112 protein-coding genes and 1 tRNA gene (2 of these 113 only partly in view) are annotated in these 110,119 nt (G+C 70.3%); 51 read left to right on the forward strand and 62 right to left on the reverse strand.

The window, feature by feature from the left end:
• The 4 genes from EIZ45_RS00530 to EIZ45_RS00545 form a co-directional block, all read left to right on the forward strand.
• Window positions 1-110: the 3' end of a zinc-binding dehydrogenase gene (locus EIZ45_RS00530; RefSeq protein WP_240690533.1), read on the forward strand. Its footprint begins 889 nt before the window's first position; 110 of the gene's 999 nt are visible here — the last part of the coding sequence; its start codon lies off the left edge, out of view; the stop codon is at window positions 108-110.
• Window positions 111-175: 65 nt separating this feature from the next.
• A complete protein-coding gene (locus EIZ45_RS00535; protein ID WP_134661732.1) occupies window positions 176-583 on the forward strand; it encodes a RidA family protein in 408 nt (135 codons plus the stop codon).
• Window positions 580-1,434: an MBL fold metallo-hydrolase gene (locus tag EIZ45_RS00540; RefSeq protein ID WP_134661731.1), complete on the forward strand. Its 855-nt coding sequence runs from the start codon at window positions 580-582 to the stop codon at window positions 1,432-1,434. Before EIZ45_RS00535 ends, EIZ45_RS00540 begins: the two co-directional genes overlap by 4 nt.
• A 54-nt stretch (window positions 1,435-1,488) precedes the next feature.
• Window positions 1,489-2,016: a pyridoxamine 5'-phosphate oxidase family protein gene (locus tag EIZ45_RS00545; protein WP_134661730.1), complete on the forward strand. Its 528-nt coding sequence runs from the start codon at window positions 1,489-1,491 to the stop codon at window positions 2,014-2,016.
• A gap of 793 nt (window positions 2,017-2,809) precedes the next feature.
• Here the strand turns inward: EIZ45_RS00545 and EIZ45_RS00550 are convergent.
• Window positions 2,810-3,319, reverse strand: coding sequence for a MarR family winged helix-turn-helix transcriptional regulator (locus EIZ45_RS00550; RefSeq protein WP_134661729.1), 510 nt, complete (start codon window positions 3,317-3,319; stop codon window positions 2,810-2,812).
• A 55-nt stretch (window positions 3,320-3,374) separates the two neighbouring features.
• On the opposite strand from EIZ45_RS00550, the gene EIZ45_RS00555 reads away from it, so the two are divergent.
• Complete coding sequence (locus EIZ45_RS00555; protein ID WP_134661728.1) at window positions 3,375-5,324, forward strand: MFS transporter; 1,950 nt, start codon at window positions 3,375-3,377, stop codon at window positions 5,322-5,324.
• On the opposite strand, the gene EIZ45_RS00560 is transcribed toward EIZ45_RS00555, so the two are convergent.
• The 11 genes from EIZ45_RS00560 to EIZ45_RS00610 all read right to left on the reverse strand — a co-directional run bounded on the left by EIZ45_RS00560 (window position 5,321) and on the right by EIZ45_RS00610 (window position 17,749).
• Window positions 5,321-6,145 carry a CoA ester lyase gene (locus tag EIZ45_RS00560; RefSeq protein ID WP_134661727.1) on the reverse strand — a complete coding sequence of 275 codons (825 nt, stop codon included), beginning with the start codon at window positions 6,143-6,145 and terminating at the stop codon, window positions 5,321-5,323. The two genes, EIZ45_RS00555 and EIZ45_RS00560, sit on opposite strands and share 4 nt — an antisense overlap.
• The gene (locus tag EIZ45_RS00565) at window positions 6,142-7,350 is read right to left on the reverse strand and encodes a CaiB/BaiF CoA-transferase family protein (RefSeq protein WP_134661726.1); all 1,209 of its coding nucleotides are present in this window, start codon (window positions 7,348-7,350) and stop codon (window positions 6,142-6,144) included. The genes EIZ45_RS00560 and EIZ45_RS00565 overlap by 4 nt, the downstream gene beginning before the upstream one ends.
• The gene (locus EIZ45_RS00570) at window positions 7,347-9,296 is read right to left on the reverse strand and encodes an SUMF1/EgtB/PvdO family nonheme iron enzyme (RefSeq protein WP_134661725.1); all 1,950 of its coding nucleotides are present in this window, start codon (window positions 9,294-9,296) and stop codon (window positions 7,347-7,349) included. Before EIZ45_RS00570 ends, EIZ45_RS00565 begins: the two co-directional genes overlap by 4 nt.
• Window positions 9,293-10,186 carry a ribokinase gene (locus tag EIZ45_RS00575; protein WP_134661724.1) on the reverse strand — a complete coding sequence of 298 codons (894 nt, stop codon included), beginning with the start codon at window positions 10,184-10,186 and terminating at the stop codon, window positions 9,293-9,295. The genes EIZ45_RS00570 and EIZ45_RS00575 overlap by 4 nt, the downstream gene beginning before the upstream one ends.
• Entirely contained in the window at window positions 10,183-11,502 is a 1,320-nt protein-coding gene (locus EIZ45_RS00580) for an ADP-ribosylglycohydrolase family protein (RefSeq protein WP_134661723.1), read from the reverse strand. Before EIZ45_RS00580 ends, EIZ45_RS00575 begins: the two co-directional genes overlap by 4 nt.
• Window positions 11,499-12,659: an ADP-ribosylglycohydrolase family protein gene (locus EIZ45_RS00585; protein WP_134661722.1), complete on the reverse strand. Its 1,161-nt coding sequence runs from the start codon at window positions 12,657-12,659 to the stop codon at window positions 11,499-11,501. The genes EIZ45_RS00580 and EIZ45_RS00585 overlap by 4 nt, the downstream gene beginning before the upstream one ends.
• A gap of 92 nt (window positions 12,660-12,751) precedes the next feature.
• On the reverse strand, window positions 12,752-14,032 hold the full coding sequence (locus EIZ45_RS00590) for an ABC transporter substrate-binding protein (protein WP_037811492.1): 1,281 nt from the start codon (window positions 14,030-14,032) through the stop codon (window positions 12,752-12,754).
• Window positions 14,033-14,070: 38 nt separating this feature from the next.
• Window positions 14,071-14,898 carry a carbohydrate ABC transporter permease gene (locus EIZ45_RS00595; protein WP_037811494.1) on the reverse strand — a complete coding sequence of 276 codons (828 nt, stop codon included), beginning with the start codon at window positions 14,896-14,898 and terminating at the stop codon, window positions 14,071-14,073.
• Window positions 14,899-14,901: 3 nt separating this feature from the next.
• A complete protein-coding gene (locus tag EIZ45_RS00600) occupies window positions 14,902-15,852 on the reverse strand; it encodes a carbohydrate ABC transporter permease (protein ID WP_134661721.1) in 951 nt (316 codons plus the stop codon).
• Window positions 15,849-16,886 carry a LacI family DNA-binding transcriptional regulator gene (locus EIZ45_RS00605; RefSeq protein WP_134661720.1) on the reverse strand — a complete coding sequence of 346 codons (1,038 nt, stop codon included), beginning with the start codon at window positions 16,884-16,886 and terminating at the stop codon, window positions 15,849-15,851. Before EIZ45_RS00605 ends, EIZ45_RS00600 begins: the two co-directional genes overlap by 4 nt.
• A gap of 311 nt (window positions 16,887-17,197) precedes the next feature.
• A complete protein-coding gene (locus EIZ45_RS00610; protein ID WP_134661719.1) occupies window positions 17,198-17,749 on the reverse strand; it encodes a TetR/AcrR family transcriptional regulator in 552 nt (183 codons plus the stop codon).
• Between the two features lie 65 nt (window positions 17,750-17,814).
• Between EIZ45_RS00610 and EIZ45_RS00615 the strand changes: the two genes are divergently transcribed.
• From EIZ45_RS00615 to EIZ45_RS00625, 3 genes are read left to right on the forward strand one after another with little or no spacing between them, the layout of a single operon-like run.
• A complete protein-coding gene (locus EIZ45_RS00615) occupies window positions 17,815-18,576 on the forward strand; it encodes an ABC transporter ATP-binding protein (protein WP_134661718.1) in 762 nt (253 codons plus the stop codon).
• 48 nt (window positions 18,577-18,624) lie between these two features.
• Window positions 18,625-19,953: an FtsX-like permease family protein gene (locus EIZ45_RS00620; protein ID WP_134661717.1), complete on the forward strand. Its 1,329-nt coding sequence runs from the start codon at window positions 18,625-18,627 to the stop codon at window positions 19,951-19,953.
• 24 nt (window positions 19,954-19,977) lie between these two features.
• The gene (locus EIZ45_RS00625; protein WP_134661716.1) at window positions 19,978-20,304 is read left to right on the forward strand and encodes a putative quinol monooxygenase; all 327 of its coding nucleotides are present in this window, start codon (window positions 19,978-19,980) and stop codon (window positions 20,302-20,304) included.
• A 75-nt stretch (window positions 20,305-20,379) separates the two neighbouring features.
• On the opposite strand, the gene EIZ45_RS00630 is transcribed toward EIZ45_RS00625, so the two are convergent.
• The 3 genes from EIZ45_RS00630 to EIZ45_RS00640 all read right to left on the reverse strand — a co-directional run bounded on the left by EIZ45_RS00630 (window position 20,380) and on the right by EIZ45_RS00640 (window position 22,560).
• Window positions 20,380-20,691, reverse strand: a complete 312-nt coding sequence (locus tag EIZ45_RS00630; RefSeq protein WP_134661715.1) for a transcriptional regulator — start codon at window positions 20,689-20,691, stop codon at window positions 20,380-20,382.
• Window positions 20,678-21,175, reverse strand: a complete 498-nt coding sequence (locus tag EIZ45_RS00635; RefSeq protein WP_134661714.1) for a hypothetical protein — start codon at window positions 21,173-21,175, stop codon at window positions 20,678-20,680. The genes EIZ45_RS00630 and EIZ45_RS00635 overlap by 14 nt, the downstream gene beginning before the upstream one ends.
• A 359-nt stretch (window positions 21,176-21,534) precedes the next feature.
• Window positions 21,535-22,560, reverse strand: a complete 1,026-nt coding sequence (locus EIZ45_RS00640; protein ID WP_240690532.1) for a LacI family DNA-binding transcriptional regulator — start codon at window positions 22,558-22,560, stop codon at window positions 21,535-21,537.
• Window positions 22,561-22,698: 138 nt separating this feature from the next.
• Here EIZ45_RS00640 and EIZ45_RS00645 point away from each other — a divergent pair, with 138 nt between their 5' ends.
• The 3 genes from EIZ45_RS00645 to EIZ45_RS00655 are packed head-to-tail and all read left to right on the forward strand — an operon-like array spanning window position 22,699 to window position 27,694.
• The gene (locus EIZ45_RS00645; RefSeq protein WP_205669779.1) at window positions 22,699-24,033 is read left to right on the forward strand and encodes an MFS transporter; all 1,335 of its coding nucleotides are present in this window, start codon (window positions 22,699-22,701) and stop codon (window positions 24,031-24,033) included.
• A 26-nt stretch (window positions 24,034-24,059) separates the two neighbouring features.
• The gene (locus tag EIZ45_RS00650; protein WP_134661711.1) at window positions 24,060-26,117 is read left to right on the forward strand and encodes a hydantoinase/oxoprolinase family protein; all 2,058 of its coding nucleotides are present in this window, start codon (window positions 24,060-24,062) and stop codon (window positions 26,115-26,117) included.
• Window positions 26,114-27,694: a hydantoinase B/oxoprolinase family protein gene (locus tag EIZ45_RS00655; RefSeq protein ID WP_134661710.1), complete on the forward strand. Its 1,581-nt coding sequence runs from the start codon at window positions 26,114-26,116 to the stop codon at window positions 27,692-27,694. The genes EIZ45_RS00650 and EIZ45_RS00655 overlap by 4 nt, the downstream gene beginning before the upstream one ends.
• 117 nt (window positions 27,695-27,811) lie before the next feature.
• On the opposite strand, the gene EIZ45_RS00660 is transcribed toward EIZ45_RS00655, so the two are convergent.
• From EIZ45_RS00660 to EIZ45_RS00670, 3 genes are all read right to left on the reverse strand, one after another.
• The gene (locus tag EIZ45_RS00660) at window positions 27,812-28,222 is read right to left on the reverse strand and encodes an NUDIX domain-containing protein (RefSeq protein ID WP_134661709.1); all 411 of its coding nucleotides are present in this window, start codon (window positions 28,220-28,222) and stop codon (window positions 27,812-27,814) included.
• Between the two features lie 42 nt (window positions 28,223-28,264).
• On the reverse strand, window positions 28,265-28,993 hold the full coding sequence (locus EIZ45_RS00665; RefSeq protein WP_199817551.1) for a hypothetical protein: 729 nt from the start codon (window positions 28,991-28,993) through the stop codon (window positions 28,265-28,267).
• A gap of 194 nt (window positions 28,994-29,187) precedes the next feature.
• Window positions 29,188-29,910 carry an endonuclease V gene (locus EIZ45_RS00670; RefSeq protein WP_240690531.1) on the reverse strand — a complete coding sequence of 241 codons (723 nt, stop codon included), beginning with the start codon at window positions 29,908-29,910 and terminating at the stop codon, window positions 29,188-29,190.
• 181 nt (window positions 29,911-30,091) lie between these two features.
• Here EIZ45_RS00670 and EIZ45_RS00675 point away from each other — a divergent pair, with 181 nt between their 5' ends.
• Window positions 30,092-30,625 carry an AAA family ATPase gene (locus tag EIZ45_RS00675; RefSeq protein WP_205669778.1) on the forward strand — a complete coding sequence of 178 codons (534 nt, stop codon included), beginning with the start codon at window positions 30,092-30,094 and terminating at the stop codon, window positions 30,623-30,625.
• Between the two features lie 6 nt (window positions 30,626-30,631).
• On the opposite strand, the gene EIZ45_RS00680 is transcribed toward EIZ45_RS00675, so the two are convergent.
• The 4 genes from EIZ45_RS00680 to EIZ45_RS00695 all read right to left on the reverse strand — a co-directional run bounded on the left by EIZ45_RS00680 (window position 30,632) and on the right by EIZ45_RS00695 (window position 34,392).
• Window positions 30,632-31,174 (reverse strand): hypothetical protein, encoded by a 543-nt coding sequence (locus EIZ45_RS00680; protein WP_063697512.1) that lies wholly within the window; start codon window positions 31,172-31,174, stop codon window positions 30,632-30,634.
• 94 nt (window positions 31,175-31,268) lie between these two features.
• The gene (locus tag EIZ45_RS00685) at window positions 31,269-32,429 is read right to left on the reverse strand and encodes a sulfotransferase (protein WP_134661708.1); all 1,161 of its coding nucleotides are present in this window, start codon (window positions 32,427-32,429) and stop codon (window positions 31,269-31,271) included.
• Window positions 32,430-32,439: 10 nt separating this feature from the next.
• A complete protein-coding gene (locus EIZ45_RS00690; RefSeq protein WP_134661707.1) occupies window positions 32,440-33,219 on the reverse strand; it encodes an SDR family oxidoreductase in 780 nt (259 codons plus the stop codon).
• 3 nt (window positions 33,220-33,222) lie between these two features.
• Window positions 33,223-34,392, reverse strand: coding sequence for a DUF1214 domain-containing protein (locus tag EIZ45_RS00695; RefSeq protein ID WP_134661706.1), 1,170 nt, complete (start codon window positions 34,390-34,392; stop codon window positions 33,223-33,225).
• Window positions 34,393-34,477: 85 nt separating this feature from the next.
• Here EIZ45_RS00695 and EIZ45_RS00700 point away from each other — a divergent pair, with 85 nt between their 5' ends.
• The gene (locus EIZ45_RS00700) at window positions 34,478-35,380 is read left to right on the forward strand and encodes a helix-turn-helix domain-containing protein (RefSeq protein ID WP_134661705.1); all 903 of its coding nucleotides are present in this window, start codon (window positions 34,478-34,480) and stop codon (window positions 35,378-35,380) included.
• A 63-nt stretch (window positions 35,381-35,443) separates the two neighbouring features.
• On the opposite strand, the gene EIZ45_RS00705 is transcribed toward EIZ45_RS00700, so the two are convergent.
• Window positions 35,444-35,917 carry a nuclear transport factor 2 family protein gene (locus EIZ45_RS00705; protein WP_134661704.1) on the reverse strand — a complete coding sequence of 158 codons (474 nt, stop codon included), beginning with the start codon at window positions 35,915-35,917 and terminating at the stop codon, window positions 35,444-35,446.
• Window positions 35,918-35,999: 82 nt separating this feature from the next.
• On the opposite strand from EIZ45_RS00705, the gene cysD reads away from it, so the two are divergent.
• Together cysD and cysC are read left to right on the forward strand one after the other, a co-directional pair.
• Window positions 36,000-36,917: a sulfate adenylyltransferase subunit CysD gene (gene cysD / locus EIZ45_RS00710; protein ID WP_134661703.1), complete on the forward strand. Its 918-nt coding sequence runs from the start codon at window positions 36,000-36,002 to the stop codon at window positions 36,915-36,917.
• Window positions 36,917-38,779: an adenylyl-sulfate kinase gene (gene cysC / locus EIZ45_RS00715; RefSeq protein ID WP_134661702.1), complete on the forward strand. Its 1,863-nt coding sequence runs from the start codon at window positions 36,917-36,919 to the stop codon at window positions 38,777-38,779. Before cysD ends, cysC begins: the two co-directional genes overlap by 1 nt.
• A gap of 11 nt (window positions 38,780-38,790) precedes the next feature.
• On the opposite strand, the gene EIZ45_RS00720 is transcribed toward cysC, so the two are convergent.
• From EIZ45_RS00720 to EIZ45_RS00730, 3 genes are all read right to left on the reverse strand, one after another.
• Entirely contained in the window at window positions 38,791-39,495 is a 705-nt protein-coding gene (locus EIZ45_RS00720) for a type 1 glutamine amidotransferase domain-containing protein (RefSeq protein WP_134727397.1), read from the reverse strand.
• The gene (locus EIZ45_RS00725) at window positions 39,492-40,436 is read right to left on the reverse strand and encodes an acetoacetate decarboxylase family protein (protein WP_134661701.1); all 945 of its coding nucleotides are present in this window, start codon (window positions 40,434-40,436) and stop codon (window positions 39,492-39,494) included. Before EIZ45_RS00725 ends, EIZ45_RS00720 begins: the two co-directional genes overlap by 4 nt.
• An 80-nt stretch (window positions 40,437-40,516) precedes the next feature.
• On the reverse strand, window positions 40,517-41,098 hold the full coding sequence (locus EIZ45_RS00730) for a TetR/AcrR family transcriptional regulator (RefSeq protein ID WP_134661700.1): 582 nt from the start codon (window positions 41,096-41,098) through the stop codon (window positions 40,517-40,519).
• Window positions 41,099-41,161: 63 nt separating this feature from the next.
• Here EIZ45_RS00730 and EIZ45_RS00735 point away from each other — a divergent pair, with 63 nt between their 5' ends.
• Entirely contained in the window at window positions 41,162-42,424 is a 1,263-nt protein-coding gene (locus EIZ45_RS00735; RefSeq protein WP_134661699.1) for an NADH:flavin oxidoreductase/NADH oxidase family protein, read from the forward strand.
• On the opposite strand, the gene EIZ45_RS00740 is transcribed toward EIZ45_RS00735, so the two are convergent.
• Both EIZ45_RS00740 and EIZ45_RS00745 read right to left on the reverse strand, forming a co-directional pair.
• Window positions 42,393-44,024 (reverse strand): ABC transporter substrate-binding protein, encoded by a 1,632-nt coding sequence (locus tag EIZ45_RS00740; protein ID WP_134661698.1) that lies wholly within the window; start codon window positions 44,022-44,024, stop codon window positions 42,393-42,395. The two genes, EIZ45_RS00735 and EIZ45_RS00740, sit on opposite strands and share 32 nt — an antisense overlap.
• Before the next feature lie 25 nt (window positions 44,025-44,049).
• Entirely contained in the window at window positions 44,050-46,161 is a 2,112-nt protein-coding gene (locus EIZ45_RS00745; protein WP_134661697.1) for a hypothetical protein, read from the reverse strand.
• A 210-nt stretch (window positions 46,162-46,371) separates the two neighbouring features.
• On the opposite strand from EIZ45_RS00745, the gene EIZ45_RS00750 reads away from it, so the two are divergent.
• Window positions 46,372-47,649, forward strand: a complete 1,278-nt coding sequence (locus EIZ45_RS00750) for a threonine/serine exporter family protein (RefSeq protein WP_134661696.1) — start codon at window positions 46,372-46,374, stop codon at window positions 47,647-47,649.
• 118 nt (window positions 47,650-47,767) lie between these two features.
• Here the strand turns inward: EIZ45_RS00750 and EIZ45_RS00755 are convergent, their stop codons facing one another.
• Genes EIZ45_RS00755 through EIZ45_RS00775 form a run of 5 tightly spaced genes read right to left on the reverse strand, consistent with a single transcriptional unit; the run spans window position 47,768 to window position 53,901 of the window.
• On the reverse strand, window positions 47,768-47,926 hold the full coding sequence (locus tag EIZ45_RS00755) for a hypothetical protein (RefSeq protein ID WP_240690530.1): 159 nt from the start codon (window positions 47,924-47,926) through the stop codon (window positions 47,768-47,770).
• Window positions 47,927-47,983: 57 nt separating this feature from the next.
• Window positions 47,984-49,165 carry an alkyl sulfatase dimerization domain-containing protein gene (locus EIZ45_RS00760; protein WP_134736012.1) on the reverse strand — a complete coding sequence of 394 codons (1,182 nt, stop codon included), beginning with the start codon at window positions 49,163-49,165 and terminating at the stop codon, window positions 47,984-47,986.
• On the reverse strand, window positions 49,165-50,487 hold the full coding sequence (locus EIZ45_RS00765) for an MFS transporter (RefSeq protein WP_134661694.1): 1,323 nt from the start codon (window positions 50,485-50,487) through the stop codon (window positions 49,165-49,167). The genes EIZ45_RS00760 and EIZ45_RS00765 overlap by 1 nt, the downstream gene beginning before the upstream one ends.
• A gap of 53 nt (window positions 50,488-50,540) precedes the next feature.
• A complete protein-coding gene (locus EIZ45_RS00770; protein WP_037811552.1) occupies window positions 50,541-51,860 on the reverse strand; it encodes an alkyl sulfatase dimerization domain-containing protein in 1,320 nt (439 codons plus the stop codon).
• Complete coding sequence (locus EIZ45_RS00775; protein ID WP_240690529.1) at window positions 51,853-53,901, reverse strand: acetate--CoA ligase family protein; 2,049 nt, start codon at window positions 53,899-53,901, stop codon at window positions 51,853-51,855. The genes EIZ45_RS00770 and EIZ45_RS00775 overlap by 8 nt, the downstream gene beginning before the upstream one ends.
• A gap of 80 nt (window positions 53,902-53,981) precedes the next feature.
• On the opposite strand from EIZ45_RS00775, the gene EIZ45_RS00780 reads away from it, so the two are divergent.
• Window positions 53,982-55,151, forward strand: a complete 1,170-nt coding sequence (locus EIZ45_RS00780) for a CdaR family transcriptional regulator (RefSeq protein WP_134661692.1) — start codon at window positions 53,982-53,984, stop codon at window positions 55,149-55,151.
• Here EIZ45_RS00780 and EIZ45_RS00785 read toward each other — a convergent pair whose 3' ends face one another.
• From EIZ45_RS00785 to EIZ45_RS00815, 7 genes are all read right to left on the reverse strand, one after another.
• Window positions 55,152-56,138 (reverse strand): hypothetical protein, encoded by a 987-nt coding sequence (locus tag EIZ45_RS00785; RefSeq protein WP_134661691.1) that lies wholly within the window; start codon window positions 56,136-56,138, stop codon window positions 55,152-55,154.
• Window positions 56,139-56,157: 19 nt separating this feature from the next.
• Entirely contained in the window at window positions 56,158-56,970 is an 813-nt protein-coding gene (locus tag EIZ45_RS00790) for a DUF3592 domain-containing protein (protein WP_134661690.1), read from the reverse strand.
• Window positions 56,971-56,979: 9 nt separating this feature from the next.
• Entirely contained in the window at window positions 56,980-57,507 is a 528-nt protein-coding gene (locus EIZ45_RS00795) for a hypothetical protein (RefSeq protein ID WP_134661689.1), read from the reverse strand.
• A 55-nt stretch (window positions 57,508-57,562) separates the two neighbouring features.
• A complete protein-coding gene (locus EIZ45_RS00800; RefSeq protein ID WP_240690528.1) occupies window positions 57,563-60,433 on the reverse strand; it encodes a hypothetical protein in 2,871 nt (956 codons plus the stop codon).
• 124 nt (window positions 60,434-60,557) lie between these two features.
• Window positions 60,558-61,589, reverse strand: coding sequence for a hypothetical protein (locus EIZ45_RS00805; RefSeq protein WP_134661687.1), 1,032 nt, complete (start codon window positions 61,587-61,589; stop codon window positions 60,558-60,560).
• A complete protein-coding gene (locus EIZ45_RS00810; protein WP_134661686.1) occupies window positions 61,586-62,884 on the reverse strand; it encodes a hypothetical protein in 1,299 nt (432 codons plus the stop codon). Before EIZ45_RS00810 ends, EIZ45_RS00805 begins: the two co-directional genes overlap by 4 nt.
• A 25-nt stretch (window positions 62,885-62,909) precedes the next feature.
• Window positions 62,910-66,227 (reverse strand): BTAD domain-containing putative transcriptional regulator, encoded by a 3,318-nt coding sequence (locus tag EIZ45_RS00815; RefSeq protein WP_205671766.1) that lies wholly within the window; start codon window positions 66,225-66,227, stop codon window positions 62,910-62,912.
• A 161-nt stretch (window positions 66,228-66,388) separates the two neighbouring features.
• Between EIZ45_RS00815 and EIZ45_RS00820 the strand changes: the two genes are divergently transcribed.
• Window positions 66,389-67,603: an MFS transporter gene (locus EIZ45_RS00820; protein WP_134661685.1), complete on the forward strand. Its 1,215-nt coding sequence runs from the start codon at window positions 66,389-66,391 to the stop codon at window positions 67,601-67,603.
• Between the two features lie 26 nt (window positions 67,604-67,629).
• Here the strand turns inward: EIZ45_RS00820 and EIZ45_RS00825 are convergent, their stop codons facing one another.
• From EIZ45_RS00825 to EIZ45_RS00845, 6 genes are all read right to left on the reverse strand, one after another.
• Entirely contained in the window at window positions 67,630-68,157 is a 528-nt protein-coding gene (locus tag EIZ45_RS00825; protein WP_134661684.1) for a hypothetical protein, read from the reverse strand.
• Window positions 68,154-68,303, reverse strand: coding sequence for a hypothetical protein (locus EIZ45_RS45905; RefSeq protein ID WP_167756304.1), 150 nt, complete (start codon window positions 68,301-68,303; stop codon window positions 68,154-68,156). The genes EIZ45_RS00825 and EIZ45_RS45905 overlap by 4 nt, the downstream gene beginning before the upstream one ends.
• An 80-nt stretch (window positions 68,304-68,383) precedes the next feature.
• Window positions 68,384-68,869 (reverse strand): bacterioferritin, encoded by a 486-nt coding sequence (gene bfr / locus EIZ45_RS00830; RefSeq protein ID WP_037811561.1) that lies wholly within the window; start codon window positions 68,867-68,869, stop codon window positions 68,384-68,386.
• Window positions 68,870-68,947: 78 nt separating this feature from the next.
• Window positions 68,948-69,136, reverse strand: coding sequence for a bacterioferritin-associated ferredoxin (locus tag EIZ45_RS00835; protein WP_037717597.1), 189 nt, complete (start codon window positions 69,134-69,136; stop codon window positions 68,948-68,950).
• 246 nt (window positions 69,137-69,382) lie between these two features.
• Window positions 69,383-70,228: a DUF1932 domain-containing protein gene (locus EIZ45_RS00840; protein ID WP_205669776.1), complete on the reverse strand. Its 846-nt coding sequence runs from the start codon at window positions 70,226-70,228 to the stop codon at window positions 69,383-69,385.
• A gap of 25 nt (window positions 70,229-70,253) precedes the next feature.
• Window positions 70,254-70,829, reverse strand: coding sequence for a PadR family transcriptional regulator (locus EIZ45_RS00845; protein WP_134661683.1), 576 nt, complete (start codon window positions 70,827-70,829; stop codon window positions 70,254-70,256).
• A 68-nt stretch (window positions 70,830-70,897) separates the two neighbouring features.
• On the opposite strand from EIZ45_RS00845, the gene EIZ45_RS00850 reads away from it, so the two are divergent.
• Both EIZ45_RS00850 and EIZ45_RS00855 read left to right on the forward strand, forming a co-directional pair.
• On the forward strand, window positions 70,898-71,287 hold the full coding sequence (locus EIZ45_RS00850; RefSeq protein WP_037811563.1) for a nuclear transport factor 2 family protein: 390 nt from the start codon (window positions 70,898-70,900) through the stop codon (window positions 71,285-71,287).
• Window positions 71,284-72,042 (forward strand): SGNH/GDSL hydrolase family protein, encoded by a 759-nt coding sequence (locus tag EIZ45_RS00855; protein ID WP_134661682.1) that lies wholly within the window; start codon window positions 71,284-71,286, stop codon window positions 72,040-72,042. The genes EIZ45_RS00850 and EIZ45_RS00855 overlap by 4 nt, the downstream gene beginning before the upstream one ends.
• A gap of 97 nt (window positions 72,043-72,139) precedes the next feature.
• Here the strand turns inward: EIZ45_RS00855 and ggt are convergent, their stop codons facing one another.
• Window positions 72,140-73,936 (reverse strand): gamma-glutamyltransferase, encoded by a 1,797-nt coding sequence (gene ggt / locus EIZ45_RS00860; RefSeq protein WP_134661681.1) that lies wholly within the window; start codon window positions 73,934-73,936, stop codon window positions 72,140-72,142.
• A 128-nt stretch (window positions 73,937-74,064) separates the two neighbouring features.
• A complete protein-coding gene (locus EIZ45_RS00865; protein WP_240690526.1) occupies window positions 74,065-74,700 on the reverse strand; it encodes a TetR/AcrR family transcriptional regulator in 636 nt (211 codons plus the stop codon).
• A gap of 78 nt (window positions 74,701-74,778) precedes the next feature.
• Here EIZ45_RS00865 and EIZ45_RS00870 point away from each other — a divergent pair, with 78 nt between their 5' ends.
• Window positions 74,779-77,964, forward strand: coding sequence for a carboxyl transferase domain-containing protein (locus tag EIZ45_RS00870; protein WP_205669775.1), 3,186 nt, complete (start codon window positions 74,779-74,781; stop codon window positions 77,962-77,964).
• 14 nt (window positions 77,965-77,978) lie between these two features.
• Window positions 77,979-79,670, forward strand: a complete 1,692-nt coding sequence (locus EIZ45_RS00875; RefSeq protein WP_134661678.1) for an AMP-binding protein — start codon at window positions 77,979-77,981, stop codon at window positions 79,668-79,670.
• A gap of 33 nt (window positions 79,671-79,703) precedes the next feature.
• Here the strand turns inward: EIZ45_RS00875 and EIZ45_RS00880 are convergent, their stop codons facing one another.
• Window positions 79,704-80,492 (reverse strand): MBL fold metallo-hydrolase, encoded by a 789-nt coding sequence (locus EIZ45_RS00880; protein WP_134661677.1) that lies wholly within the window; start codon window positions 80,490-80,492, stop codon window positions 79,704-79,706.
• 36 nt (window positions 80,493-80,528) lie between these two features.
• On the opposite strand from EIZ45_RS00880, the gene EIZ45_RS00885 reads away from it, so the two are divergent.
• Window positions 80,529-81,089: a TetR/AcrR family transcriptional regulator gene (locus tag EIZ45_RS00885; RefSeq protein WP_167756305.1), complete on the forward strand. Its 561-nt coding sequence runs from the start codon at window positions 80,529-80,531 to the stop codon at window positions 81,087-81,089.
• A 46-nt stretch (window positions 81,090-81,135) separates the two neighbouring features.
• Here the strand turns inward: EIZ45_RS00885 and EIZ45_RS00890 are convergent, their stop codons facing one another.
• The 4 genes from EIZ45_RS00890 to EIZ45_RS00905 all read right to left on the reverse strand — a co-directional run bounded on the left by EIZ45_RS00890 (window position 81,136) and on the right by EIZ45_RS00905 (window position 84,213).
• Window positions 81,136-81,492: a hypothetical protein gene (locus EIZ45_RS00890; protein WP_134661675.1), complete on the reverse strand. Its 357-nt coding sequence runs from the start codon at window positions 81,490-81,492 to the stop codon at window positions 81,136-81,138.
• Between the two features lie 26 nt (window positions 81,493-81,518).
• Window positions 81,519-82,115, reverse strand: a complete 597-nt coding sequence (locus EIZ45_RS00895) for a DUF6461 domain-containing protein (RefSeq protein ID WP_134661674.1) — start codon at window positions 82,113-82,115, stop codon at window positions 81,519-81,521.
• Between the two features lie 1,049 nt (window positions 82,116-83,164).
• Window positions 83,165-83,410 (reverse strand): hypothetical protein, encoded by a 246-nt coding sequence (locus EIZ45_RS00900; protein ID WP_134661673.1) that lies wholly within the window; start codon window positions 83,408-83,410, stop codon window positions 83,165-83,167.
• A 14-nt stretch (window positions 83,411-83,424) separates the two neighbouring features.
• Window positions 83,425-84,213 carry a GntR family transcriptional regulator gene (locus tag EIZ45_RS00905; RefSeq protein WP_134661672.1) on the reverse strand — a complete coding sequence of 263 codons (789 nt, stop codon included), beginning with the start codon at window positions 84,211-84,213 and terminating at the stop codon, window positions 83,425-83,427.
• A 119-nt stretch (window positions 84,214-84,332) separates the two neighbouring features.
• On the opposite strand from EIZ45_RS00905, the gene EIZ45_RS00910 reads away from it, so the two are divergent.
• From EIZ45_RS00910 to EIZ45_RS00975, 18 genes are all read left to right on the forward strand, one after another.
• Window positions 84,333-84,716, forward strand: a complete 384-nt coding sequence (locus EIZ45_RS00910) for a hypothetical protein (RefSeq protein WP_134661671.1) — start codon at window positions 84,333-84,335, stop codon at window positions 84,714-84,716.
• A gap of 342 nt (window positions 84,717-85,058) precedes the next feature.
• A complete protein-coding gene (locus tag EIZ45_RS45910; protein ID WP_167756306.1) occupies window positions 85,059-85,229 on the forward strand; it encodes a hypothetical protein in 171 nt (56 codons plus the stop codon).
• Window positions 85,230-85,338: 109 nt separating this feature from the next.
• Window positions 85,339-85,470 (forward strand): hypothetical protein, encoded by a 132-nt coding sequence (locus EIZ45_RS47300; RefSeq protein ID WP_255442901.1) that lies wholly within the window; start codon window positions 85,339-85,341, stop codon window positions 85,468-85,470.
• Complete coding sequence (locus EIZ45_RS45915) at window positions 85,467-85,631, forward strand: hypothetical protein (protein ID WP_167756307.1); 165 nt, start codon at window positions 85,467-85,469, stop codon at window positions 85,629-85,631. Before EIZ45_RS47300 ends, EIZ45_RS45915 begins: the two co-directional genes overlap by 4 nt.
• A gap of 1 nt (window position 85,632) precedes the next feature.
• Window positions 85,633-85,800, forward strand: coding sequence for a hypothetical protein (locus EIZ45_RS45920; protein ID WP_167756308.1), 168 nt, complete (start codon window positions 85,633-85,635; stop codon window positions 85,798-85,800).
• Window positions 85,801-85,809: 9 nt separating this feature from the next.
• Window positions 85,810-86,073, forward strand: a complete 264-nt coding sequence (locus tag EIZ45_RS00915) for a hypothetical protein (protein WP_134661670.1) — start codon at window positions 85,810-85,812, stop codon at window positions 86,071-86,073.
• A 3-nt stretch (window positions 86,074-86,076) separates the two neighbouring features.
• Complete coding sequence (locus EIZ45_RS00920; protein WP_134661669.1) at window positions 86,077-86,259, forward strand: hypothetical protein; 183 nt, start codon at window positions 86,077-86,079, stop codon at window positions 86,257-86,259.
• A 98-nt stretch (window positions 86,260-86,357) separates the two neighbouring features.
• Window positions 86,358-87,731, forward strand: coding sequence for an FtsK/SpoIIIE domain-containing protein (locus EIZ45_RS00925; protein WP_134661668.1), 1,374 nt, complete (start codon window positions 86,358-86,360; stop codon window positions 87,729-87,731).
• Window positions 87,728-87,949 (forward strand): hypothetical protein, encoded by a 222-nt coding sequence (locus EIZ45_RS00930; protein ID WP_134661667.1) that lies wholly within the window; start codon window positions 87,728-87,730, stop codon window positions 87,947-87,949. The genes EIZ45_RS00925 and EIZ45_RS00930 overlap by 4 nt, the downstream gene beginning before the upstream one ends.
• A complete protein-coding gene (locus tag EIZ45_RS00935) occupies window positions 87,946-88,353 on the forward strand; it encodes a hypothetical protein (protein WP_167756309.1) in 408 nt (135 codons plus the stop codon). The genes EIZ45_RS00930 and EIZ45_RS00935 overlap by 4 nt, the downstream gene beginning before the upstream one ends.
• Before the next feature lie 4 nt (window positions 88,354-88,357).
• Window positions 88,358-88,579, forward strand: a complete 222-nt coding sequence (locus EIZ45_RS00940; protein ID WP_134661665.1) for a hypothetical protein — start codon at window positions 88,358-88,360, stop codon at window positions 88,577-88,579.
• A complete protein-coding gene (locus EIZ45_RS00945) occupies window positions 88,576-89,007 on the forward strand; it encodes a hypothetical protein (protein ID WP_134661664.1) in 432 nt (143 codons plus the stop codon). Before EIZ45_RS00940 ends, EIZ45_RS00945 begins: the two co-directional genes overlap by 4 nt.
• On the forward strand, window positions 89,004-89,234 hold the full coding sequence (locus tag EIZ45_RS00950; RefSeq protein ID WP_134661663.1) for a hypothetical protein: 231 nt from the start codon (window positions 89,004-89,006) through the stop codon (window positions 89,232-89,234). The genes EIZ45_RS00945 and EIZ45_RS00950 overlap by 4 nt, the downstream gene beginning before the upstream one ends.
• A gap of 26 nt (window positions 89,235-89,260) precedes the next feature.
• Entirely contained in the window at window positions 89,261-89,488 is a 228-nt protein-coding gene (locus EIZ45_RS00955) for a hypothetical protein (protein WP_134661662.1), read from the forward strand.
• Between the two features lie 15 nt (window positions 89,489-89,503).
• Window positions 89,504-90,190: a DUF2637 domain-containing protein gene (locus EIZ45_RS00960; protein WP_134661661.1), complete on the forward strand. Its 687-nt coding sequence runs from the start codon at window positions 89,504-89,506 to the stop codon at window positions 90,188-90,190.
• A gap of 92 nt (window positions 90,191-90,282) precedes the next feature.
• Window positions 90,283-91,644, forward strand: a complete 1,362-nt coding sequence (locus EIZ45_RS00965; RefSeq protein ID WP_134661660.1) for a replication initiator — start codon at window positions 90,283-90,285, stop codon at window positions 91,642-91,644.
• On the forward strand, window positions 91,625-91,801 hold the full coding sequence (locus EIZ45_RS00970; RefSeq protein WP_134661659.1) for an AlpA family transcriptional regulator: 177 nt from the start codon (window positions 91,625-91,627) through the stop codon (window positions 91,799-91,801). Before EIZ45_RS00965 ends, EIZ45_RS00970 begins: the two co-directional genes overlap by 20 nt.
• The gene (locus EIZ45_RS00975) at window positions 91,801-93,006 is read left to right on the forward strand and encodes a site-specific integrase (RefSeq protein WP_134661658.1); all 1,206 of its coding nucleotides are present in this window, start codon (window positions 91,801-91,803) and stop codon (window positions 93,004-93,006) included. The genes EIZ45_RS00970 and EIZ45_RS00975 overlap by 1 nt, the downstream gene beginning before the upstream one ends.
• Window positions 93,007-93,125: 119 nt before the next feature.
• Here EIZ45_RS00975 and EIZ45_RS00980 read toward each other — a convergent pair.
• The 3 genes from EIZ45_RS00980 to EIZ45_RS00990 all read right to left on the reverse strand — a co-directional run bounded on the left by EIZ45_RS00980 (window position 93,126) and on the right by EIZ45_RS00990 (window position 95,021).
• A tRNA-Pro gene (locus tag EIZ45_RS00980) sits at window positions 93,126-93,199 on the reverse strand.
• 164 nt (window positions 93,200-93,363) lie between these two features.
• Entirely contained in the window at window positions 93,364-94,134 is a 771-nt protein-coding gene (locus EIZ45_RS00985; protein ID WP_167756310.1) for an enoyl-CoA hydratase/isomerase family protein, read from the reverse strand.
• The gene (locus EIZ45_RS00990) at window positions 94,131-95,021 is read right to left on the reverse strand and encodes a PaaX family transcriptional regulator C-terminal domain-containing protein (RefSeq protein ID WP_078870119.1); all 891 of its coding nucleotides are present in this window, start codon (window positions 95,019-95,021) and stop codon (window positions 94,131-94,133) included. Before EIZ45_RS00990 ends, EIZ45_RS00985 begins: the two co-directional genes overlap by 4 nt.
• 121 nt (window positions 95,022-95,142) lie before the next feature.
• Here EIZ45_RS00990 and EIZ45_RS00995 point away from each other — a divergent pair, with 121 nt between their 5' ends.
• Window positions 95,143-96,780 (forward strand): ABC-F family ATP-binding cassette domain-containing protein, encoded by a 1,638-nt coding sequence (locus EIZ45_RS00995; protein WP_134661656.1) that lies wholly within the window; start codon window positions 95,143-95,145, stop codon window positions 96,778-96,780.
• A 13-nt stretch (window positions 96,781-96,793) separates the two neighbouring features.
• Here the strand turns inward: EIZ45_RS00995 and EIZ45_RS01000 are convergent, their stop codons facing one another.
• Both EIZ45_RS01000 and EIZ45_RS01005 read right to left on the reverse strand, forming a co-directional pair.
• On the reverse strand, window positions 96,794-97,657 hold the full coding sequence (locus EIZ45_RS01000) for an NAD(P)H-binding protein (RefSeq protein WP_037805648.1): 864 nt from the start codon (window positions 97,655-97,657) through the stop codon (window positions 96,794-96,796).
• A gap of 103 nt (window positions 97,658-97,760) precedes the next feature.
• Window positions 97,761-98,708, reverse strand: coding sequence for a methionyl-tRNA formyltransferase (locus tag EIZ45_RS01005; RefSeq protein WP_134661655.1), 948 nt, complete (start codon window positions 98,706-98,708; stop codon window positions 97,761-97,763).
• Window positions 98,709-98,845: 137 nt separating this feature from the next.
• Between EIZ45_RS01005 and EIZ45_RS01010 the strand changes: the two genes are divergently transcribed.
• Window positions 98,846-100,183: a lysine N(6)-hydroxylase/L-ornithine N(5)-oxygenase family protein gene (locus EIZ45_RS01010; protein ID WP_134661654.1), complete on the forward strand. Its 1,338-nt coding sequence runs from the start codon at window positions 98,846-98,848 to the stop codon at window positions 100,181-100,183.
• 20 nt (window positions 100,184-100,203) lie between these two features.
• Window positions 100,204-100,407, forward strand: coding sequence for an MbtH family protein (locus EIZ45_RS01015; protein ID WP_134661653.1), 204 nt, complete (start codon window positions 100,204-100,206; stop codon window positions 100,405-100,407).
• Window positions 100,408-100,440: 33 nt separating this feature from the next.
• Here EIZ45_RS01015 and EIZ45_RS01020 read toward each other — a convergent pair whose 3' ends face one another.
• From EIZ45_RS01020 to EIZ45_RS01030, 4 genes are all read right to left on the reverse strand, one after another.
• Complete coding sequence (locus EIZ45_RS01020; protein ID WP_134661652.1) at window positions 100,441-102,204, reverse strand: ABC transporter ATP-binding protein; 1,764 nt, start codon at window positions 102,202-102,204, stop codon at window positions 100,441-100,443.
• A gap of 79 nt (window positions 102,205-102,283) precedes the next feature.
• Window positions 102,284-102,430: a hypothetical protein gene (locus EIZ45_RS45925; protein ID WP_167756311.1), complete on the reverse strand. Its 147-nt coding sequence runs from the start codon at window positions 102,428-102,430 to the stop codon at window positions 102,284-102,286.
• Window positions 102,427-104,103 carry an ABC transporter ATP-binding protein gene (locus EIZ45_RS01025; protein WP_134661651.1) on the reverse strand — a complete coding sequence of 559 codons (1,677 nt, stop codon included), beginning with the start codon at window positions 104,101-104,103 and terminating at the stop codon, window positions 102,427-102,429. The genes EIZ45_RS45925 and EIZ45_RS01025 overlap by 4 nt, the downstream gene beginning before the upstream one ends.
• A 106-nt stretch (window positions 104,104-104,209) precedes the next feature.
• Window positions 104,210-105,100: a hypothetical protein gene (locus EIZ45_RS01030; RefSeq protein WP_134661650.1), complete on the reverse strand. Its 891-nt coding sequence runs from the start codon at window positions 105,098-105,100 to the stop codon at window positions 104,210-104,212.
• Between the two features lie 43 nt (window positions 105,101-105,143).
• On the opposite strand from EIZ45_RS01030, the gene EIZ45_RS01035 reads away from it, so the two are divergent.
• The 6 genes from EIZ45_RS01035 to EIZ45_RS01065 form a co-directional block, all read left to right on the forward strand.
• On the forward strand, window positions 105,144-105,644 hold the full coding sequence (locus EIZ45_RS01035; protein WP_134661649.1) for a DinB family protein: 501 nt from the start codon (window positions 105,144-105,146) through the stop codon (window positions 105,642-105,644).
• 15 nt (window positions 105,645-105,659) lie between these two features.
• The gene (locus EIZ45_RS01040) at window positions 105,660-106,370 is read left to right on the forward strand and encodes an MBL fold metallo-hydrolase (RefSeq protein ID WP_134661648.1); all 711 of its coding nucleotides are present in this window, start codon (window positions 105,660-105,662) and stop codon (window positions 106,368-106,370) included.
• A 391-nt stretch (window positions 106,371-106,761) separates the two neighbouring features.
• A complete protein-coding gene (locus EIZ45_RS01050) occupies window positions 106,762-107,574 on the forward strand; it encodes an ABC transporter permease (RefSeq protein WP_134661647.1) in 813 nt (270 codons plus the stop codon).
• On the forward strand, window positions 107,559-108,263 hold the full coding sequence (locus tag EIZ45_RS01055) for an ABC transporter ATP-binding protein (protein ID WP_134661646.1): 705 nt from the start codon (window positions 107,559-107,561) through the stop codon (window positions 108,261-108,263). Before EIZ45_RS01050 ends, EIZ45_RS01055 begins: the two co-directional genes overlap by 16 nt.
• Window positions 108,250-109,260: an ABC transporter substrate-binding protein gene (locus EIZ45_RS01060; RefSeq protein WP_167756312.1), complete on the forward strand. Its 1,011-nt coding sequence runs from the start codon at window positions 108,250-108,252 to the stop codon at window positions 109,258-109,260. The genes EIZ45_RS01055 and EIZ45_RS01060 overlap by 14 nt, the downstream gene beginning before the upstream one ends.
• A protein-coding gene (locus tag EIZ45_RS01065; RefSeq protein ID WP_134661645.1) for an LLM class flavin-dependent oxidoreductase crosses the window boundary here: on the forward strand, window positions 109,257-110,119 show its 5' portion. The gene runs 295 nt beyond the window's last position; the window shows 863 of its 1,158 coding nt (coding positions 1-863); its start codon is at window positions 109,257-109,259; the stop codon falls past the right edge of the window. Before EIZ45_RS01060 ends, EIZ45_RS01065 begins: the two co-directional genes overlap by 4 nt.

Consider the following 110,119-nt stretch of genomic DNA (forward strand, 5'->3'; position numbering starts at 1 on the left):
GCGTACGTCCGGTGGTGCACCACGTCTACGACCTGGCGGACGGGCCGCGTGCGCTGGCCGATCTGGCGGCGGGGGACCAGTTCGGCAAGCTGGTGGTCGCGATCGGCTGACCTCGGCCGTTTTTGTCGGTGCCTCGTGGTGAACTGTGGGCACGAACCAAGGGAGGGGAACCCTGATGAGCAAGCGCTGGAATCCCGAGACGGTCGCGGGCCCGGTCGGCCGCTACAGCCACCTCGCGCAGATTCCTGCTGATCACGAGCTGGTCGTGGTGGCCGGGCAGATCGGCGCGCGACCGGACGGCACGCTCGCCGGGCCGGAGGCGGAAGCACAGACGCGCGAGGCGCTGGCGAACATCGAACGCGTGCTCGCCGCGGCAGGCGCCGGGCCGGAGCATCTGGTGAAGATTTTCAGCATGGTCGCCGGCACCGAGCACCTGCCCGGTTTCCGCGCCGCGACGGGGGACGTGTTCAGCCGCTGGTTCCCGGAGAGCGACTGGCCGACGCAGTCGCTGATCGTGGTGTCCGCGCTCGCGAAACCAGAGCTGGCCGTGGAAATCGAGGCGATGGCCGCGGTGCCCCGATGACCGTCACGCTCGGGCCGCTGCGAATCGATGCGGTCACCGAACTGGACCACTGGCCGTTTGCCCCCGCCGAGCTGTTCCCGGCTGTCACGCCCGAACAACTGGGGGACCACCGCGGCGACCTCGACCTGTCGATCACCACGTACCTGGTGCGCACGCCGGACCAGACGGTGCTTTTCGACGCCGGGAACGGCAATGCGAAGGAACGCCCAGTCCTGCTGGCACACCACCAGTTCGACACGCCGTACCTGGACCGCCTGGCCGCGACGGGCGTCATGCCGGAGGACGTCGACGTCGTCATCGCGACCCACCTGCACCCAGACCACTGCGGCGGCTTCACCCAGCTGGTCGACGGTTCGTGGGACCCGACCTTCCCACGCGCCCGGTACCTGATCGCAGCCGACGAATACGGCTGGCTGCAAGAGGTGCACGCCGCGGCCCCCGAAGGCGGGGTGGCAGCCGACCTGGCGAGGACATTCGAAGACAGTGTCCTCCCGGTAGTGGAGGCAGGCCTGGTCGAACTGATCGACCTCCCGTACGAGGTAACGGACGGCATCACCCTGCGTTCCCTGCCCGGGCACACCACCGCCCACCTGATCGCCGAGCTCAGCGGCGGCGGTCAGCACGCGCTGGTGAGCGGAGATGTGCTGCACCACCCGTTCCAGTTCTCGGACCTGACACTGGCCCAGGGCGGCGACGTAGACCCAGTCGCTGCCGCGGAGTCCCGACGGACGCTGTGCGAACTGGCCGTCGAACGGGATGCCCTTCTCCTGCCCGCTCACTTCGGGCCCGGACGAATCGACCGCGCCGACGACGGTTTCCGCTACCACCCTGCCCCGTTAGGAGCCGCCTGACCTTTTGCTCGCGGGGCCGTGTCGATTCGATGCCGCCCCGTTCGACGCATAGGCATGACTGACTACGAACCGACCTCGACCCGCAACCTCGACCGCTACGGGAACGCCTCGCTGCCGTGGAGCCGCGCCCGCGATGTCCTGGCCACCGACACCCCGACCGCCGACCTGACGTTCTTCGTCGCGACCGTCCGCCCAGACGGCCGCCCCCACTCGGCGGGCGTAGGCGCGGTCTGGGTGTACGACGCCCTGTACTTCGTCGGCGGCCCGGGCACGCGCCGCTCGCGGAACCTCGCGGCCAACCCGGCGTGCAGCATCTCGGTACGCCTGCGCGGCCTGGACCTGGTCCTCGAGGGCGACGCCCACCGCGTGGTGGACACCGACACCGTGGCGCACCTAGCCGAGGTCTACCGCTCCGGCGGCTGGCCAGCGACGGCGTCCGGGGACGCTCTGACGGCGCCCTTCAGCGCTCCGAGCGCAGGCCCGCCGCCGTGGCACCTGTACCGGCTGACCCTTCGCCGCGCGGTGGGAGTCGCTTCGGAGGAACCACACGGGGCGACGTGCTGGGAGTTCGCCGGAGCTTGAGCCCGCGGCGCGGTCTCGCCGCGGGCGTCGCGGCGGAGCTGGCTATCGGGAGTTCGCGAGCGCCGACGCGCGTCTGCCGGACAACGAGCCGTCGCCGACTCGGTTGCTGCCGTGTGCGGGGACCTGTCTGACGGCGAGGTTGACACAGTGCGCGCGAGACCGGGGCGGTGTTGGCCGGTCCCGTGCGCGGCGAGTCTGCCGGGTGCCGAGAGCCGCGTGCGGGGAGTCTGCGGGACACGGAGGCGCGCCGCGGCAGGCGGGCTGTGGCCGCGTGCGCGTGACGATGAGTCTGTCGCGACGGTGATGGCGGCTGCCGCCTGCGAAGTGGCCGTGGCGGGGCGGGCTGCCGTCGCGTGCGGGTGGCGGCGAGTCTGCCGTGGCGCCGATGACAGCTGCCGCGTGCGGAGTCCGCCGGGCCGGGAGGTTGGCCATGGCGGGGTGAGCTGCCGTCGCGTGCGCGTGACGATGAGTCTGTCGTGACGGTGATGGCTGTTGCCGTGTGCGGAAGTCTGCCTGGCCGGGACGTTGGCCATGGCGGGGTGAGTTGCCGTCGCGTGCGGGTGGCGGCGAGTCTGCCGTCGCGGCGATGGCTGCCACCGCGTGCGGAAGCCTGCCGGGTGAGGGGCTTCGCGCTAGCGGGTGCGCTGCCATCGTGTGCAGGGGAGTGCGCGTGGCGGCGATGGCTGTCACGGTGTGCGGAAGCGCCGGGCCGGGAGCTTCGCGGTGCGGGGTGCGGGTGAGCGCGCGAGACAGCGCATCCGTAGTTGCGACGATGGCTGCGGCCCCCGACCGATCACCCCCGCTCGTCCGGCCCTTCCCAATCCAGCAGCAACTCCCGCAGCCCGGCATTCATCCGCTCCTGCTCCGCGCGCGGCAAAACCCCCAGCAGCCGTGCCTCCGTCTGCGTCTTCATCCCGAACACCTCCTGCGCCCGCGCCAGCCCCTCGTCGGTGAGGCTCACCAGGATCTGCCGCCGGTCGGCGGGGTCGATGTCGCGGCGGACCCAGCCTTTGCGTTCGAGTCCGGCGACGCGTTTGGTGACCCCGCCGGACGTCAGGCGCATGCTGTCCAGCAGCTGCCCGGCCGAAAGCCGGTACGGGGGACCGGCTCGTTTGAGGGCGCCCAGCAGTTCCACTTCCCACAGGCCGACCCCGAAGGCGTCGAATTCGCGGCGCAGTTCCGTTTCCAGCAGCCGGGCGGCGCGCAACAAGCGGAAGCTCAGCGCCTTGCTCACCCGGTCTTCCTCGCGCACGCCGGTGATCTGCGCCATGACTCCGTCGACGTGGTCCCGCTCCGCTGGCATGGGCGAGTATTCTAACACCAGTAATTATCTTACCGGTCTCGAATCAGGACGGTCCGTGCACGCTTCGCCTTCATCCGAGCCCGATCCGCAGCGCTGGCGCGCCTTGTGGGTGTGCCTCATCGCGGGGTTCATGACGCTGCTCGACGTCAGCATCGTCAACGTCGCCCTGCCCTCGATGGAGCACGGGATCGGCGCGACGCCCGCGGACGTCTCGTGGGTCGTGTCCGGCTACGCGCTCACGTTCGGGCTCGCGCTGGTGCCGTCGGGACGGCTCGGCGACGACTACGGGCGCCGCCGGATGTTCCTGCTCGGGCTGGCGTTGTTCGTGGCGACCAGCGTGCTCTGCGGGGCGGCCCCGAACGCGACCTGGCTCGTCGTCGCGCGGCTGGGCCAGGGCGTCGCGGGCGGGTTGCTGAATCCGCAGATCATCGGACTGATGCAGCAGCTGTTCTCCGGGCGCGAGCGGGGCAAGGCGTTCGGCGCGTTCGGGGCGACGGTCGGGCTTTCCACCGCGATCGGGCCGGTGCTCGGCGGGTTGCTGATCCAGGGCATCGGCGTCGACCAGGGGTGGCGCTGGGTCTTCTACGTCAACCTGCCGATCGGGATTCTCGCGATCCTGTTCGGGCTCCGCTTGCTGCCCAAGGACGCGCGCAGCGGCCGGAAACGGACGCCGGACCTGGTCGGCAGCGTGCTGCTCGGCGTGGCGGTCGTGCTGGTGATGCTGCCGCTGATCGAGGAAGAGGAACAGGCGGCCGCGCCGCGCTGGTGGCTGATGGGCGTCGCGGCCGGGCTGCTCGTGCTGTTCGTGCTGTGGGAGCGCTGGCTCGGCAACCGCGGCAAGCAGCCGCTGGTGAACCTGAAGCTGCTGACCGTGCGCAGCTACTCGATGGGTTCCGCGCTCGGCATGGTCTATTTCGCCGGATTCACCGGGATTTTCCTGGTCCTGACGCTCTTCTTCCAGCAGGGCCTCGGCTACACGGCACTGCAGGCCGGCTCGGCGATGCTCGCGTTCGCGATCGGTTCGGCGATCTCGCCGACCATCGGCGGGCGGCTCGTGCACCGGTTCGGCAGGCCGATGGTCGTGCTCGGGACGCTGCTCGTGGCGATCGGGCTCGCCGCGACCGCGTGGCTCGTCCGCGACTACTCCGGCGCGAACACCGCGTTCGTGCTGGCCGGGCCGTTGTTCGTCGGCGGGTTCGGCAGCGGGCTGGTGATTTCGCCGAACTCGACGCTCGCACTGGAAGAAGTCCCGCCCGCGGAAGGCGGCACCGCGGCCGGCGTCCTGCAGACCGGTCAGCGGATCGGTTCCGCGGTCGGCACCGCGCTCGGCGGGTCGCTGTTCTTCGGCGAGCTCGGGCGTTCGCACGGGGACTACCACTCCGCGACCGCGCTCGGGCTGATCGGGTCGACCGCGCTGGTCGGGCTCGCGTTGCTGTTCGGCGTCGTGGACATCCTGCTGTCGCGGACGCGCAAACGCCGCAGCACAACGCAAAGCGCGCCGCCCGCGGCGATTTCCGGTGCGGTGAGCGGCCTCGCGCCCGCGGAAACCGCCTCTGTTTCGTTGACGTCCTTGGAGACCCACGAAGTACGCCGCACCATCACCGGCGGCGACAACACGTTCGCCTTGGACGCTCCGGCGGGCTCGTATCTGCTGCTGGTCCAGGCGGGCGGCCGGGAGCCGGTGGCCCGCCATGTCCAGGTGGGCGCCGAGCCGGTGCGCGAGAACGTCGAACTGGCGCGGTCGGTCCGGCTCACCGGCACCGTGCACGCGGTCCGTGGTCCGTTCCCGGGTGCGCAGGTCGCGGTGCTGGACGCGAAGGGCCAGGTCCAGCGGGTCACGGTGACAGACGAGGCGGGCCACTACACCGTCGAGGACCTGTTCCCCGGCGAGTACACCGTCGTCGTGACCGGATATCAGCCGGTCGCGGAACCGGTGCAGCTGACGACCGAGGGCCCGGCCCGCTTCGACCCGTTGCTGCGCTTGGTTTCCGCGGACAAGGCCTAGTCGGAGACGAGCGCCAGCACCGCCAGGGCCTGGTCCCGCATCGCGACGTCCAGGAACGTCCCGTCGGCGAGCGCGATCGCACCCACCCCGGCCTGAGTGGCACCGTCCATTCGGGACAGCACCTCCCGCGCCCGCGCGACCTCCTCCGCCGTCGGCAGGAAAGCCGCGCGGATCGTCGGCAGCTGCATCGGGTGGATCGCCGTGCGGCCGCGGAAGCCGAGCGCGCGCCCGGCCCGGCAGCTCTCCGCCAGGCCGTCGAGGTCGCGGACGTTCGCGTACACCGACATCGCCGGCGGGGGCAGCCGCGCGGCGCGGGCGGCGTTCACGATCCGGCTGCGCGCCCAGGTGAGCCCGGCTTCGTCGGCGAGCCGCAGGTCGGACCGCAGATCCGCCTCGCCGAGGCCGAGCGACGCCGTCTGCGGGGAAGCGACCGCGATCTCCAGCGCCCGCTCCACCCCGAGCGCCGATTCGATCAGCGGGTGCAATTCCCGCCCCGGCAAGGCATCGGCGTGCGAACGGACGTCGAGCGAACTCTCGACCTTCGGCAGCCGCGCGCCCACCCACGTCGGCAGCGCGGCGACCGCGGTCACGTCCGCTGCGTGCCACGGCGTGTCCGGGTGGTTGATCCGCACCTGCACCGGTCGCGACGCGGGCACCTCGGCCAACAGCCGCATCGCGTTGTCCCGTGCGGCGTCCTTCTGCGCGGGAGCGACGGCGTCTTCGAGGTCGACCAGCACGACGTCGGCGTCCGAGGCGAGGGCTTTGGCGACGCGGTCGGGTCGGTCGGCGGGGACGTAGAGCAGGGTCAGCGCGGGCGTCATACCGCTCCCTCCGCCCGAAGCTCGGCGATCCGCGACGCCGTGAAGCCCAGCGAACCGAGCACCTCGTCGGTGTCCGCGCCGTGCGGACGTCCGGTGAAGCCGATGACGCCGTCGTTGTCCGACAACCGGAACAGCGGCCCCTGCATCAACGTCGTGCCCAGTTCCGGGTCCTCGATCTCGTGGATCGTGCCCAGCGTGCGGAACTGCGGATCCGCGACGATGTCGGCCGCGTCGTAGATCGGCGCGACCGCCGCCTGCGCCTCCTCGAAGGCCGCCACGACCTCGTCCCGCGTGTGCTGCGCGATCCAGCCGCCGACAGCCTCGTCCAGCACATCCGCGTGCGCCGCCCGGTCCGCGCCGGTCGCGAACCACGGCTCGTCCGCGAGTTCCGGACGGCCGACCAGCCGCATCACGCGTTCCGCGATCGACTGCGCCGACGTCGACACCGCCACCCATTGCCCGTCGCTCGTGCGGTAGGTGTTGCGCGGCGCGTTGTTCGTGGAGCGGTTGCCGGTGCGCGGCTGGACCGTGCCGAGCTGGTCCCATCGCGTGATCTGCGGTCCGAGCATGGCGAGAATCGGCTCGATGATCGCGACGTCCACGACCTGGCCGCGACCGCCGGCAGTTCGCCCGGCGAGCGCGACCATGATCGCGTACGCGGTGGCCAGCGACGCGACCCCGTCGGCGAGCCCGAACGGCGGCAGCGTCGGCGGCCCGTCCGGTTCGCCGGTGGCCGCGGCGAATCCGCTCATTGCCTCGGCGAGCGTGCCGAAACCGGGACGCGGCGAGTACGGCCCGAACTGGCCGAAACCGGTCACCCGCGCGAGAACCAGCCCGGGGTTGCGCGCGGACAGCTCCTCGTAGCCGAGCCCCCAGCGTTCGAGCGTGCCCGGCCGGAAGTTCTCGATCACCACGTCCGCGGTCTCGGCGAGCGCCAGGAACACCTCGCGCCCGCCGTCGCTGCTCAGGTTCGCCGTGACGGTGCGCTTGTTGCGCCCCAACGTCTTCCACCACAGGTTGACGTCGCCCTTGGCCACCCCGTGCGTGCGCGACGGGTCCGGTCGCGACGGGTGCTCGACCTTGATCACCTCGGCGCCCATGTCGCCGAGGTGCATCGCGGCCATCGGACCGGCGAACAACGTCGACGCGTCCACCGCCCGCAGCCCGGCCAGCGCCCCGGCGGACGCCTCCCTCGACACGGTCATCGCGTCACGTCCCACGCACAGCGGAAGCCGACCGTCGCGCCGCGCGCCAGCCCGAGCCCGGGCAGCAGCAGCTTCACGCTGTAGTCCGGCGCGTGCCGTCCGCCCTTGACGTACCACTCGGAACCCTCGGCGCGGTAATCGCTGCCGCCCTTGAGCATCACGAACCTGGTCCTCCCGTCGGAGTGTTCGCTTTCGGTCCAGTTCCACACCGCGGGCGCGCCGCGCCGCAGCCCGCCGGTCTCCCCGGCGAGCTGCCATTCGTCCTCGGTCGGCAATCGGCCGCCGCGCCACGCGCAGTACGCCCGGGCGTCGTCGAGGTCCACAAAGGTCACCGGCTCGTCCGGGGCGAGCGGACGGCCGTCGGCCCAGTGCGCGAGGAACCGATGCGGCTCGACCGGCTGATACCCGGTAGCGGCAAGGAATTCCGCGAAATCGCCGTTCGTCACCTCGGCAGCGGCGACCGCGACCGGCGACGCCAGCGAACCGTCGCGTTGCAGCGTCCGGGCGTCGTGCAGCCGAGGCGGCAGCGGCTTCCACTCGTCCACATACGGCGCGCCCTGGTACATCCCGGTCTCGCGGCCGCGGTACCGGACCGTCAGCGCGTAGGGCCCGGCAGGCACCACGACCGCGTCGTCGTCGGGCGTGCCGTTCGTCGGCTGCGGCTGGACCCGCGTTGCGAGCCGATGCGGGAAACGCGCGTCCGGATCGTGGGGGAGGGTCGCCACCTGGGACAGCCACGACGGCTCCGCCGCGCCATCGGTGACCCGCAGCAACGCCGAAATCCCGCGCGCGGGCACGCGTCCGTCGGCGAACAGATCGATCACCGGACCGTCCACAACAGACCCGAGATAGTCCGAGTCCGAGCGGTTCACGACCGTCCACAGTGTCCAGTCGCCGAGTTCCCAGCGCGACGCGTAAACCCCGGCGGCTTCGGCCTCGGGCGTCAGCGGAGCCAGCGGCGTCCACTCGCCTTCGCGCAGCAGTTCACCCGCCGCACGCTGCACAGACACCATCCGGCGCACCGTCGCCGCGTCCCGCTGCGACCATCCGACCCACACGCCGAACACGACTTCCCACACCATCACGCCGACGCCGTTCAGCCACGCCGACTGCAGCTCCTCGGTGTGGTCGCGGTGCCAGCGCCGCACGTGGTGCTGCATGTGCCGCCGCTCGTACCAGTGCGAACGCAGCACGCCGGGGACCGGCGAATCGGAGAAGAACTGCGCCCACGACGCCGAATGGTCCTCGATCCGCTCGACCGGCAGCTTCGATTCGCCCTCCAGCACGACCCCGGGCCGCGCGCGTTCGAGCTGCTCGACCAGCGCGGGGTCAGCCTTCTTCAAGGTGTCCAGGAAGACGCCGTCCGCGCCGAAATCGGCCAGCACCGCGGACAGTTCCACGGCGTCGTCCTCGCCGCGGCGCGTGCCGACGTCCCACGGGTTGTAGTCCACGAACACCCGCATGCCTGCCGAGTGGAACGTCTCGACCAGTTCGCGGAGCCCGGGCACGTCGCGGTAGAAATCCCACTGGTTGCGGTCGTCGAGACCGATCACCGGGTACGCGTGCCACAGCACGACCGCGTCAAGGCCGCCGAACCGCTGGTGCGCGTCGGCGAGGAACCGCTCCGGCGTGAACCGGTGCTCCTCGAACGAATACAGCAACTCGTCCCACAGCCATACCTGCGCGACCGTGTGGCATCCGGCGGCCCACGCGGCTTCCGGCCGGTCGTAGGCGCGGCCGTGGTAGCTGTGCCGCTCGTGCGCGTCGGCACGCCACTGCCGCAGCCGAGCCCGCCATTCCGGCCGGTCGGCGGGATCCGCCGGGCCGACGAAGATCTTGGCCTCGTCCAGCGCCGCGAGCTGCTCGGGTGAGAGCGGCGCGCCGAGCGGGACCTCGGTCGGCTGGTCGATCGGGCGCGGGACGAGCGGGTCGAACACGTACGTCATCGGGCGTTTCCTCCGGCCGCGAACTCGGCGACCTCTGCGACGGTCGGGACAGCGGATTGCGCCCCCGGCCGGGTGACGGCGAGCGCTGCGGCGGCCCCGGCGCGTTCGGCGGCTTCGCGGAGCGGACGCCCCTCGGCGAGCGCCGCCGCGAGCACGCCGCAGAACGTGTCCCCGGCACCGGTGGTGTCCACCGGGGACACTCGGAAGCCGGGCAGGTGCACGATTTCCTGCTCAGTGACAACACAACCGGCTGCGCCGAGCGTGATTACCACGGCGGGTGCGCGCTGCTGCAGAATCCGGGCCAATTCCTCCGGCGCACCGGACGCACCCGCCAGGTCGGCCGCCTCGTGCTCGTTGACCACCAGCACGTCGAGGTCGAGATCCGGCAGCGGCCGGGACGGCGCGGCGTTGAGCACCATCCGGGCGCCAGCCCGCCGGGCCGCGGCGGCAGCGGTCACGGCTTCGAGCGGAATCTCCAGTTGCGCGAGCACGACGTCCGCCGCGGCGATCCGCTCCAGTTGCTGCCCGGCGAGCGAGAGCCGCGAGTTGGCCCCGGGCGCGACCACAATGGAGTTCTCGCCGTCCGGCGACACCATGATGAACGCGGTCCCGGTCGCACTGTCCACTCGCGACACCAGGTCCGTCCGCACCCCGGTGTTGGTCAGCGACGCCAGCAGAAAGTCCGCGCCGTCGTCCGGCCCGAACGCGCCGAGGAACGTCGTCTCCGCGCCACCGGCGAGCGCAGCGGCGACTGCCTGATTGGCTCCCTTGCCACCCGGACTGCGCCGCAAATCCCCGCCGAGGACGGTCTCGCCCGCGCCCGGATGCCGCGGAACGTCGACCACCAGATCGACATTCGCCGACCCGACCACGACAACTCGCCCGGTCATCGCGGCACCCCGGCCGTCCGTGCCGCGAGGTCGGTGATCCGCTGCTCGCCGCCGGGCAACGAGGTCGCGATCCGGTTGTCGAGCGGCTTCGTCCACTGCTCGCCGATGCCGTCGAGCCCCACCAGCGCACCGACCACTCCGCCGACCGTCGCGGCCGCGGAATCCGTGTCCCAGCCAGCCGTGACAGCGAGCGAGATGCTCTGCCCAAAGTCGCCATCGCCGCGGGCCAGCGCGTACGCGATCACCGCCGCGTTGTTCAGCACGTGCACCCAATGCAGGTCGCCGTAGCGAGCATGCAACCGGTCCAGACCGTCTTCGTAAGCAGCAGCCTCCCGCCCGAACCGCACGGCTTCGGCAAGCCGACTTTCCGGCGGCAGAACGGTTTCCGCCGCATCGAGGACACTGTGGACGGAGTCGCACACCATCGCCGCCGACGCGAGCGCAGCCGCCCAAAGCGCGCCGTAAATGCCGTTCCGGGTATGGCTGAGCCGCGCGTCCGCCCACGCGAGCCGCGCGGCACCGCGGACGTCGCCGGGGGAGACCCAGCCGAAGACGTCGGTGCGGATCAACGCGCCGATCCACTCGCGGAACGGGTTGAGGTGCGTCGCGGTCTCCGGCACCGGTCGCGCGTCCAGCAGGTTCCGGTATGCGGCGCGCTCGGCGGTGAACACCCGCCCGGCCGGAAGCTGCTCCAGCCAGAGCTGCGCGACGTCGTCGGCGGTGAACTCGCGGCCGTGCCGTTCCAGCAGCGTGAGCGCGAGGATCGGGTAGTTGAGGTCGTCGTCCTCCGGCATCCCGGAGATGTTCTCCTCCAGCGAAGTCGGCGCGGACCGGCGGTTCCACGGCCACCGCGCCGCGACGTCGTCCGGCAGGCCGACCGCGGTGAACCAGCGGTCCAGCGGCCAGCGTCCGGTCGCGCGCAGGATCTCCTCGATGCCCTCGCGCGGGATCTTCTCCACCGGCTTGCCGAGCAGGCAACCCGCCGCCCGGCCGGTCCACGCGCCGAGCGCGCGGTCCGCGGCGGGGGCCGGGAGCACCGGCGCGGGCGGGAGCAGCGCGACGATCTCGTCCCATCCGTCCGGCTCGTGCGGCGCGGGCGGGCAGGGGAGCGCGGCCAGTTCGTCCAGCAGCGTCCGGGCCAGCGCCCGCAACGCTGGGGGCGCCGGCCGCGGTCCTGCCCCGCTCACCGCGGGCACCGGATCACCGCCGGCGGCGATCCAGCGCTCCCGCACCGAGGTCACGTCCTTGCCCTCCACAGTGGACTGGACGAACTCGTGCGCGAGCAGGTCTTCGGGCTGAGCCCAGGTCAGCCTCATGCCGCGGCCAGCGCGTCGAGAGCGGCGAGCCGCGCCTGGACCCGCGCGCGGTCGGCCTTGACGATGTCCGTCGCGGCCGAGGCGAGCAGCTGCCCGGTCTCGCGCAGGTCCATCTTGCTGGCCTCGCCGATCGGGTCGATCCACTCGTCCGGCACCGAGGCCGCCCCGCCGAGACCGGCGCAGAGCGCACCCGCCATCGACGCGATCGAATCGGCGTCCCGGCCGTAGTTCACCGAAGCCAGCACCGCACCGCGGTAGTCGCCCTGATGGCCCAGCACAAATCCCAGCGCGGCGGGCAATTCCTCGATTGCCTTGGTTCGCGACGGCCGTCGCGCGTCCATGGACATCTGCCGGTACTCCGGCCCGACCGAATCGAACGGCGCGACCACCTCGCGGATCTTCCGCGCGAGCGCACGCTCCTCGTCGTCGGTCTTGGGCGCGGCGTTCCACCCCTGGAAGGCATCGACCACCGCCCGCATCGCCGCCAACGTCCCGTCGTGCGACACCGCGAGCGCAGCCTGCACGACGTCGTCGATCGAGGCACCCGGCGCGACCGAGGCGGCGACCATCGCGGCCAGCACCCCGGCGGCCTCCCGCCCGTAGCTCGACTGGTGCGGCGCGGTCAGGTCGATCGCCTCGGCGTACGCGGCCTGCGGATCACCCGGGTTCACCACCCCGACCGGTGCGATGTACATCGCCGCACCGCAGTTCACGATGTTGCCGACGCCCGCCTCACGCGGGTCCACATGCCCGTAATGCAGCTTCGCGACGATCCACTTCTCGGCGAGGAACACCCGCTGCAGCAACAGCGCCGTCGACTCCAGCTCCGGCACCCATCGCGGTTCGCCGATCATCAGCGGCACTAGGTCCTCGGCCATCGAGTACGCGTCGAGGTGCGCGCGACGTTTCGCGTACACCTCCACGATCGCGCGGGTCATCAAGGTGTCGTCGGTGATGTGCCCGTCGCCCTTGTGGTACGGCGCGATCGGGCGCGCGTCCCGCCAGTTCGGGTACCACGGCGGGACGATCCCGGTCACCCGGCCGCCGTGGCGCTCCTCGATCTGCTCGGGCGTCCACCCTTCGGTCGCGCCGCCGAGCGCGTCCCCCACTGCCGCGCCGGTGATCACTGCCACCGCGCGGTCCTCCAGCCAGGTCACCGGCTTGTCCCTTCATTCCCCGGCACGGGCATGCGGCCCGCGCCTGTCGTGCGCGCCGGGACCGGAGCAAGAGTCCGGCCCCGGCGCGGCGGTCACTTGCCGACGCTCTTCCAGCCGTCCTTCAGCTGCTGCGCCAGCGTGTTCGCGTCGATCTGGTTCGCCAGGAAGCGCTGGTAGGCAGGCGTCGCGACGGTGTCCTTCCACTGCGCGTACTTGCCGGCGAACAGATACGGCGCCGAGGTCAGGTACTTGCCCGAGGCCAGGATGGTGCTCCAGCCCTTCTTGGCGCCGAGCTTCTTGTCCAGCGCTTCGCGAGCGGAGTTGCTCGCCGGGATCAGCGTGTCAGCCTCGTTGAGCGCGGCGAGGTTCTCGGTGCTGGTGAAGAAGTCCAGGAACTTCGCGGCCTGCTCGACGTGCTTCGAGTCCTTGTTGACCGACAGCGTCTGCGGGTTCGCCGCCTGCGCCGGTCCGGCCGGACCCGCGATGGGCGGCAGCGCGACCCAGTCGAGGTCCTTCGGCGCGTCCTTCTCGATGTTCGCCGCCTGGTAGGAGCCCTGGACGGTCATCGCGACCTGGCCCGCGTAGAACGGGGCCAGCGCCTTGCCGCCGGACTGGGTCAGCGTCACCGGCAGGATCGAGTGGTCCGTCGCGTTCATGTCGTGCACCAGCTGCGGCAGCGCCATTTCGCCCTGGCCGACGGTGATCTGCGCCTGGTCGCCGGTGCCCTCGAAGTACTTGCCGCCGAACGCCGGGGCCATCGCCACGAACGTCGCGGTCGGGCTCGACAGGCCCCAGCCCAGGCCGTACTTGCCGTCCTTCGTGGCGGTCTTGGCCATCTGGCGCAGCTGGTCCCAGGTCATCGTCTCGCCGGTCGGGAGCTGCGCGCCGGACTGCTCCAGCAGCTTCTTGTTCGCGAAGACCACATAGGACTGCAGCTCGGTCGGGTAGGCGACGACCTTGCCGTCGACCGTCACCGAGTCGAGCACGCCCTTCGGGATGTCCGCGCGCTTCTGCTCGGACAGGTAGGGGGAGAGGTCGGCGAGGTAGCCGTCGGTCGCGAACGGGCCGATCCCGGCCGCCTCGTAGTGCACGATGTCCGGCGCGGTGCCCGCGTTGAACTGGGTGATCAGCTTGTCGTAGGCGCTGTCCCAGCCGGCCTGGACGACCTTCACCTGCGTGTCCGGATGCGCCTGGTTCCACGCCCCGACGATCTTGTTCGTGGCGGCGATCGCGGCGGGCTGGTCCGACAGGGACTGGAACGTGAGGGTGACCGGCCCGCCGTCCCCGCTGTCCCCGCCGCTGCCGCCGCACGCGGCGGCGAGCAGGCTGGTGAGGGCGAGGCTGGCGGCGACTGCCGCGCGTCGTGTCTTCATCGACCGACCTTTCGAACTGTTTCCGATGGGGTTGGGGCTCATCCCTTCACCGCCCCGGCCATGAGGCCGCCGGTGAGCCGCTTCCGCAGGAGGCTGAAGAAGGCGATGCTCGGGATCGCCGCGAGCACCGCGCCCGCGGCCAGCGGACCGAGGGCGACCTTGCCCTCGCCGCCGATGAACATGGTCAGCGTGATCGGCAGCGTGTAGTTCTCCGGCGTCTGCAGCAGCACGAGCGCGAAGAAGAACTCGTTCCACGACGACACGAAGCTGAACATCGCGGTCGCCACCACGCCGGGGGCCAGCAGCGGGAACACGATGGTGCGCAGCACGGTGAACCGGTTCGCGCCGTCCATCGCCCCGGCCTCCTCGAGTTCCACCGGGATCGCCGCGACGTAGCCCTGCAGCATCCACAGCGCGAACGGGAGGATGTAGGTGGTGTGCACGAGCGTCAGCCCGACGAGGCTGTCGGCGAGGCCGAGCGTCCGCAGCACGAGGAACAGCGGCAGGATCACCAGCACCACCGGGAACACCTGGCTGACCAGGATCCAGGTGACGCCCGCGACGCGCAGCTTGCCCTTGAGCCGCGCCAGCACGTAGGCCGCGGGCACCGAGATCAGGATCGCGAGCACGGTGCTGGCCAGCGCGACCAGCAGGCTGTTGAACGCCGAATGCAGCAGGCCCTGGCGGGAGAGCGCCTCGCCGTAGTTGTCCCAATGCCATTCGCTCGGGATCAGGTTGACCGACAGCGAGTTCAGCTCCGCCGACGACTTCACCGACGCGGAAATCAGCCACAGCAGCGGAAAACCGAGGAACAGCAGGTACAGCACGAGAGCCAGGTACTGCGCGGGGCGCACGGACCAGCGCATGGATCACCGCCCCCTTTCCGGGCGGTCGCCGCGGAACTGCGACCGCAGGTAGATCGCGAGCAGCGCGACGACCACGATCACGAGGACCAGCCCCATCGCGGCGGCGTAGCCGATTTCGCGGTTCTTGAACGCTTCGAGGTAAACGAACAGCACCGGGACCATGGTTTTGCCGCCCGGGCCGCCCGCGGTGAGCACGTAAACGAGCGAGAAGGAATTGAAGTTCCAGATAAAATTGAGGGAAGTGATCGAACTGACGATCGGGCGCATGCTCGGCCAGGTCACCGCGGTGAACCGCCGCCACGCCCCGGCTCCGTCCACCGCTGCCGCCTCGTGCAGTTCGGCCGGGATCTGTTGCAGGCCAGCGAGAAGCGTCACGGTGGTCTGCGGCATGCCGACCCAGACGCCGACCACGATCACCGCGGGCAGGGCGGTGTTGAAATCGCCGAGCCAGTTGATTCCGTCCGGCAATCCGATGCTGCCGAGGAACGCGTTGAGCGGACCGCCGTTGGCCGAGTAAATCATTTGCCACATGATCGCGACGACCACCGGCGGCATTGCCCACGGAATGAGCGCGAGCACCCGCGTGAGGCCCTGGAGTTTGAGGCCGGAATTGAGCAGCAGCGCGAGACCCATCGCGGCGGCCAGCTGCAGGACGGTCACCCCGACCGTCCAGATCAGACCGATCCGCAGCGAGTCCCAGAACAGCGAGTTCCCGCCGAGGCGGACGAAGTTGTCGATCCCGGCGAAGCCGAAGTCCGGATGCCGCACCAGGCGGGTGTCGGTGAAGGCAAGCACGATGCCGATCACCAGCGGGGCCACCGACAGCACCAGGATCGGGATCAGCGACGGCATCACCAGCGCGATCGCCTCGCGCCGGCGGGTGCGGGCCTGGGTGGTCTTCTTCGGGCGCGGCGGGGGAGCGGGGGCGACCCGCGGCTGCGTCGCGGTGGTCATTCTGCGTCCTCCGCGGTCTGGTCCGGAGTGGATTCCCGAGTGGACTCCCGGACGAACAGCTCGGTCCCGACCGAGATCTGCTGCGCCGGAGCCTCCGCGTCGTCGGTGAGCCCGAGCATGAGCCGGGCGGCGGCGCGCCCTCGCTCGGCCGAGCCGAGGGACACGCTGGTCAGCCGGGGCAGGAAAACCTGCCCGAGCTCGGTGTCGTCCATCCCGGTGACGGCGACGTCGCGCGGGATGCTGAGCCCGAGTTCGTGGGCGGCGCGGATGGCTCCGATGGCGAGCAGGTCGTTGGCGGCGACGATGGCGTCCGGCCGTTGTGGACGGTCGAGCAGCTTCCGCGCCGCCTCGATCCCCGCCGCGACAGTGAAATCGGCCGCGACCTCGACGTCCGTCTGCGCGGCGAAGTCCTTTGCGGACACTGCCTCGTCGAACCCGCGCTGGCGCGAGGAGCCCGGTGTGGTGTCGAGCGGCCCGTTGAGGAACCCGATCCGGCGGCGGCCCAGCGAAACCACGTGCTGCACCGCCGCGCCGATCCCGGCCGCGGAATCGGTGGAGACCGAACTGATCCCGCGGTCGCTCATCGCCCGGCCGATCACCACGACCGGCACCGGGGCCCGGCCGATCTGCTCGATCAGCTCGTCGTCGGTGCGCAGCGGGATCACGATCATCCCGTCGACGAACCCGCCGTGCAGGCTGTGCATGAGCTCGGCGGTCGACGCCGCGGTGTCCCCGGTGGACATCACCACGACCCGGTACCCGTGCGGCGCCAGGACTTCGTGGATGCCGCGCATGATCTCGACGTAGACCGGGTTGCCGATGTCCGCCACCGCGAACGCGATCTGCGACGTCTTCTTCAGCCGCAACGACCGCCCGATCGCGTCCGCGCTGTACCCGAGCTCCGCCGCGGCGGCCCGCACGCGCTCGACCATCGCCTTGCTCGCGCCGGACCCGTGCAGCGCGCGCGAGGTCGAAGCCAGCGACACGCCGGCGCGCTCGGCCACCTGGATCAGCGTGGCTCGGGTTGACGTCATCGTCCCTCCCAGTCGGACACAGCAACAGCGGCGGAAACCGCTGTTGGAAACGTTTCCAAGCTACGCTCTGGTTAGTTTGGAAACGTTTCCAAGCGGTGGCGGAATCATGTCACCCGGATGGCTGACGTGTCAACGGAGCTGCCGCGGGGGCCGGGGATCCGTGACGTCAGCGTGATGTGTGCCGGTGTGGCGGCGCGACGGTCGGCCGCGGCTCCGCGCGGGACGAACTCGGCTGCGGACGGCGGGATTTCCTCGGCCAGTTCGGGTTGTTCGCCTTGCTGGTCGCCGACGAGATCCGCGCTTGCTCCGGTTTAGACCGATCGCCAGTCGGCGCGGACGACGTCCGCCGCCGAGGGAGCGTTCTCCGGATCGGTCAGCCACTGCAGCGCGGTCCCGACGAGCAGCGAGTAGTAGTGCGCGCCGATCGCGTGGACGTCCTTCGGATCGGCGTCCGGTCCGAGGTCGCCGAAGGCCTTCGCGAGCGAGACGCGCGCCTGTTGCTGGCCCTCCGCGTTGATCTTCCGGATCGTCTCGTCGTGCTGTAAGTAGCTGACGCTCTCGAAGTTCACGAACCACAGTTCGCGGTGCTCCTGAATGGACTCGATGATCCGCGCCCAGCGCCGCTCCGGACCGGCTTTCTCGTCGTCCGGGTCGGAGAGGACGGCGAACAGCAGCTCGCCCCACTCCGCGTTGAGGTCCTGCAGCGCCTGCGTGAGCAGCTGTTCTTTCGACCCGAAGTGGTAGTTGATCGACGCCTGGTTCGCTCCGGAGGCGGCGACGAGGTCGCGCACCGTAGTGCGCGCGTAACCGGCCTTGAGGAGGCATTCCCGGGCGGCGGTGATCAGGTTCTCGCGGTGTCCCACGCGTGCTACCGTATCAGGTAAACGTTCGTTTTAAACGATCGTTCATAACTCTGGGAGGACTCGAGATGACCGCACCCGCGATCCGCACCCGGCGGCTGCGCTGCCGCTTCGACGGCGAAGGCGGTCCGGTCGACGCACTGCGGGGCGTGGACCTGGACGTTCCGCGCGGTGCTTTCGCCGCGATCATGGGCCCGTCGGGCTCAGGGAAAACCACGTTGCTGCACTGTGCGGCCGGTCTGCGCACCCCGACCGAGGGGACCGTCGAACTGGACGGCACGGATCTGTCCACTTTGGATGAACCGCGGCTGGCGGAACTGCGCCGCCAGCGGATCGGTTTCGTGTTCCAGCAGTTCAACCTGCTGCCCGCACTGACCGCGGAGGAGAACATCGAACTGCCGCTGCGGTTGGACGGCCGTGCTCCGGACCCGCGGCGCACTGCGGCGTTGCTGGCACAGGTCGGCCTCGCGCAGCGCGGGGGACACCGGCCGGGACAGCTTTCCGGCGGTCAGCAGCAACGGGTGGCCGTGGCCCGGGCGCTGGTGACGGACCCGGAGGTGGTGTTCGCCGACGAACCGACCGGCGCGCTGGACATCCGCAGCGCGCGGGAAGTTCTGGGCCTGCTGCGGCATCTGGCGGACCGGGGGCAGACGATCGTGATGGTGACGCACGACCCGGTGGCCGCGTCTTATGCCGACGCGGTCCTGTTCCTGGCCGACGGCCTGGTGGTCGACCAGTTGGCCCGGCCCACCGCGGCGGCGGTGGCGAACCGGATGGCGGTGCTGGTCGAGTCCGCGGAGCGGGCGGCGAATGCCGTGGGTGCTCGGTGATCCGGCGCGAATGTCCGGTGACCACAGCAAGATCGAAGGGGGATTGACATGCTGAGACTGGCTCTACGGCTCTTCGGCCACCATCGGGCCGCCGCGGTGGCCACCAGTCTGGTCGCGCTCGTCGGGATGGCGCTCGTGGTCGCGATGACCGCCCTGCTCGGGACCGGCCTTTCCGGCGGCACCGCCGCTGCCGATCGGGGCTTCCTCACCCAGTTCCCGCTGATCCTGGGCGGCTGGGTGGTGGCGATCGTCGTGTTCGCGATGGTGTCGACGATCGGCGTCACGCTCGCCGGGCGGTCCGGCGAGATCGGCGGATTGCGGCTGATCGGTGCGGCGCCGCGGCAGATCCGCGTGCTCGTTTCGATGGAAACCCTCGCGATCACCGCCGTGGCCGCGCTGCCCGGGCTGGGGCTCGGCTACCTGCTCGGGCTCCTGCTGCTGACCGGCGTGCGGTCGACTGGGCTCACTTCGCCGCGTACGTCGTACGCACCCGGCATCGGGCTGCCGCTGCTCGGCGTCGCGGTGGTGCTGCTGGCCGGAGTCCTCGCCGCGTGGATCGGCAGCCGCGGCCCGGCTCGGCGGAGCCCGGTGGAAGAGGCATCGTCCGGCCCGCGCCGCGCCAGGTCGGCTCGGCCGCGGCGGATCTCCGCGATGGCGTTGCTGGCAGCGGGTTTCGGCTCGGCAAGCGCGGTGCTCGCGCTGCCTGCCGACAGCATCGCGACCACCGGCCTGACCGGTCCAGCTGTAGTGCTGTGCTCGATCGGGTTCGCGATTCTTGCCCCGGAACTGATCGCCGCGGCCAACCGGATCGTCGGCCGGCTCTCGCGCGGGGCGAAGAACGCCGAGACGCACCTGGCGGGCGTGAACCTGCGCGCGGCTCCGGAACGCGCCCGTCCGATCGTTACTTTCCTGACCCTGCTGGTCGGCGTTTCCGCGGGCACGCTCGCTATGCAGGGCATCGAAAACCAGCACAGCGTCCCGGGCAGCACCGCCGAGGTGCTGGCGTCGATCAACTACCTGGTGGTCGTCCTGATCTCGCTCTTCATGGCGATCGCGCTGACCAACAACCTGGTGGCCGCGATCGGCGACCGGCGGACGGAGTTCGCGACGCTGTCGCTGATCGGCTCGACCGTCCGGCAGGTCCGCGGCATGCTCCTGCGCGAAACCGCCGCCGCGGCCGTGCTGGCGATCGTCGTCGCGGTCGTGGGCTCGGTGCTGTGCGTGCTGCCGTTCTCGATCGTCAAGACGGGCAGCCCGGCGGCCGCGTTCAGCGGCTGGCCGTTCCTGGCGAGCGCGGTGTTCGGGGGAGGAGTGGTGCTGCTGGTGACGGCTTTGGCCGGGGCACGGGTGATTCGCGCCGCAGCGGTCGCTGGGTAGCCGGTCGCTTGCGATACTCGGGGCATGATCTTGATCGTCCTCAAAGCACAGATCCGTCCCGAGAAGCGAGCCGAATGGCTGGAAGGCATCGAGCGCTACACCGCGAACGTGCGGAGCGAACCGGGCAACATCTCGTTCGACTACTACCAGAACGGCGGCGACGAGAACGAGTTCGTCATGGTCGAGGTCTTCGCCGACAGCGCCGCCGGGGACGCGCACGTCGCGACCAAGCACGCGCAGGAGTTCTTCCCGTTCATGTCGACGGTCGTCGCGAAGAAGCCCGAGATCAACTACCAGAACCTCGACGGTGCGGCCTGGTCGGAAATGGCCGAGGTCACGCCGGTGGACTAGCCGGACGGCCGATCGCGGTGGCCAGCAGGTCGCCGCGATCGGCCGTTTACTCCACAGTGGACACTTCAGGGAGACTCAGCTGCGGCGTTCCGCGCGCTGCGACTGCTCGACGATCTGATTCAGGGCCGCGACATGCGCACGCAGCGCCTGGTGCCCGGAACCGCTGAGGTTGAGCCAAGTTCGCGGCCGTTTGCCCACGTACCCCTTTTTGACTTCGACGTATCCGGCGTTGGCCAGGTTCGCGATCTGCTTGGACAGCGCGGAATCCGACAGCCCGGCCGAGTCGCGGACCCAGCTGAACTCCGCCCACTCGGTCCCGGACAGCAACGCCGCGATGGACAGCCGGGTGGGGTCCAGCAGGAGCGGATCCAGATCAGGCATGGCCATGCGGCGCGCCTCCCGAACGGCTGCGCCGGATCAGCGCGGCCAACCCTCGCCGCAGGTGCTGCCCGAACCCGATCAGCACGATCGCCAGTACTGCGCCCAGGATTGTGTTCCCGTAAGGGATCTGTACGTGCAGCAGTGCCAACGCGACTGCCACCGCCACGCATGCCACGACGAAGACGAGCGCGATGGCGAACCTCGGCCGGATCGCGGACTTGTCCACCCGCACGCGGTGACCCAGCACCGCCGCACCTCGGCGGGTGCGCAGCATCAGCACGTAGCCCACGACGAGCACGGCGAGAACCAGGCCCTTCCACTCGGCGGCGCTCGGCAGGAAGTCCGCCGAAGCGAGATACAGGAAGACGACGAGCGCGAACACGACGTCCACCCACTTCGCGCCGTGCAGTTCGTCCAGTGCCTGGTCCCTGCGGTGGTCGACGTCCCGCAACGCGCGGGCTGCCTCTTCCGGGGAGGGTTGCTCAGCCATGGCCGCCTCCTTGTCTGCCCGAGAGTACTTGCCTGAGGAGAAAGTACCTGTCACTTTCCTCTTAGGCAAGTACTGGCTTGGCGGGGAACAGGGTTGGGCTGGCGCGGTTCGCCGTGGCGGCGTCTGGGGCTGATGGGGTGCGCGCGGTCCCGGACCGGCAACGGGGAGGCGGTCGCCGGGCTCGACCTGGCGAGTGCTGGAGGCGCTGCGGAAAACGGCGGCGGGAACGGGCGGTCGCCGGGTTCGCGGGTGTTGGAGGCGCGGCGGAAGCGCGGCTCATCTCGGCGGCGGGAACGGGCGGCCGCCAGGCTCGCGAGGGCTGGACGCGCTGCGAAAAGCGCGGCGCATCCCGTCGGGAGTCAGCCCCCGCGCCGAGTCGACCCCCGCAGTCGCAGTTCCGGAGTCAGGAACACCGGCCCCGCAGGCGTTTCGGCACCCGACAACCGAGCCAGCATCAGGTCGACCGCGCGTTCGGCCAAAGCTTCGTGCGTCAGGTCCATCGCGGTGATCGGCGGGGTGCTCGTGCGGGCGTGTTCGCTGTCGGTCAGTGCGGCGAGCAGCAGATCGTCCGGGATGCGCAGGCCCTGTGCGACCGCGGCGTCGGCGATGAGCGGGGCGAAATCGCTGGTCGCGACCACGATCGCGTCCGGCCGGTCCGGGCCGGACAGCAAGGGCTGCACCAGTTCGGGCACATCCCCGGGGGTGAGACCCTCGCTGAGCAAGGCCGTCCGCGGCGGCAGTGCGCGCCGTTTGCACCACGCGAGGTAGGTTTCGCGCGGCCGCCGGTTCCAGGCGTTGTCCTCGGTGCCGGACAGCAGCAGCACGTCGCGTGCGCCCTGGTCGTAGAGGTGGTCCAGCAGCGCTTCGACCACCGGCGGGTAGTCCAGCCGCACCGCCCACGGCAGGTCCGGCTGTTCCGGGTCCTCCTCGACGGTCACCACCGGCAGGCCGCGGCCGAGCAGTTCGGCCAGTGCAGTGTCGCCGCCGTAGGGGTGGGCCACGATGCAGCCGTCCATGGGCACGCTCACCACCGCCGGGTCGTGCAGGTCGGGGACGTGGATCAGGCCGGTCTTGTGCCGCAGCATCTCGGTCGCGATCGAGCCGACGAGCCGGTTGAACGTCTCGGCGCGGTCGGGCGTGCCGGCCACCGCGTAGCGCGGCCGCAGGATGAGCCCGACCAGCCCGGACCGGCCGGTGCGCAGCGAGCGCGCGTTCGGGTTCGGGTCGTAGCCCAGCTCCGCCGCGGCCTCGCGCACCCGCGCCTTGGTCGCCGCGGAAATGGGCCTGCGCCCGGAAAGCGCGTGCGAAACCGTGCTGATCGAAACCCCGGCGCGCTCGGCGACCTCCCGGATCGTCACCGGCCGTTTGCCGCCCTCGGTCTCCACCGTCGTTCCCCTTCGCGCTGCCTCCGGACGGCCCAGTATCGCCCACCGGCCGGCCCAGGAGGTCTTGACACCGCACCGGCGCGCGGGTTTGATGCCGCGAAAGCTCATCAAAACGTTTTGATGATGATAGGAGGCGCCATGGCCGCCCCGCACGAGCCCGCCCCGCCCACCACCGCCGCGCCGACCGTCGGCGACGTCTGCACCGGGATGGGGCTGACCCGACGGCATTGGCTCGCCGGATCGGTGCTGTTCTTCGCGTTCGTCGTCGAGGCCTGGGAACAGGTCGGGCTGGTCTACGTCTCGAACGGGATCGCGGGCGAATTCGGCGTGGACAACACGAAACTGGGCTGGGCCCTGTCCGCGGTCGCGTTCGGCATGGTGCCCGGCGCGCTGCTGTGGGGCGGGCTGATCGACCGGCTCGGCCGCCGCCGCGTGACGGTCGCGAGCCTGCTGATCTACGCGGTCCTCGCGCTGGCGGCGGGACTTTCGCCGGCGTTCTGGCCGTTCGTCGTGCTGCGGTTCCTGTCCGGCGTCGCGTTCGGCGGGGTTTACGCGGTCACGTTCCCGTACTTCCTCGAACTGCTGCCGACCGCTCGCCGCGGCCAAGGCGCGGTCGCGCTCAGCATCGGGTTTCCGATCGGCACGCTGCTGTGCATCGGCGTGAGCCAGTCGCTGGGCACGATCAGCTGGCGTGCGGTCGCCGTTGTCGCCGCGCTCGCCGGGCTGTGGGCGTTCGCCGTGCTGCGCTGGGTGCCCGAATCGCCGTACTGGCTCGCGCGGCGCGGGCGGCACGCGGAGGCTGCCGCGGTCTTGCGTGGTCTCGGTGCGGAAATCCCCGCCGACACAAGGTTTTCCGTCGAGGACGCCGACCGCAAGGCGGGCGCGGTGCGCAACCTGTTCCGTTCGCCGGTGCGCCGCCGGTTCCTGCCGATGCTGCTCACGTCGTTCACGTTCAGCTGGGGTTATTGGGGTTTGCAGACTTGGCTGCCGGTCCTGCTGCAGAACCGCGGGCTGAGCGTGTCCGGCGCGCTGTGGTTCGTCGCGGTGACGCAGGTGGTGTCCGTGCCTGGCTACCTGCTCGCCGCGTGGCTGACCCGACGGCACGGGCGCAAGCGGATCTTCCTGCTGTTCGCGCTGGCCTCGGCGATCGGCGGGGTGCTGTTCGGCCTCGCCACCGGTTCCACGCAGCTGTACGCGGGCAACCTGATCCTCGCGTTCTTCTCGCTCGGCGCCTGGGGCATCTGGAACACCTGGTCGGCCGAGGTGCTGCCGACCGGGCTGCGCGGCGTCGGCTACTCCTGGTCCACCTCGGCGATCCTGCTGGCGAACACCGTTTCGGTGCCGGTGATCGGCGCGATGATGGACCACGGGGTGGCGTCGTCGCTGACCGTCGCGTCGATCGTCGCCTTCCTCGTCGTGGCGCTGCTCGCCGTCCTTCCGCTGCCCGAGACCGAGGGTCGCGCGCTCACCTGATTTCCCTTATCCGACAAGGAGTTCCCATGACCTACCGGGTCGCCATGGACATCGGCGGCACCTTCACCGACGTGGTCGTCCACGACGGCGCGACGCAGCGGCTGCGCGCGGGCAAGGTGCTCACCACCCCCGACGACCTCGCGCGCGGCGTTTTCGGCGCGCTGGAAGGGTTCGACCTGCCGTTCGCGGAGATCGAGTTCTTCGTGCACGGCACCACGCAAGGCCTGAACGCGCTGCTCGAACGGCGCGGCGCGAAGGTGCTGATCCTGACCACGAAGGGGATCGGCGACGTCTACCGGATCGCGCGCGGCAACCGGAACCGGCTGTTCGACCTGCATTACCGCAAGCCCGCGCCGCTCGTCGGCCCGGAGGCGGTCGCGGAGGTCGCCGGACGGCTCGACGCCACCGGCGCGGAGCTCGAACCGCTCGACGAGGACGCCGTGCGGCTGGTCGCGAAACGCGTGCGCGAAGAGGGTTTTGAGGCCGTCGCCGTGTGTTTCCTGTTCTCCTACCTGGATTCCGGGCACGAGCGCCGCGCCGGGGAGATCCTGCGGGACGAGCTCGGCGACGACGCGCTGGTCGTGCTCTCCCACGAGGTCGCGCCTGAATGGCGCGAGTACGAGCGGACGTCGACGGCGGTGCTCGAGGCCTACACCGGCCCGTCGGTGCACCGCTACCTCGACCGCATCGAAGCGCGGTTCACCGAGAAGGGCCTGCACGTCCCGGTGCACGTCATGCAGTCCTCCGGCGGCCTGGTCAACGCGGGATTCGCGCGGCGGCATCCCTTGCAGACCCTGCTGTCCGGTCCCGTCGGCGGCACGATGGGCGGCGTCGCTGCGGCGAAGCTGCTCGGCCGTCCGGACCTGATCTGCGTCGACATGGGCGGGACCTCGTTCGACGTCTCCCTGGTCATGGACTACGCCGCCGACGTTTCGCCGGACGGCGAGGCGGAGGGTTTCCCGCTGCTGATGCCGCTGGTCAACCTGCATACCGTCGGCGCGGGCGGCGGTTCGCTCGCCTACGCCGAAGGCGACGCGCTGCGGGTCGGGCCCGAGTCGGCGGGCGCGGTGCCCGGTCCGGCGTGCTACGGCCGCGGCGGCACGCAGGCGACGGTCACCGACGCGAACTGCGTGCTCGGCCGAGTCGATCCTGAGTCGTTCGCCGGCGGCGGAATGCCGCTCGACCTGGACGCCGCGCGCACCGCCGTCTCGACGCTGGCGCAGCAGCTGAGCATGGACCCGGTCGAGCTGGCGTCCGGGATCTGCGACGTCGGCAACGCCAAGATGGCACAGGCGATCCGGACCCTGACCGTCGAGCACGGCCGCGAACCGGGCCAGTTCGCGCTGCTCGCGTTCGGCGGGGCCGGACCGATGCACGCGGCGTTCATCGCGCAGGAAATCGGCATCACCGAGGTGATCGTGCCGCGGTTCCCCGGCGCGTTCTCGGCGTGGGGCATGCTGGAGGCGGACGTCCGGCGGGACTTCACCATGCAGTTCTTCGCCAACGGGGCCGAACTCGACACGCGCGCGTTGCGGGTGGCGCTCGATTCGCTGCGCGATCAGGCGCTGGAAGCATTGCAGGAGCAGGGAATCCCCGAGGATCGTCGTTCGGTGACGCACGGCGTCGACATGCGGTACGAGAGCCAGGACTACACCCTGACCGTCCCGATCCTGGACGACGATCCGGTCGACAGCCCCGATTTCCTGCCCGCCGTCGAAGCGCGGTTCGCCGAAATCCACCACCAGCGGTACGGCCACGCGACCCCCGGCGCGCCCGTGCAGTTCGTCGCGCTCCGCACCACCGGACACGGCGTCGTCGACCGTTCTGCGGCGGCTGCCGAAGCGAGCGCAGAACGGCCGGATCCGGTGGTCCGCGACGTCGTCTTCGCCGGACAGCCGGTGCCCACCACGATCGTGGCGCGCTCGTCGCTCGCCCCCGGCAGCCGGTTGGCCGGACCCGCGATCGTGCACGAGGAAACCGCCACCACGGTCGTCCCGCCGGACGCCGAACTCGCCGTCGACGACCGCGGCTTCCTGGTCGTCACCCTCGCGGCCGCCGGCCACCTGCAGGAGGAACACGCGTGAGCATCAGCCCCGTCACCACCGAAATCATCCGCTCGGCGCTGATCCAGGCAGCCGAGGACATGAACATGACCCTGATCCGGTCGTCCTACACGCCGACGATCTACGAGGGCAAAGACTGCGCCGTCGCGCTGCTGGACCGGAATCACCGCGTCCTCGGCCAGTCCTCGGGGCTGCCGATTTTCCTGGGAAACCTGGAGATCTGCACCAGCCACACCGAGGATCTCTTCGGCCCGGACGTCTGGCAGCCCGGCGACGTGTGGGTGCTCAACGACTCCTACATCGGCGGCACGCACCTCAACGACTGCACCGTGTACGCGCCGATTTTCGTCGGCGACGAGCTGGTCGGCTTCGCGGCTTCCCGGGCGCACTGGATCGACATGGGTTCCAAAGACCCCGGCGGTTCGATGGATTCCACGAACATCTACCAAGAGGGCCTCCGGATGGGCCCGACGCGGATCGTCGCGGGCGGCGTCGAATGCATGGACATCCTGCGATTGATCGAGACGAACGTGCGGTTTCCGTACGTGACCCTCGGGGACATGCGCGCGCAGATCGCCTGTGCCCGGATGGGCGTGCGGCGCCTCGGCGAGTTGTTCGCCCGCTATGGCGCGGAAACCGTCGACGCCGCGCGCGAGCAGATCTTCGCCCAGACCGAACGACTGGAACGCGAACGGATCGCGGCGATCCCGGACGGCGAGTACGAGGCGACCGGCTACCTGGACAACGACGCGATCGACCCGGACACGCCGCTGAAGGTGCGCGTCCGGGTCGTCGTCGAGGGCGAATCGATGACGATCGACCTCACCGACTGCGCCGACCAGGCCACCGGCCCGGTCAACTGCGGCCGCTCCCAAGCGATTTCCGCCGCGCGGGTCGGGTACAAGCTGCTGATCTCGCCGCAGGTCAGCCTGAACGGCGGTTCGTTCGCGCCGCTGGACGTCCAGGTCCGCGACGGGTCGATGCTGGGCGCGCGGGAACCGGCGGCGTGCCAGTACTACTACTCGAGCCTCGGCATGCTGATCGATCTCGTGGTGGCCGCGCTCGCGCCCGCGATGCCGGACCGCGTCGCCGCGGCCAGCTACGGCGATTCGATGATCGTGCAGTTCGCCGGCGACCACCCGCGGACGGGCGAGCCGTTCGTGACCCTGGAAGCGACCGTCGGCGGCTGGGGCGCCTGGGAAGGCGGTGACGGGGAGACAGCGCTGATCAACAACGTCAACGGCTCGCTGCGCGACCTGCCGGTGGAGGTGGTCGAAACGCTGTATCCGGTGCGGGTGAACGAATACCGCATCCGCACGGGCTCGGGCGGCGCGGGCCGCTGGCGCGGCGGGGACGGGGTGATCCGGGAGTACGTGATGGAAGCGGATCAGGATTTGTCGCTGTGGTGGGAGCGCTCGGTGACGCCCGCATGGGGCCTGTTCGGCGGGTCGTCGGGTGCTCCGCCGCGGGTGGTGCTGAATCCGGGGACGCCGGAGGCGCGGGAGATGTTGAAGGTGAACAGCCTTCGCGTGCGGCGCGGGGATGTGCTGCGGTGCGAATCCGGCGGGGGAGGGGGGTACGGGGTTCCGGAGGTTTAACGGGCGCTTTCCGCTCCAGAGGTGGTTTTGCACGGCCTCGACTGCTTGCTTGGGGTCGAGGTCGTGCCGGACATGGCCGCTGAGCCCTGAGGCAGTGCTGCCTTGCGCGGTGAGTGTCTAATGTGGAGCGTCGGCTAGCAGGCCGGTCTCGCGCAGGTGGTCGAAGATGACCTGGTCGACCGGGGACACCCGGTTCCGGTCGGCGTAGGTCAGCCAGACGATTTCCTCGATCTCGCTGCTGGGGGTCAAGGCGCCGCGGTAGTCGGCGGTGTAGCAGGTCATCCGGACAATCGTGCCTGCTGCGTGGCCGTGCGCCTGAGCTTGGAAAGTGCCGAAATGCTTCGCGCTTTCGGGCGTGATGGCGACGGCGAGCTCCTCGTCGATTTCGCGGACGAGAGTCTGGAGATCGGTCTCGCCGGGTTCGCGTTTGCCGCCGGGGAGGTAGTAGACGTCCTTGCCTCGGGAGCGGGTGCTGAGGATCCGGCCCTCGTCGAACCGGATCCAGGCGATCTTGTCGATGACCGTCACGAGTGTCCTTCCGGGATGCTCCCTCTTGCGGCTCGGCGGAAATCACGCTACCGGCAGGAACTGGGCGACGTCGGCCAGGGCTTTCAACGTCGCACCGTCGAGATGCCCGGCGGCGGTATCGGCTTCGGCCACGACCAGGGCGTTCTTGTCCCGGCGGTCACTGTAGTTCAATCCGGTGAACGAGACGCCGGCGATGCCGAGCGCGAGGGAGATCTCCAGCGGACGCACGTCACCGCTGCCCTGCACGGTCTCGACTTCCTGGAAGCCGTTGCGCTGCTTGGCCGACTTGAACCCGACTCGCACGACGGATACGACCGCGGCGTTGCCGTGCCCGTCGCCTACGGCCAGCAGCATCCGGTCCAGGGACGTGCAAGGGGTTCGGGCTAGGAACTCGCGCACTTTGCCGGTGGCTGCCGAAAGACACTCGGCTTCGTGCTCGAATCTGTGCCGGAGCTCCTTCATCTTCATCCGGCTCCAGGACTCTTTCCGGTTCCCCTTCTTCGCGGATTCCCGAGCTTTCGCCGTGCGTTGCGAGAGGGATCGCCCAGGCAGTCCGTCGACGACGTCGGCAGCGGCGTTGTCGGCGAACACGCTGCCGGCGCCACTGCTGGAACCGGCGAGGCCGCCCACTGCGGCTCCTGAACCGCCAGCTGCGATCGCGACGGCTGCCGCTGCCGCGACCACTACGCCGCCGCCCTTCTTCTTGCCCCCGCCGTCCAATTTGACCCGTCGGCCGTCGGGCAACGTGACCCACCCCGTGTCAGTCGCCATCATTCTCCCCTCGAAACTGAAAACTGCCACCGCCACCACAGCGGTGCGGACTGGATCGCTCGCTTGGCGATTTCTGTTTCACGGCTGTGCTGAATTACGGCCAGTGTGAGAGGTGGCACCGACAGAAACGGCCCGGTGGGCCGCGTGATACCCCCGGATGGAGCAGTGCTCAGGCTATGCGGAGGCCGTGAGACTCAGCGCAATGCATCCGCCAGCGCGCGTCGGCACAAGGAATCCGCTTTGCGGGTCGTCTCCGGCAAGCGGTACTTCGGGGCCAGCGCCAGCGTCGCGTCGCAAGCCTCGGCCAGGCCGATCCGGTGGCCGACCGACACGAAGACCGGCTTGACGTCCGGGCGCGTGCGCAGGGCGCGGCCGACCACTTCCGTGCCTTCCAGCAGTGGTGACCAATCGCCGCGCAAGGGGCCGGGTTGGGCGTAGGAGAAGGTGAACGGCGTTTTGGCGACTCCGGCTGTCGGCAGGTCGGTCAGGACGCCGAGGTGGCTGGCCAAACCCAGCCGGCGCGGGTGGGCTAAGCCGTAGCCGTCGCAGAGGACCAGGTCTGGGCGGTGGCGGAGCGCGGCGAGGGCGTCCAGGACGGGCGGGAGTTCGCGGAAGGCGAGCAAACCGGGGACGTACGGGAAGCTGACCGTTCCGGCCGCTGTCGATTCTTCTACCGTTTCGTGAGAGGCGAAGTCGACCAGTACGGCGGCTGCGACGACCACGTTCCGTTCGTCGTCGTAGGCGACGTCGACTCCGGCTACCAGGGCGCCGTCGGAAAGGGCGGGGCCGGTCGGGTCTACGAGCGTGCGCAGGCGGTGTTGTTCGGCGAGAGCGTCGGCCTCGGTGGCTGGCCAGGCGGGCATCGGGTCCTCAAGCGGGAAGCGGCGGAAGAGGTCTTCGCGAGGGAAAGCTAGCATCAGGGCACCGACGATCAGGGGAGAGAAACGGCCTCGACAGGCACGCCGCTCTGGAATCTGCTGGCCGGGTCGCTCTTCAGCCTGCGCACCGGATTCGTCCTGCTGGTTGCCGCACGACGACGCCGGAAGCGAAGCTGAAAATCGTTGGCGGACCGGCGGCGAAGAAGGCAGGGTCCGCAGTGTGACGATCTTCCTGGTGACCGGCATCCAAGCGGCGGGCAAGTCGACGGTGGCGCAGGCGCTCGCCGAACGGCTGCCGAAATCCGTGCACGTACGCGGCGACGCGTTCCGGCGGATGGTGGTCAACGGCCGGGTCGAGATGGGTCCGGCCGACCCGCCCGTCGAGGCGGTCCGCCAGCTGCGGCTCCGGCACGCGCTCGCGGCGCGGGTCGCGGACGGGTACGCCGACGCCGGATTCACCGTGGTGCTGCAGGACATCGTGCTCGGCGAGCACCTGACCGAGATGGTCGGCGCGCTGCGCACGCGGCCGTGTTACGTCGTCGTTCTGGCGCCGAGCGTCGAGGCGGTAGCGCAGCGCGAGGCGGCGCGGGGGAAGGTCGCGTACCAGCCGGACGACACCGGGATCGCCGGGCTGGACGCGTATCTGCGGGTGAAGACCCCGCACCTCGGGCTGTGGCTGGACACGTCGGAGCTGACCGTCGGGGAAACCGTGGACGCGATTCTTGCCCGCGCCGAAGCCGAAGCGGCGGTCTGACCGGCGTCAGTTCGGCGGCTGCTGCGGTCCCTCGCCCGGGTTGGACTGCGGCGGCAGCGGCTGGGAGTAGCCGGACTGCTGACCGGGGTCCTGCTGAGGATATCCAGGCTGGGGATAGCCCGGCTGCGCGTATCCGGCCTGCGGATACCCGTACCCGGTCTGCGGATACCCGGGCTGCCCGCCCGTCGGATGCCCGCCCGGCGCGAAACCGGGCTGCGGCGCGCGGCCGCCCTTCGCGATGCCGAGCACGACCAGCAGCCACGACAGCACTTCGAGCACGCTGAGCGTGAGGCCCACGATCGTGAAGATCGTCGTCATCTCGGAGGTGCTCAGGTGGTCCGACGCCATCCACGACGCGACGTTCGCCAGCATGATCCGCCAGGCGATGTCCAGCGCCGTGGTGACGAGCATGACCGCGAACGCGGCCACCATCAGCCCGGACCCGCCGCGCGAGCGCCGGTTGATCGAGAGGATCAGGCCGAACAGCCCCACGATCAGCAGCAACGCCTGCGGGAGGATCTGGAGCACAGTGTTGGTGAAGGTCGTCATGCCTGCTCTCCGCTCGAGGAACGTCGGGCAGATCCTAGGGCGCGGCCCCGTCCGGCGCGGCCGGTTCGCCGAACATCCCGGTCTCGAAACGGCTTCAACTTCGGTGCGCGGGACGGTATCCGGCGAACCGCTCGTCGACCTCCTCGGCGGTCAGGCCGAAGTCGGCGAGGTCGTAGCGGTGCCGGGGTTTCGCGTCCCCGGTGCGGCTCCGCTCGTGCAGCGCGGTCATCGCTTCGCGCGCTCGCGGGGCGAGGTTCAGGCCGAAGTGCTGGTAGACGCCCTCGACGGTGCCGATCGGATCGGCGACGAAGTCCTCGTACCGGACGTCGCAGAACTGCGCGGGGTCGTGCCGGGCGCGGGCGGCGGCGAACTGTTCCGCGCCCCGGGCCCACAGGTCGAGCTGGCTGCGTCCGACGACCTCGCCGCGGAACGTGTCCGACCAGCCCTCCGAAGCCTGCTCGGTGAGGCTGCAGACCGAGGCGATGATGGTGCTGGGCGCGCGGTGGGTCTGCACGATCAGCGCGTCCGGATAGACCTCCAGCAGCGCGTCGAGGGCGAACAGGTGGCTCGGGTTCTTGAGCACCCAGCGGCGGCCGGCGTCGGGCAGGCCGATGAGCTGGAGGTTGCGCCGGTGCCTGCGGTAGGCGTCGGTCCAGTCCTGTCCGTCGAGCCAGCGCGAGTAGCCTGGCACGTGCGCGAGGCATTCGTACGAGACGGATTTCAGCGACTGCCGCAGCAGCTGCCAGCATTCCTCGACCTGGTCGGCCGACATGTGATGCAGACCCATGAACTCGGGATGCTCGACGTGGTGCTGTTCGTATCCGGCCTGGATCGCTTGGAAGACCGGGTTGTCCGGCCACGTCTCGCGCGGCGGGCGCGGCTGCGGCATTTCGGTGAGCCACACCTCGAGTCCCTGGTGCGCCGGGTCTTCGGTCAGCAGCCGGTGCAACGCGGTGGTCCCGGTGCGCGGCAGCCCGGTGACGAAGATCGGCCGGTCGACGGGCACGTCGGCATACTGCGGATGCTGTTTCCACGAGGCTTCGCTCAGCAGCCTCGCGACCAGCGCGCCGCGCAGGAAAGCCCGGTGGACTTTGTTGCCGTACGGGGTCAGATCCGCTTCGGTGGCATAGGAATCGAGCAGCACGCGGAGGCCTTCGAGGTGGTCGTCGCCGCCGAAATCGTCGAGACCGGTGAGTTTCGTGGCGGACGCGTGGAGGTCTTCGACCGTGCCGACGCTGTCTCGTCCTGGACGCATGCTCTTCCCCTCAGTGATGGTATTCGCCGGCGTTGACGTCGAGGCATTGCCCGGTGACGCAGCGGGCGAGCGCGGACGCGAGGAACACGACGGTGTCGGCGATCTCGTCCGGTTCCGGGAGGCGGCGCAGATCGATCGTCTCCGCCGTCTCCGCGTACACCTGCTCCGCGGGCACGCCGCGTTCCTTGGCCAGGTAAGAGAAATACCACTTGAGCGAGTCCGCCCAGATGTAGCCCGGGGCGACGGAATTGACCCGAATTCCTTGCGGGCCGAGTTCCGACGCGAGGCTCTGCGCGAGCGCGAGCAAACTCGCCTTGGCCATTTTGTACGCGCCGAAAGTGCGGCGGGAATGCCGCAGCACCGCCGAGTTGATCATCACGACCGAACCGGTGCTTTCGGCGAGCGCGGCGGTGCAGAGCCGGGTCAGCCGAAGCGCGGCGAGCACGTTGGTCTCGAATCCGGCGCGGACCGCGTCGAGGTCGACTTCGGCGAGGTCGGTGATCGGCGGGATCGCGAAAGCGTTGTTCACCAAGGCGTCCAGCCGCCCGAACTCGTTCAGCGCGGTCTCGACGAGCTTGGTCGCCGAGGCGTCGTCGGTGATGTCGGTCGGCACCTGGACGGCGCGGCGGCCGAGCGCTTCGACTTCGGCGGCGACCTCGGCGAGCCGGGATTCGGTGCGGGCCGCGAGCACGACGTCGGCCCCGGCGGCGGCGGAACGCAGGGCGATGGAGCGGCCCAGCCCGGGGCCGATTCCGGACACGAGAACGACTTTGCCGGTCAAAAGGTCCATGGGTCAGCCCAGCATCCTGGCGGCCACGGCAGCCTGTCGCGCGGCGATCCGCTCCGCCCATTCCTCGGGGGTCACGCGAGCCTCCTTGTGGTACGGCAGGCGGTCGGCGAGTTCGCCGAACTTCACGACCTCGACCTCCGGACCGTCTTCTGCGGTCAGTTCCCGGGAAAGCCGCTGCCAGCGGATCTGGACGTAGCCGCGGTCGTGCCCGGTGCGTTCGAGCCAATTCGCGACGCCGGGGTCGCGTTCGCTGATCACGAACCGCATCCTGCCGTCCGGGTCGACGCGGGCCTGGTCGGCGGTGAGGCTGGTCTGGTGGTTCAGGTAGTCCAGCGAGACATACCAGGTGCTGCCGAGCTGGATGCCCTGGTACGGCGCGTCCGAGCGGGGCACGGTGACGATCATGACCTCGTCGTCGGCGAGTTCGTAATGCCCGGCCGAGGAGTACTGCGTGGGCAGGCCGCCGGGCGTGCTGCGCGGTTCGGTCATCGTGTTCACCGGCAGGTTCAGGTAGAACCACTTGGGGAAGGCGAGGAACGTCTTGATCCGGCTGAGCAGGATCTTTCCGGTGACGCCGTAGCGTTTCTCCATCGCGGTACGCGTCAGCGCGGGCGGCGCCTGGCCGGTGGTATTAGCGCAGCGGAGCTGGATCGTGCCGCGGCGTTCGGTCGCCCAGTCGCTGTAGACCTCGCGGACCACGAGCATCGACGACCCGGGGCCGAGCACGAAATAGCCGGGTTCCGGGTCGGGCTTTGCCGGGCCGAAGCGGATCTCGAAGGAACCGTCGGCGGCGATGGGGATCTCGCGGTCGTCGAAGGCGGTCATGCTGTCGGGCACTTCGACCGGCGTGTAGTCCCCGTTGAGGACCTGGAAGCTGAGATCGGCGGTGGTGCCCCGGGTGCCGGTGACGACGTACTCGCGGTCCTCGCGGATGTTCGCGTTGAAGTACAGGGTGTCCGGGTTGTCCAGGCCCATTTTCGTGTACGGGCCGGTGGAGAGCGTGAAGTACGGGAAGTCCCGGTCGTAGGCCCACGCGGTCTGCACCGAGGCCCGGATGCTGCCCGCGAGGTAGTCGTACCCCTCGACCAGGTCCTGTTCGGTCCGGACGTGCGGCGCCTCGGCGATGATCTTTTCGGCTTCGGCGATCGCGCCGGCGAGCGGTTCGGTCAGCACCGGAGACTCCTCACTGGTCCAGATCTGTACCGGAGTGGTACGTTCAAGGTCGGTTGAGACTAGAACGCGTTCTAAGGACGGGTCAATGGCGGTTACCCGGCGCTCGCCGCCGACGCAGCGGGTCGTGCGGCTGCTGGACTATTTCGCGGCCCGGCCGGGCCAGCGCTTCGGGCTGTCCGCGCTGGCCCGCGAACTGGACCTGAGCAAGCCGACCTGCCTCGGCATCCTGACCGAGCTGACCGCGAGCGGTTACGTGGTCCGCGACCCTCGGTCGACGACCTACCGCCTGGGGTCGGCGATGATCGCGGCCGGACGGGCGGCCTCCGAGGGTTTCGGCGCCAGCGAAATCGCCCGCACGCATCTGGAAGAACTCAGCGCCCGGTACGAGGCGACCTGCACCGCGTCGGCGGTGGTCGACGGGCGCATCCTGATGCTGCAGAGCGCCGGGCCGGGCAAAGTGCGGCTCGGCGAGACGTATCCGTTCGCGCCGCCGGTCGGGCTGATGTACGTGCTGTGGGACGCCGACTCCGCCTTCGACGCGTGGCTCGCGACGCCGCCCGCGGTGCCGGTCCGGCTGGACGAGGCGTACCTGCGGCGCGTGGTCGCGGAGTGCCGGGAACACGGGTATCTGGTGGAAAGCCTGACGTCGGCGGGCCGCCGGCTCTACACGCTGATGGCCGGGGTGGCGGCCGGGGATCTGCCGCCCGAGGTGCGCGGACTGGTCGGCGAGCTGGTGTCGAGCCTGGGGGAGCGGGTGTACCTCGGCGCGGACCTGGAACCGCGGAAGAAGCACGCGGTGAGCCTGCTCGCCGCCCCGACTTTCGACGCGTCGGGGCGGCAGGAGCTGGTGCTGACGTTGTCGGTCGGGGAACCGATCACCGGCGCGGAAATCGCGCGGCGGGGCGCGGCGCTGGCCGCGGTCGCGGACGCGGTGACCGCCGAGGCGGGCGGGGTCCGCCCCGACGCGGCTCGATCGAACCGTCCGTGAGGGCCACCCTGAGGGAACCTGATTCCCTCAGGGTGGCCCTCACGCACCACCAGCGGCGGCCGCTCAGGCGGGCTGACCCCACATGTTCGCCGTCAGCTTCCAGCCCGGCTGGTCCTTCATCGAGACCAGCGTTTCGTACAGCCGCTCGTATCCGGTGCTGCTGATCCGCCAGACGCCGTCCTCGCGCCGGTAGGTGTCCTCGTAGTACGCGGCGCCCTCGATCACCACCCGGTGCTCGGAGACGATCACCTTGTCCTGGAACAGCCACCGCCCGGTCGCGGTGTCGCCGTCGATCTCGATTTCCGGGTGGCCGGCGAAATGCATCGTCGTGATGCCGGGGCCGACGGTGGTGCGCAGGAACTCCATCAGCGCGTCGCGGCTGTCGAACTTCAGCGGTTCGCCGTAGGAGGGCGTGCCGTAGTGCACGCGGGCGTCGGCGGTGAGCGTCTCCGCCATCTCGTCCCAGCGCTTCAGGTCGAGGCACCGGAGGTAGCGGAATTTCACGCGGCGGATGTCTTCGAGCGCGGCCAGGTCCATGCGCTCAGGGTCCTCCGCCGCTTGACCGAGCGCAAGAACCTGTTCTACTTTTCTGTCCTCGAACCTCGGAAGGGCGGATCCGATGGCGACCCAGGCACCCCCGGCCTACGAGCTGAGCCACCTCGGTGCGCTCGAAGCCGAAGCCGTGCACGTCTTCCGCGAGGTCGCGGCCACCTTCGAACGGCCGGTGCTGCTGTTCTCCGGCGGGAAAGACTCGATGGTGATGCTGCACGTCGCGGCGAAAGCGTTCTGGCCCGCGCCGTTGCCGTTCCCGGTCATGCACGTCGACACCGGGCACAATTTCGCCGAGGTCATCCGGTTCCGCGACGAAACCGTTGAGCGCTACGGATTGCGGCTGCTGGTCGCGAGCGTCCAGGACGACATCGACGCGGGCCGGAGCGTCGAGGATCCGAAGGCGGGCCGGAATCGGCTCCAGACAGTCACATTGCTGCGGGGCATCCGCGAGAACGGCTTCGACGCGGTGTTCGGCGGTGCGCGCCGCGACGAGGAGAAAGCCCGGGCCAAGGAACGCGTGTTCAGCTTCCGCGACGAGTTCGGGCAATGGGATCCCCGGCGGCAGCGTCCGGAACTGTGGAATCTGTACAACGGCAGGCATCGCAAAGGCGAGCACATCCGGGTTTTCCCGCTGTCGAACTGGACCGAGCTGGACATCTGGCAGTACGTCGAAGCCGAAGGCGTGACCCTGCCGTCGCTGTATTACGCGCACCGCCGTTCGGTGGTCCAGCGCGACGGGATGCTGCTCGCCGACACCCGGTTCCTCTCCGTCGCCGAGGGAGAAGTGCCTTATCCGGCAACGGTTCGCTTCCGCACGATCGGCGACGCGACCTGCACCGGGTGCGTCGAATCGACCGCTTCGTCACCGGCGGAAGTGGTGGCCGAGGTCGCCGCGACGCGGGTGACCGAACGCGGCGCGACCCGGGCCGACGACCGGATTTCCGAGGCCGGAATGGAAGACCGCAAAAAGGAAGGCTACTTCTGATGAGCGCCGGGGACCGGGTCACGACGGTGCGGCTCGCCACCGCGGGCAGCGTGGACGACGGCAAATCGACCCTGATCGGCCGGCTGCTGTTCGATTCGAAGACGGTGTTCACCGACCAGCTCGAAGCGATCGAGCGCACCAGCCGGGACCGCGGCGACGCGTATCCGGACCTCGCCCTGCTCACCGACGGCCTGCGCGCGGAACGCGAACAGGGCATCACCATCGACGTCGCGCACCGGTATTTCGCCACGCCCAAGCGGAAGTTCATCATCGCCGACACCCCGGGGCACGTGCAGTACACCCGGAACATGGTCACCGGGGCGTCCACTTCGGACGTCGCGCTGATCCTGGTCGACGCGCGCAAGGGCGTGCTCGAACAGTCGCGCCGGCACGCGTTCCTCGCCAGTCTGCTGGGCATCCGGCACCTGGTGGTGTGCGTGAACAAAATGGACCTGGTCGACTGGTCGCAGGAACGGTTCGAGGAAATCCGCGAGGACTTCCGCCGGTTCGCGATGAAATTGCAGACCCCGGATCTGACCTTCGTGCCGATGTCCGCGCTGCACGGCGACAACGTGGTGCACCGGGGCGCGAGCATGCCCTGGTACGAAGGCACTTCGCTGCTGCACCACCTGGAACAGGTGCACGTCGCTTCCGACCGGAACCTGGTCGACGCGCGTTTTCCGGTGCAGTACGTGATTCGCGAGCACAGCCGGGATTTCCGCGGCTACGCCGGGACGGTGGCGGGCGGCGTCTTCAAGCCCGGCGACGAGGTGACCGTGCTGCCGTCCGGATTCACCACGACCGTGCGTGCGATCTGGGGACCCGGCGGGGTCGAGGTGCCCGAGGCGTTCGCGTCGCTGGCGGTCACCATCGAGCTTGCCGACGAACTGGACCTCAGCCGCGGCGACCTGATCTGCCGTCCGGGCAACCGTCCGCACGTGGGCCAGGACGTCGACGCCATGGTGTGCTGGTTCTCCGACCAGGCCTCGCTCGCTCCGGGCGCGAACTACCTCGTCCGGCACACCACGCGCGAGACCAAGGCCGAGGTCCGCGCGCTCGACTACCGGCTGGACGTCACCACGCTGCACCGCGACGAGACCTCGGAGTCGTTGTCGCTCAACGAAATCGGCCGGATCCGGCTGCGGACCCGGCAGCCGCTCCTGTTCGACCACTATGCCCGCAACCGGCCGACCGGCGGATTCCTGCTGGTCGACGAACACTCCGGCGACACCGTCGGAGCGGGCATGATCACCGGCCCGAGCGCGACCGCGCCGAACGTGGTCTGGCATCCCGCGGCGGTCTCCCGCGACGAACGCGCGACCCGCGGCCGGACGGTCTGGCTCACCGGGCTGTCCGCCTCGGGCAAGTCGAGCGTGGCCGTGGAACTGGAACGAAGGCTGGTCGCGTCGGGCCGCCCCGCGTACCTGCTCGACGGCGACAACCTCCGGCACGGGCTCAACGGCGACCTCGGCTTCGCCCCGGCGCAACGAGCCGAGAACATCCGCCGCGTCGCGGAGGTCGCGAAGCTGTTCGCCGACGCCGGTTTGGTGGCGGTGGTGTCGTTGATCAGCCCGTACCAGGCGGACCGCGAACTCGCGCGAACCGTGCACGAAACCGCGGGTCTGCCGTTCTTGGAGGTCTTCGTCGACACTCCGCTCGAAGTGTGCGAGGACCGCGATCCGAAGGGTATGTACGCCAAGGCGCGCGCGGGCGAAATCACCGGATTCACGGGGGTGGACGCGCCGTACGAACGCCCCGTGTCCCCGGACTTCGTGCTGCGCCCGGAACACGGCGACCCGGCCGCGATGGCCGCGCTGGTTCTCGACGCCCTGGAGCTGTCAGCCGATGAGCGTAAGGCATAACGTCGTTCGCGCTAGGCGGCGGAGACGTCCTTGATGATGCGGCGTGCGAGCGCGGCTGAGGATCCGGGGTTCTGGCCGGTGTAGAGGTTGCGGTCCACGACCACGTGCGACTTTAGCGGCAATCCCGAGGTGTAGTCCGCGCCCGCTTCCTTGAGCCGGTCTTCCAGCAGCCACTTGGCTTTCCACGCAAACGGGTTGAACCGTTCCTCGACGTTGGAGAGCCCGGTCATCCGGTAGCCCGCGAAGGGCCAGCTGCCGTCCGGGTTTTTCGCGGCCAGCGCCGCCGCCGGGGCGTGGCACAGCAGCGCGAGCGGCCGGGCCGAGGAGAGCCGTTTGGTGAGCAGGGCGCCGGATACCGGGTCGACGGCGAGGTCTTCCATCGGGCCGTGGCCGCCGGAGTAGAAGACGACGTCGAAGTCGTCCGGGTCCAGTTTGGACAGATCGGCGGGGTGTTCCAGGACGGGGGAGAGGCGGTCGAGTTCGGCGCGCAGTTTCTTGGCGGTGTGCGGGAGCACGCCGCCTTTGACACCGAGGCTGAGCTGGTCGACCACGGGCTGTTTGCCGCCGGGGGTGGCGACAGTGACGTCCCAGCCTTCGTCGGTGAACAGCGTGTAGGGGACGACGAATTCCTCGGCCCAGAACCCTGTGGGGTGCTCGGTGCCGTCCTTCAGCGTCCACACGCGGGCGGCGGAGAGCACCTGCAGAACCTTGGTCATCGCGAAACTCCTTGCTGGGGAACCGAATACGGGACCGGCAGGTGCAGGGCGAGCTGGCCTTCGGCGAGCACGTCCAGGCGGACCGGGCGGGTCGGCTTGAGCGAGCGCAGGTCGTCGCTCATCCGGCCGCGCCCGAGCTTGAGGTCGACGTCGCGCGGGAAGGACGTGCTGCCGGACGACAGCGCGTTGGTCTGGCTCAGCGTCGAGTGCCAGGCGCCGTTGATGGTGGTGTACGAGGTGAGCGTCGAAACGCGTTCGCCGCTGGGGTGCCTCGTCTGCGCGGGAGTGGCGGCCGACAGCGCGAGGTCGAGTTCGCCGGAGTCGTCGGCGACCCGCGCGGTGGTGCGGTTCGCGTCGATGTCGACGTCCAGTTCGGTGACCCACTTGGGAAAGCCGTAACCGTCGTGGCCGCGGACCTGCGCGATGTCGGTGTTGACCGGCAGCGACAGGACGTAAGTGTCGAGGTGGTCGTTCTTGAGCGCGGCGACCAGGTCCACGAACCCGAGCTTCCCGTGCCGCGCGGGCTGGACCGCGACGCCTACGGCGGCCTCGGTGTAGAAGTCGATGTCGCACACGTCGTAGCGGAAGAACATCACCGACACCAGGCCGAGGCCGGGCGCGACCTCCAGCGGCGCCAGCTCCCGCGGCAGCCGGGCGCGGATCGCGCGGGACCGGGCGAGCATGGTCAGCCGGGCCGAGGACATGCGGTAGTAGAAGTTCGGCGTCAGCGTCGGGCCGATCGGCGATTCGACCTTCGTCTTGGGCAGGCCGCGGAAGAACTCGACGCCGCTGACGCGCGGGTCGCGGGCCACCTCGTCGAGGTCGGTGTCCATCCGGTAGCGGTCGAACAGCCCGCCCTCGGGAACGGCGACGCGGCGGCCGCCGAGGTCGACCTCCACTGTTCCGGTCCTCGCCGGGCTGTCCTGGCTGGGCGGTGCCATCGGAGTGCTCCCTCACGTCATGTGTGCAGTGCTTACATCACGGTAGGCTGCGATGTGAGCACTGTCAACACCGGGAGTCGTCAGTCACCCGGCCGGGCGGCGAAGACCGCGGTGAACGACGCTCGGACCTGGTTCGCGACGTCGTCGGCGGAGGTGCTGGCGAGCTTGCCGTCGAGGTGCAGGCAGGCCAGTCCGTGCACCATTCCCCATCCGCCGACGGTGATGCTGGCGAGATCGGCGTCGGGGAACACGTTCGCGACGGCGCGGGCGAGCGTCTCGTGCACCGCGGCTGCCGCTGTGGCGCGATCGTCGTTCGTGTCGTCGCAGGCGTTGCCGAACATGAGCCGGAACAGCGCTGGGCGGCGGAGGGCGAAGTCGACGTACGCGACGCCCAGTTCCGCTAGCTCGGCGACTGTATTCGGGGTGGTGTCGGCTTGGTTCAGGTCGGCATCGAGGTCGCGCAGGCCCTGGGCGGCCAGTGCTGATTCCAGGGCGTCGCGGTCGGCGAAATGCCGGTACGGGGCGGTCGGGGAGACGCCCGCTTTCCGGGCGACCGCGCGCAGGGAGAACTGCTCGCCCTGCTCGAGCATCCCCATCGCGGTCGTCAGCAGGGCTGCGCGCAGATCGCCGTGATGGTAGCCGTCCTTCGTGGAAGTTGACACTGCTTACATCGCCTCCTACTCTTATGTGAGCACTGCAAACATACCGCATGGAGCGAAGGAATCATGACGACCTCGCCGCTGTTCACGCCATTCGCGCCCGCCCACGGGCCCGCGCTCGCCAACCGGATCGTCAAAGCGGCCATGGAAGAGAACATGGCCGGCCCCGGGCAGTTGCCCGACGAGCGCATCCGCCGCCTCTACCGGCGCTGGAGCGAAGGCGGCGCCGGACTGATCATCACCGGCAACGTGATGGTGCACGCCGAAGCGATGACCGGGCCGGCCGGCATCGTCCTGGACGACCAGTCGCCGCTGGAGCCGTTCCGCGCGTGGGCGGACGCGGCCAAGAGCGGCGGTGCGCGGGTGTGGATGCAGATCAACCACCCCGGACGCCAGGTGATGGCGAACATGCCCGGCGTCGCGTGGGGCCCGTCGGCGGTCAAGGTGAACCTCGGCAAGCAGAGCAAACGGCTCGCGCAGCCGACCGAGATGACGGCAGTCCAGATCGGACAGACAGTGGCGAGGTTCGCCGAGACCGCGCGTCGTGCCGAGGAGGCCGGGTTCGACGGGGTCGAGATCCACGCCGCGCACGGATACCTGCTGTCACAGTTCCTGTCGCCGCTGGTCAACCGGCGGTCCGACGAGTGGGGAGGCATCGTGGAGAACCGGGCGCGGCTCCTGCTCGACATCGTGCGAGCCGTGCGCGACGTGGTGTCCCCGGCGTTCGCGGTGAAGCTGAACTCGGCTGACTTTCAGCGCGGCGGGTTCGACGCCGCGGATGCCAGCCGGGTGATCGAGATGCTGGCTCCGCTCGGGGTCGACGTGGTCGAGCTGTCCGGCGGCAGCTACGAAAGCCCGGCGATGTCGGGTCGTTCGGCCGACGAGCGCACGGTGGCGCGAGAGGCGTACTTCCTGACTCTGGCCGAAGAACTCGCCGCGACGAGCCCGCTGCCGTTGATGCTGACTGGCGGCATCGTCCGGCGGCCGGTCGCCGAACAGGTGCTGGCCGGGGGCATCGACCTGGCCGGGATGGGGACGGCGCTGGCGGTGGATCCCGACCTGCCGAAGAAGTGGCTCCACGGGGAGGATGCCGCGGTGGAGCTGGCACCGGTGGCGATCAAGGACAAAGCGCTGGCTTCGGCCGCAGGGATGGCGCGGGTGCGCCGCCAGCTACGGCGGGTCGGGGCGGGCCGTACGCCGCGGTTGCGGACGAATCCCAAGCTGGCGCTGGCGAAAGAGACCGTCCTGCAGCAACGCGCGTTGCGTCGCTACCGCGGCTGGCTCGACGAGCGAGGCGTCAGCAGGACGTTTTCGGCACCGCAGTCGTGACCGCCTTGTTCCACACTGTCGCGGTGGATCCGTCGGCTCTGATCTCGACGACCGGGAACGGTTTTTCCACCGGGTTGCCGTACTGCGCCTGATCGGGGCTGAACTGGATGGTCCCGCTCGCGCCCTGGACGGCGTTCTGGCAGCGCATCTCCTCGATGAGGCCGATTTGGGACAGCGGCGTGCGCACCACTGTGTCGGCGTTGCCGTTCGCGGCTCGGCGGGCGGCCATGACGGCGACCATCATGGCGTCGTGGGCGAGGATGCCTTCGCCGCTGCCCAGGTCAGCGACGGAGAATGTCAGCGGGGCGGCGCCGTCGTCCGCGCGGACGGTCTGGCCGTTGCACATGCCGGGTTTGCCGGTGAAGACCGACTGGAAAGTGTTGTAGGCGGCCTGTTCGGCGCTGCCGTTGCACGGACCCCATTCGTCCGGGCTGGCGAGCGAGGTGAACAGCACCCGGACGTGGCCGCCGCGGACGGCGTCGCGGAGGCTGGCCTCGTTGATCGCGGAGCCGCCGTCGTCGCCGGTGACGACGGTCAGTTTTCCGTTGGCGCACGGCGTGTTCCCCTGCGTCCAGGACTGTACGAACGGCCCGAGGTCGGTGCCGCGGCCGGTGAAGTAGACGACCGTCGGCGCGACTGAGCACAGGTTCTGGTTCAGGTACGCGAACTGGGTGAGCAGCGGGTCGGCGCGGGAGACGTCGTGCGGCAGCGCGCCCGGCGAGGTGAACGGGAACCGGTGCGCGGCGGGCATTTCCTTCACCGCCCGCGAGCCGAGGGTCTGGGTGTAGTCGTCGCCGGGGATGTTGTCCTGCACGATCGCGACCCGAGACGGGTCCGGCTCGATGCTCGCGATGAACCGGGCGGCGGCCGCCACGGAATGCGTGTTGGTGGGCGAGGTGCGGAAGAACCCGGTGTTGAGCTTGCCCTCGGGGGTGAGGTTCATGGTGTCCCCGGTGACGGTCGCGCCGATCACCGGCAGATGCGCCTGCGCGGTCAGTTTCGCGGCCGCCGCGCGGGTGTTGTCCATGCTCTGGCCGAGCCCGATCACCGACACCACGTGGTTGCCCGCCGCGTGCTCGGAAATCTTGTCGACGGCCTCGGACCAGCTCGCGTACTGGCTGCCCATGTTCGCCAGGAACAGCTTCACCTTCGGCACGCTGCCCTGGAACGCGGCGGTGTGGTTGGCCCGCCACGCCCCGGCGATCGCGCCCTCGATGTCCGGGTACAGATCAGGGTAGAGCCGGGTGTCGACGCCCTCGTTCGGCGACATGTCCTGGAACAGCACCACGGACACGTAATTGCCGGTGATCGCCGCGTTGTTGGCCCGGACCGCGGCTTCCAGCTCCCGCATGTGCTCCGGCTCGTTCTGCCGGAACTGCGCGCTGTCCAGGTTGATGCCGACGCACGCGTCGTTCGCGTCCGCGGTCATGCCTTCCCCGCACCGGGCGAACAACGGCGGGACGAGCAGGCCCGCGGCGACGAGGACGACCACCGTCAGCGTGGCGAAACCGGTCGCCAGCACCGGACGCCGCAGCACCCAGTTGGCCAGCCGCGGGAATCGGTAGGTGAACCAGCGCAGCAGCTTGCGAATGCGGTCCATCACGCTCCTGTCGGGAAAGAGGCTTTCACCGGCCGCCGAATTGCGCGGCGGCGTCGGTCAGCGCGTCGGTGTCGTCGCGGGCCGCGTAATTGCCGGCCAATCTGGTGAAGTTCTTGGAGATCCGCTGGTCGTGCGCCGGGCTGGGAACGGTGTGCGGGTCGTGGTAGAGCCAGAGCCGCGCGACGATGCTGGTGATCGCGGCCTCGGCGGACTCCCGCCCCGGCTGCCCGTCCGGCACGAGCTTCGCGACGCTGTCGTCGGTCGGCTCGACCGCGGCCAGGCGGCACGGCGCCCGCGTGATCTGGTCGACCAGCCGGACCCAGTCGGGGTGGCCGCTCTTGGCGAATTCGGTGACCAGTTCGTCGACGACGGCCGCGAAGTTGTCGCAGGCAAGGGCGTAATACAGCCGCCGGGCCTGGTCCTCGGCCTCGCCGGTCGGCTCGGCGCAGGTGTTCGCCATCCGCCGGAACACCTCGGCCCACGTCATGGCTACCGGATGGCGGTCGGCGGCGCTCTGCGCGTGCAGACCGGCCAGCAGGCAGGCGAGCAGCCACGGGTGCAGGGCCGCCGGGTGTTCCCGCCCGGGGACGGCGACCGGCCACAGCCGCGAGGGCCGGGCGGCGAAGGTGCTGACCCACAGGTTTTCCCGCAATGCGCGCAGGATGTCGTTCGCGTCGGGAAAGGCGGCCGGATCCAGCGCGGCCGACTGTCCCGGCTGGCCGAGCCGTACCCCCACCGCGACTGCCTGCGGAACGACGGCCGGCAGCGAGTCCGCCAGCAGCGACCGGGGCAGGAAAGAGGTCAGCGCGCGTTCCCACAGCGCGATTCCGTTGTGCGGCTGGAACAGCAGCGACCGGGCGGGCGGGCCGGCGTCGTCCGGCAGTTCGCCGGCGCGGCGGCCGATCTCCTGCGCGGCGGCGGGCAGGCCGCCGGAGAGCCGCTGGACGAACTCGTCGAAGACAGCCGGTTCCCAGCCGTCCGGCGGGGTCGGGGCGAGCTTGCGCAGCACCTCGGGACCGGGCGGGTCCAGCCACACGGGATACCACGCGCGGGTCGGGGAGTCGCCCCGGTCGGCAGTGGCGGCCAGATGATGGGTCCACTGCTTGAAATCGGCCTGGGACAGCAGGGGAATCGGCCGCTTGTCCGGGCAGTCCGCCTTCGTCCGCCACGGTTCCCGCCACCAGTGCCCCCAGGCGGACGACCACCGGTCCATCGCCGCCACGATCAGCAGCGGATCGCGTTCGGGCAACCGATTCTGCCGTGCACGCACGAAGGCGGAGAGGAATTCGCGGCCCGCGGGGGTGGCGTCGACGTTGTCGATCAGCAGCGCCCAGGCGTGCTCGTGCGGGACGTCCTGTCTGTGCGGGGCGAGGCATTCGCACCGGCGCACCGGCGTCGTCCATTGATCGGCACTGCGCGACAAATCGGTCAGGAACGCGTTCAGCACGTGTGGGACCGGGTCCGAACTGCGCTGGCTCAGGTCGATCAGCGAGTCGATCGTGCTGGCTCCCTCCAGCAAGCCGCTGAACCATTTCAGCGCCTGCCGCACGCTTCGCCGCCGCCGGTTCGCGAGCCGCAGCAGCGCGCCGATTCCGCTGCTGACCGCTTGCTGGACCGCGGGTCCCGGCACCTGCGCGCCGATCCCGGACAGCGACAGCGCGAACCGGACCGCCTCGCCGGCCAGGTCCGCGACTGGGTGCTCGTCGTCCTGGTGCAGGTAGCTCCCAACGAGCTGGAGGACGTGCGCCCGGGCCGCGTCCCGGTCCTGCGGCAGGGTTTCGTTCAGTGCCAGCAGGGAAAGCCCGACGCGGTGGAAGGCCGGGTCGCGCGGCAGGTTGTCCCAGTGCCGCGCGAGCAGGAAGGACACGTACGCGGCGGCGGAGATCGGATCGGCGACCTGGGCGTCCTGGAAATCGAGCCGGGCGTGGACGAGCGTGCCGCCGCAGGCGCCGGAGATCGTTTTCAGCGCGGTGCTCTTGCCCGAACCCTTCGGCCCGAGCAGCGCGACGACCGGCTCCGGCACGGCCGTTCCCGCCGCAGGTCGCCGGAAGGCTTGCCGGACAAAGAGTTCTGCGGCGGTCAGCACGTGCGGTTCCCCCAGGTCCTGCCGTTCGGCGCGCGATGCGGTACGAGGCACGGCAGAAGGTGTATCGGTTCAGATGTGGGCCGTGTCACAGGTTTCGCGGCGGTTCACTCCAAAGTGTGGCCCTCGAGGTCGCTCGCGCAAGCGGCTGTCCGGGGGTGTTCTGCTAAGCGGAAGTCAGGATCCGCCACGATCGGGCGAAGGGTCCCGTTCGGCGCGTTCGCGGGCGCTTTCTTGTCGGGGCGGCTGCTTAAAGTGCGGGGCATGGCAGTGGACGAGCGCGAACGGGCGCGACGGGTGCTGAGCTTCGCTCTCGAGGTGGCGATGCAGATGTTCCGGCAGGGCATCGAAACTGCCGTCGTCGTGCGTACGGTCCGCGGGCTGGCCGCGGCGGGCGGCGTCGAGGATCTGCGGATTTCGGTGGGAGTACGGGCAATTCACCTCCAATACTGCGGCGGCGGGGAAGAACCGCTGGTGCTGTTCGGGAGCGTGCGGGCGAACGACGCGCGCGACATCGGCCGGATGGGAGACTTGGAGGCGCTCGCCGTCCGCGCGGCCGCCGGTACGATTTCGCCTGCCGAAGCTGAGCGCGACGCCGGAATCCTCGCTCAAGCGGGGCCGACTTGGCCGTGGTACGTGAGTTTGCTCGGCGGCTGCCTGCTCGCGGCGATGATCTGCCTTCAGGCGAACGGAACCGTGCTCGCCGCGGCGGTGTCGGCCGGCTTGTTCGTTCTCGCCAACCGGGTGGGTTGGGCGTTGAGCACGGTCGGCATCGCGGAGTTCTTCCAGCTCGCGGCCAAAGCCAGCACGGTGCTGGTCGTCGCGATCTCCTTGCTGTCGCTCGGGATGCTGACCGGGCACGAGGCGGCGAGCCTGTCGGCGGCGAACCTGGTGCTGCTGCTGCCGATCCTGTCGCTGGTGTCGCTGGTCGAGGACGCGGTCGGCGACTTCCACCTGATGGCGGCCGCCCGGATCGTGACGGTCCTGCTGCTCACCGGGGCGATCGCGACCGGCGTGATGGTCGTGGTGTCGGTGGCGAACGACCTCGACATCCTCGGCGCGGCAAGCCGGGTGCAGCTCGCCGCGCTGCCGCTGGCCCTGGTCCCGGTGACGGCCCTGGTGGGTGCACTGGGCAACGCGATCCTGATGGGCACGCCCGCGCGCTGGTGGCTGCTCGCCTGCGGGGCGGGGATCGTGACGTCACTGGCCAACTGGACGGGCCGGTCCGCGCTCGGCCTGTCGGCTCCGGTGTCGATTTTCCTTGCCACGACGGTGCTGGGCATGCTGGCGGGGGTGGCTTCGCGGACGCTGAAGGTGCCGACCGCGGTGGTCACGATCCCGGGCTTGACGGGTGCGGTGCTGCCGGGGCCCGCGCTGTATTTGAGCCTGTCGCAGGTATTCGCACGGGTCCCCGGCGCCTGGGACGCAGTAGCGGAGACTATTGTGTCCACCGCAGCGATCGGGGTCGGCGTTGTGCTCGGGTTGCAGCTCGCGGCGTTGCGCCGACCTGAGGCTGCGGTGTCGGGGGCTCCTCTTGCTTAGCCGGGGCCGGAAAGTGTGGAGGTTCCTGTCGTGGTTGTCTCGACCACGCTTGCCTCGGTTGCTGCGGTCTGTGCTTCCGAAGGTCGGCGCTGGCCGGATGCCAATTGTCGCCGCGGCATCACCAGCCGTTGCGGTAGAAACTCCGCGACACGTAACTGCTGGCTTCCTCGGCCCGCACCGCGCACAACTCGTCCTTCATCGCCCGAGCCTGCCTCGTCAGTGGATCGTCGCCGGGCGCGCGTCCGTCACCGCGCAGCCGTTTGGCGTGGTCGAGCACCGCGTGCTTGTCCGTGATCCTCTTGGCGCTGGCCGGTCGCCAAGTGTCCCCGCGGCATCACCAGCCGCTGCGGTAGAAACTCCGCGACACGTAACTGCTGGCTTCCTCGGCCCGCACCGCGCACAGCTGCTCCTTCATCGCCCGCGCCTGCTTCACCAATGGATCATCGCCAGGCGCGAGCGCCAGCAGATCGATGACATGCAACGCTTCCTGCACCCGCCCGTCACCGCGCAGCCGTTCGGCATGGTCGAGCACCGCCTGCTTATCCGTGATCGCCTCCGCGCGGGCAGCGGCCGCGACGTCCGGGCGGGACGGGTGCAGGGTCGTCGGATTTCCGTCCCACCACCCGGTTTCCGAGCGGACGATATCGCGGACGATGTATTCCCGATGCCCGTAGCGCTCGCGCATCCACGGCACGTCGAACAACTCAGCCGGGTACCGGAGATCGTGCACGATGTCGTCCACCCTCCGGCCCCGGTTGAGCTCGTCCACCACCGCGCTGCGCAGCCACCGGAGCGCGGCGGCGGTCATGGTGAGCTGCCGGACCGGGTCCTCGCGCACCACCGGGCCGAATTCCGGCACCAGGACCGCCGGGTTGAGTGCGGCGAGCCGGTCCAGGGTGTCGGCCCAGCGGACGGTGTCGCGCATGGTCCGCATGGGCGTCCCGATGTTGGGGATGCCGTTGATCACCGCGGCGCTGCCGTACAGAACCCGTTGGGAAGGCAGCCACACCGCGGTCACGTCATCGGTTTCGGAGGGCGCCCACAGCAGCCGGACGTCCGGGGTCAGCGTCAGCGCTTCCCGGTAGGTCTGGTCGGGGAAGGTGAGCGGCGGGGGAGCCGACAGGTCGTCCATCGGGCGGCGGAACTGCCGGGTGTTGATGTGGTTCTGCAATCCGGCCGTCTCGAGATACCGCTGGTAACGCCGGACGACGTTCTCGTGCGCCACGACGGTCGGGCGGCGTTCGCCGTGCGCGGCCGCGTAATCGAAGAACCCGGGCACGCCGTAGTTGTAGCCGAGATGCCCATGGCTGTAGACGATCCACCGCACCGGTTCGCGCAGCTGGTCCAGCACCGGCGCGACAAGGTCCGGGGACGGTCCGGTGTCGACCACGACGAGGCCCGACGCGGTTTCCACCGCCAGGCTGTTGCCCTGCAAGCCGATCGAGCGCACGCCGGGCGCGACCTCGGTGACCTGGCCGCTGCCGTAGAGCGGGTTTTTGGTGTCCTGGAAAGGCATCAGCGAACCACCTCGGTGCGGAGCCCGAGCCGCCGCGCGGTGCGGTCGGGGTTGACGAAGAAGACGGCCAGCAGACCGCCCGCAATGGACAGCAGGCCGCTGATCGTGAAGGCGAGCGTGAAGCCGCTGACCGGCGACGAGGCGGCCTGGATCAGCCGTCCGGTGAGGTACGGGGCGAGCAGTCCGGCGGTGGTCACCAGGCCGACGGTGATGGACAGCACGGCGCCGCGCTGGCGGGTCGGGCTGATCTCGGCGTTCATCGTGACGCCGAGCGCGAACACGACCCCGCCCAGGCTGAAGGCGATGGTCAGCAACGCGATCTGGAACCAGCCGCCGGTGTGCGGGAACAGCAGCATCGCGAGCCCGGAGATCAGCACCGCGATCCCGCCGAGCACGCCGCGCGCCACCCGGCTCGACACCCCGCGCCGCATCAGCCGGTCGCTCAGCGCGCCCTGGGCGAGGTTGAACACGACCGAGGCGATCCACGGCAGCGCGACCAGGGTCCCGGTGGTCACCGTGCTGTAGTGCAACGCCGTTTCCAGGTAATGCGGCACCCACGCGACCAGCACGGCCAGGGCCCAATACGCGGCGAATCCGGCCAGGAACCCGCCGAGCCAGGTGCCGTTCAGCAGGATCCGCCGGTACGGGACACGCGGTTCGTCCGCTTCGGACTTGACCGCGTTCGCGTGCACCGACGCGGTTCCGGCGACCTTGCCCTCCCGCCCGAAGATCGCCCACAGCACCGACCACAGGAGGCCGACGACGAGCAGCGCGAAGAACGCCCACCGCCAGCCGTACCCGACGATCAGCGCGGTCAGCAGCGGCGACGCGAGCGCCACGCCGATGCCGGAACCGGCGTTCAGCAACGCGCTCGGCAGGCCGCGTTTCTCGTTGGGGAACCACTTGTACGCCGCGTGCATGGCCAGCGGGTTCGCCGGGCCCTCGGCCGCGCCCAGAACGATCCGGCTGACCAGCACCGCGCCGAACCCGACGGTGCCGAGCATCGGGGCCTGGGTCAGCGCCCAGACGACGCCCAGCACCAGCAGGATCCACTTGGTCGGCACGCGATTCGACACGAAGCCGACCACGATCGCGGAGATGCTGAACAGGAAGTAGAACCCGCTGCTGATCAGGCCGTACGCCTCGGGCGACAGGCCGAGATCGTGCATCAGCGGTTTCGCGGCGAGACCGAGCACGGCCTTGTCCGCGAAGTTGATCAGCATGAACACCAGCAGCAGCCCGGTGACGACCCAGCCGCGGGCGCTGGTGCCGCGGGTGCGCCCGCCGGCGGCGGTTTCGGCGGGGAGAGCGGGAGCGTTCATCGTGGGGTCCCCATTTCAACGTCGTTGTCGGACGGGGTGGTGCGGAAGGCGGGTCAGAAGGCCCAGCGGGTGCGGCCCGCGGTGCGGGCGCGCAGTTGTTCGGCGCGGTCGGTTCCGTCGAGCACGGCTTGGGATTCGGCGGCGGCCCAGGCGTAGACGCCCTTGGCCATCGTCGAGGTCGCGGCCTTTTCCAGTGCGGTGAACACTTCCGCGCGGGCGGTGTGCGCGGTTTCGTCGTCCGGGGCTGCGTCCACGGCAAGCTGGGCGAAGTGCCCGGCCAGCCGGTGTTCGCCGGCGGCGAGCAGTTCCCGCGCCCGCGCGGCCAGCCGGTCGGAGCCGCCGGACAGGTCGGCGAGTTCGCGGGACAGTTCGGCGCGGCGCGCGGGTTTGAGGTTGGCCGGGTTGCCGTCGTACCAGCCGCCGTAGAGCCGCCAGACGTTGCGGACGACGAATTCCGGCTCGTCGTAGGACGGTTTGAGATACGGCTTGGCCAGCAGTTCGGCGGGCGCGGTGACGCCGTGCACGACCTCGTCGAGCGTGGCTCCCGCGTTCATCGCGTCCACGGTCTGGTCGTGCAGGGTCTCGAGGAACTCGGCGGTGTCGGACAGCGCGGTCCGGATGCGGTCGGCGCCGACGATCGGCACGCCGTGCCCGGGCAGCAGCAGCTCCGCGCCCAGCCCGGCCATCCAGCGCAGCGCCCGCGCCCACTCGGCGGCGTAGCGCTGGACCTTCTGCGGGTTGCCCGGGTTGGGGGAGGACCAGATGAAGAAGTCGCCGCAGCACAGGATTTTCCGGTCGGGCAGCCACGCGATCGTCGCGTCGTCCGTCTCGCCGCGGCCGTGTTTCAGCTGGACGTCCAGGTCGCCGATCCGCAGGGTCGTGGTGTCGCGGTAGGTGACGTCGGGGTGCCGGTAGCGGTCCGGCCAGCGGAATCCGGGCGACTGGAACTGCCGCTGGTTGATCACCGTGTTGTAGCCGCGGGTGCGTTCGTACCGCTCGAAGCGCGGCGGCGTGTTCTCGTGGGCCAGCACGGACGGGCGACGCCAGCCGCGCTCCTCGGCTTCGAGGTCGAACGGGCCGACGCCGAAGACGTGGTCGATGTGCCCGTGCGAGTAGACGGCGGTGTGCAGCGGCGCGTCGGTGCGGGCGCGGGTCGCGCCGAACAGGTCCTTCGCGGTGCGACGTTCGCCGGTGTCGAAGCAGAACAGGCCGTCGGCGGTGGGGAAGAGGAAGACGTTGCCGAACGCCGGCCACATCCAGACGCCCTCGGCCAGCTCGTGCAGACCGTCCTTGCGCAGGGTGCCGGTGTGGTAGACGCGGGTGTCGGCCTCGCCTCGCCAGACCTTGTCGGCGTAGTCGAGCAGGTCAGTCACGGGATGCCTCCTGAGCGTTCTCGGTGAAGAGCGCGTCGACGGCGACCAGGTCGTCGCCGGTGACGCAGAGCGGGTTGAGGTCGGCTTCGGCGAATTCCGGATGGTCGCCGAGGATGCGGACGAGCCCGTCGATCGCGGCGGCGACGGCGGGGACCGGTGCGGCGAGGACGTCGCCGGCCCACGCGGCCAGTTCCGTCCGCTGCTCTGGGGTAGCCGGGAGCAGCAGCGCGCGCCGGGGTGCGGTGGGGTCTTCGGCGCGGTCGCCGCCCGCACCGAGGACGATTGCGGTGCCGTACAACGGGTCTCGTGTCGCCCCGAGGGCGAGCTCGGCGGTGTGCGGCAGCAGGGGTTGCACGACGAGGATGCGGTCCGGGTCGGTGGAGACCTCGTCCAGCCGCGCTTGGAAGGTGTCCAGCACCGCGGGCAGTTCAGCCGCCGTGACGCCGACGCGGACGAGTCCGGCCCGGGCCCGGTGCGGCACGTCGGCGGCGTCGCCCTTGACCACATACGGCCCCGGCCAGCCGTTTTGTCTTATCTTGGCGGCAAGATCGACCCCGGCGACGGTGTCCACGTGCGGGATGCCAGCGCCTTCCAACAGCGGAATGGCACGCAGTTCAGTCCACACTGGACGGTCATCGGCCGCGGCGTGGTGCGCGGGCTCGGGGACCCGGTCGGGCACCAGCACCCGAAGCCGACGCACGAGAGCGCCGATGCTGGGCAGCACGGTGTCCGGCCGTCCGACGCTCGCCAGCTCGCCGGGCGGCGCACAGGCCCAGACGAACCACGTCGGCGTCCGCATCGCAGCGGCGGCCGCGGCCAGCCGATGGTAGGCCTCGCGGAACCGGTCGCCGAACGTCAGATAGAGCACGACGCCGTCCAGTTCCGGGTCCTCGTCGAGCGCGCCGAGCAGATCGCCGACCCGGCCGAGCCAGCGGTCGATGTTGCCGCCGAGGTCGACGGGGTTCTCATCAGCGGCCTCGACGCCGCCAACCTCCGCGAGTTTCGCGCGCGTCGCACCGGAAAGCGGCGGAATCCGCACTCCCAGCGCGGTCAGGTTGTCGGCGAGGATGCCGCCCGCGCCACCGGACATGGTGAGCACAGCGAGCCTTGGTGCCGGAGGAAGCGTCGTGTCTTTGCGGGCGCAGAGCACCGCGTCCACGAGCTGGTCGTCGTCGGTGACCAGGTGGATTCCTTCCTGACGGCACAGCGAAGCGAGCAAGAAGTGATCACCGGCGACGGCCGCGGTGTGAGACAGCGCGGCCTGTCGACCGGCGGCGCTGCTGCCCACCGCGAGCGCGACCACGGTCTTGCCCGCCGCCCGCGCCTGACGGCCGAGCGCGCGGAGACCGTCCGCGTCGCGCACGCCTTCGAGGTAGAGCACGAGCACCTCGACGTCCGGCTGGTCGAGCAGGTCGCTGCCGATTTCGTGGCTGGACAGGCAGGCTTCGTTCCCGACGCTCGCGTAGTAGGAGTAGCCGATCCCGGCCTGTTCGAGCAGGTCAGCGAGCACGAATCCCATCGCGCCGCTCTGCGTGACGATCGCGATCGGACCCGGCGGCACGCGCTCGCGGTCGAGGAAAACCGTCGTCGACAGCTGCACACCGGCCGGGTGGCTCACCACGCCCAGGCAGTTCGGGCCGAGCACCGGCAGGTCTCCGGCAGCTTCGCGCAGTTCGTCTTCGAGCGCGGTGTTGCCGCCCTCGGCGAAACCGGACGCGAACACGATGACCGCCCCGGAGCCGAGTTCGCGCGCCTGCCTGACCAGCGTGGGAACCGTTTCCGCCGGGGTCGCGAGGACCACGAGGTCGGGGCCGTAGCCGATCTCGGCGAGCGAGCCGACCGTGCGGACGCCGGGCAGGTCGAGCGGGCCGCGGGAGACCGCGAAGATCTCGCCGCCGTAGCCGCCGCGCAGCAGCCGGTCCAGCGCGATCCGTCCCCAGGAGAGCGCGGTGGTCGCGGAAACGCCGACCACGGCGACCGATTTCGGGCGGAACAGCGGCTCGCAGCGCATCGGTGCGGGACCTCCTGTGATCGCGGTCATGGACACAACCCCAACTGTCGCCGCTGGCCTCTCCAGCTGGTAGCGCACATTGCCCAGGTTTTCGGCTACCGTGCTGTGACATGTCACAACTGTCGTGGCGCAGCTTCGAGCATCGGCTGCCGAAGCTGGCCGAGCGGACCATCCGCCGGTACGTCGAGACCTCGCCGCACTACCGCGGCAAGGCGCCCGCGCACCTGCACCAGCACATGGCGCACACGGTCCGCGAGTTCGGCCGGATGTTCTCCCGCGCGGCGCGGGAGGGGGACGAGCCGCGAGAGGACGAGCTGGAGCTGTTCCGGCAACGCGGCCGGGAGCGAGGCGCGGAGGGGCTGCCGGTCGGCGAGTTCGTGCACGCCTACCTCCTGGTGGCCGAGGAGATGTGGGCGGAGGTCGACGACCTGTCCGGCGGGTCTCCGCCGGACGGAGCGGCGGCGGTGCTGCTGAAGTGCATGCACCGGGTGATGAACGCGGCGGTGCAGGCGCACCAGAAGGAATTCCAGACCGCGGATCACGAACAACGCGAGGCGGCGCGGGCGCTGGTGCGGCGGCTGGCGGCGGGGGAGTCGGTCCCGGAGCCGGCGGACGTCCGGCTAGCCCCGGCGTACGGCGTGCTGGCGCTGCGGTTCGCCGTGGACCCGGCGGATTCCGTCGGCGACGCGGTCGGCCGCCATCTCGCCGGGCAGCGGAAGGTGCGGTTGCTGTTGCAGCACCTGCGCCGCGAACTGTCCGGAGACGTGCTCGCCGCGCTGGATCCCGACGGCGGCTTGTTGTTGCTTCCATCCGGTTCGGACAATGCCGAAGCGGTGCTGGACGAGGCTCGACTGGCGGTGCCGCGAGCGCATCAGACGTCGGGCGTGGAGATCACCGGCGCGTTCGCGCACGCGGCCGAACTGTCGGAAATCCCGGCGGCGGTAGCGGAAGCGGAGCGGCTGCTGCGGTTGAACGCAGTCCCGGACACTGTTGCGGTCCTTGCGGATCACCTCTTCGAATACCAGCTCAACCACGACAGCGCGGCCACCCCTCAGTTGCGCGCGCTGGCGTCCCGGCTGGATGGCGAGCCTGATCTGACGACGACGCTGCGGACGTATTTCGAGACAGACTTCAACCGTCGCGAGACCGCGCGGAAGCTGCACGTCCATCCGAACACAGTGGACAATCGCCTGTCGCGCATCGCCAACCTGACCGGCGCGGATCCGCGCACCGCCAAAGGACTTTTGCTGCTCGGCGCCTCGCTGGGACTGACGGGCTGATCACCCAGCGAGGGAAGCGCTGCCGTTGGGGCCGGTGACCGTAACGCGGATGGTGCGAGCGGACGGCAGCTGCACAACGGTGACCTGCCAGGTCTGCGGTGTTCCGACGTCGAGGGTCTGCAAGGCTTTCCGGACCAGGCGCGGGATCTCGGTGACGGGCAGGGTGCGCAGGTCGAATCGCGGGACCTGGACCCCGGTCGGGGCGAAGACGACCGTCAGCCGGTGCTCCTGGACGACCGCGGTGAGCGTCTGCGAGACGTCCGTGGCCTGGGCCAGCCCGTCGACGGCGCGGCGCAGTTCTCCCTCGTCCAGCAACGATTGCTCGGGGCCGACGTCGACCGTCGCGGACCCCGAGGAAGTGGTCTCCGTGGAGGACGCGGGCGGCGGTGACGGAGCTTCCGGAGCGAACAGTTCGGCGCGGAAGAGCCCGAGAACGGCGCCCGCGCCGAGCAGTATCCCGACGAGGGTGAGGGCACCGGCCGCGCACCCCTCCGGCGGCGGGGCGACCAGAGCGGACTCGGGAGCGGGTTCGATGACCGCTTCCGCCGCCCGGCGCTGCCATTCCGGCGTCGGGTTGTCCACGAGCCGGACCTTCCACGGCCGCTCCGGCGGGTAAGCGACCACCAGGACGTCGCCCTTGCGGTAGTTCGGGAGATCGACCAGGTTGACCGTGCGGGTCGCCGTCGCGCGATGCGCCGGCTCCCCGTCCGGCGCCACCGTGAGGACGAACTCGACCGGGAGATCGCCCGTTTCCGTGCCGCCGGCGCGGAGGCTTTCGATCCGGGCGAGTGCCACTGTCGGCGGGACTGCCGCCTCGCGGGCGCGTCGCGGCAGGCCGCCGAGCCAGACGAGAACGCCGTAGCCGAGCGGAATTCCGAACCCGGCCACGAACAGCGGAACACTTTCGACGATGATCCCGACGACGAGCGAGCAGACGGTCGCTCCGACGACGATGCCGGTCAGGAAACCGAGCGCGATCGTGCGCATGGACGTGCTCCAGACTTGGTCAGCGGGAAACCGGTTCCACCAGAACGGCTTTCGGGTCCTGCGGGTCGTAGCGGACCCGCACGGCCGAACCCTCGGAAGGGGCTTGGAAGAGCGGCGTGATCATCGTGGTCACGGCCTCGCGCTCGCCGGTCTCGGTGGGAAACCGCACGTGGACGCTGAATCGCGGATTCCCCATCACCCAGACGTTGGTGAAATCCACCCGGGTGAGGACGCCCGTCGCCTGGCGGCCGCACTGCCGCAGCGCCTGCTCGCGATCGTCCGCCTCGGCCGCGCGGAGGAAAGACCGCAGCAGCACCACGATCAGCACGAGCGCGATGAGCCCGGACGCCGCGGGCACCAGAAACGGCTCGTAGTAGATCACCCAGTCCACATCGGACCACGGCTCGGCCTTGCCGTCGAGGAAGGGCAGCCGTTCGCCGACCGATTCGGGCGGTGTCCACGACGGAGCCGCCACGCCGCTGCCCAGCGTCACGCCGAGTGCTGCTGCCAGTGAGCTGGCTCGGAAGCTGATTCCCATACGGCGCAACGACATCCCGCCGCCCGACAGCATCGCGAACCCCAGCGACGACGCGATCGTCACCGCCAGGCTGAAGAACAACACGAGCGAACCCGCCGGTCCCGCGTCGGCCCCCCACGCGCCGACGCGGTTCAGCGACATCAGCCGGAAGCCGTCCAGCAGCCCGAGCGCGCCGGACCAGCCGGCGACCGCCCAGGCGAGCGTCGTGGGAATCCCGAGAAGCCACAGCCGCCGGCTCGACGCACGGTTCTGTTCAGGGTCGTCCGCGAGCCCGAATACCGAGGAGTTGAACACCGCGGCCGCCTACGCGAGCGGGCCGAACACGGCGACCTTCGCCGGATCGGCGGGGTCGAGACGGGCTTCGTGCCGGGTGCCGGGCGCGTACTGCTGGATCGTCGCCTGCGGGGTGATCAGCGGGGTGACCGTCCGGTACATCATGCCGTCGGCGCGGGTGACCTCCAGAGTGGCGGTGTACTGCGCCTGCCCGGCGACCGTCCGGCCGGTGGGCTCCAGCGCGCGGATCACCAGGGTGGCCTTCTCGCCGGTGTCGTACAGCCGGCGCAGTTCGGTGCCGTAGGCCTGCAGTTCCTGCTGCTGACGCAGCTGCTCCTGCATCGGCAGCGCCAGGAACGCAGCCATCTCGGGGTCGGCCGCGACGTTCCGGTACGCCTGCGCGGCCAGCTGCGGCGTCGGCAGCTGCGGGGTGATGTCGTGCCCCTGCGCGGCGGCCGCCTGCCGGAACTGCTCGGCGTGCTGCTGGAAGTCCTGCGCGCCCTTCGCCATGCCCTGCTGGGTCGCTTCGTTGATTTTGTCGCGGATCTTCTTGAACATCGGGTGCCCTTTCGCTGTGCCGGTGTGCTGGACACAGCTTCGGGCGGGCGGGTTGCTACCGAACCCAAGTTTTGGCGTCGTCGGTGGCGTCGAGGCAGGTCAGGGCTGCCCAGAAGATCGGGGAATGGGCTGGTTCGGGTCGCTCGCGCCAGTGGGCGAGCCGGGCCCGCTGCCAGGCACACACCTCAGCAACCGGGTCCCCTCCGGCAAGCGCGGTGTCCACGGCGATGATCAACTCAGCGATCGGATCCGCGCCCGGCACCGCGGCCGACGTCGGCAGCGCCCACACCGTTGCGGCCACCAGCCCGGCCCCGGCGGCGACCGCGGCGAGCAGGACGCCGAACGGTTCCGGCAGGCCGAAGTCGCTCGCGCTGGCGCAGCCGATCAGCGCGACCCGCGGGGGCATGTCCACTTCGGACAGTGCCAGGTCGGCAGCGGTGAACGGCCGGTGCGCCCCGATCGGTGCGGCGGTGCCGGGCAGGTCGGCCGAGCACGACAAGTGCAGCGCGGTCTGCGCACCGTGGACGTCCTGGATGCGGCTGACGTGCCCCGCGAACACCAGCCGCGAACACGGTTCCGTCAGCAGGTCGGCGAGCAGCCGGCGGTCGGTGTCGGTGCGGCGGACCAGGTCGAGGCCGCGCTCGGCGGCGGGGCGGACGGGGCCTGCGGCGAGTTGTGCGTCGAGGTGGCGGATCAGCGGGGAAGCGGCGGTTTGCTTGCCGAGCACGGAGCCCAGCTCGCCGAACGCGCTCTGCCCGGGGATTCGCGGGTCGAGCAGGTAGACGGGCGGTCCGGCGGGAGCCGGTTCGCGGCGCGGGATTCCGGCGGGGGCGAGCAGCGAGACGTCGGCGAGGTCGAGGATCCGGACGTCGCTGTCGAAGCAGGTGTCGACCTCGTCGGCGTCGAGCGCGTGGTCCGGGCGACGGTCGGGCAGAGCGAGCAGGCCCCACGGGACCGCGGCGAGCGCGGGGGACGGCTGGATTCGCAACAGCGGACGGTTGGCGCGACGGAGTTGCGCGACGAGATCGGCGGGCAGGAGGTTGAGCGCGAGGACGCGAGCAAGGCGTTGCTCAGCGGCGAAGCTGCCGAAAGCGTCGAGCGAACGACGGACCGCGTCCGCGACCGGCTCGCTTTCGCGCGGTGTCGGGGAAGCCTCGGCGAGGAAGCCGCGCGCGGTGTCGACGAGATCAGCGTCGATGGGGTGAGTGTGGACAGTGTCGAGGTCGCTGGTGGTGCGCCAGCTGAGGTAGGTGTGCCCGGCGTCGGCGTAGCGCAGGATGAATGTCTCGCGACCGGGTGCGGCGGCGGGCCAGGTCGCGACAGCCCCCGGCTCCGACCTGCATCCGTAGCGTTCGGCGGCCAGCTGGGACCAGGTGTCCAGCTCCATCGGCGAGGACGGCGACCACCGCAGCCCGGGCGGCGGGGCGAGCCGGAGCGGCAGCGACGAGGTGACCGAACCCAATGCTGCCAGGGGAAGCTGACCGTCCTCGACCGCCGGGGCCAGCGCGGGAAGCGCGCCGGTCAGGTTCAGCGAACGGTCCTCCGGATACGCCCCGACCGCGCACGCGCGTTCGATCAGCTCTGCGGTCAGCCGCGTTTCGCGGAGTTGGGTCAGCAGGACCATCAGCAGCTCCGCCGCTGGGCCCGCGACGCTGTTCGCCCACGCGGTGCGGGCCTGAGCCGACGCGAACGCGAACCGGTACTCCTGCGCGGCGAGGGTCACTGGCAACAGCAGGTCCAGCACCGCCCGCGGGTCTTCGCCGCGTTCGTAGCCGATCGCGGCCGCGAGGTAATCGGCTCGCAGGCACTCCAGCCATTCGCCCGACTCGCGCGCCGCCGCCTGGAGCTGGGCCACGTGCTCTTCCGCCGACGTCCAGTCGCCGTCGGCCGCCGCACAGCGAGCCAGCGCCGCGACGAGCCGTCGCGCGCCGGGGGTGTCGCCGTTCGCGGCCCACAGCTTTCCCGCGTGCTCGAACTGTTCTCGCGCCTGCGCTGCAGCACCGGCGAGCAGGAGCAAGCTGCCCAGCGCGTAGCTCGCCTCGGCGACGTCGCCGGTCACCCCTGCGGCAGCGAGTTTGTCTCGGGCCTGGACTATGGCCGCCATCGCGCCGCGGAAATCTCCGTCGAGCGCGCGGGTTTCGGCCAGGCTGATGGCGAATTTCGCCGCCGTCGGACCTTCGTGCCGGGCGTTGAGCCGCAGGAAATCCGCCGTCGCGTCCGCTTCCTCGCCACCTGCCTGGCGGATCCGGGCGCGTTCAGCCCGGGCCATGGCTTGCAGCGCCGCCACCTGGTCGCGGACCTCGTCCACGTCCGCGAGGCGGTCCAGGCGAGTCAGAATCTCGTCGATCGCGTCCCGCGCACCGGCCGGGTCCCCGGCGGCCACCTGGACGCGCACTTCGAGGATGCGCAGCTCCAGTTCGTCGGCACCGTGCGGGTCGAGTTGTTCGCGCGGGAACTGGCCGGGTTCGGCGGCCTTTCGGAACGCTGCGCGCCGCCGCCGATCCGCCAGCAACTCGCGTGCCTGGTCGAGGTCACCCTCCTCAGTGGACAGTGCGATGAGGACGCGTTCCGCTACCTCGCGAGAGCCTTCGATCATCCGCAGTTCGGCGTACTGTCCGAAGTGGACGATAGCGGCGGTGCTGACCGCGAAGACGTTGAGGACGGCTTCCGCGCACTGGCGCGCATTGCGGAGGTCGCCCGCGGAGTAGCAGACCGTGGCCAGATCGCTGACCGCGGCGACGTCGAGGCTGACGCGGTCGAGCTGCTGAGCGAGCTGTCGCATCCGTGCATAAGCCCGCTGTGCCCCGGCGACATCCCGTGCCGCGGCGAGTTTCTTGGCCTCGCTCTGGACGGCGGAGGCTTCGGCGAGCAGCGCATCGTACTCGGCTTGGCTCAGCGAGCAGGCGGGCAATTCCTGGTACGCCATCGCGTCGAGGCTGAAATGCCTTGCGACACAACGACAGTTGTAGCCATGTGACACCGCATCGGCCAGTTCGGCAGGCAGTGGCCGGTCCGGTGAGACGAGCGGAGGCGGCAACCCCACGAGCACGTCAGAACTCCTCGTCGGCTGCGGCTCGCTCAGCCAAGGTGCGGGCCTCCGGCGGCAACGATTCGCGGGACCGCACCAGGGAGATCACCTCTGCGCGGTCCTCGGACGTGGTGCCGTCGACGTCCGGGTCTGCCGCGCCGACGATGAGATCGATCCGGCCGGAGGACGTCGCTGCGAGCCTGGCACCGGCTTCGTCCAAGTCGGTCGTTCCGGCGAACCCTGCGCTGCCCAGGTGCAGGGCAACCTCGGCGAACGGCGCACCGTCGCGGGTCGCCACGGCGGTGAGCGACGCGTCGTCGAGCGCGCCCGAGACTTCGACGTCGAGCCGGGCAGCAGTCCTAGTCGCGACGATCCGCCAGGCGACCGTGTCCTCCGCGGCGTCCAGAACGCCGGAAGGCACCCGCGCCCAGTCGACACTGGCGCGTCCCTCTGCGAGCACACCCTCGCCAGACGCGGCGGGGCCGGAACCCGCCGCCAAGGCGTACGCACGTTGCCCTGGAGCCACCCGAGCCGCCAGTGAGGCCGTGGCTTCGGCCCGATCGAGGTCGTCTTCGCGGTCGAACCAGGCCGAAAGCTGCTCGCACAGACGGCGGACTTCGTCGGCCACCGGTCCGGCCACGGCGACCAGACCCGCGCTGACGGCCTGATCGAACAGCTCAGCCGGGGTGGCCTCGAACCCGTCGAGCAGGCCCTCGGCGACGTCTGCGGTCGCGACGGCCGCTTCGAAATCCAGCAGCGCCGGATCGAGCGACGGGATCCCGAGCAGCGGGCTGGCAGGCCACCAACGTCGCGCCCACAGCAGCAGTGCGAGGCGGGCCAATTCCGGCCGGGCCGGGACGTCGACGTATCCGTCGCGGAGCGCGGTCAAGCTGGCTTCGGCACCGACGAGCCTGGTCAGCCATGGTTCGGCCGCGCTGGCGTCGGTGAGTTCGATCCGCATCGACGGCACCGAAGCGCCCAGCAGATCCGCTAACGCGAAGCGAATGAGGCCGCCGTCCGCCGCGAGGACCGGAGTGTGCACTGGATGGGTCACGACGCGGCCTCCAATCGCGGCAGGTTGGCGACGAGTGCGCGGCGCACTTTCGTCCGCAGGTCCAGTGAGGTCGACCGGACCACCCCGGTGAGGAGGTCTCGGAAGTCGTCCGGGACCTCTCCGCTGACGTCGAAGCCGTGCAGCCGCGCCCACAACCGGGCGAGGAAGCGCTTCGCGAATTCGCGCAGTTCCTGCAGAATCTCGGCGTCCGGCTGAGCGGTGAGGGGCGTCGAACCGGCCAGCGCCCGCCGTGCGTACAGGACGTATCCCTCCCGCGCGACCTGAGCGTTGAGCCGCTGGGCGAAGCCCGGGAGGTCGCGGGGCCCGTCGAGCGGCCGAAGCGCGGGCGCGAGAACGACCCCGAGCACGAAACACGTTGCCAGCACGGGCAATTCGAGCCCGAACCCGGCGGCTGCACGGCGGAGTTCCTCGCCAACCAGGTCAGCGACGGCGCTTTGTCCGTCCACCCGGCGCAGCGTCGCGCGGACCCGCCGTTCGATGCTGCGCTCGAGAAGCCCGTTCCCCGTTTCGTCTCGCTGACTCAACGGAGGTACGGCGGTGCGTTCGCCGCGTTGCAGGCCGAGATCAGGCGTGGGCAGGCCGGAAATCTCGCGGACGGCCCGGGTGAGCACGGCAGTGCCACCAGGCTGCCGCAACGCGAGGCCGAACGCGTGCCCGGCGGGAGAGTCGGCGAGCTTCTGCCAAGCCTCGTCGGTGAAGCCGTCGGCGACCGCGTCGAGCAGCGCAACGAATGCTGCGGGAGATCCGTCCGGCACCGCAGCCCAGCGACGGCGCAATTCAGTGGTCAGTTCAGCGGCGCGCTGGGGATCAGCGAGGTACTGGCTCACCTGATCGACCCCGGCCGCACCGTCTTCGCCGTGCCACTCGCGCAACGCCGCCGCGGCCCGCTCCGGCGCGGAGTCGTCCGGCATGCCGAAGCCGGTCGCGAGTTCGTAGGCGAGCGGAAAGCACACGTCCTGAACGTTCCCCGCGGTGATGCGCAAGGCCCGCCGCTGCCGCTTCAGGTGGGTGAACCACGCTGCCGTGGCGCGCAGCCGAGCCGAATCGGCCAGCAGCAACTCGGTCACTTCCGCCGCGGCGGCCGGATCCAGCAGCGGACGGCCCAGCCGGGTCCGCGCCGCGGTGCGGATCACGAGCGGGTCGATGATCTTCTTGATCGTGCGGGTCAGCGGCCCGCCGTCGGCCGCCGAAAGCACCTCGACGTCAGGGATTCGCTGCCAGGCCCGCGCGAGAACAGCCGAGCGCAGCTCGGACTGCCCCTCGCCTGCTGTCATCACGCCCCCTCGCTCCGCCTGCACTTTATCCTGTCGGGTGGCTCCGCATCCGCGCGGAATTCGCGCCCTCTGCCGTTCCCTCCGCGATCGCAGCTTCGACGGACAGCCCCGCGCCACGCTGGAACGCCTCGGCGAAGCCGGATTCCGAAAGGACCGCTTGCGCGGCGGCGGTGATGCGGTCCGTGTCGCCGCGTTCGGCGCGGGGGAGCGGAGCGCCGACCCTGCGGCGCGCGGCGTCGGCGGCGCCCAGCAGCAGTGCAGCTGATTGGGCGGAGTCCTTCCGGGCGGCCGCTCCCGCCAAGCCTTCCAAGGACAGCGCCAGCGCGCGCGGTTCGTCGAGCGTCCGGGCGATGTCCAGGCTCCGGAGATGAAAAGCTGTTGCCTGCCCGGCATCGCCGCGGAGTTCGGCGACGAACCCGAGCTCCGCGTACAGCAAATGGTCCCCGGCCAAGGAGGACAGGCCGGCGTAGCTGTCGCGGATGTGGTGCAGGTGCTTCTCGGCGGTGTCGAGGTCGCCGGAGCGGCGCGCACCGAGGGCGAGGCCCATCTCGGCGTGGATCTGGCCGTAGGTGTAGCCGTGCTCGGCGGCGATGCGGTGCGCCTGCTGGTGCAGGTCGCGAGCGCGTTCCCAGTCGCGCTCCAGCAGTGCGAGCCTGCCGAGGCCGGACAGCCGGGCGGACACCTCCGCCTGCAGGTCCAGTTCGCGGGCGATCGCGAGGCCGGCGTGCTGACGGTCCGCCGCGTCCTGGTAGTCGCCCTTGATCTCGGCGAGGGCGGCCAACGGCGGAATAGTCTGCATTTCGCCCCAGCGGTCGCCGAGAGCGCGGAAGAGCGCGGCGCTGCGGACGCCGTCGCGGCCGAGACCGGCGAGGTCGCCGCGGACCAAGGCGAGCATGGCTCGCAGGCCCAGCGCCGCGGCGACGCCCCACTGGTCGTCCTCGGCGGTGAACAGATCGAGGGCGAGGGCGTTCGTTTCGGCACTGGCTGTCGCGTCGCCGACGCTGAACAAGCTGTAGGCCCGCAACCACAGCGCACGACCCCTGCGGACCGGGTCGCGAATGGCCGCGGCGTCGGCAGGGGCGGCGGCCTGATCGCCGGTCAGCAAGGTGAAAGCGTGGTGCAACACAGCGAGTTCCGCGTCCGGGGATACCGCGTCGAGAACGGTCGAGAGGGCGCGGCGGCCTTCGGCGAGACGACCGCGAAGCAGCCACCACCACGAGAGCGCCGTCGCCAGCCGGACGGCCTCCTCCGTGGCGCTCGCGCGGACCGCCTCGTCCAGTGCCGCGCGCATGTTCCCGGCTTCGGCGTCCAGACGCGTGAGCCAGGTTCGCTGTTCGTCGCCGCGCAACCGGGGCTCGGCTCGCTCGGCGAGAGCCAGGTAGTGGTGCAGGTGTCGGATGCGGGCTTCGGCAGCGTCCGACATTTCGTGCAGGCGTTCGGTGGCGTAGGCGGCAACCGATTCCAGGAGCCGGTAGCGGATCCCGGCGGGCCCGTTCGCGACGACGACGAGAGAGCGGTCCACGAGCCGCGTCACGAGGTCGAGCACCTCCTCGTGCCGGACGCCGTCTCCCGCGCACACCGCTTCGGCGGCTTCCAGGTCGCAGCCGTCGCGGTGGACGGCCAGTCGCCGCAACACGATCCGCTCCGGTGCGCTCAGCAACTCCCAGCTCCAGTCGATCACCGCGCGCTGAGTCTGCTGCCGGGCCGGGGCGCCGCGCTTTCCCCGGGTCAGGATCGAAAACCGGTCGCTGAGCCGCGTCGCCAGCTCGCGGACGCCGAGGCCGCGGACGCGGGTGGCGGCGAGTTCGAGCGCGAGCGGGATGCCGTCGAGCCGACGGCAGATTTCGGTGACGGCCTCGAGATCGGCGGGCGCGCAATCTTCCGGCTGCCGGGGAAAACCGGGCGCGGACGCGGCGGCCCGTTCGACGAACAGCTTCACCGCTTCCGCCGTCGGGAGCGGCTCCACCGCGAAGACGCCTTCGCCCGGGAGGCCGAGAGGTTCCTGGCTGGTGGCCAGAACGCGCAGTCCGGGTGCGGAGTGCAGGAGCAGTTCGGTGAGCTCGGCGGCGGCGTCGACCACGTGCTCGCAGTTGTCCAGCACGAGCAGCGCGCGCCGGTCGCGCAGTGCGGCCGCGAGACGCCGCGTCGGTGCGGCGGCCCCGGTGCTTGGCGGTGTCGCGGAGGAGTCGTCGCGGATGCCGAACGCGGCTGCGGCAACTTCGGCGAGGTCGTCGGCCGTCCCGCCGCGCACCCCGGCGAACTCGACTTCCCGGACGCCGTCCGGGAAGTCCGCGGCGGCTTCGGCTGCGGCCGCGACGGCCAGGCGCGACTTGCCGACCCCGCCGGGACCGGTGAGGGTGACGAGCCGCGTCGTGCCCAGCAGGCCGGTCAGCTGCGCGAGTGCCTGCTCCCTGCCGATGAGCGGGGTGAGCGGGTTGGGCAGGTTGCTGTGCGGGCGCGGTGCGGCGGCGTGCGGGGTGAGCGGGTTGGGCAGGTTGCCGTGCAGCTGCGGTGCGGTGGCGGCGAGCCCGGTGGGCAGGTTGCCGTGCAGCTGCGGTGCGGTGGCGGCGAGCCCGGTGGGCAGGTTGCCGTGCGGCGGCGGTCCGGCGGCGAGCCCAGGATCCTGCCGGAGCATCGCTTCGTGCAGGGCACGCAACTCCCGGCCCGGGTCGACGCCCAACTCCTCGGCGAGACGTTCGCGCAGTTCCGCATAGGAGGCGAGCGCATCGCCCTGCCGCCCGCTCAGGTACAGGGCTCGCATCTGCACCCCGCGCAAGCTTTCCCGCAGCGGGTGCGCGGGCACGAGGACCGCGAGTTCGTCGGCAGCGGCAGCGTGGTCTCCCGTTTCCAGCCAGGCTTTCGCCCGTTCCTCCGCCGCGGTCAGCCGCTGCTCGGTCAGCCGGTGCGCGTCCGCCCGCGCGAAATCCTCGTCGGCGAAGTCCGCGTACGCCGCTCCGCGCCACAACTCCAGCGCCTCGGTGAGCACCGCCGCCCGGCTGCGCGGGTCCGGCGTCGAGCGGGCCCTGGTGACGAGTTCGCGGAACCGCCGGGCGTCGAGGTCTTCGGTGTGCTCGATCCGCAGCCGGTACCCGGCGGGCTGGCGTTCCAGCCGGTCCCGGCCGACGACTCGGCGCAGCTGGGACACTTTCGCCTGCAGCGCACCGAGGGGCTTGCCCGGCAGCTCGCTGCCCCAGAGGTCGTAAAGGAGCCGGTCAGCGGAGACCGGACCGCCGTCGCTGGCCAGCAACACCGCGAGCAGCCTGCGGACCTTGGCCTCGGGCACGGCGACCGGTTCCCCCGCGTCGTCCCACACCGCCAGCGGGCCGAGAACCCCGAACCGCATCCCGTCGCCCCCGCGCTGTCGTCAGATCGCCGTCAGCCGATCGTAAGCAATCCCGAAGCCCCCGTCCGCAGAGTGGTCGCCGGGGCGCGGAAGGAACGGTCCGACGACCGGACCCGGAAGCGACCGCCACCAGCAGCCACTCCCAGAAGAGAAGCCGGAGCATGAGGACCACACCAGAATCCACTGTGGAGACCGCAGCGGGAGAAGACCCGGCCGGACCGCGGTTTCCGCTGTTCGCGCTGCTCGCCCTCGCCACCGCCGTGTTCATCACGAGCCTCACCGAAACCTTGCCCGCCGGCCTGCTACCCGCGATGAGCGGTTCGCTGGGCGTGAGCGAGTCCGCGACCGGCCAGACCGTCACGATCTACGCGCTCGGCACGGTGCTGACCGCGATCCCGCTCTCCGGTGCGACCGCGGGCTGGCGAAGGAAACCGCTGCTGCTGACCGCGATGGCCGGATTCGCCGTCGCCAACACGGTTACGGCGGTGTCGTCCGAGTACTTCCTGACGATGGTCGCGCGGTTCGTCGCGGGTGTCGCAGCCGGGCTGGCCTGGGCGCTGCTCGCCGGGTACGCGCGACGGATGGTCCCCGCCCATCTGCAGGGCCGGGCGATCGCGATCGCGATGGCGGGCATCCCGGTCGCGCTCTGCCTCGGCGTGCCCGCCGGGACCTTCCTCGGCCAGGCCGCGGGCTGGCGCACCGCATTCCTCGCCATGACCGGCCTGACGGCGCTGCTGCTGGTCTGGATCGCCGCCGCGGTGCCGGACTTCCCCGGCCACCGCAGCGGCGAGCGGCCGAAGCTGCTGCCGACACTGCGGGTACCCGGGGTCGCCCCGGTGCTGTTCGTGACGCTGGTTTTCGTGCTGGCGCACACGATCCTGTACGCCTACATCGCCACCTTCCTCGCCGGACTCGGCATGGGCGGAAGCGCCGACCTCGTCCTGCTCGCCTTCGGCATCGCCTCGATCGCGAGCATCTGGCTCGTCGGCGCGCAGATCCACCGGCGGCTGCGGCTGCTCACCATCGTCAGCTCGCTGCTCGTCGCCGCGGCCGCGCTGCTGCTGGCCACCATCGCGCACGATCCGGTGCTGGTCTACGCGTCGGCGGTGCTCTGGGGCCTCGGCTGGGGCGGCGTGCCCACCCTGCTGCAGACCGCGGCGGGGGAGGCGGGCGGCGAATCTGCCGACGCCGCACAGGCGATGCTCGTGACCCTGTGGAACGTCGCCATGGCGGCGGGCGGCGTCGTCGGCGGGGTGCTGCTCGGCCTCGCGGGCAGCGGCTCGTTCCCGTGGGCCGTGCTGCTGCTGATGCTGCCGGTGATCGTGGTCGTCGTGGCCGCCCGCAGGCACGGCTTCCCGGCGGAAACCCAGGGCTGACCGGGCGCACGACCCGCCTGCGGAGCTCAGGCCGAGACGAGGCTCGTGACGGCCCAGGTGACGCACGCGACCCCGGCGATCTCGAGAACGATCGCGACCAGCAGGGTCCGCGCGGTGCTGATGTTGATCGCTCGCGAGTTCTGCAGCACCGTGAGCCGGGTTTTGGCGACTTCCCTTTCCGCGTAAATCGACGGCGCGTTCCAGTAGCGGTCCTCGGCGATCAACGGCGTGAGGTTTTTCAGCGCGATCGCGTCGCTTCTTCGCGGCGCGTTAGTGAAGATTCCGGCGGCCGCAGCAAGCACCAGCAGCGCGGCCGCCAGGTACAGCGGAAGCTTGACCGCGTCCGGGAGCACGAAGTTCCGGGCTTTCGTCGACAGTGCGGAGAGCCCGAAAAGCAGCGTGACCAGCGTTCCGGAAGAACTGATCACCGCCAGTCCGCGGACCTGCAGGGAACTCGCGTTCGCGCGAGCGTTGTCGATCTCTTTGTCTATCAGGCTCGCGATGACCGGCCCGGATTTCTTCGCGCTGTCCACCGGTTCGGGCCCGGCGGTCATTTGTCGCGGTCTTCCGCGGGGTCAGGAAGAATGCCGCCATCGAGGACTTTTTCGGTCCCGATGGCCGGGTAGTCGAATTCCGACTGAGGGGACGGCGGCGCGGCCGGGATCGGCGGGGTCGTCTCGTTGCGGTCGTCGTCGGACACGGCGTCCTCCGGGGTTCGGCAGTGCCGGATTCTGTGCCAGTGAGTCGCCGTGCCGCGGTGTTTCGTTACCCGGGCGGCGGTCAGCCCGCGGTGGGCGGTTGATCCACGAGCTGCGCCAGATACAGCTGCTCGCCGAGCTTGTCGATCAGCTCCAGCTGCGTTTCGAGGTAGTCGACGTGATGCTCCTCGTCGAGAAGGATTTTCTCGAGCAGGTTCGCACTGCCCGCGTCGCCGTGGGCGCGGCACATCGGGATGCCGGGCCGGAGCCGGTCGAGCACGTCGATTTCGATCGCGAGGTCCGAGGAGAACATCTCGGGGATCGTCTGGCCGACGTTGATCGGCAGGAGCCGCTGGTAGTTCGGGAGACCGCCGAGGAGCAGGATGCGGTCGGTCAGCCATTCGGCGTGGTGCATTTCCTCGATCGACTCGGCGCGGGTTTGCGCGGCCAGCTTCGTGAATCCCCAGTTCGCCTGCATGCGGGCGTGCAGGAAGTACTGGTTGATCGCGGTCAGCTCGCTGGTCAGCTGCTCGTTGAGCAGCGCGAGAACTTCGTCGTCGCCTTGCATCGTCCGCACCTCCGGCCTCGACCGGTCCGGATGCTACCCACGCGTGATGCGCCTCACAACCGGAGCGGAGCGTGCCGGTCAGGCGCTGTGCGCGAGGTCCTGCGGTGCGGCGCGCTCGAGAAGGATCCGGTTCAGCCGTTCGTGACAGGTTCCGCAGCCGGTCCCGGCGGCGCAGCGCTCGCCGATCTCCTCGACGCTGCGGGCTCCGGCCATGACGGCGGCCTCGACCTGCGGCATCGTCACAGCCGCGCAGACACATGCGTACATCGCCGACGACACCCCTTTGCCGGTCCGGGTGATTAGGTAAGGCTAAGCACAACAGATCAACTGGGGTCTGGCAAGGCGCGGGCCGAGTGGCCGCGGTCACTCGGGGCGGGCGACCGCGGCATCGGCCGAGGGGCTCGCGGGTGACGCCCGGGCCGCCAAGAATCCCCGTCGGTCGCGTGTGGACTGCGGGCGCAAGCTAAGCCTCAGTTTTGTGGCATCGCCGGGCGAGATCGCGGCCCGGCCCGGTCACTCGCGGTGCAGGCGGCGCAGCGTGGCCGGAAGGTCGAGGCCGAAGTCGTCCTTGTCGTCCGCCCAGCGCGACATCACCTCGGCCGCGCCGGTGGCGAGGGCGTCCGGGAGACCGAGCGCCCGTGCGGTTTCGGCGACCTCCAGCATTTCCGGCGCCCATCGCCAGGCCCGCGCGGCCGCGGAAGGCAGCCCGTCGGTGTCCGCCAGTGCGTTGCCGCCGAAGGCGTTCGCTTCCTTGAGGAGGTGGTCGCCGACGCCGTAGTCGTCGGCGATCGCATGGCTGACCGCGGCCAGCGCACGCGAGGCCTTCTGGAACGATCCGTAGGCCATCTTCACCGCGCTCGCCGCGCCGATCCGTCCGCCCAGCGGCACCGGTTCGGCCCTGCTCCCGGCCAGCAGTCCCCGCACCAGTTCGACGGCTTCGTCCGGGCCGGACAGGTAGACGCGGGCGGTCGAGCGCTCGTCCGGGGGAGGGCCGATGATCGATCCGTCCACCACGGTCGCGCGGACCCGGCCGGCGATCGCGACCGTCCGATGCGGACTGATCGCGTTCGCCTCGACGCAGATCCCGCGGTAGTCCCCGAGGCATCCGGCGACCTCCTCGGCCGCGGCGGGCGGGCAGATCGAGAACACGACCGCGCTCCGCTCGAGAAGCTGGGGAATCGTCTCCACCGCGGTCAACCCGGTCTCCTCGGCCCGGCGCGCGGTTCCCGCCGACCGCCCGGCCGGGCACCACAACACCCGATGCCCGCCCGCGATCAGTTGCGCCGCGATCGCCGAACCCATCCGGCCCGGATGCAACAGCCCCACCGTCGTACCCGCCACCGCACGGGTATACGTCACCCAGGACGGTTCCGCCACCGCCGCGCTAGGCAGGCCTGGAAACGCCCGATTCGGCGCGCTGCCGGAGGATCCGCGCGGCGTGCTCGCCCCACCGCAGGTTCTCCTTCTCGAACGAGATTCCGCGCAGCAACGTCAGATAAGGCCCGACGCGGTCGTTCTCGCGCAGATAGTCGCTTTCCGGTCGGCCGTCCAGCATGCGCTCGCGCAGCCGCTCGAACCGGGCGAGCTTGGCGCGGCTCCACTCCATGCGTTCCTCGACGGCGGCGATCACCGCCTCGGCGTCGCCCGCGTCGCTTCCCTGCACCTTGACCAGGAGGTCGTCCCGGATCGTGGTGGGCTGGACCGGCGTCGCGGTGAACTCGTGCAGGGCGCGCCGCCCGGCGGCGGTGAGGCGGAACACGCGCTTGTTCGGCCGGCGTTCCTGCTCGACGACGCGCGGCGCGATCATGCCTTCGGCCGAGAGCCGTTCGAGTTCGCGGTAGAGCTGCTGCGGGGTCGTCTGCCAGAAGTTGGCGACCGACGCGTCGAACGACTTGGCCAGGTCGTACCCGGAGAACTCGCCCTCCAGCAGGGCGGCGAGGATCGCGAACTTCAAGGACACCTGGACACGGTAACACCCCGGTGATTAATCTCGGCTGCACCTAATCAACAAAGTTAATAGGAGGCAGCGTGCACCCGTTCCGCAAGGCCGTCGAAAGCGGCGACCACACCGCCGTCGAAGCCCTGCTCGCCGACGACGTGACGTTCACCAGCCCGGTCGCGTACCGGCCGTACCCCGGCAAGCCGGTCACCTCGGCCATCCTGCGCGCCGTGAGCCGGGTGTTCGCCGACTTCCGCTACGTCCGGGAGATCTCCAGTGCCGACGGGCACGACCACGCCCTGGTCTTCACCGCGAAGGTGGGGGACAAGGAGATCAACGGGTGCGATTTCCTGCACACCGACGACAACGGGCTGATCGACGACTTCGTGGTCATGGTGCGCCCGCTCTCCGCGGCGACGGCGCTGAGCGAAGCGATGGCCGCCCGGTTCGAGCAGATCAAACAGGAGGCCGGTGCGTGACCATCCGTTACGTGGCCTTGGGCGACAGCCAGACCGAGGGCATCGGGGACGGCGACGAGGCCACTGGCCACCGCGGCTGGGCGGACCGGTTCGCCGAGCAGCTCGCCGCGACCGGCGAGCCGGTGGAGTACGCCAACCTCGCCGTCCGCGGACGCCTCGCGGGCCAGGTGCGTGCCGAACAGCTCGCTCCGGCGCTGGCTCTGCGGCCGACGCTGGCCACCGTGGTCGCCGGAATGAACGACGTGCTCCGCCCCGGCTACGACGCCGGCACCGTGGAAGCGCATCTGACGGCCATGTTCGCCGCACTCACCGCCGCGGGCGCCGACGTGGTCACCCTTGCCTTCCCCGACCTCGGCCGAATCGCGCCGATCGCCGCGCCGTTGCGCCCGCGAGTCGCTGATCTCAACCGCCGGATCCGTTCCGCGGCAGCCCGATACGGGGTAACAGTCGTGGACTGCGACCGGCACGAGGTCGCCAGCGACCCACGCCTCTGGTGCGCGGATCGCTTGCACGCCAACCCGATCGGACACGCCCGCATCGCGGCGGCCGTCGCGCACAGCCTCGGCCTCCCCGGCAGCGACGACAGCTGGAGCGCCCCGCTGCCGCCCGCCGTCCGCGTACCGGTGTGGCGCACAGTCGGCGCGGAACTCCGGTGGCTGGCGGAGTTTCTCGGCCCTTGGCTGGTCCGGCGGTTGCTCGGCAGGTCTTCCGGGGACGGCCGCAGCGCGAAACGTCCATCGCTGCTTCCCGTGTGAGCGCGAACCCGTCGCGGTCTGCCGCGGCTCAGCACCGGGAGCGGCAACGCCGATCGCGACGGCCCGCCGCCCGGAAAGGCGGCGGGCCGTCCAGGCGTCAGTGCTTCCCGTTCACCACGGCCGCGGACGTGCCGCCGCGCCGTGCCGGTTCCCCGGCGGCCAGCAGCTGTCCGTGCGGCAGGAATTCGATCCCCGCCGCCACGCCGATGCTGCCGGCGTTCTTGAACTGCTGCCCCAGCGCCTCGAGACCCTGCACCACGGGCAGGGCGAGGAATCCCGGTTCGGCGTCCGTGGTCGCCGCGTTGCGCTGGGAGGCGCGCGGGGCGGCGATCGCGTCCGGCAGGGTCATGCCGAGGTCGAGCCGGTTGACCAGGATCTGCAGGACGGTCGTGATGATCGTCGCGCCGCCCGGCGAACCGACCGCGAGGAAGGGTTTGCCGTCGTGCAGCACGATCGTCGGCGACATGCTCGACCGCGGCCGCTTGCCCGGCGCGGGCAGGTTCGGGTCGGGCGCCGAACCCTGCGTCGGGGCGAAGTTGAAGTCGGTGAGCTCGTTGTTCAGCAGGAACCCGCGTCCCGGCACGGTGATGCCGCTGCCGGCCAGCTGCTCGATCGTGTTGGTGTAGGACACGATGTTGCCCTGCTTGTCGGTGACGACGAAGTGGTTCGTGTGCTGCTCATTGCTGTCCGAGGACGCCGCCGGAGCGGTGGCGCAGCCCGAACCGGTGGTGTACGGATCGCCAGGCGCGACCGGGCTCGACCCCGCCTTGGCCGGGTCGATCAGGCACGCGCGGGTCGCGGCGAACTGCTTGGAGAGCAGCTGCTGCTGCGGCACGTTGACGTAGCGCGAGTCGCCGATGTATCGGTTGCGGTCGGCGAAAGCGAGCCGGCTCGCCTCCAGGTAGTGGTGCAGCGCCTGCGTCTGGTCCATTGTGGACATCGGGAAGTTGCCGAGGATGTTCAGCGATTCGCCGACGGTGATGCCGCCGCTGGAGGACGGCGCCATGCCGTACACGTCGTAGCCGCGGTAGTTGATATGCGTCGGCGTGCCGTCGAGCGCCCGGTACGCGCGCAGGTCGGACAGCTGCATCGGGCCGGTCAGCGGGGTCGCGGTGCCCGGCGCGGCCGGCGGGTTCTGCACTGTGCGCACGAGATCGCGGCCGACCGAGCCGCCGTAGAACGCGCCGATGCCCTCGCGCGCGATCTGCCGGTAGGTCGCGGCGAGATCGGGGTTCCGCAGCACGGAACCGGCCTTCGGGGCGGCTCCGCCGGGCAGGAACAGCTGGGCGCTGGGGGAGAAGTGGCCCAGCTTCGCCGCCACGGACTGCGTCTGCCGCTCGAACTCGGGCGTGACGACGAACCCGCGCTGCGCGACCTTCTCCGCGGGCTTGAGGTTGTCCGCGAGGCTGAACTTGCCCCAGCGCTGCAGCGCACGCTGCCAGGTGGCGAGCATTCCCGGCACGCCGACGGACCGGCCGCTCTCGACGGCGGTCTCGAAGGCGTACGGCTTGCCGGTGGCCGGGTCGATGAACATCGACGACGAGTCGCCCGCGGGCGTGGTCTCGCGCCCGTCGATGGTGGACACGGTCTTGGTGCGGGCGTCGTAGTAGACGAAGTACCCGCCGCCGCCGAGCCCGGCGACGTACGGGTCGGTTACGCCGAGCGTCGCGGCGACGGCGACCGCGGCGTCCGCGGCGGTGCCTCCCCGGCGCAGCACGTCGATCCCGGCCTGGGTGGACTCGACGGTGTCGGAGACGACCGCGCCTCCGGAACCCTGCGCTACCGGAGTCGGCGGCGGCGCCGGTCTCGCCGACGCGGCGGGCGCCGCGGCCAGTGCGCAGACGGCGGCGAGCCCGGTGGCCATTGTGGAGGTGAAGATGCGCTTCACAGGCATGGCAACCCTTTCTCGGCGGTGCGCCCAGGACCCCGGACCGGGCGCACCGGGTAAAGCGGCGGTGAAACCAGGGAGGTCCTGTTTAGCATCCGGCGCGCCGAGATGACAGAAGCTTCGCGGCGGCGGGGTCAGCTCCGGGCGGCGGGCTTCTCCGGCGGCAGCCCGAGCAGCCGCAGGTACATCCGGGTGAGATCGGCGAGGATCCGGTCCCGGCGTTCGGGGTGCCGGGCCAGGACGGGCGCGAGGACCGCGACGAGACCGCCGCCGCCCAGCGAGACCGTCTCGGGGTCGGCGGCCGGGTCGGCCAGCCCCCGCTCGGCGAGCCGCCGGATGTAGCGGCCGCCCCGTTTCGTGGGCAGCTCGTGGATCTCCTCGCGCAGTTCGGCCATCGCCGGGTCCGCGATCGCCTGGTGGTCGAGAACGGTGAGGAAGGACAGGTTTTCCGCGTACGCGTCGAGGTACGCGGTGGTGGTCGCCGCCGCCACCGCCCACGGGTCGTCCGGGTCGAGGCCGGTCAGCTCCTGCGCCTGCACCAGCTGGTCGCGCACCTGGCGCGCGAGCACCGCGAAAACCTCCTCCTTGGCCGCGAAGTACACGTAGAACGTGGCGCGCCCGACGCCGGCCTCGCGGGTGATGTCCGCGACCGTGGCCAGCGCGAAGCCCTTCGTTTCGAAGACGCGGCGGGCGGCGGCTAGCAGCACGTGCCGGGTCGCGCTGTCGGCGCGGTCGAGCTTCTCGCGCACGGCCCAGGTTCCGGATGCCATGGGCGCCAGCATACCTATTGACGTTGACGTCAATGTCAACGCAGGATGAGGGCGGCTCACGTCCCGAAGGAGCAGCCCTTGCCTTCCGTCCTCATCGCCAACCGCGGCGAGATCGCCCTCCGCGTCCTGCGCGCCGCCCGCGCTCTCGGCTGGCGGGCGGTGGCCGTCAAAGCCGCCGAGGAGCCCGACGGCCCGGTGCACCGGCTGGCCGACGAGGTCGTGGTACTCGCCGGGGACCGGCCGTACCTCAACGCGGACCAGCTCGTGTTGGCTGCCGAACGCACCGGCTGCGAGCTGCTGCACCCGGGTTACGGCTTCCTGTCCGAAAGCGCCGCGCTGGCGGAGCTGTGCGCGGCGCGCGGGGTCCGGTTCGCCGGGCCGGACGCGGCGGTGCTGCGGACGTTCGGGGACAAGGCGGACGCGCGGCGGCTGGCGGAGAAGCTCGGTGTGCCGGTGCTCCGCTCGACCTCGGACGTCGCCGAGGCTGGCGCGTTCCTCGCGAGCCTCGGCGGGGGCCGCGGGGTGATGGTCAAGGCCGTCGCGGGCGGCGGGGGACGCGGGATCCGGCGAGTCGTTGACGCGGCCGAACTGCCGGGGGCGATCGAGCGATGCCGGTCGGAGGCGTTGCGGGCATTCGGCGACGACACCGTGTTCGTGGAGGAACTGGTGCCGCGGGCGCGGCATGTCGAGGTGCAGATCGTCGGCGACGGCACGGGCTCGGTCAGCCACGTGTGGGACCGCGAGTGCAGCCTGCAGCGCCGCCACCAGAAGGTGGTCGAGGTCGCGCCCGCCCGCACGGTGCCCGAAGAGTGCCGGGCGCGTCTGCGCGACGCGGCGGCGAGGATGACCGGCGCGGTGTCTTATCGCGGATTGTGCACCGTCGAATTCCTGGTCGACGCGGACGATCCGGCGCGGTTCGCGTTCCTGGAGGCGAACCCGCGGATCCAGGTCGAGCACACCGTCACCGAGGCGGTCACGGGACTGGACCTGGTGGTCGCCCAGTTGCGGATCGCGGCGGGCGCGACGCTCGCGGAACTCGGGCTCGCTCAGGAGGAGATCCCGCCCGCACGCGGGACGGCCGTGCAGTGCCGGGTCAACCTGGAGGAACTGCGGCCGGACGGCACGGCGCACGCCACGGCCGGGCGGATCGAGGCCCTGGACCTGCCGGGCGGGCCGGGGGTGCGGGTCGACACCGCCGCGCACGCCGGCGCGGTCGCGACCACGACGTACGACTCGCTGCTGGCGAAAATCGTCACGCACGTTCCTTCGGCGGACCTGCCCGCGGCGATCGACGCGGCCCGTTCGGCGCTGGCGGAGGTACGGGTCGACGGACCGGGCACGAACGCGGACTTCCTCCGGGAGCTGTTGTCCCGCGACGAAGTCAGGCAGGGATCAGCGACGACGTCCTTTGTGGACGAACACCTCGCCGAGCTGGTGCCGGAACACCGTCCGGCCGCGGCGGAAGGCGACGGGATCGCGGCCGACTTCGCCGGTTCGGTCGTCTTCGTCGCCGCGCCAGGCGCTCGCGTCGCGGCCGGCGACCCGGTCGTGGTGCTCGAAGCGATGAAGATGGAACACGTGCTCGCGGCGCCGGTCGCGGGCGTGGTGCGGTCTGTCCACATCGGAGTCGGGGACCTCGCCCGGCCCGGGCAGCCGCTCGTGGAACTGACCGCGGACGCCGACCAGCACGGGGCGAGCAGCGGACCGGCCGAACCGGACCCCGCGCACGTGCGGGCGGACCTCGAAGAAGTGCTGGAGCGACACCGGATCGGTCTCGACGAGGCACGCCCGGAAGCGGTGGCGAAGCGTCGGCGCACCGGGCACCGGACCGCGCGGGAGAACATCGCGGATCTGTGCGACGACGGCAGTTTCCTGGAGTACGGCGCGCTCGTGATCGCCGCGCAACGCCAGCGCCGCACCGAAGCGGACCTGATCGCCGCCACCCCGGCGGACGGCCTGGTCGCGGGAATCGGCACGGTCAATGCCGAGCACACCGGCGACGCGCGCTGCGTCGTGCTCTCCTACGACTACACCGTGCTCGCCGGCACCCAGGGTTTCATGAACCACGAGAAGACCGACCGCATGCTGGATCTCGCTGCGCGGCAACGGCTTCCGCTCGTCCTGTTCGCCGAGGGCGGCGGCGGGCGGCCGGGCGACACCGACGTGGTGACGGCGGGCGGGCTCGATCTCGACACGTTCGCCGCGATGGGCAGGCTCAACGGGCTGGTGCCGACTGTCGGCATCGCGTCCGGCCGCTGCTTCGCCGGAAACGCGGCGCTGCTCGGGGTGTGCGACGTGGTGATCGCGACCGCGGACGCGAACATCGGCATGGGCGGCCCGGCGATGATCGAGGGCGGCGGCCTCGGCGTGCACCGGCCGGAGGAGATCGGCCCGGTTTCGGTGCAGGAACCCAACGGCGTGCTCGATCTGGTCGCCGCGGACGAGGCCGAGGCAGTGGAGCTGGCGCGGCGGTACCTGTCGTACTTCCAGGGCGACCGTCGCGAATGGACAGTCGCGGACCAGCGCCGGTTGCGGCACGTGGTGCCGGAAAACCGGGTCCGGGTCTACGACGTGCGGCGCGCGATCGAGCTGCTGGCCGACGAGGATTCGGTGCTGGAGCTGCGCCGCGGATTCGGAGCGGGCGTCGTCACGGCACTCGTGCGCATCGAGGGCAGGCCGATGGGCTTGCTGGCCAACAACCCGCGCCACCTCGGCGGTGCGATCGACGCCGACGCCGCGGACAAGGCCGCCCGGTTCCTGCAGCTGTGCGACGCGCACGGGCTCCCGGTCGTGTCGCTGGTGGACACACCGGGATTCATGGTCGGCCCGGACGCCGAGCGGACCGCGACCGTGCGCCGGTTCGGCCGGATGTTCGTCGAGGGCGCGCATCTGGACGTGCCGATGGTGGGCGTGGTGCTGCGCAAGGCGTACGGGCTCGGCGCGATGGCCATGGCGGGCGGCGGGTTCCGGGTGCCCGAAGCGATGGTCGCGTGGCCGACCGGCGAGGTCGGCGGGATGGGCCTGGAGGGCGCGGTGCGGCTGGGCTACCGCCGCGAACTCGACGCGATCTCCGACCACGCCGAGAAACAGCGCGAGTTCGACCGGCTTCTCGCCGAGAGCTACCGCCGCGGCAAAGCGCTGGCCGCGGCGACCGTGTTCGAAATGGACGACGTGATCGACCCGGCCGACACCCGCGCCTGGATCACCCGGACGCTGCCGCGCGAGCGCACGGCCGGTCCCCGCAAGCGCATCGACACGTGGTGACGAAGGAGCCCGACATGGACCTCGAGACCTATCTCGACGACGTCCGCGCTCGCCAGGCCCGGGTACGGCCGGCGAACACCCCGGACCGCCTCGTGCTGCCGCTCGGCGAACTGAGCATTCCCGGGCACGTCGACCACTGGGCGCGGGAACGGCCCAACCAGCCCGCGATCGTCTACGAAGGACGGACGATCGACTACCGCGAGCTCGCCGACCTGGTCGCCCGGGTCGCCGGATGGCTGGCCGCCGCGGGCGTGCGGGCAGGGGACCGGGTGGCGGTGGACCTGCCGAACTGCCCGCAGTTCACCGTGGCGATGCTGGCGGTTCTGCGGCTCGGCGCGGTGCACGTGCCGGTGAACCCGATGTTCCAGCGGGAGGAACTCGTCTACGAACTCGCCGACAGCGGCGCGACGGTCCTGGTCGCGGTCGACACCGTGCTGCCGGTCGTGGCGGCGGCGCTGCCGGAGACGCGGGTGCGGCGGGTGCTCGTGACGGCGCTGGGGGAGTTGTCGGCGGCAGGCGGTTCCCCGGTGCTGCCCGACGGTTTCACCGCCACCGCCTGGGCGGAAGCGGCCGCGCACCGGCCCGCGCCGGAGCACCCTGCCGACCTGGACGCGTTGGCGGCCTTGAACTACACCGGCGGGACGACCGGCCTGCCGAAGGGCTGCCAGCACACACAGCGGCACATGCTCTACACCGCGGCGACGGCCGTGGCGGCGACCGGACACACCGTGGAGACCGGGTATGTGCCGTTGTGCTACCTGCCGGTCTTCTGGATCGCCGGCGAGGATCTGGGAATCCTGAACCCGATCGTCCTCGGCGGCACGTCGGTGCTGATGACCCGGTGGGACGCGGAGGCCGCGCTGACGGCGATCGAACGGCACGGCGTGACGTCGATGGTCGGCACGGTGGAGAACTACCTCGAACTCCTGGAGCGCCCCGACCTCGCGGCCCGCGACCTGTCCAGCCTCAAGATGCCGATGGCGGTTTCGTTCGTGCGCAAGCTGACTCAGGACGTGCGCGCGGCGTGGCGCGAGGCCGTCGGCGCGCATTCGGTGCTTTGCGAAGCGGCGTACGGGATGACTGAGACGCACACCTTCGACGCGACGCCGTACGGCATGGCGGACGAGGACCAGGACCTGTTGGCGGAACCAGTGTTCTGCGGTGTCCCGATGCCCGGCACAGACCTCGCCGTGGTCCGCTTCGGCACGCTCGACCCGCTTCCGCTCGGCGAAGCGGGGGAGATCGTGGTGCGCAGCCCGTCGGTGATGACCGGTTACTGGAACCGCCCCGACGCGACGGCCGCGCAGTTGACTGGCGGCTGGCTGCACACCGGCGACAACGGCCGCCTCGACGAGAACGGCTGCCTGCACTATCTGGGGCGGGACAAGGATTTGATCAAGGTCAAGGGGATGAGCGTGTTCCCGGCCGAGGTGGAACTCCTGCTGTCCCGGCACCCCGCGGTCCGCACCGCCGCGGTCGTGCCCGCGGAGCATCCGGAATCGGGACAGGTGCCGGTGGCGTTCGTGAGCCTCGCCCCGGACGCGTCGGTGACCGCCTCGGACCTGCGCACGTGGGCGAAAACCGCGATGGCGCCGTACAAAGTGCCGCTGGTGGAGGTCGTCGGCGAGTTCCCGATGACCGCGACGGGCAAGATCCGCAAAACCGAACTCTCCGCCCGGGCGCAGCGCGTGGCCGACGAGCACTGAACTCAGTTCGGCTTTCGGCCAGGACGAAACCCCTTAGTGCCGGAGCGCCCACCGGCCAGGTTTCGTCGGAACCAGACGAGAGCGGATCCCGGCTTCGGCGAACTCGCGCTCCAGATCAGCGAAATTCTCGCTGTAGACGGACCAGCCCTCGTGATGGACCGCGACGACCTGGCCGACGTCGAGCAACGCGGCCACGTCAGCGGCCCGGGCGGAGGTGAGAGTCAGCGCCCGCCCCGCGTTCTTGCCCGGCACCCGCGCGGCCCCGGCGTGCAGAACCGCGACGTCGATCCCGGGAAACGCGGCCCCGATCGCCTTGACCGGCCCGATGCCCGCGTTGTCGCCGCTGACGTACACCGTGGGCAGCCCGGCGGATTCGAGGACGAACCCGTGGACTTCGGTGTTGATGTTGCCGGCGTCGTCGCGCTCGCCATCGAGTGGGCCGTGCTGCGCCGGAACCACGTGCACGCGCACCTCCGCTATCCCGTGCACCTCGAAATCGCCAAGCCCGATCGCCGGAGCCCCGAGGCGCTCGGCACTCTGCCTGCCCGTGACGATCAACGGAGCGCTCCTGGCGAAAACTCGGCCCTCGCGGTCGAAGTTGTCCCAATGGAGGTCATGGCTGAGGAGAACCGCGTCCACCCTCCCCAACGCGGCGGGCGAAACCGCCGGTCCCTCGGTCTTGCGGTACGCGCCGTAATCGCCGGGCGGATCGAAGGTCGGATCGGTCACGAACCGCAGCCCGCCGTAGTCGATGACCGCGGTCGGTCCTCCGATAGTGCCGATCGCGAAACGGTGCCGGTCCGACGTGATGTCTTCGCTCATGCAGCCACGATACCTAGAGGTAGGTATGGTTGGGGCGTGAGCGACAACCGCACGAAGCTGATCGAGACGGGCGCAGAGTTGATCTGGCAGTCCGGCTACACAGCGACGAGCCCGCGCCAGGTGATGGCCGCCAGCGGGGTCGGCCAGGGCAGCTTCTACCACCACTTCCCGGCGAAGACCGACCTGGGAGCAGCCGCGATCGCCGCGAACGCGAACGCCGTCGTCGCAGCCGCGGAGGCCGCCCTCGCCGGAACGGAACCCGGTCTAGTCCGATTGCGCCGCTACCTGCTGGACGAGCGAGACGCGCTCGCCGGATGCAAGATCGGCGGTCTCACGCACGACCGCGCGGTGCTCGACGACCCGCATCTGATCGAGCCCATCGGTGAGGCTTTCCGCCGGGTCGCCGAACTGATCGAGCCCGCGATCCAAGACGCCCAGGAAGCCGGTGCCGTACGGGCCGACCTCCCGGCGGCGGAGCTGGCGACGATGGTGCTGTCAGTAGTCCAGGGCGGCTACGTCCTGGCCCGCGCCCGCTCGGACGCGAGCCTCCTTCGGCAGGCCGCTTCCACCGCGTACGCACTGCTCGCCCGCGGTTGACGCCAGGCGAACTCTTTTGTTCTCCGGCTTGGCACCAGGTGCGCAGCTACGAGAACAGCTTGGTGAGCCGATCAAGGAGCTGGCCGAATCTGCCGACGTCAAGCGGATCGTTCCACCCGGGCGCCTCCACGATGCCGATGCCGTCGTCGACGCCGTTATAGAACATGAAGTCCGCCCAGCCGCCGGCGAACAGCACGATGATTCCCAGCTGCGTGCCTTTGGTGAGCTCGACACCGATCGAATCGACGTCGGCGACCGTCGCGCGATCAGTCGTGATCCGGTGCGGCCATCCGTCGCACTCCCGCCAGGTGGTCTCGCCCGCGACAATGCCGAGCCTGCGCCAGCCGACCCGCCGTTGTGCGATCTGCTGCTCGGCGGCGTCGAGGTCGATGTTGTTGTCCACGAAGCCAGTCTGGCCGTGGTTCTGAATCACGGACAGTCCGGCAGCTGCCTGCGACGTCGCCGGGGAATCGATCCGGCCGGAAGCGCGGCATCGAGCACGAGCGCCGTGTCAGCGACCAGGCCGGTCAGCGTCGCAGCCAGCCTGTACAGCCCGGTGCCCTCCACCATCGCCCCGCCGTCGGGGGAGATGCCGCAGGCCCGCATCTCGGCGACCAGACTGTCGGGGCGGCTTCCTGTCCGGACGGAGGGATTGATCGGGTCGAACTGGCACCACTGTTCGCCGTCGCGCCAGTAGCTGAAGTTCTCCATCCCCGATCCGGTGCGAAAAACCTGCACGACCTCACGCCCGCGGGACAGCGCGGCGAGGATCTCCGATTTGGTAGCCGCCAGGGATTCCAGCTCGACGACCACCGCCCACTGACCGTCCTGTGCGACACGAATGCCGCTGTTGGTGCTGTCTGTCAGGTCGCCCAACGAGAAGGGCGTAGCCACTGTCCCAAACGGCTGCGCGGCGAGCACCCTGAAGATCTCGTCCAGGGATGCATCCCGGACGAAGGTCAGGCACACCATGACCACCGACGGATCATTGGCCCAGCCGAAAGGTTCGTCCCCCACATCCGACACCCGGGAATGCTATCCGGCCCGCAACCCGCTTTTCCCATTGATCGAGGTAGAGACCGGACCACCCTCCACATCGGACGCGGCGGGGTCCCCATCTGGTCCCCAAGCGGCTGCTGGGGACGTCGTGGGCAAGACCAAGTCCCCGAAGCAAAAAAGCCGCCCGACCTGGGTTTTCACCCAAGCCAAGCGGCTTGTTCGTCCGGTCGGGCTGACAGGATTTGAACCTGCGACCCCTTGCCCTTATGCTCTGATCTCCTGACCTGCCGTCGGTGGTGCATTTGCCTGGGCAGCGCGGAAAAACGCGTTCATCGGTGATGATCATTGGGTGTTGTTCGCCGGTGCCGTGTTGCACGAATGTTGGACGCAGTGCTTGTGGGTCTCAACCTACAAGTGGGTGGCCTCTCCGCCATCTCGTCGACCTGGCGCAGCCCGATCATGTCGGGTCAAGGGGGCGCCTTCCTGCGGTCCGCAGCATGCCGGCCGAACTGCCCCCTTGACGCGGCGTGATAGCCCTTGGGGAGGTCGGCGGGATGGCGGCAGGTCACTCACGGACGCAACGTGTGCGCGGTCCTTGCCATCTCGGAGACCTGCCCGTCCGGCGAGGACATTCTTCTAGTCCTTGATGCTGGAGGCTCGTTTTTCGCAGTCTGTGCATCGATTATGACGGGCGACGAGTGTCGGAGGCCATGGAACCCCGTGGCTTCCGACGACCGGTCGGCCGCAAAGTGTCTTGATCGGATTTCCGTCGATGAACTGCTGGTAGCCCTCTTCGGTGATGGCGTGTTGCTTGTCGCCAGCTTGCAGCATGTCGGAATGACGGGGCCAGCGGCGGAGAGGTCTTCGCGGTTCGCCGTACTCTGTCCATGCGCTGCGTAGGTTCATGCTGAGATGTCGCGGAAGCCCCTGTTCCAGTTACAGCTTGCGCGGCACCAAGGTGCAGCCGCCGGGCCGGGTGCGTGGGTGCCGGAGGCGGGCCCCGCGTGCCCGGCCCGAAAGCGGCGCGGCCCCGCAGGGGCCGCCTTGAACAAGAAAAGAAACTCTGAACACAAGGGTCACGCCGTGCGGGGCGGCAGCTCGAACGCCGGGGTGAACTCGGAGCCGCAGCGGTAGCACTTCGACGCGGTGTACGAGACCTCGGTGCTGCCACACCCGGGGCACCCGTGCAGGCGGGCTGGCGTCACTTCGCCGAAGGCGATGAGCAGAGTCGGAGTCTCGGCACCGTAGGGATGCTCGTGATCGACAGTGCCGTCGGCGTTCGCGGCAATCGGTGCATCGTCTGTTTCGGCATGGTGCGGCATGGGCGGCCAACCTTCTACTTGGGACGGTCCATCATGTACACGAACTCATAGCGGTCGGTCGGAAAGACGATATCGGCAGCTTCGATCGGAACGAGGTCGTCGGAGTCGCCCTGCGTGGCCCGAACCGTCTGGCGGATCTCCATGACGGGTACGCCGGGCGGGATCGCGAGCTCGGTGCTCTCGGCCGAGGTGGGCTGCCGAACGATCAGACGTTCTTCGATCTGCGACAGCGTCCATCCGATCGCGCGGAACCTTGCATTGAGCCCATGCTTGCCATGCGGGCCTTCGTGTGGGTGCTCGATAGCGGTGCCACCGGTGATGCGGCGTGGTTCCCACGAGACGGAGGTGCTCATGGGCTGCCCGTCGGCAGAGATCTTGTACCGCGTCTTCGTTACGTCCTCGCCGACTGGGATGTCCAGTCTCTGGGCAACCCAGTCTGTGGCTGCGTCAACGGTGGTGTGGTGTTCCGCAGTAGGCGTCCGCCCTGCGCGGCCCGCTTCTCGGACGTAGGTACGTTCGTCCTGCTCGAAATGGCGGTAGGGCATGGTGCGCAGCATGACGTTCATCTGCGCGACGTAGGTGCCCTTGCCGTTGATCGTGTAGACGAGGCCCTCGCTCTGGAGAACCTGCAGAGCCTTCTTGCTCGTGATCATGCTGACGCCGTACTGGTCGCACAGGGCTTTTGCGCTGGGGATCGGGTCGTCGACCGCGAGGATGCCTTCGCGAATCTTGTGCCGGATGTCCTCGGCGATCTGCATGTACTGAGGCAGGGCCTTCTGGCGGGATGGGTCGTTACTGGTCATTGGTCGGTGTCCTTAGTCCGTTCAGGTGAACGACCGGGTATGCTTTGACATACCAGGTATGGACTTGCATACTGGGTATGCAACACGATACCAGCCCGGCCTGCACCTGGAGGTTAGACATGCAAGACATCCCGTTCTACAGCGGCGGTTACAAGTTCATGGTCACCGAGGCGCCCGTGATGAAGATGCGGGAGGTCAAGGGCGAGATGGTCCCTGCGGTGGACAAACAGACCGGTGCGGCGTCGTTCGTGGTGATGCTGTTCGCGAAGCCGCGGCAGGCGGGGAAGAACGGCCGGATCGGCAAGGGCGAGGAGATCAAGGTGACGCTGGCGACGGATCCGGGCGAGGGGTTCGACGAGGGCACCTATGTGGAGCTGGTCGATCCGGTGCTGAACACGTGGCAGACGACGAACGACGAGGGGCGGATCACGGGGTCGGGCCTGTGGTTCAAGGCTGAGGGGTTGAAGCCTGCCGGTGCTGGCGCGGTCCGCGACGCTGCCTAGCCCGGTTTCCTGACCGGCGGGTGCCCGGTCTCGCGGCGGCTTCCTCCCCGGCCGTGCGCGGATAACACCACCCTGGATCCCTTCCCAAGTCGGTTGGCTGCCCGTTTTCGAGTCGGGCGAGGGAGCTTTCCGTTCATTGACAAATTCAGAGTGGGCCGATCCATGCCTGAAAACGCGCCTGTTTGTGGTGGCGCGCCTCGATTCCCGGGTGTTTTTCGTCCGGGGGTCCTGGGGTTTCACCACGGATTCGCATTGCGGAAGGGAGAACGGCATGCACACGGTTTCCGCGGCACGGGACGGGCTGTCGACGTTCGACCCGTACGGCCCGAAGCGGGGTTTGTGATGACTGAGGACATGGTGCACATCGAGGCGGCGCACCAGTGGTTGAAGGGTGTTCGCACGAGTTTGTGCGGGCTGGTGTTCGGGCCTGGGCAGCACGAGCGGGTGTGGTTCTTCGCGTGGGGCGTGCCCCGCTGCAAGGACTGCGAACGGATCGACGAGCGGGGCTGCTGATGGCCGCGCACGCGTGCACGGCGAATTTTTTCTTGTCGGCAACGGGAATCGCGACCTGTCAGGTCTGTTCCCGGCAGTGGCATTACTTCGGAGACTAGGAGGTTTGGCGATGGTGGCGAATTTCAGCCCGTTTCTGTTCTGGCTGGTGCTGGTGGTCTGTCTGGGTTTCGCGTCGCCGCTGATGGCGGGGATGGCGATGTTCGCGGGCATCGTGGTGATGGTGCGGGAGGCCCGGCGATGAGCCGCCCGGTGCGCGTCGGCGTGGTGATCCGGATGCTCGCGGCCCGGCTGGAAGCGCAGCGGTTGCAGGCGCTGGCCGAACCGACGGACGACATGGCGTGGCAGGCGGGCTACTGCGAGGGCCTGCGGGACGCGCAGCACGTGATCCGGAAGGACTCCTGACATGCCGGAGATCGTCGCCATCATCGAGGCCGCGCAGACCGCTTACCGGCGGTTTGTCGCGGCGAATCCCGACCAGGACATCCGGGTCGCGGTCGGCAACGCGGTCGGGTTCCTGACCGCTGATCTCAGGACGGCGGCCGAACTGACCGCCGCGACACGGGAAGGGTGACGGGCAGCCATGCAGGTGGGTTACCTGAATCGCCGGGCGCAGGAGCGCTACGGCACGTTCACCGCGGCGCTGGACCTCGTGGCCGAGGTGCTGGCGGAGGTGGACAAGCTGATCGATTCCTACGACGACGGGCACGAGACGGAGTCGTGGACGATCTCGACGCGGGACGAGCTGAAAGCGTTCCGGACGAAGGCGTTCGACGAGCTGGACCGGTTGCGGACGCTGGGCAAGAAGCACGAGGCCGAACTCGTCTCGCGGGATTGGAGGCTCTGAGCCATGGCGCATCAGGTTGACCGGGTCGTGGACGACCTGCACTCGGCGATGAGCACGCTCAAGGACGCGATGCGCGGGATGCCGGTGCACCGCAACGGTTTCAAGGCCGCGCACGACAAGGCGGCCCGCGCGATGGGCACGTTGTCCACGGAACTGCTGGACGCGCGTCCCGCGCTGGAGCACTAGACCGAGCACGCACGTCGCACGGGATCGGCCCCGCCCTCCGTCCTTGCCGGACGAGGTGTGCGGGGCCGTTTTCGTGCTGCCGGAAGGGAGTTTCTGCGATGAAGAACCGCATTCCGAAGTCGGACCGCCGGGCGGGGCTGGAGTTCCGGGGCCTCAAGTGGACCGCCCGGCACCCCGGCTCGGTGCTGATGCCGGCCGGACTGGCCGCTTCGGGGCTGGAGCTGGGCTGGAGCGCGACCGGCGGTGTCGTGGGCGGCACGGCGCTGGGGCTGTGCACCTGGTACCGGGCGCACCCGGACACGTTCGACCACTACGCCGCACCGCGGATCCGGGCCTGGCGCCGCCGCTGGTCGAAGTACTGCGGGCCGAAGCTGAACAAGGCGCTGCAAGCGTGCGACCTGTACGTCACCAACCGCCGCACCGGCAAGGCCGAGTTTCCGCGCGTGGTGCGGGTGCAGTCGTTCTCGCCGTCGGTGGACACGGTGACGCTGCTGCTGCCCCCGGGCATGGGACGGCGGGCGTTCAACGACAAGCTCGAAGACCTCGCGGACACGCTGCGGGTGGAGCGGATCGCGCTGGAGCGGGTCAAGCCCGGCCAGGTGTCGCTGGTCATCGAACGCCGGGAGCCGTTCACCGAGACCATCCCGGCCCCGGACATGCCCGAGGAATCCGGCGCGGTCGACCCGGGCGACATCTACGTCGGCGACACCGAGTACGGCACCGACTGGCGGCTGTCGGTCCTGGGCAAGCACACGTTCATCGCCGGGGCGACCGGAGCGGGCAAGAACTCGATCCCGCTGTCGCTGCTGCGCGGTCTGGCTCCGCTGATCCGGGACGGGCTGGTGCGGCTGTGGATCTGCGACCCGAAGCAGATGGAGTTCCGCAAACTGCAAGGGGTCGCGCACCGCTACGAGCACGACGAGGCCGCCTGCGCGGAGCTGGTGCGGGAGTTCATCGAGGACCTGCGCCGGGTGCAGCGCGACTTCGCCGCGACCGGCAAGCGCAAGATCACGATGTCGCGCGAGACGCCGCTGAACCTGCTGATCGTGGACGAGATCGGCGCTCTGCTGGCCTACGGCGACGGCACGATCGCCCGCACGCTGCGCAAAGACCTCGCGATCGCGGTGTCCCAGGGCCGGGCGACCGGGCATTCCACGATGGCGCTCGTGCAGGAACCGACGAAGGACACCGTCCCGGTGCGCGACCTGTTCCCGGTCCGGGTCTGCCTGCGGGTGACCTCGCAGTCGCATGTGGACATGGTCCTCGGGGACGGTGCCCGGCTGCGCGGCGCGCTCGCCGACGAGATCCCCGAAAGCGAGGACACTGCCGGGATCGGGTTCGTCATCCGGCCGCGTTCGCGGGTCCCGCAGCGCGTCCGTGCCGCCTACGTGTCCGATCGGGAGCTGGACGAGCTGGTCGCGTTCATCCTGCGCGGCTACCACGCCGGTCCGGCCCTGTCGGTGGTCGCATGAGCTATCGCGAAGACCGGCACCAGGACTTCCTGTCCTGCCTGTCGGTCGCCTCGGACCGGGCCGGGACCTGGTGCGACGCCGTGCGCCAGGAACGGGAACAGCGCCTCGGGGCCATCGACACCGACACGCTCGTCGACGACCCGGAGTACTCCGCCGCGCTGGACGTGTTCGGCGCGCTCGCCGACGTGCTGGCCCTCGCCCGCCGGGTCGGCGCATGACTGTCCCCATCGGACAAGGAGAAGCGATGCAGCAGATCGTCTACTACCCGTGCCTGGTGCGCGAAACGCATTGGGTGGTCGGCTACGAACGCTTCGGTGGCTCCGGTCCCGTGCGGCGCAGCGTCACGCAGATCGCGGCGTGCACCACGGACGACGGCAAAGCGCTGGCCGCATGGCGGAAGCTGGCCGACGAGGGGCACGCCCCGGAGCTGCGCCGCTACGACGAGGTGTTCTTCCCGCGCTGCGGGGTCTGCGGCGAGCGTCCCTACGGAGCCTCGGCGACCCGCCCGGAATTCTCCTGGGATGCGGTCCTCCAGGTGATCTATTTCGAGCCCGCCTGGCTGGCCACGTCCGAACAGCTCGTGTTCTGCCCGTACCACCGACCCGAAGACGCAGAGGAGTAAACCCATGTGGCGCATCGGTTTTTACGTGTGGCGGGCGTGGCTGTGGCTCAAGCTCGGCGCACCCGCACTGCTCGTCCTGATCCTGATCTACCTGGCACAAGGCCCGTCGGCGCTGTTCTGGAGCGCGACGGTGGTGTTCGGGTGCATCGGGCTCGGCGTCGGGATCGCGGTCGCGGACTTCCGCAACCGGGAGTTCGGGCCGGTCGGCCGGGAGCGTGTCCGGTGACCCGCCGCGACCCGGCGCAGCTCGGGCTCTTCGGCACCGTCCCCGCGGCTTCGGCTCCGCAGTCCGGCCGCCAGTGCCCGCCCGCCCGGGCCTCCCGCCGCAAGGACACCGGGCAGGGCGCGAATCCGCTGGTGGCCAAGGACGTGCTGGCCGAGATCCGCGACGGGCGGTTCGCGCTGCTCGACGACACGGACCGGGTGCTGGTGTTCGAGGACACCGACCGCGTCCGGACCGCGCTGGACGAGGACGTCGTGCACCACCTGATCTCCGTCGGCTACGTCGCCCCGGGTGGCAGCCGGGACACGGTGTCGGCGATGCACGGCGCGATCCGGCGGCCGGTCACGCCGCTGAAGCTCACCGCGCGCGGCCGCACGATGCTCCAGCGCTGGAGCAACCTTTCCGGCTACCCGGGCGGTGCGCGGCCGTGAACGAGGACGTGAGCGGCATCGTCTGGCCGCTGGTCGCGCTCGTCGACGAATACGAGGACGCCGTCGCCCGCGGCCTGGAACACCGGTCCGGCGACGCTTCGTCGACCGTGCTGGAGCTGATCGACCTGGACGTGCGGATCGTCCGCGAGTGCGAACGCCTCATCGACGTCTTCCGCACCGATCTCGCAGAGAACGAGGACGCCCTGCACCTGCCGGGCTCGTCCTGACCGCCCTCACGGAAGGAACCCCACCGATGGAACACCACTTCGGCGAGAACTTCGCCGACGCGTTCCGCCAGGCACTGCCGGTCGTCGACGAGTTCCAGGAGCTCTACACGCTCGAACTCGGCGTGCACGACGGCGAACCGTGGTTCGTCCAGCCCCGCCTGGCCGAGCTGTCCGACGACCTCGCCCGCTGGCTGGACACCTACGCCGGGGTGTTCCGCCGCTGCGCGGAACGCTTCCGCACCGGCCACGAATAAAAGGGAGGACACCCCATGTCCACTGCGGACAGTGCGAACGCGACTCGTCGGCTGGTGGACATCGTCCGTCTGCTGGTCGCCGCGACGCTCGGCCTGATCGGCGCGGCGGCCGGGTTCACCCACACCCACGACTGGGCCGTCCACCACGGACAGACCGGCTGGATCGCCTGGGCCGACGCCGTCGTCATCGAAGGGATCGTGATCGTCGCCGGGTTCGAGGTCCAGCGCGACCACCGCACCGGCCGACACCGCCGGTTCAGCTTCCCCCTCGGCGTCCTGGTGGCCGGGTTCGGCGTGCAGATGACCGCACAAGTCGCGCTCGCCGAACCCACCCCGGCCGGATGGCTCGTCGCCGCGATGCCCGCCCTCGGGTTCCTCGTGGTCGTCAAGCTCCTCATGCGCCGCGCCCCCGACGAACCCGCACCGGCTGCCACACCGGCCCCGGCACCGGCCGAACCCGCCCCGGCGGCAATGCCGGCCGAACCGGAGACCGCGCCCGCACCGGCCCCGCGACCGGCTGCCCGGCTCAAGCTTCCGCCGGAGATCGCCAGCCGCGTGCACGCCGCCGCCGACGCCGCCCGCGACGAAGGCCGAGACCTCACCGCCGACGACATCCGCCGCGCCGCCCGCGTCCCCGACGCCATGGCCACGCGCATCCTCGCTGACCTGACCGGCCACAACGGACACCCCGTCACCGCCTGAACCACCCCGCACCGACCGACGGCGCGGGAGCTGGCCCTCACCGGCTGGTTCCCGCGCCGTTTTCCATGCCCGCGAACGAAAGGGCCACCGACATGCACACGCTGGACGACCGCATCGCCTACCGGGTCCGGATGCGCGACTACGACGAATGGCGCGCCAAAGTGCACGCCGTCAACGGCTGCGCCCGCCCGATCCGCCTCGGAGGCGCACACCAGCTCCAGGACGCGGCCAGCGGACAGGTGCTGCACCACCACGGCGGCGACATCTTCGTCCCGTGCGGCAACCGCCGCGAATCGGTCTGCCCGTCCTGCTCCGACCGCTACGCCGCCGACGCCTTCCACCTCGTCCGCGCCGGACTCGTCGGCGGCCACAAAGGCGTCCCCGAGCACGTCACCGACCGGCCGAGGGCGTTCGTCACCCTCACCGCGCCCTCGTTCGGGCCGGTGCACCACGCCCGCACCAGTCCGCGCGGCAAGCGCATCCCGTGCGGCTGCGGGGAGTACCACCTCGACGCCGACCCGCGCGTCGGCACCCCGCTCGACCCGGGCACCTACGACTACACCGGCTCCGTGCTCTGGCAAGCCCACGCCGGGGTGCTGTGGCAGCGGTTCGCGACCCGGCTGCGCCGCGAGATCGCCAAACGCGCTGGGCTCAAGGCCCGCGAGTTCGCCGAACAAGCCCGCCTCTCCTACGGGAAGGTCGCGGAATACCAGCGGCGCGGGCTCGTGCACTTCCACGCCGTGGTCCGCCTCGACGGCCCCGACGGCGCGGCCGACCCCGCCCCGGCCTGGGCGCACCCGGACCTCCTGGAAGACGCCGTTTACGCCGCCGCCGGGGCCGCCTACGCCACCACCGCGCTGCCCGACGGCACGCCGCTCGTGCTGACCTGGGGCGACCAGGTCGACGTCCGCCGCATCGAACCCATGGGGTCGGCGGAGCTGGAGGACAATGCCGGCCGAATCAGCGAAGCCCGCCTCGCCGCCTACATCGCCAAGTACGCCACCAAAGGCACCGGCAAAAGCGAAGCCGCGGACCGGCCGATCCGCTCCGAACGCGACATCGCGCACCTGCGGGTCTCCGACCACCACCGCCGCATCATCCAAACCGCCTGGGACCTCGGCGCGCTCGAACCCTACGACGACCTGAACCTGCGCCGCTGGGCGCACATGCTCGCCTTCCGAGGCCACTTCCTCACCAAGTCCCGCGCCTACTCCACGACGTTCAAGGACATCCGTGGCGACCGCCGCCGCTTCCGGCTCGAGGAAACCCTCGAACGCCTCGGCCTCGCCGACCGCGCCGACACCGTCGCCGTGGTCAACAACTGGACCTTCGACGGCGCGGGCTACAGCGACGACGCCGAACGCGAACTCGCCGCCGCCATCGCCCGCCGCATCCGAGACGACCGCAAACACAAATACAGCAAGGAAAACAACCATGGACAACAAACTGCTTAGCGTCGACGAGCTCGCCGACTACCTCGGCGTTCCGTCGAACACCGTGTACCAGTGGCGCAAGACCGGCAAAGGGCCGAGGGGTTACCGGATCGGCAAGTACGTCCGCTTCCGGCCCGACGAGGTTGACTCCTGGATCGATGGGCAGGTGACCGCCTGATGGCCCGCGCGTGGATCTACGACCGCTCCGGGCAGCCTGACTTCGCTGCGCGTGTCCGGAAGGCGAAATCGGCCGGACGCAAGCCGCCCGCTCGATGGATGGTCATGTACTACGACCGGGCGAACAAGCTGCGCTCGGAGGTCGCGCCGAACAAGACGGCGGCTGAGGATCGCCGCGACAAGATCGCGGAATCGCTCGCGGGCGGGACCTATGTGGACCCGAATCTGTCCAAAGTGGCCGTAGGGGAGATGGCAGAGAAGTGGCTCGCCTCGCGGCATGACCTCAAGCCGAGTACGTGGTGGAAGTACCGGGGGTTGCTGGACAACCACGTGATTCCGAGGTGGGGCGAGACGCCGCTGAACGCGGTTCTGGGCGAGGACATTGCCGTCTGGGTCGCCGAACTCGTGAAGAGCACGAAGGACAAAGGCTCGGGGTTGGGACCCTCGCAGGCGCGCCATGCTTACCGCGTGCTGGCGATGGTGCTGGAGTGGTGCGTCCCGACGCGGATACCCCGGAACCCGGCTCGCGGGGTGAAGCCTCCGATACCGCTGGAGGCCGAGCACGTGTACCTGAGCTATGACCAGGTGGAAAAGCTCGCGGCGGCGGCCGGGGAGCTGCGGACGAAGTACGACAAGCCCACCGCGTGTGCAGCGGTCAACCGGGCGTTCATTCTGCTGCTCGCGTACACCGGGATGCGCTGGGGCGAGGCTGCCGCGTTGCGCGTGGGGCGTGTCGACCTCGACAAGCGCCGGATTCGGATCGCAGTGACCTTCACTGAGGTCGGCGGGGTGCAGCACGAAGTCCTGCCGAAGACCGGAAAGAAGCGGACCGTGTCGATCCCCGCGTCGCTGGTGCCGCTGCTGAAGCCGCTGAAGGAAGACAGGGCGGACACCGAGTTGCTGTTCACCACGAAGCGCGGCGATTCGCTGCGGTCGCACAACTGGCGTACCCGTGAGTTCAACGCCGCCGTGCACGCTGCCGGGCTGGAGGTCGACGGGCTGACGCCGCACAAGCTCCGGCACACCGCAGCTTCGCTCGCCATCGCGGCAGGCGCGGACGTCAAGGTCGTGCAACAGATGCTCGGGCACGCTGACGCGTCCATGACGCTGAACATTTACGGGCACCTGTGGCCGGACCGCCTCGACGAGGTGGCCGACGCGCTCGACTTTCGCCGTGGGCAAGCACTCGAACGCATGGCGGCCTGACCGGGAAGCCCCGGGCGCGTGTTGTACGAATGTTGCACGGCCCGGGGTTTCTGTCGTTTCGGGCCGATCGCGGGCAACAAAAAAGCCACGTCCACCTGCGTGAACGTGGCTCTGTCCGGTCGGGCTGACAGGATTTGAACCTGCGACCCCTTGACCCCCAGTCAAGTGCGCTACCAAACTGCGCCACAGCCCGGACTCCTCACTCCCCGAGGAACCCCTCGTGAAGTGCGATGCGACTACTCTAGCGGGTCCTCCAACCACCCCTGCAACGAGGTCTCCTTTATCTTCTGACCTGCACAAACCGGCATAAAAACCGACCCCGGCGCGCGGGCACGAAGGCCGGGCAGCGAAGCCGCATCAGCGGCCGCTGAACCGAGCCTTCCCAGGGCCCTCAGCGAGGAACGACTTCACCGCGCCCCGCAAGTCCTCGGTGTTGTACAGCTCTGCCGCAATGGCAGTCACGTGCTCGTTCGCCTCCGGCACACCGCCGTGTTCGAAGTGCGCCAGGATCTGCTTCGTGGCGGCATGAGCCCGCGTCGGTCCCTCGGCGAGCTGCCGCGTGAATTCCCGTGCTGCCTCGTCGAAGCCTTCGTCTGGCAGGACCCGGTTGACGACGTTCCATCGCTCCAGCGTGGCGGCGTCGAAAGGAGTGCCGGTGAAGACGAACTCCTTCGCGCGGGCGACCCCGGCCCGGGCGGCTAGGCGTTGGGTGCCGCCCATGGTGGGGGTCAGGCCGACGACCTTCTCGACCAATCCGAACTTCGCGCGGGAGGACGCGAGCAGCAGATCGCAGGCCATCGCGACCTCGAAAGCCCACGTCAGGCACAGGCCGTGGGCGGCGAAGACGGTCGGGAACGGCAGTGCGGCAAGGCGATCCGGGAGGCTGAGCATCTCGTCGAACAGCACTTTGGCTTCGGCCGCAGAAGACTGAGCGTCGAACAGTGCGACATCGACGCCGCCGCTGACGACGCGGCCTTCGGCACGGATCAGGAGGGCTCGGGCGGGGGTTTCCTCCAGCGAGCCGATCGCGTCGAGAAGCGCGTCCTGGAGCGGCTTCGTGTACAGGTTGAGCGGCGGTTCGTCGATGGTGAGCACGGCGAGCCCGCCGTCGCGTTCCAGCCTCGTCATGCTTGCTCCTCGTTCGCGGTGAGTTCGTCCCAGTACGCCTGCGCGGCCGGCCGCCATTCCACGTGTTTGCGGTGGAACAGTTCGGCTGCCTTGGCTCCGCTCCAGCTCGCGGGCAGCAGCTCCGCGGGCAGTTGCGGGTCGAGGAACGGGAAACGCCGCCACTCGTGCACCAGTTCGGTCTGCGCGCGCAGGACCGCCTGCGCACCCGAGGGCGACACGCCGGTGAAGCGGTCGATGAAGTCCTCGTAGCGGTCGGTCAGCTCGGACAGGTCCCACGACCGCGCGACCATGCTTTCCTGGTCGCCGATCGCGCCGTACTCCGCGGTGAAGGACATGGCCTGCGCTTCGAGGCCGAGCTCCGCGACGATCTTCTGCGCCTCGGGCTCGCGGCTCGGATCGGGGCTCACCCAGACGCCCGCCACCGGCGAACCGAAACCGGCCCAGGTGAGGCGGGTGCGGAGGCGGTGGCGCAGGTCGCGTTTCGCCTCCGGCACCGAGACGATCAGCATCAGCCAGCGGTTTTCCCAGGCGTGCGCGTCGCGGCCGAAGGCGTATATGCGCTCGGCGCCCTCGGTGAGCAGCCGCCGCCCCGGCGGGGTCAGCGACCACCGGACGCGGCGGCCGATGCGCTCGGACACCAGCCAGCCCTCGCCCGCGGACCGGGCCAGCGCCTGGCGCGCGGACTTCTCCTCGATGTCGAGCATGCCGAGCGATTCGACCAGGATCGACGTCCACACCGGACGGTCGCGGGGCAGCACGTACTCGCCCAGCACGGTCATCAGCAGCGACCGCGCGCTGGCGTGGCTCACCTCGCGCCGCCTGCTGACGGTCGGCCGGGGAGCCCGCTGCTTCCCCTGTCCGAACGGGACCGGGGCGGGTTCCGCCATCGCTTTTCACCGACCTCACTGCTCTTGTTGGACCCGGCAACCCGCCCAGAGTACCCACTCGGAGTGACGGAGCCGACACGCGGCACGCTGCGCGCGGGCCCCCCGTAAACTCGGCTCCGATATGAGCGCCACACTCGTCGCGAAGGACCTGGCCGCGGGCCACGGTGACCGCGTCCTCTTCTCCGGTCTCGATCTCGTCGTCGCCCCTGGCGAGGTGATCGGGCTCGTCGGCGTCAACGGCGCCGGGAAGTCCACCCTGCTCCGGACGCTGGCCGGGCTGGCCCGCCCGGAATCCGGGGAGGTCCGGCTGAACCCGCCGACCGCCACCGTCGGGCACCTGCCGCAGGAACCGGAGCGGCGCGAGGGGGAGTCGGTCCGCGCCTTCCTCGCGCGGCGCACCGGGGTCGCGGCCGCGCAAACCGCACTCGACGCGGCGACGGATGCGCTTACCGCGGGGGAGGACGGCGCCGACGACGCATACGGCACCGCGCTGGACCGCTGGCTCGCGCTCGGCGGCGCCGACCTGGACGACCGCGCCGGCGAGGTCGCCGCGGACCTCGGGCTGGCGGTCGACCTCGACCAGCCGATGGTTTCGCTCTCCGGCGGGCAGGCCGCGCGCGCCGGGCTGGCGTCGCTGCTGCTCAGCCGCTACGACATCTTCCTGCTCGACGAGCCGACGAACGACCTCGACCTCGACGGGCTCGCCCGGCTCGAGCGGTTCGTCACCGGGCTGCGCGGGGGAACCGTGCTGGTGAGCCACGACCGCGAGTTCCTGGCCCGCACGGTGGACCGCGTGGTGGAACTGGACCTGGCGCAGCAGCAAGTGAAGACGTACGGCGGCGGGTACGAGTCCTATTTGGAGGAACGGGCGGTCGCGCGGCGGCACGCGCGCGAGGACTACGAGGAATATGCCAACACCCGGGCGGCGCTGGAGGCCCGGGCGGGCATGCAGCGCGCGTGGATGGAGAAGGGCGTCAAGAACGCCCGCCGCAAAGCGACCGACAACGACAAGGTCGGCCGCAAATTCCGCAGCGAGGCCACCGAGAAGCAAGCCTCGAAGGCGCGCCAGACGGACCGGATGATCGAGCGGCTCGACGTCGTCGAGGAGCCCCGCAAGGAGTGGGAGCTGCGGATGGAGATCGCGGCCGCTCCGCGCGCGGGCGCGGTGGTCGCGACGCTGCGGGGCGCGGTCGTGCGGCGCGACGAGTTCACCCTCGGACCGGTGGACCTGCAGATCGACTGGGCGGACAAGGTCGCCATCACCGGGGCGAACGGCGCGGGCAAATCCACGCTGCTGGCGGCGTTGCTGGGCCGGCTGCCGCTGGCCGAGGGCGACGCCGCGCTCGGACCGGGTGTGGTGGTCGGCGAGGTCGACCAGGCCCGCAGGCTGTTCCTCGGCGACCTCCCGCTGGCGGACGCGTTCGCGCAGGAGGTCCCGTCGCTCGCCGACGCGGAAGTCCGTACCCTGCTGGCGAAATTCGGGCTCAAGGCCGCACACGTGCTGCGCTCGGCCGCGACGCTTTCGCCGGGCGAGCGCACCCGCGCGGCGCTGGCGCTGCTGCAGGCGCGCGGCGTCAACCTGCTGGTGCTGGACGAGCCGACCAACCACCTGGACCTGCCCGCGATCGAACAGCTCGAGTCCGCTTTGGACAGTTACCCGGGCACGCTGCTGCTGGTGACGCACGACCGCCGGATGCTGGACGCAGTTTCGGTGACGCGGCGGCTGGAAGTCGACGGGGGCAAGGTTTCCGAGCGCTAGAACGGAACCGCGGTCACTTCGGTGCGCCCGCGGACCACACGCCCGTCGCCGCCGCCCGCTTGGCGTAGTCGGCGAAACCCCTCGGCTCGCGCCCGATCGCGCGCTGGACGCCGTCGCTGAGGAAGCCGGTTTTCCCCCGGTGCAGCCATTCGAACGGGCCTGCCTGCATTTCCGCCGACGCCCGGTCGTAGCCGCGGCCGATCAGGCGGCGCACGTACTCCGGTATCTCCACCGGCATCTGCCTGATCTCCCGGCCGGTCGCCCTCGCGATCTCGGCTACCGCCTCCGGGAACGTCAGCGGTTCCGGTCCGGAAAGTTCGTAGGTCTGCTCCTGATGCCCGTCTTCGGTGAGGGCGGCGACGGCGACCGCGGCGATGTCGGTGGCGTCCACGAAGGGCACTGCGCCGTCGCCGACCGGGATCGCGACTTCGCCGTCGCGCAGTTCGGACAGTTTCGGGTCTTCCTCGAAGGTCTGCGCGAACCAGCACGGGCGCACGATCGTCCATTCCGCGCCGCTCTCGCCGGCCGCGCGCTCGCCGTCGATCACCGCCTGCGCCCAGGGGCCGTAAGGGGTTTTCAGCAGGTAGTCCTCGCCGTCGTCGCCGCGGCCGGACAATGCCACGATCCGCCGGACTCCCGACCGCACCGCCAGTTCCGTGAACTCCGCGGGATCCGCCGTGCCGACCACGCCCCATACGTTGAGGTACAGCGTGTCCGCCCCGGCGAGCGCGGGCTGCCAGGTGGAACGGTCCGCCCAGTCGAAGCGGACCGGGCTGGACCGGGAGACGGGCCGCGCCGCGTGCCCCAGTTCCCGCAAGCGGGCCACCACGTGCCGGCCGACCTTTCCGGTCGCGCCCATCACCAGAACAGCGCTCATGCCGACAGGCTAGCGGTGCGAGGTAGGTAAGGCTAATCTAACTTGAATCTCGGCCTCGGACCCGGCTCGTCGCGGAGGTGGGGTCCGAGGCCGAGGGCGGCGGCTACGGACGGTCGGTGAGATACCCGCCCATAGTCGTGAAGTACTCCGCCGCCGGAAGTTCCCGGTCGTCAGCCGTGCGAACGCGTTCGATTCGGAGCCCCGGCGACTGGCCGCGCCGTGCGTCCCGTCCGGCGACGATCACCACGCCCTCGCCTTCGCGGATGAAGATGCGGCCCGGGGTTCCGCCGTAGTGGCCGTCCGAAACCGAGGCGCGCACGATGCGCAGTTGCTCGCCGCGGTGGTAGGTGAAGGCGTTGGGGTACGGGTCGGATTGGGCGCGCACCAGGCGGTCCAGTTCCTCGGCCGACCAGGTCCAGTCGATGAGGCTGTCGCGCGGGGCGCGTTTGTGGAAGAAGCTCGCCTTGGTCCGGTCCTGCGCGATGGGGACCACCGTGCCGGATTCGATCAGGCCCAGTGCTTCGGTCACGAGCGGTTCGATGAGATCCACGGTGCGGTGGAACAGATCCGTGGCGGTGTCGCGCGGGCCGACCGCGACCGCGCGCTGGGCGACGATGTCGCCGGCGTCGAGTTCGTCGTTCATCATGTGCGCCGTGACGCCGACTTCCGGTTCGCCGTTGATCAGTGCCCAGATGATGGGGGAGAAGCCGGCGTACGCGGGCAGCAGCGAGTCGTGCACGTTGAGGGTCCCGTGGCGCGGGAGGTCGAAGATCTCCGGCGGCAGCCAGGTGCGCCAGTTGTTCGCGACGATCAGGTCGAGGTCCGCCGCCTTCAGTTCGTCGAGCAGTTCCGCGTCGTCCGGGCGGGTGCGCAGCAGGGTGCGGATTCCGTGCTCCTCGGCCAGTCCGGCGACCGAATCGCTCCAGATCCGTTCGTAGGCGTGGTCGCTCGGCGGGTGGGTGACCACCAGCCGCATGTCCTGGCCCGCGTCGAGGAGGGCCTTCAGGGTGCGGTGTCCCCAGGTCTGGTAGCCGAACATGGCCACGCGCATCGGCGGTGCACCTTTCGTGGTCGGGACGAACATCACCCAGACAGTACTAGTTGAGGCTTACCTAAGTTAGGTTAGGGTTTCTTGAGCATTGGTCAGTCGAGAACGGTGATGCGGCAGTGCCGCGCTAGGGGACTTTCATGTCACGAGCAGGGGCCGAGGACAGCCAGGTGCCGGTGTACGACGTGGTCGGAGTCGGGTTCGGGCCGTCCAACCTCGCGCTCGCGATCGCCCTCGCCGAGCACAACGCGGACTCGGGGGAGACGGTCACGGCGCACTTCCTGGAGCGCCAGCCCCGCTTCGGCTGGCATCGCGGGATGCTGATCGACACCGCGACCATGCAGGTGTCGTTCCTCAAGGACCTGGCGACGATGCGGAACCCGGCGAGCGCGTTCACCTTCCTGAACTACCTGCACGAGAAAGGGCGGCTGGTCGATTTCATCAACCACAAGACCCTGTTCCCGCTGCGCGTCGAGTTCCACGACTACTTCGAATGGGCCGCGGCGAAGGTCGACGACCTGGTGTCCTACGGCAGCGAAGTCGTTTCGGTCGAACCGGTGCACGACGGCGCCGACGTCGCGTTCTTCGACGTGCGCGCCCGCGTGGACGGCGAAATCACCGAGCTGCGGGCGCGGAACCTCGTCCTGGGCACCGGATTGCGCGCGAAACTGCCGGACGGGGTCGTCGCCGGAGACCGGATCTGGCACAACAGCGAGCTGCTGCACCGCGTCGAGTCGTTGCGCGGCACGGACGCGCGGCGGTTCGTGGTGATCGGCGCCGGCCAGAGCGCGGCCGAGGTCGCCGCCTTGCTGCACGACGAGTTCCCGCGTGCCGAGGTGTGCGCGGTGTTCGCGCGCTACGGCTACAGCCCCGCCGACGACAGTGCGTTCGCCAACCGGATTTTCGACCCGGAGGGGGTCGATTCCTTCTACGCGGCAAGCGAACCGGTCAAGGAACGCCTGATGCGCTACCACGGCGCGACGAACTACTCCGCGGTCGACCTCGATCTCATCGACGAGCTGTACCGGCGGCGCTACCAGGAAAAGGTGCTCGGCGTGGAACGGTTGCGGCTGTTCAACGTCTCGCGTCCGGTCGAGGTCGCCGACCAGGGCACGCACGTGCGCGCGACGGTCGAATCGCTGGCGACCGGCGAGCGTTCGGTGCTGGACGCCGACGCGGTCGTCTACGCGACCGGCTACCTGCCCGCGGATCCGACGCCGCTGCTCGGCGGCTTGGCCGGTCACTGCCGCCGGGACGGCGAGGGCCGGTTGAAGGTCGAGCGCGACTACCGGATCACCACCGACCCGTCCGTGCGCGGCGGGCTCTACTTGCAGGGCGGCACCGAGCACACGCACGGGATCACGTCGTCGCTGCTGTCGAACACCGCGGTGCGGGTGGGCGAGATCCTGCAGTCCATTGTGGACCGGCGGGCGGCCGGAGCGGATCCGGTGGAGTACGCGGTCAGCGGGATCCGCTGAGGCAGGGAAAGGACTGAGCGATGACGAATCCGTTCGAAAACCCCGACGGCGTTTACCGGGTCCTCGTGAACGACGAGGGCCAGCACAGCCTGTGGCCGGATTTCGTGGCCGTGCCCGACGGGTGGCGGACCGCCTTCGGGCCGGACGCGCGGCAGACCTGCCTGGACCACATCGAGCGGACCTGGACCGACCTGCGCCCGCTTTCGCTGCGCCGAACCTCCTGAAGGCCGTGAGGGGAACTCAGTCAGGGGTTCCCCTCACGGACGGTGGCTGCGCAGGCCGGACCAGGCGGTCCAGAGCGTGGCGTACCGGCCTCCGGCGGCGACCAGTTCGTCGTGCGTCCCGGACTCCACGACCACTCCGGCGTCCAGAACGACAATGCGATCCGAAGCCGCCGCCTGGGTCAACCGGTGCGCCACGATCAGGCCGGTACGTCCTTCGAGCGCGGCGGCTGCGGCGGCTTCCAGCGTTTTCGCCCCTGCGCTGCCTGCCTCCGCCGTCGCCTCGTCGAGGATCGCCACCGGCGGATCGGCGAGCACCAACCGTACGAGCGCGAGCTGCTGAGCCTGCGTGACGGTCAGCCGATGCCCGCCCTCGCCGACGACCGTCGCGAGCCCGTCCGGCAACGCCTCGACCCACTCGGCCGCGCCGACCTTGGCCAGTGCCGCCTGGAGGTCTTCGTCGCTGGCTTCGGACGCGGCCAGGCGGAGGTCGTCGGCCAGCGGTCCGCTAAAGACGTGCACTTCCTGGCTGATCAACGCGACGGCGCGCCGGGTGGCGGCGGGGCCGAGCTGGTCGAGCGGAACACCGCCGATGGAGACGGTGCCGCTGCTGGCCTGATGGATCCCGGCGATCAGCTTGGCCAGCGTCGTCTTCCCGGCCCCGCTCGCCCCGACCAGCGCGACGCGTTCGCCCGGCGCGACCTCGAGGTCGACGTCGCGCAGCACCGGATGGTCGTCCACATAGGAGTGTCCGACGCCGGCTGCCTTCACTGAGGCGTCGACGGGACGGCCGACGCGGGTCGGTTCGGCCGGTGCGGGCAGATCCGCGACGCCGATCAGTCGGGACAGGCTCGCGGTGGCTGCCTGCGCGTCGTCGACTAGCGCGAGTGCGGTGTTGATCGGCCCGAAGAGGCTGTGGAAGTACAACGCGGCCGCCGTCGCTACGCCGACCGTCGCGAGATTCGCGCCCACCAACAGAAAACCGGCCGCCAGTACTGCGGAGAGGCCGACGAACTCGGCGAGATTCAGCCGCCCGTAGAACCGGGTGGCGAGGCGAACTCCGCGCAATGCCAGCTCCACCGCCCCGGTGGATCGTTCGCGGACCCGGTCGACGTGCGCGTCCGCGAGCCGGAACGCGCGGACGGTTTTGGCGCCGCCGATGGTGTCGAGAAGCTGTTGCTGCTGCGCGCCGACGGCGGTTCGCTGGGCGGCGTACAACGGGGTCGCGCGGCGGACGTACCAGCGGACGGTGTGGAGCTGGATCGGGACCGCCAGCAGGGCGGCGGCGAGGAAACGCCAGTCGAGGATCGCCATCGCGACCAGGGTCAGCACGATCGTCAGCACCGAACGGGCCAGCGCGGGCAGCGCCTGCCGGACCGCGTCGGCGACGACGGAGACGTCGTTGGTGACCCGGGTGGTCAGGTCGCCGGAACCGGCTTTTTCGACCTGTTCCAGCGGCAGGCCGAGGGCGCGGTCGATGAACCGTTCGCGCAGGTCGGCGAGCATGGTTTCGCCGAGCCGGGCGAGCATCGAGACCCCGATGGCGGTGGCGACCGCGGACGTCGCGGCGACCAGGACCAGACCGGCGATCGGGTACGCGAGCGCGGCCGCGGGCTGCCGGGTGGCGACGAGGTCGACGACGCGGCCGAGCAGGGGAGCGGTGAGCAGGCCGATCGCGGTCGCGCCGACGACGAAGGCGAAGGACCCGATCGCGCGGCCTTTCGCTTGCCGCAGGAGGTCGAGCAGGACGGCCCGGATGCGCGGTCCGGGGGCGGTGGGGAGTAGTTCGCGTGGGGTCATGGGAGGACCGCCGTTTGGTGGGCGGGTTCGGGGTGGGTGAGTGTGGTGTGGTTGGGGCGAGGTTCCGCGATGCGTTGGGTCATGGGAGGACCGCCGCTCGGTGGGCGGGTTCGGTGTGGGTGAGTTCGGGGTGGGTGCCTTGGGCAGTGATGTGGCTGTGTTCGAGGAGTGCGGTGATCACGATCGTGGTGCGGTGGGAGCGCGGTTCCGCGACGCGTTGGGTCATGAGAGGACCGCCGCTCGGTAGGTCGCGTTGGTGCGGACGAGTTCGGGGTGGGTGCCTTCGGCGGCGGCCTGGCCGTCCTGGAGGAGTACGACCCGGTCGGTTACGGCGAGCAGCGCCGGGCTCGTGGTGACCACGATGGTGGTGCGGTTGCGGCGTAGTTCCGCGACTCCGGCGGCGATGCGGGCTTCGGTGACGGTGTCGACGGCGGTGGTCGGATCGTGCAGCACCAGGACCGGTGCTTCGGTGGCGAGGGCGCGGGCGAGGGCGACCCGTTGTCGTTGTCCGCCGGACAGGGAGCGGCCGCGTTCGGTGACGGTCGTGGCGGTGCCGGAGGGGAGAGTCGCGGCGACCTCGTCGGCGGCTGAGGCGGTGAGCGCTCCGTCGGGGACGGTGGGCATGCCGCCGCGGACGTTGTCTTCCACGGTGCCTTCGAAGAGGTCTGTGTCGTGCGCGGCGACGAGGACGACCTCGCGGACTCGGTCGGGGTCCACAGTGGACAGATTCACCGCGTCGACGTGGACCGCGCCTCCGCGTGGATCGGCGAAGCGGCCTAGGCAGTCGAGGAGATCGGTGGCCGTGGCGGGGTCGGTGGTGACGATGCCGAGCAGTTCGCCGGGCGGGACGGTGAGGTCGAGTTCGTTGAGTTTTCCGTGCGATACCGCGGAAAGCTCAACGCTGCCGCTCGCCGGGGCGGGCAGTTCGCCGGTTCCGTCCGGGACGGCGGGAGGTGCGCTGAGCACTGCGGCGACCCGGCCGGCGGAGGCGCGGCCCTGGGCGAGCTGGCCGTTGACCCAGGCGAAGATGGTGAACGGCGTCTGCAGGAACTGCGCCAGCCCGACCGCAGCGACGAGGTCGCCGACGGAGATCTCGCCGTTCGCGGCGAGCGAGCCGCCGACGAGGGCGACGATCGCGATGAAGATCCCGGTGAGCGCGAGCAGGGCGCCGTTGTGCCACGCCTGCGCGCGAGCCGCGCGGATGGTCGCTCGCAGGGAATCCCGGCTGGTGCGCCGATACCGCGCGGTCGCCGCCGGTTCCGCGCCGATGCCTTTCAGCACGCGCAGCCCGCTGACCAGGTCGGCCGCGACCCCGGAGGCGTGCGCGGCGCGTTCCTGTTCCAGTTCGCTGCGCTTCTCCAGCGGTTTCCCGATGAGGTGGGCGAGGAACAGCAGCGGAGGGGTGCCGAGAAGGACGAGCAGCCCGAGCGGCACCGACATCCGGAGGAGCACGACCGCGCTCACGACCAGCCCGGCGAGCGCGGCGATGCCGAACGGAAGCACCGCGTTGATCATCCCGACCCGGTGGGCGTCCGAGGTTCCGACGCTCACCAGTTCCCCGGCGAGCGCACCGTTTTCCGCGCCGCCGCGAGGATGCAGGACGCGACGGCTGACCGCGAGCCGGATCTCGTGCGCGGCCCGCTCGGACGCGCCCTCCGCGGCCCGCGCGCCGAAGCGGTAGCTGTAGGAGAGCACGAGGAAGACCGCCGCCAGCACGGCCAGCCAGCCGAGGAGCGTCAGCACGGAGCTGTCGGTGACGGCCCGGTCCAGCACCACGCCGATCACTACCGGGACGAGCGCCTCGCCACCCTGGTGCCCCGCCGCGAGGACGGCTGCGGCGACGACGGATTTCCGTTGTCCGGCGATCGCACTGCGCAGGACGTCCCGGCCGGTGGTCATCGGCGCCTCCGTTCGTGCGGACGAGGCCGGTCGGGTCGCCGGTTCCTCCCTTTCGTCCGCTGGAGAAGGCTAGCCTAACCTTTCACCAAGACCGTGTCGGGCGGCGTCATCGGCGGACGTCGCGTCCCGCGGGCTCTGCTTCCGGCGGCTGGTCTCCGACGGAGGCGACGGCCGGTTCGGGCTCGCCGAAGCGGGCCAGGGCCAGCGCGGCGGCCACGGCGAGGACGAAGCCGATCAGTGCGACCACGGCGAACCCGGGCCGGGTCCGGTCGCCCAGCAGCAGGACGCCGATCAGCGACGGCATGACCGTTTCGCCGAGCACCATCATCGCGGTGGCGGTGGTGACGCTGCCGCGTTGCAGTGCGGTGGCGAAGAACAGCATGGCCAGCGCGCCCGCCACCGCGACGACGTACAGCGCGGGGTCGCGCAGCAGGTCCAGCGGCGCGAGGCTCTGGATGACCCGGCCCGCCACCGCGACCAGTCCGAAGCACAGCCCGGCGACCAGCCCGAGCCCAGCGGTGCGTACGCGGTCGCCCGCGCGCCCGACAAGGAGACCGGCGATCCCGAGAACCACGGCGGCACCGGCGAGCGTCAGGCGGAAACCGAGGCCGACCTCGCTGGAACCTTCGCTTTCCGCGGACGAACCGAGCAGCGCGAGCCCGGCGACCACGACGCCGACAGCGGTCCATTCCCGCGCTCCGAGCCGGACTCCGAACACCCGCACCGCGACGGCCGTCACCGCCAGGCTCGCGGCTTGCGTCGCCTGGACCAGAAACAGCGGCAGGACGTGCAGGGCAGCGATCTGCGCGACGAAGCCGACGCCGTCGAGCAGCAGTCCGACGACGAACTTCCACTGCTTCAGCACCCGGAGCAGCAACCGCGGGTCGACCCCGGCGCCGCCCTCGTCCGGCGCGGCCTTCGCGGCCACCGCCTGCATCACCGAAGCGACGCCGTAGGCCACCGCGGACAGCAGCGCGCACAGAAATCCCCACACCATGACGCCGAGCGTATTCCTCTCCGGCGCCAGTAGGGTCGGGGCCATGGCGGAGGCAGAACGCGTCTGGCCGGATCCGCTCGACGGCGACGAGATGACCGTGCAGACGCGGTTCCTCGACTTCCTCCGGGCGACCGCGGTGCAGAAGATCACCGGGCTGACCCGGGAGCAGGCGGCCGCGGCGCCGCTGCCGAGTTCGCCGCGCACCAGTGCGCTGGGCGTGCTCAAGCATCTGACCGCGGTCGAGCGGTGGTGGCTGGTGATCGAGGCGGGCGGCTCCGACGAGCCCTCGCTGTGGCCGGGCTCGCCGGATCCGAGCTGGGACTTGACGCCGGAAGACGACGTCACCGGGGTCGTCGCGGCTTACCGGGTGGAAAGGGAACGGGCTGCCGCAGCGCTGGCCGGGCTCGCGCCGGAGGACCGCACGCGCCGGTCGGGGGAGTTCACCGTCCGCTGGGTGCTGGCGCACGTCGTGCAGGAGACCGCGCGGCACGTCGGGCATCTCGACGCGCTGCGGGAACTGGCCGACGGCTCCGTGGGGGAGTGACGTTACGCTGCGGGCATGGCAGACCAGCTCTACTTCCGCCAGTTGCTCGCCGGCCGCGATTTCGCCGTCGGGGACCCCGTCGCGACCCAGATGGTGAATTTCGCTTACCTGATCGGGGACCGCGAATCGGGCGAGGCGGTGCTGGTGGACCCCGCGTACGCGGTGGGCGACCTGGTCGAGACGCTGGAGGCCGACGGGATGCGGCTGACCGGCGTGCTCGCGACGCATCACCACCCCGACCACGTCGGCGGCGACATGATGGGCTTCTCTCTGCCAGGGATCGCGGAACTGCTCGCGCTGCGGCCGGTGCCGATCCACGTCAACGCACAGGAAAGCGAGTGGGTGCGCCGGGTGACCGGCGTGTCGGACACCGACCTGCGCGCGCACGAGCACGACGACGTGGTGACGGTCGGCTCGATCGACATCCGGCTGCTCCACACGCCCGGGCACACGCCGGGCAGCCAGTGCTTCCTGGTCGGCGACCGGCTGGTCTCCGGCGACACGCTGTTCCTCGAAGGCTGCGGCCGGACCGACTTCCCCGGCGGCGACGCGGACGCGATTTTCCGCAGCCTGCAATGGCTGGCGACGCTGCCCGGCGACCCAGTGGTGTATCCGGGACACCAGTATTCGCCAGAGTCTTCGGCGTCGCTGTCTCGGGTGAAGAGCTCGAATTTCGTGTTCCGGCCCCGATCGCTCGAGGAATGGCGGATGATGTTCGGCGGCTGAGCCGGCCCGCCGCCGGTCCGGCTCGGTGGAGAGTGCTTGCTGTGCCTGGAAAATGTGCATGGTGATCTTGTACCCCACGGCACCGACAATTTCGTGACGCCCGCGCGCCGGTGTTCGGCAGCGGACCGGGAACCCTGTCCCGGATCCCGGGCACAAGGGTGCCCGTCCGGTGAACAAAACCCGTACACCGCGGCGCGGATTCCAGTGCGTGAGAGCCGTCCGGCCCGACGTTGACTTCACCCGTCCGGGGATCGAAGCTCGGGGACATGAAGCGCGGCGTCCTCCTCGTGTGCCGCCTGCACGTCGACCTCCGGCAGCAGGCGAGCGCGGTCTGTCCGACCCGCCGCTGAATTCCTTTCCCTGAACCGAAAACCCCACCCGGGAGAAATCCGTGTCGATTTCCACCACGGGCGTGCTGCCGCGCGCCGAAACGGCCGTGCCCAAGCGCGCGCCGCGGCGGCTGCCGTCGCTGCGCCGCTGGATCAGCCCGGTCGCGCTGGTCGCGGCGTGGCAGATCGCCAGCTCGACCGGCGCGTTGCCGCCCGACAAACTCAGCTCGCCCTGGACTGTCCTGCAAGCCGGGGTCGATGTCGCTCGCAGCGGCGAACTCGGCAGCGCCTTCGCGGTTTCGCTCGGCCGCGTCGGCGCGGGATTCGCGCTCGGGGCGCTCGCCGGACTGCTGCTCGGGGCCGTCGCGGGGTTGTCGCGCTGGGGCGAGGCATTGGTCGATCCGCCGGTGCAGATGCTGCGGACGTTGCCGTTCCTCGGGTTGATCCCGTTGTTCATCCTGTGGTTCGGGATCGGCGAAGAGACCAAGATCTTCCTGGTTGCGCTGGGCGTGGCGTTTCCGCTGTACTTGAATGTCCACTCGGGAATCCGCACCGCCGACCCGCAACTCGTGGAAGCCGCGCGGGCACTGGGATTCACCCGCGCCGAACGGCTGTGGCACGTCGTTCTGCCAGGGGCCTTGCCGCAGGCGCTGGTCGGGCTGCGGCAGTCGCTCGGGGTCGCGTGGCTGGCGCTGATCGTCGGCGAGACGGTCAACGCGGACGCCGGGATCGGTTATCTCATCAACAATGCCCGCGAATTCCTGCGCACCGACGTCGTGGTGGTCGGGCTCGTGGTCTACGCCGTGCTGGGCCTCGTCACCGACGCCCTCGTCCGGCTGCTCGAAAGGAGGGCCTTGCGATGGCGAGCCCGGTAGTCGAGGTCCGTGACCTCGCGAAGAAATTCGGCGACCGCACTGTCCTCAACAGACTGAACCTGGACATCGGCCGCGGCGAGTTCGTGGCATTGCTCGGGCGGAGCGGGTCCGGGAAGTCGACCCTGCTGAAGGTGCTGGCCGGGCTGGATCAGGAGATCGAGGGCACGGCCACCGTGGACGGCACGGTTTCCGTCGCGTTCCAGCAGCCGCGGTTGCTGCCGTGGCGCAAGGTCTGGCGCAACATCGTGCTCGGCCTGCGTCCGGACAACGACCGCGCGGTCGCGGAGAAAGCGCTGGCCGAGGTGCGGCTGGCGGAGCATGCCGACAAGTGGCCGCTCACGCTCTCCGGCGGTGAGGCGCAACGGGTTTCGCTCGCCCGGGCCTTGGTCCGCGAGCCGGATCTGCTGCTCCTGGACGAACCGTTCGGCGCGCTCGACGCGTTGACCCGGCTGGCGATGCACCGGCTCGTCGAAGACCTGTGGCGCACGCACGAGCCCGCCGTGCTGCTGGTGACCCACGACGTCGACGAAGCGCTCGTGCTCGCCGACCGGATTCTCGTCCTCGGCGAGGGCCACATCGTCGCCGAACACGTTCTCGGCCAGCCGCGTCCGCGGAAGGCCGCCGACCACGCCGAGGTGCGCAGCCGCGTCCTGGCCGATCTGGGAGTGACCGAAGGTGCACCTGCGTAACGTCCTGGCCGCAGCGCTTCTGCTGACCGGGCTCGCCGCCTGCTCGTCGTCCGCTTCGGACGGTCGCGCGCCGGTTCCCGCCGCGGTTTCGCCCGCGGAGCTGAAGAAGGTCACGCTGCGCGTCGGCGATCAGAAGGGCGGGGTGAAATCCCTGCTCACCGCGGCGAATCAGCTGACCGGCACGCCGTACCGGATCGAATGGTCCACGTTCACTTCCGGGCCGCCGTTGCTGGAGGCGGCTTCGGCGGGGGCGATCGACGTCGGCCGGGTGGGCAATACGCCGCCGATTTTCGCGGCCGCGTCGAAGGCGAAGATCTCCGTGGTGAGCGTGGCGAAGAGCAATGTGGAGCGGGAAACCATTCTGGTGCCGCCGGATTCGCCGCTGACGGATGTCGCTTCCCTGCGGGGCAAGACGGTCGGTGTCGCGAAGGGGAGTTCGGCGCACGGGCAGCTGCTCAACACGCTCAAGAAGGCTGGTCTCTCCACCAAGGACATCAAGATCTCGTTCCTGCAGCCGTCCGAGGCGTTCGCGGCGTTCACGCAGCACCAGATCGACGCGTGGGCGATCTGGGATCCCTACACCGCACAGGCCCAGATCGACGCGCACGCCCGCGTGCTCGCCGACGGCCGCGGCGCGTCCAACGGGCTCGCTTTCGAGACCGCCAGCACGACCGCGCTGGCCGATCCGGGCAAGAACTCGGCGATCAAGGATTTCGTGCAGCGCGTGGTGAAAGCCCAGCTCTGGTCCAATTCGCACCCCGACGAATGGGCGCGCGCGTGGGCGGCGGAGACCGGGTTGAAACCGGAGGTGGCGAAGAAGGCGGTCTCCGCCGGACGGGACCGGCCGATCCCGCTGGACGACGCCGTCGTCGCGTCCGAACAACAGCTCTCCGACGCGTTCACGAACGAGGGCACGCTGCCCGGGAAGGTCGACTTCGCGGCGTTCGTCGACCGCCGCTACGGGCCCGACATCGAGGCCGCGAGGAGGAACGGATGAGCCTGAAACTGCACTGGTTCCTGCCGACCACCGGGGACGGCCGGACGATCGTGGAACGCTTCCACGCCAGCAAGTCCCAGGGCCCCAGCGCGCAGCGACCGGCGGATCTGGACTACCTCGCGCAGGTCGCCCGCGCGGCCGAACAACTGGGTTTCGAGGGCGTGCTGACCCCGACCGGCACCTGGTGCGAGGACGCCTGGCTGACCACGGCCGCGCTGATCCGCGAGACGAGCAGGCTGAAGTTCCTGGTCGCGTTCCGGCCGGGCGTCATCTCGCCGACGCTCGCCGCGCAGATGGCCGGGACCTTCCAGCGGCTGTCCGGCGGCCGGGTCCTGCTGAACATCGTGACCGGCGGCGACGCGGTCGAACAGCGCCGGTTCGGCGACTGGCACGACCACGACGCCCGGTACGCCCGGACCGACGAGTTCTTGTCGATCGTGCGCGGCGTGTGGTCGGGCAAACCGTTCGACTTCGCCGGCGACCACCTGCGCGTCGAAGGAGCCACGACGCTCGCCGCACCGGATCCGGTGCCGCCGCTGTACTTCGGCGGTTCGTCGTCGGCGGCGCTCCCGGTCGCCGCGCGGCACGCCGACGTCTACCTGACCTGGGGCGAACCGCCCGCGCAGGTCGCGGAGAAGATCGGCAGGGTGCGGGAACTGGCTGAGCAGCAGCGGCGCACGGTCCGGTTCGGCGTCCGGCTGCACACGATCGCGCGCGACACGTCGGCGGAGGCTTGGGCGGAGGCGCAGAAGCTGCTGGACGCGTTGAGCCCGGAGCAGATCGCGAAGGCGCAGTCGCAGCTGGCGGCGAGCGAGTCGGTGGGGCAGCGGCGGATGGTCGCGCTGCACGGCGGCCGGGC

Source organism: Amycolatopsis sp. CFH S0740, from assembly GCF_004522315.1.
GTDB lineage: Bacteria > Actinomycetota > Actinomycetes > Mycobacteriales > Pseudonocardiaceae > Amycolatopsis > Amycolatopsis nivea.

Coding starts and splice junctions, on each gene's coding strand:
- EIZ45_RS00785 (WP_134661691.1), bottom strand. CDS start 56,138: ATGCGCACGATCGCGCTCGGTTTCCTGACCGGCATCGTCGTCGGAGCG.
- EIZ45_RS00590 (WP_037811492.1), bottom strand. CDS start 14,032: ATGAAGACACGACGCGCGGCAGTCGCCGCCAGCCTCGCCCTCACCAGC.
- EIZ45_RS00620 (WP_134661717.1), top strand. CDS start 18,625: ATGCTGAGACTGGCTCTACGGCTCTTCGGCCACCATCGGGCCGCCGCG.
- EIZ45_RS00665 (WP_199817551.1), bottom strand. CDS start 28,993: ATGGCGACTGACACGGGGTGGGTCACGTTGCCCGACGGCCGACGGGTC.
- EIZ45_RS45915 (WP_167756307.1), top strand. CDS start 85,467: ATGAGCCGCCCGGTGCGCGTCGGCGTGGTGATCCGGATGCTCGCGGCC.
- EIZ45_RS00630 (WP_134661715.1), bottom strand. CDS start 20,691: ATGGCCATGCCTGATCTGGATCCGCTCCTGCTGGACCCCACCCGGCTG.
- EIZ45_RS00725 (WP_134661701.1), bottom strand. CDS start 40,436: ATGGCACCGCCCAGCCAGGACAGCCCGGCGAGGACCGGAACAGTGGAG.
- EIZ45_RS00680 (WP_063697512.1), bottom strand. CDS start 31,174: ATGACGACCTTCACCAACACTGTGCTCCAGATCCTCCCGCAGGCGTTG.
- EIZ45_RS00985 (WP_167756310.1), bottom strand. CDS start 94,134: ATGACGAGGCTGGAACGCGACGGCGGGCTCGCCGTGCTCACCATCGAC.
- EIZ45_RS01000 (WP_037805648.1), bottom strand. CDS start 97,657: ATGAGCGCTGTTCTGGTGATGGGCGCGACCGGAAAGGTCGGCCGGCAC.
- EIZ45_RS00960 (WP_134661661.1), top strand. CDS start 89,504: ATGTCCACTGCGGACAGTGCGAACGCGACTCGTCGGCTGGTGGACATC.
- EIZ45_RS00820 (WP_134661685.1), top strand. CDS start 66,389: ATGAGGACCACACCAGAATCCACTGTGGAGACCGCAGCGGGAGAAGAC.
- EIZ45_RS00930 (WP_134661667.1), top strand. CDS start 87,728: ATGAGCTATCGCGAAGACCGGCACCAGGACTTCCTGTCCTGCCTGTCG.
- EIZ45_RS00575 (WP_134661724.1), bottom strand. CDS start 10,186: ATGACCGGGCGAGTTGTCGTGGTCGGGTCGGCGAATGTCGATCTGGTG.
- EIZ45_RS00595 (WP_037811494.1), bottom strand. CDS start 14,898: ATGCGCTGGTCCGTGCGCCCCGCGCAGTACCTGGCTCTCGTGCTGTAC.
- cysC (WP_134661702.1), top strand. CDS start 36,917: ATGAGCGCCGGGGACCGGGTCACGACGGTGCGGCTCGCCACCGCGGGC.
- EIZ45_RS00935 (WP_167756309.1), top strand. CDS start 87,946: ATGACTGTCCCCATCGGACAAGGAGAAGCGATGCAGCAGATCGTCTAC.
- EIZ45_RS01040 (WP_134661648.1), top strand. CDS start 105,660: ATGGCAGACCAGCTCTACTTCCGCCAGTTGCTCGCCGGCCGCGATTTC.
- bfr (WP_037811561.1), bottom strand. CDS start 68,869: ATGCAAGGCGACGACGAAGTTCTCGCGCTGCTCAACGAGCAGCTGACC.
- EIZ45_RS01030 (WP_134661650.1), bottom strand. CDS start 105,100: ATGGTGTGGGGATTTCTGTGCGCGCTGCTGTCCGCGGTGGCCTACGGC.
- EIZ45_RS45910 (WP_167756306.1), top strand. CDS start 85,059: ATGACTGAGGACATGGTGCACATCGAGGCGGCGCACCAGTGGTTGAAG.
- EIZ45_RS00565 (WP_134661726.1), bottom strand. CDS start 7,350: ATGACCGTGTCGAGGGAGGCGTCCGCCGGGGCGCTGGCCGGGCTGCGG.
- EIZ45_RS01020 (WP_134661652.1), bottom strand. CDS start 102,204: ATGACCCCACGCGAACTACTCCCCACCGCCCCCGGACCGCGCATCCGG.
- EIZ45_RS00540 (WP_134661731.1), top strand. CDS start 580: ATGACCGTCACGCTCGGGCCGCTGCGAATCGATGCGGTCACCGAACTG.
- EIZ45_RS00560 (WP_134661727.1), bottom strand. CDS start 6,145: ATGACGCCCGCGCTGACCCTGCTCTACGTCCCCGCCGACCGACCCGAC.
- EIZ45_RS00735 (WP_134661699.1), top strand. CDS start 41,162: ATGACGACCTCGCCGCTGTTCACGCCATTCGCGCCCGCCCACGGGCCC.
- EIZ45_RS00685 (WP_134661708.1), bottom strand. CDS start 32,429: ATGCGTCCAGGACGAGACAGCGTCGGCACGGTCGAAGACCTCCACGCG.
- EIZ45_RS00780 (WP_134661692.1), top strand. CDS start 53,982: ATGTCACAACTGTCGTGGCGCAGCTTCGAGCATCGGCTGCCGAAGCTG.
- EIZ45_RS00615 (WP_134661718.1), top strand. CDS start 17,815: ATGACCGCACCCGCGATCCGCACCCGGCGGCTGCGCTGCCGCTTCGAC.
- EIZ45_RS00545 (WP_134661730.1), top strand. CDS start 1,489: ATGACTGACTACGAACCGACCTCGACCCGCAACCTCGACCGCTACGGG.
- EIZ45_RS01055 (WP_134661646.1), top strand. CDS start 107,559: ATGGCGAGCCCGGTAGTCGAGGTCCGTGACCTCGCGAAGAAATTCGGC.
- EIZ45_RS00955 (WP_134661662.1), top strand. CDS start 89,261: ATGGAACACCACTTCGGCGAGAACTTCGCCGACGCGTTCCGCCAGGCA.
- EIZ45_RS00800 (WP_240690528.1), bottom strand. CDS start 60,433: ATGGCGTACCAGGAATTGCCCGCCTGCTCGCTGAGCCAAGCCGAGTAC.
- EIZ45_RS45925 (WP_167756311.1), bottom strand. CDS start 102,430: ATGACCCAACGCGTCGCGGAACCGCGCTCCCACCGCACCACGATCGTG.
- EIZ45_RS00670 (WP_240690531.1), bottom strand. CDS start 29,910: ATGCTAGCTTTCCCTCGCGAAGACCTCTTCCGCCGCTTCCCGCTTGAG.
- EIZ45_RS00720 (WP_134727397.1), bottom strand. CDS start 39,495: ATGACCAAGGTTCTGCAGGTGCTCTCCGCCGCCCGCGTGTGGACGCTG.
- EIZ45_RS00825 (WP_134661684.1), bottom strand. CDS start 68,157: ATGACCGCCGGGCCCGAACCGGTGGACAGCGCGAAGAAATCCGGGCCG.
- EIZ45_RS01010 (WP_134661654.1), top strand. CDS start 98,846: ATGTCACGAGCAGGGGCCGAGGACAGCCAGGTGCCGGTGTACGACGTG.
- EIZ45_RS00975 (WP_134661658.1), top strand. CDS start 91,801: ATGGCCCGCGCGTGGATCTACGACCGCTCCGGGCAGCCTGACTTCGCT.
- EIZ45_RS00835 (WP_037717597.1), bottom strand. CDS start 69,136: ATGTACGCATGTGTCTGCGCGGCTGTGACGATGCCGCAGGTCGAGGCC.
- EIZ45_RS47300 (WP_255442901.1), top strand. CDS start 85,339: ATGGTGGCGAATTTCAGCCCGTTTCTGTTCTGGCTGGTGCTGGTGGTC.
- EIZ45_RS00650 (WP_134661711.1), top strand. CDS start 24,060: ATGACCTACCGGGTCGCCATGGACATCGGCGGCACCTTCACCGACGTG.
- EIZ45_RS00740 (WP_134661698.1), bottom strand. CDS start 44,024: ATGGACCGCATTCGCAAGCTGCTGCGCTGGTTCACCTACCGATTCCCG.
- EIZ45_RS00635 (WP_134661714.1), bottom strand. CDS start 21,175: ATGGCTGAGCAACCCTCCCCGGAAGAGGCAGCCCGCGCGTTGCGGGAC.
- EIZ45_RS00775 (WP_240690529.1), bottom strand. CDS start 53,901: ATGACCGCGATCACAGGAGGTCCCGCACCGATGCGCTGCGAGCCGCTG.
- EIZ45_RS00880 (WP_134661677.1), bottom strand. CDS start 80,492: ATGAGCGAAGACATCACGTCGGACCGGCACCGTTTCGCGATCGGCACT.
- EIZ45_RS00765 (WP_134661694.1), bottom strand. CDS start 50,487: ATGAACGCTCCCGCTCTCCCCGCCGAAACCGCCGCCGGCGGGCGCACC.
- EIZ45_RS00970 (WP_134661659.1), top strand. CDS start 91,625: ATGGACAACAAACTGCTTAGCGTCGACGAGCTCGCCGACTACCTCGGC.
- EIZ45_RS00605 (WP_134661720.1), bottom strand. CDS start 16,886: ATGACGTCAACCCGAGCCACGCTGATCCAGGTGGCCGAGCGCGCCGGC.
- EIZ45_RS00645 (WP_205669779.1), top strand. CDS start 22,699: ATGGCCGCCCCGCACGAGCCCGCCCCGCCCACCACCGCCGCGCCGACC.
- EIZ45_RS00965 (WP_134661660.1), top strand. CDS start 90,283: ATGCACACGCTGGACGACCGCATCGCCTACCGGGTCCGGATGCGCGAC.
- EIZ45_RS00810 (WP_134661686.1), bottom strand. CDS start 62,884: ATGACAGCAGGCGAGGGGCAGTCCGAGCTGCGCTCGGCTGTTCTCGCG.
- EIZ45_RS00940 (WP_134661665.1), top strand. CDS start 88,358: ATGTGGCGCATCGGTTTTTACGTGTGGCGGGCGTGGCTGTGGCTCAAG.
- EIZ45_RS00815 (WP_205671766.1), bottom strand. CDS start 66,227: ATGCGGTTCGGGGTTCTCGGCCCGCTGGCGGTGTGGGACGACGCGGGG.
- cysD (WP_134661703.1), top strand. CDS start 36,000: ATGGCGACCCAGGCACCCCCGGCCTACGAGCTGAGCCACCTCGGTGCG.
- EIZ45_RS00795 (WP_134661689.1), bottom strand. CDS start 57,507: ATGTTCAAGAAGATCCGCGACAAAATCAACGAAGCGACCCAGCAGGGC.
- EIZ45_RS00760 (WP_134736012.1), bottom strand. CDS start 49,165: ATGCCTTTCCAGGACACCAAAAACCCGCTCTACGGCAGCGGCCAGGTC.
- EIZ45_RS00535 (WP_134661732.1), top strand. CDS start 176: ATGAGCAAGCGCTGGAATCCCGAGACGGTCGCGGGCCCGGTCGGCCGC.
- EIZ45_RS00865 (WP_240690526.1), bottom strand. CDS start 74,700: ATGGCATCCGGAACCTGGGCCGTGCGCGAGAAGCTCGACCGCGCCGAC.
- EIZ45_RS45920 (WP_167756308.1), top strand. CDS start 85,633: ATGCCGGAGATCGTCGCCATCATCGAGGCCGCGCAGACCGCTTACCGG.
- EIZ45_RS01005 (WP_134661655.1), bottom strand. CDS start 98,708: ATGCGCGTGGCCATGTTCGGCTACCAGACCTGGGGACACCGCACCCTG.
- EIZ45_RS01025 (WP_134661651.1), bottom strand. CDS start 104,103: ATGACCACCGGCCGGGACGTCCTGCGCAGTGCGATCGCCGGACAACGG.
- EIZ45_RS00570 (WP_134661725.1), bottom strand. CDS start 9,296: ATGACGTACGTGTTCGACCCGCTCGTCCCGCGCCCGATCGACCAGCCG.
- EIZ45_RS00625 (WP_134661716.1), top strand. CDS start 19,978: ATGATCTTGATCGTCCTCAAAGCACAGATCCGTCCCGAGAAGCGAGCC.
- EIZ45_RS00995 (WP_134661656.1), top strand. CDS start 95,143: ATGAGCGCCACACTCGTCGCGAAGGACCTGGCCGCGGGCCACGGTGAC.
- EIZ45_RS00600 (WP_134661721.1), bottom strand. CDS start 15,852: ATGACCACCGCGACGCAGCCGCGGGTCGCCCCCGCTCCCCCGCCGCGC.
- EIZ45_RS00990 (WP_078870119.1), bottom strand. CDS start 95,021: ATGGCGGAACCCGCCCCGGTCCCGTTCGGACAGGGGAAGCAGCGGGCT.
- EIZ45_RS00910 (WP_134661671.1), top strand. CDS start 84,333: ATGCAAGACATCCCGTTCTACAGCGGCGGTTACAAGTTCATGGTCACC.
- EIZ45_RS00705 (WP_134661704.1), bottom strand. CDS start 35,917: ATGGACCTGGCCGCGCTCGAAGACATCCGCCGCGTGAAATTCCGCTAC.
- EIZ45_RS01035 (WP_134661649.1), top strand. CDS start 105,144: ATGGCGGAGGCAGAACGCGTCTGGCCGGATCCGCTCGACGGCGACGAG.
- EIZ45_RS00750 (WP_134661696.1), top strand. CDS start 46,372: ATGGCAGTGGACGAGCGCGAACGGGCGCGACGGGTGCTGAGCTTCGCT.
- EIZ45_RS00920 (WP_134661669.1), top strand. CDS start 86,077: ATGGCGCATCAGGTTGACCGGGTCGTGGACGACCTGCACTCGGCGATG.
- EIZ45_RS00925 (WP_134661668.1), top strand. CDS start 86,358: ATGAAGAACCGCATTCCGAAGTCGGACCGCCGGGCGGGGCTGGAGTTC.
- EIZ45_RS00875 (WP_134661678.1), top strand. CDS start 77,979: ATGGACCTCGAGACCTATCTCGACGACGTCCGCGCTCGCCAGGCCCGG.
- EIZ45_RS00900 (WP_134661673.1), bottom strand. CDS start 83,410: ATGCCGCACCATGCCGAAACAGACGATGCACCGATTGCCGCGAACGCC.
- EIZ45_RS00905 (WP_134661672.1), bottom strand. CDS start 84,213: ATGACCAGTAACGACCCATCCCGCCAGAAGGCCCTGCCTCAGTACATG.
- EIZ45_RS00700 (WP_134661705.1), top strand. CDS start 34,478: ATGGCGGTTACCCGGCGCTCGCCGCCGACGCAGCGGGTCGTGCGGCTG.
- EIZ45_RS00580 (WP_134661723.1), bottom strand. CDS start 11,502: ATGAGGCTGACCTGGGCTCAGCCCGAAGACCTGCTCGCGCACGAGTTC.
- EIZ45_RS00550 (WP_134661729.1), bottom strand. CDS start 3,319: ATGCCAGCGGAGCGGGACCACGTCGACGGAGTCATGGCGCAGATCACC.
- EIZ45_RS00915 (WP_134661670.1), top strand. CDS start 85,810: ATGCAGGTGGGTTACCTGAATCGCCGGGCGCAGGAGCGCTACGGCACG.
- ggt (WP_134661681.1), bottom strand. CDS start 73,936: ATGCCTGTGAAGCGCATCTTCACCTCCACAATGGCCACCGGGCTCGCC.
- EIZ45_RS00690 (WP_134661707.1), bottom strand. CDS start 33,219: ATGGACCTTTTGACCGGCAAAGTCGTTCTCGTGTCCGGAATCGGCCCC.
- EIZ45_RS01015 (WP_134661653.1), top strand. CDS start 100,204: ATGACGAATCCGTTCGAAAACCCCGACGGCGTTTACCGGGTCCTCGTG.